The organism is Streptomyces sp. NPDC053665 (assembly GCF_055585285.1).
The window spans coordinates 112523-201569 of sequence record NZ_JBVJKK010000010.1 but is presented as its reverse complement, the minus strand read 5'-3'; the positions used below and the strand labels follow the sequence as shown (position 1 = coordinate 201569).

The following is an 89047-nucleotide window of genomic DNA, read 5'->3' as shown; positions in this document are numbered from 1 at the left end:
TCCTTTGTACTCACCCTCTCGGGCTTTCCTCCGGGCGCTTCCCTTCGGTCTTGCGTTTCCGACTCTATCAGATCTTTCCGATCCGATTTCCTCGGCGCTTTCCAGGTTTCCGCTCTCGCGGTTTCCTTTCCGGCGGTTCCGACTTTATCAGAAGTTTCTGAGCCGGATTTCCCTTCCCGGTCGGAAGCAGCCGCTGAGCCTGAGCTGAGTCGGGTGCCCCGTCGGGAGGAGTTGTAAACGTACTGGAGCGGGGCGCCTCGATGCAAATCGAGGCGCCCCGCTCCCAGTTGGTCCGGGTTCAGGCCCGACGGGCCGTCAGACCTCCACCACGACGGGCAGGATCATCGGCCGGCGCCGGTAGTTGTCCGAGACCCACTTGCCCAGCGTGCGGCGCACGAGCTGCTGGAGCTGGTGCGGCTCGACCACGCCGTCCTGGGCGGAGCGCTCGAGGACCTCCGTGATCCGGGGGATCACGTCGCCGAAGGCGGAGTCCTCGATGCCCGAGCCGCGGGCGTGGACGTGCGGACCGCCGGTGATCTTCCCGGTCGACGAGTCGATGACCACGAAGACCGAGATGATGCCCTCGTCGCCGAGGATCTTGCGGTCCTTCAGAGCCGGCTCGCCCACGTCGCCCACGGAGAGTCCGTCGACGTAGACGTATCCGGCCTGGACCTTGCCGGAGATCTTGGCCTTGCCCTCGACGAGGTCGACGGCGACGCCGTCCTCGGCGATGACGATGCGGTCGTGCGGGACGCCGGTCATGGCGCCCAGCTCGGCGTTGGCCCGCAGGTGGCGCCACTCGCCGTGCACCGGCATCAGGTTCTTCGGCCGGCAGATGTTGTAGAAGTACAGCAGCTCGCCCGCGGAGGCGTGGCCGGAGACGTGCACCTTGGCGTTGCCCTTGTGGACGACGTTGGCTCCCCAGCGGGTCAGGCCGTTGATGACGCGGTAGACCGCGTTCTCGTTGCCGGGGATCAGGGACGAGGCCAGGATGACGGTGTCGCCGTTGACGATGCGGATCTGGTGGTCGCGGTTCGCCATGCGGGACAGGGCCGCCATCGGTTCGCCCTGGGAACCGGTGCAGACCAGGACGACCTCGTTGTCGGGCAGGTCGTCGAGCGTCTTGACGTCCACCACGAGGCCCGGCGGGACCTTGAGGTAGCCGAGGTCTCTCGCGATGCCCATGTTGCGGACCATGGAGCGGCCGACGAAGGCGACCCGGCGGCCGTACTCGTGCGCCGCGTCCAGGATCTGCTGGATGCGGTGGACGTGGCTGGCGAAGCTCGCGACGATGATGCGCTTGCGCGCCCCGGCGAAGACCTGGCGCAGGACGTTCGAGATGTCCCGCTCGGGCGGGACGAAGCCCGGGACCTCGGCGTTGGTCGAGTCGGCGAGGAGCAGGTCGATGCCCTCCTCGCTGAGCCGGGCGAACGCGTGCAGGTCCGTGAGGCGGCCGTCCAGCGGCAGCTGGTCCATCTTGAAGTCGCCGGTGTGGACGACCATGCCCGCGGGGGTGCGGATGGCGACGGCCAGCGCGTCGGGGATGGAGTGGTTGACGGCGACGAACTCGCAGTCGAACGGGCCGATGCGCTCGCGGTGCCCCTCCGCCACCTCCAGGGTGTACGGACGGATGCGGTGCTCCTGGAGCTTGGCCTCGATCAGGGCCAGGGTCAGCTTGGAGCCGATCAGCGGGATGTCCGGCTTCTCGCGCAGGAGGAAGGGGACGCCGCCGATGTGGTCCTCGTGGCCGTGGGTGAGGACGATGCCCTCGATGTCGTCCAGGCGGTCCCTGATGGACGAGAAGTCCGGCAGGATCAGGTCGATTCCGGGCTGCTCCTCCTCGGGGAAGAGCACTCCGCAGTCGACGATCAGCAGGCGGCCGCCGTACTCGAAGACCGTCATGTTGCGGCCGATCTCGCCGAGGCCGCCGAGCGGGGTGACACGCAGGCCGCCTTCGGCAAGCGGCGGGGGCGTGCGGAGTTCGGGGTGCGGATGACTCAAAAGACTCTCCTCACCACGCGCGCCACGTACCGGTGTGGCACGTGGCGCGCGTGACGTTCGTGCATGAGCAGTTGTCGTGTGGGGTGTGCGGGCACCGGTGGCCCGCGTATTCAGTTGTGAAGCAGGTGCGCGGAGGCCGCGCGAAGTCTGGTGTCAGAGCTGTACCCCGCCGGCGGCGAGATCGAGCTTGAGCTGCTCGATCTCCTCCGGCGCGCACTCGACCATGGGGGCGCGCAGCGGCCCGGCGGGGAGCCCCCGCAGGGCGAGCGCCGCCTTGGTGGTCATCACACCCTGGGTGCGGAACATGCCGGTGTAGACGGGGAGCAGCTTCTGGTGGATCTCGGTGGCCTTCTGCACGTCGCCCGAGGTGTACGCCTCGACCAGGGCGCGCAGCTCGGGCGTGACCACGTGGCCGACGACCGAGACGAAGCCGACGGCGCCGACGGAGAGCAGGGGGAGGTTGAGCATGTCGTCGCCGGAGTACCAGGCGAGGCCGGAGCGGGCGATGGCCCAGCTCGCGCGGCCGAGGTCGCCCTTGGCGTCCTTGTTGGCGACGATGCGCGGGTGCTCGGCGAGCCGGACGAGGGTCTCCGTGTTGATGGGGACACCACTGCGGCCGGGGATGTCGTAGAGCATGACCGGCAGGGCGGTCGCGTCGGCGACGGCCGTGAAGTGCCGGTAGAGGCCCTCCTGCGGGGGCTTGTTGTAGTACGGCGTCACGACGAGCAGGCCGTGGGCGCCGGTGCGCTCCGCCGTGCGGGCGAGCTCGATGCTGTGGTGGGTGTCGTTGGTGCCGACTCCGGCCACGACGTGGGCGCGGTCGCCCACGGCTTCCAGGACCGCCCGTACGAGGTCCGCTTTCTCCGCGTCGCTGGTGGTCGGGGACTCGCCGGTGGTGCCGTTGATGATCAGGCCGTCGTTGCCTGCGTCCACCAGGTGGGTGGCGAGTCGCTGAGCGCCGTCGAGGTCGAGTGCGCCGTCCGCCGTGAAGGGCGTGACCATGGCGGTGAGGACCCGCCCGAAGGGGGTCTGCGGAGTCGAGGTCGGAGCCATGGGTTACACGCTACTCGTTGCTCAGGACCGGGTCTGCCCGCGGGTCGGCCGACAAGTTCGGACAAAGGGGAGCCCGGCACTGCTTGCTCGGGGGTTCAAGCAGTGCCGGACCCGTTCGATCAGGCTAGGCGAACTTCGCGAAATGCCGCAATCGGGACACTTCGCACGGCTGAACCGTACATCTGTCCCTGATCGGCGAACCGGGGCGCGTTACGGCGCCACGCGTCCGTTGGCGTTGAAGGCCGCGTACGTGAGCGGCATGAGCCGGGCCCACTCGGCCTCCATCTTCTCGCCGACCATCTCGATCTCGCGCTGCGGGAAGGAGGGGACCTTCGCCAGCTCGTGCTGGGTGCGCAGGCCGAGGAAGTGCATCAGGGAGCGGGCGTTGCAGGTGGCGTACATCGAGGAGTAGAGGCCGACGGGCAGGACCGCGCGGGCGACCTCGCGGGCGACGCCGGCGGCGAGCATCTCCTGGTACGCCTCGTACGCCTGCCGGTAGGAGTCCTCCATCACCCGGCCGACCAGCTCCTGCTGCGCCTGGGTGCCCTCGACGAAGACGTACTTGCCGGGACGGCCCTCCTGGACGAGCTTGCGGGACGCGTCCGGGACGTAGAAGACGGGCTGGAGCTCGCGGTAGCGGCCGCTCTCCTCGTTGTAGGACCAGCCCACGCGGTGCCGCATGAACTCGCGGAAGACGAAGATCGGGGCGCTGATCAGGAAGGTCATCGAGTTGTGCTCGAAGGGGCTGCCGTGCCGGTCCCGCATCAGGTAGTTGATCAGGCCCTTGGAGCGCTCCGGGTCCTTGCTCAGCTCGTCCAGGGACTGCTCGCCCTGGGTGGAGACGCGGGCGGCGAACAGGACGTCCGCGTCGGACGCGGTGTGCTTGACCAGCTCGACGGTGACGTCGCTGCGGTAGCTGGGCTTGAGGTCGTCGGCGGGGGTGTCGGTCACGATCGGCAGGGCCTTCCCATCTCGTCATTCGGCGTCGCCACTCTACGGCTCGCCGGAAGGGGCGCGATCGGGGGCGTGCCGCAATGAAGTCGGTGAAACAGGGCACCTGCGGGGGAGCTCGTTCGTCTCTCTTGACGACAGCTGTCCATAGCACCCCCGAAGAGGAGACGCACCCCCCATGTTCGGTCGGCGTGAACCCGTACCGTTTGCCTTCGTCGCCGAGGCCGACAGGTTCCGCAGCAATGTCACTCCCCCACCGCCCGAGCGGCCGTCGGCGGGTGAGCTGGCCGGGCGCTGGCTGCTCGGCCTGACGATCGTCGCGGGGCTCGTGGGGTCCCTGGTCATCGGGACCCCCGCGCTGTCGCCCGGCCATCCGGCCGACCGGCCCCAGCAGTCGCAGGCCTCCGAGCGGCGCTGAACCGCCCCGCGGGGCCGCGCCCCCATCCGGCCCCCCGCCAGTGGTGACCGGGGACACAGATCGGTAGCCTCACCGGGCACAGCCCACGCATGGATCGAGTGAGGACCCGCCGTGCCCCTGCCCTTCCTGACGGCCGACCGCGTTTTCGAGGCGACGGACGACGTTCCGCTCCCCTACGAGGACCGTGACCACTGGCGGAGGCCGTACCGGCCCGGACCCTGGCGGGTGGGCACGGCGGCGCTGGCGCTGCTGCTCGCCTCGTTCGTGCTGTTCGCGGCGGTCGTCATCGCGGCGACGGCCGAACTCACCGCGGCGCTCGTGGTGTTCGGCCTCGCCCTGCTCGTCATCGCCACGGCCGTGCGGCTGTTGCGCATGGGTGTGTGGGTGAGCGCCCGGGGGCTGCGGCACGTCGCGTTCTTCACGACGCGGACGACGCCCTGGGCGCAGGTCTCCTCGGTCCGTACGGTGCAGCAGCCGGTGCGGTGGCTGGGGCTGCCGCGTACGGTGCAGGGTCAGGCCCTGCTGCTCGCGCGGCAGGGTTCCGGTGCGGACGCCGTGCCGCCGTTGATGAGCACCCACGACGCGGACTTCCTGGGCCGCACGGAGGCCTTCGACCGGGCGGCGGACACCGTGGAGGCCTGGGCCGACGAGTACCGGCCGCACTGACCCCCTTGTCATGCCGGCGGGGCCGGACCGTCATGCGGTCCGGCCCCGCCGGCGTGTGGGGGTGTGTCGGCATGTGGGGGTGTGTCGGTCAGGCCGCTTCCGGCTGCTTGCCGTCGTGCAGCGCGATCGCGCGCTGCATCGCCTTGCGGGCCCGCGGGGTGTCGCGGGCGTCGTGGTAGGCGACGGCGAGACGGAACCAGGTGCGCCAGTCCTCGGGCGCGGCCTCGGTCTCCGCCTTGCGCCGGGCGAAGACCTCGTCGGCCGAGTCCCGGTCGACGCGCCCGCTGGGGGTCCGCCTCAGCTCGTCGACGGGCAGCCCGCCCTCGGCGTCGAGTTCGGCCGCCAGGGCGTTGGCCCGGCGGACGAACTGCGTGTTCTTCCACAGGAACCACAGGCCGATGCCCGGCAGGATCAGCACCGCCACCCCGAAGGTGACGGTGAGGGGCGTGCCGGTCTCGATGAGCAGGACGCCGCGGCTCCCGACCAGGACGAAGTAGACGACCAGGACGGCGGCCGTGAGGGCGTAGGTGAGCTTCGCGCGCATGAGGGTCAGGGGCTCAGTTCAGGTCCAGGAAGTGTTCCAGGCCGAAGGTCAGGCCCGGAGTGGTCACCACGCGGCGGGCGCCGAGCAGGATGCCCGGCATGAAGCTGCTGTGGTGGAGCGAGTCGTGCCGGACGGTGAGGGTCTCGCCCTCGCCGCCCAGCAGGACCTCCTGGTGGGCGAGCAGGCCGCGCAGCCGTACGGCGTGCACCGGGACGCCGTCGACGTCGGCGCCGCGGGCGCCGTCCAGGGCGGTGGCCGTGGCGTCGGGTGCCGGGGCGGTGCCGGCCGCCCGGCGGGCCTCGGCGATGAGCTGCGCGGTGCGCGTGGCGGTGCCCGAGGGGGCGTCCACCTTGTTCGGGTGGTGCAGCTCGACGACCTCGACCGACTCGAAGTACGGCGCGGCGAGCTGGGCGAACTTCATGGTCAGCACGGCCCCGATGGAGAAGTTGGGCGCGATGAGCACGCCCGTCCCCGGGGACTTCTCCAGCAGGCCGTTCAGCTGCGCGAGGCGCTCGTCGTTCCAGCCCGTGGTGCCGACGACGGCGTGGATGCCGTGGCCGACGCAGAACTCCAGGTTGGCCATGACCGAGTCGGGGGTTGTCAGTTCGACCGCGACCTGGGCGCCGGAGTCGGTGAGCGCCTCCAGCGCGTCGCCCCGGCCGAGGGCGGCGACCAGTTCCATGTCCTCGGCGGCTTCGACGGCCCGGACGGCCTCCGAACCGATCCGGCCCTTGGCGCCGAGGACCGCCACGCGCAGCTTGCTCATCTCTTGTGCTTCTTTCACCAGGGGGAGGGTCAGGCGACGGCGTCGTGCAGGCGGGCCGCCTGTTTGTCCTTCAGCGGGCCGATGACCGACAGGGAGGGCCGCCGTCCCAGGATCTCGCGGGCGACCGCGCGCACGTCGTCCGGGGTGACCGACGCGATGTGCGCCAGCATGTCGTCGACCGACATCTGCTCGCCCCAGCACAGCTCGCTCTTGCCGATGCGGTTCATCAGCGCACCGGTGTCCTCCAGACCGAGGACCGTGGAGCCGCGCAGCTGGCCGACGGCACGTGCGATCTCGTCGTCCGGGAGGCCGTGCTCGGCGACCTGGTCGAGCTCGTCGCGGCAGATCTTCAGCACGTCGTGGACCTGGGAGGGCCGGCAGCCGGCGTAGACGCCGAACAGGCCGCAGTCGGCGAAGCCCGAGGTGTACGAGTACACGCTGTAGGCCAGGCCGCGCTTCTCGCGGACCTCCTGGAACAGGCGGGAGGACATGCCGCCGCCGAGGGCGGTGTTCAGCACGCCGAGGGCCCAGCGCCGCTCGTCGGTGCGGGACAGGCCCGGCATGCCGAGCACGACGTGCGCCTGCTCGGTCTTGCGGCCGACCAGCTCGACCCGGCCGGCGGCGCGCAGCGCGCGACTGCCGCCGCGCGGGGCGACGGGCTCGGCTGCGAGGTCCCGGAAGGCCCCGGCCTTGTCGAAGGCGGCGCGTACCTGGCGGACGACCTTGGCGTGGTCGACGTTGCCGGCGCAGGCGACGACGAGGTGGGTCGGGTCGTAGTGCTTCTTGTAGAAGCGGCGGATGCGGTCGGCGGTGAGGGCGTTGACCGTGTCGACCGTGCCGAGGACCGGGCGGCCGAGGGCGTTGTCGCCGAACATCGTGTGCGCGAACAGGTCGTGCACGCAGTCGCCCGGGTCGTCCTCGGTCATGGCGATCTCTTCGAGGATGGCGCCGCGCTCGACGTCGACGTCCTCCTCACGGATGAGCGAGCCGGTCAGCATGTCGCAGACGACGTCGATCGCGAGCGGCAGATCGGTGTCGAGCACGCGCGCGTAGTAGCACGTGTACTCCTTCGCCGTGAACGCGTTCATCTCGCCGCCGACCGCGTCGAGGGCGGAGGAGATGTCGAGGGCGCTGCGCTTGCGGGTGCCCTTGAAGAGGAGGTGCTCGAGGTAGTGGGTGGCGCCGTTCAGCGCCGGGGTCTCGTCGCGGGAGCCGACGTGCGCCCAGATGCCGAAGGTCGCGGAGCGGACCGAGGGCAGGGTCTCGGTGACGATGCGCAGGCCACCGGGGAGGGTGGTCTTGCGCACGGTGCCGATGCCGTTCTCGCCCTTGATGAGGGTTTGGGTACGGGCGACGGCCCGCGCCTCCGAGGAGGTGCGGGCCGTCGCCTGGGAGCCACGGGACGTCACTGGTCGGCGTCGTCCTTCTTCGTCTCGTCGCCTTCCTCGCCCTCGATCACGGGGATCAGGGAGAGCTTGCCGCGGGAGTCGATCTCGGCGATCTCGACCTGGACCTTCTGGCCCACGCCGAGGACGTCCTCGACGTTCTCCACGCGCTTGCCGCCGGCGAGCTTGCGGATCTGCGAGATGTGCAGCAGACCGTCCTTGCCGGGGAGCAGGGAGACGAAGGCGCCGAAGGTGGTCGTCTTCACGACTGTGCCCAGGTAGCGCTCGCCGACCTCGGGCATCGTCGGGTTGGCGATGCCGTTGATCGTGGCGCGGGCGGCCTCGGCGGCCGGGCCGTCGGCGGCACCGATGTAGATGGTGCCGTCGTCCTCGATCGTGATCTCGGCGCCGGTGTCCTCCTGGATCTGGTTGATCATCTTGCCCTTGGGGCCGATGACCTCGCCGATCTTGTCCACGGGGATCTTGACGGTGATGATCCGCGGGGCGTTCGGGGACATCTCGTCCGGGGTGTCGATCGCTTCCATCATCACGTCGAGGATGTGGAGGCGGGCGTCACGGGCCTGCTTCAGGGCCGCGGCCAGGACGGAGGCCGGGATGCCGTCCAGCTTGGTGTCGAGCTGGAGGGCGGTCACGAAGTCCTTGGTGCCGGCGACCTTGAAGTCCATGTCGCCGAAGGCGTCCTCCGCACCGAGGATGTCGGTAAGGGTGACGTAGTGGGTCTCGCCCTCGATCTCCTGGGAGATCAGGCCCATGGCGATACCGGCGACGGGGGCCTTCAGCGGCACACCGGCGTTCAGCAGCGACATGGTGGAGGCGCAGACCGAGCCCATGGACGTCGAGCCGTTGGAGCTCAGCGCCTCGGAGACCTGGCGGATCGCGTAGGGGAACTCCTCGCGCGTCGGCAGGACCGGGACCAGGGCGCGCTCGGCGAGGGCGCCGTGGCCGATCTCGCGGCGCTTCGGGGAGCCGACGCGGCCGGTCTCGCCGGTGGAGTACGGCGGGAAGTTGTAGTTGTGCATGTAGCGCTTGCGCGTCACCGGCGACAGCGTGTCCAGCTGCTGCTCCATGCGGAGCATGTTCAGCGTGGTGACGCCCAGGATCTGCGTCTCGCCGCGCTCGAACACGGCGGAGCCGTGGACCCGCGGGATGGCCTCGACCTCGGCGGCCAGGGTGCGGATGTCGGTGACACCGCGGCCGTCGATGCGCTTCTTCTCCTTGATGACGCGCTCACGGACCAGGGTCTTGGTCAGCGAGCGGTACGCGGCGGAGATCTCCTTCTCGCGGCCCTCGAACTCCGGCAGGAGCTTCTCGGCGGCGAGCTGCTTGACGCGGTCGAGCTCGGCCTCGCGCTCCTGCTTGCCGGCGATGGTGAGCGCCTGGGCCAGCTCGGGGCGGACGGCGGCGGTGAGCGCCTCGAGGACGTCGTCCTGGTAGTCCAGGAAGATCGGGAACTCGCCGGTGGGCTTGGCGGCCTTGGCGGCGAGGTCCGACTGCGCCTTGCACAGGACCTTGATGAAGGGCTTCGCGGCGTCCAGACCGGCCGCGACGACCTCCTCGGTCGGCGCGTCGGCGCCGCCCTCGACCAGCTTGATGGTCTTCTCGGTGGCCTCGGCCTCGACCATCATGATCGCGACGTCGCCGTCCTCCAGGACGCGGCCCGCGACGACCATGTCGAAGACGGCGTCCTCGAGCTCGGTGTGCGTCGGGAAGGCCACCCACTGGCCGCGGATCAGCGCGACGCGGACGCCGCCGATCGGGCCGGAGAAGGGCAGGCCGGCCAGCTGCGTGGACGCCGAGGCCGCGTTGATCGCGACGACGTCGTACAGGTGGTCGGGGTTGAGCGCCATGATCGTGGCGACGACCTGGATCTCGTTGCGCAGGCCCTTCTTGAAGGACGGGCGCAGCGGGCGGTCGATCAGGCGGCAGGTGAGGATGGCGTCCTCGGAGGGACGGCCCTCGCGGCGGAAGAAGCTGCCGGGGATCTTGCCGGCGGCGTACATCCGCTCCTCGACGTCCACCGTGAGGGGGAAGAAGTCGAGCTGGTCCTTGGGGTTCTTGGAGGCGGTGGTGGCCGACAGCACCATGGTGTCGTCGTCCAGGTACGCCACGGCGGAGCCGGCGGCCTGCTTGGCCAGGCGGCCCGTCTCGAAGCGGATGGTGCGGGTGCCGAACGTGCCGTTGTCGATGACGGCCTCGGCGTAGTGGGTCTCGTTCTCCACTAGTGATGTCTCCTCGTCTTCGTCCCGGCTGCCCGTGTGGCAGGGGGACGGTTGCGGAGAGGCGCACGGTGCTGTGCGGGCCGGTCTTCGATCGAAGCACCCGGGGATCTCTTCTCCCGGGGGCCACTACCGAGGACCGGCGGCGGCTCGGCGCGCCTCTCCTCGTTCGTCTTACGTGATACGCCGTACCCACCGAGGTGAGGACGTATCACGCTGTGTCGCATCTTGCGTCGTGCTACCACACTACAAAGCAGGGGTGACACTGCGCACGTACGGCAAAGGGAGCGGTTCCCTTTTCCTGCCGGGAACCGCTCCCCTCACGGCGTCTTACTTGGCGCCCGCCGCACCGCGGCGGATGCCGAGGCGCTCGACCAGCGCACGGAAGCGCTGGATGTCCTTCTTCGCCAGGTACTGCAGGAGGCGGCGACGCTGACCGACCAGGATCAGCAGGCCACGACGCGAGTGGTGGTCGTGCTTGTGGGTCTTGAGGTGCTCGGTCAGGTCCGAGATGCGGCGCGAGAGCATGGCGACCTGGACCTCGGGGGAGCCGGTGTCGCCCTCCTTCTGGCCGAACTCGGTGATGATCTGCTTCTTCGTAGCGGCGTCGAGCGGCACGCGTACTCCTCATTAGGTCTGTGATGGGCCACCGAGTGCCCCCGGTCTGCATCTCGGGGGAGCTTCCGTGACTCGGAAGGCGGGGATCCGCTGGGCGCGGCCTCCAGGGCGAGGGATCGCTCCGGGGGTGCGTACACAAACGGCCGTCGACCAGGGTAGCAGGCGGTGAGGGGCGGCTTTGCCGGGCAGGTGACCGGGTGCGTGGAGGTGGCCGGGGCCAGGCGGGTGGCCGAGGCCGGGCAGGTGACCGGGGCCGGGCAGGTGACCGGGGCCGGGCAGGTGACCGGGTGCGTGCAGGTGACCGGGGTCGGGCAGGTGGCCGAGGCCGGGCAGGTGACCGGGGTGGGCCGGGCGCCTCCTCGCAGGGCCCGGCCCACCAGTGGCGGACCCCCGGGCGGCCCCGGCCGCCGCCGGGCACATCGTCTCAGGTCAGCCGGTCATGGACCGGACGTCGGTGAGGACGCCCAGGACGGCGAGGCACAGCGGGACCAGGGAGAGCAGTACGGCCCCCTCCGCCAGGTCGAGGAACCGGCCCCAGAACGGGGACAGGCCCTTGCGCGGGACGACGAGCCCGACGGCGGTGAGGAGTGCGGCGCCCGCCGCGACGGCCGCGGTCAGCCAGACCGTACGGGCGTCCAGCGCCCCGCGGTCGCCGTGGAGCACGAACTCGGCCAGGGCCGCCGCCGGGGGGTTCAGGGCGAGGCCGAGCAGCAGCAGGGCGATCGCCGCAATGCCCGCCACCAGCACGCAGACCACCTGGGAGGTGTAGCGGAACAGCCGTGCCCGGATCAGCATGGCCAGCCCGGCGGCCAGCGCCAGCAGCTGGCCCCAGACGTCGTCCGAGAAGCCCAGGACCGCCGCGGAGGCGATGACGACGGCCGCCGTGCCGGCCACCAGTCCCAGCAGCATCTCGTGCCCGCGCCTGGCCTGCGCCGCGATCCGTTCGGCGTCCAGCGGCTCCTCGTCGGGGCCCTGCCCGGGGTCCGGGTCGAAGTCGTCCTGCGCGGCCGAGCGGGGTGAGGCGTAGCCGATGGGCAGGCGCGCGAACCGCGCCGACATGCCGGGCAGGAAGGCCACCAGGCCGATCGCGGCGGGCGCGCACACGGCGGCGGCCGCCGTGGCCGAGGCGCCGGCGACGATGGCGACGAACGTGACCAGCGACCCGACCGCCGCGAGGAAGGTCGCCGCCACGAAGGGCGCGTCCGAGGCCGGGGACAGCGCGGCCAGCACCACGGACGCCACCAGCACGGTCACGCAGCCCAGCATGAACTGGAGCTTGCCCGGTCCGTGGCCCGCCTGCGGGCCGACGATGCCGGTGCCGGCGATCATGAGCAGCGGCAGCGCCGAGAGTCCCAGGGCCGCCGCCGAGGCGCGGTCCGCGTAGACGCGGGTGCGGACGCCGGCGAACGCGGTGAGGAGCAGGCCGACGCCACCGGCGAGGATGCCGGGCAGTCCGCTCATGTCGTGGCGCACCGGGTCGGCGTACCAGAGGACGAACCCGCACAGCAGCACCAGCAGTGCGCCGCCGGCCAGCCCGGCCGCGCGCAGCAGGTCGTCGCTCCACAGGTGGCGGTCACGGATCACGGCCGAGGCGACGGCGTCCGAGACGTCGTCGTAGACGGCCGGCGGCAGCGACTCGGCGAAGGGGCGCAGGCTCAGCACCTCGCCGTCCAGGACGCGTTCGTCGGCCAGGGTGCGCGCCCCGTCCAGCACCCGCCCGTCACGGCGGACCAGGTGATAGCCCGTCGGGGTCCCGGCGGGCTGGGTCTGGCCCGTCAGACGCAGGATCTCCGGGTAGACCTCGGCCACGGCCAGGTCCACCGGCAGCGCCACGTCGATGCGACTGTCGGGCGCGACGACGGTGACTCGGCAGAACCCTGTTGCCGTGGTCGTACTCACCTTCACTGACCCCCTGCTTCGCGGATGCGTACGCTGCGGTGCGCCACCCTACCGACAAGCGCCGTCGGTCGTGCCGAGTAGGATCACCGGGCAGCGCGGGAGGGCCGGTACCACGGGGGTGCCGGTGGGCAATCGCCCGTCGGAGCAGGGGGATTGGCCTCGGTGAGCCAGATCGTCGTCAAGCGTCCGCCTCGTGCGCTGCCGCCCGAAGTGCCCTCGGAAGAACTGCAACTGGAAGCTCCTCCCGAGTTGCCGCGCGGGCAGCAGGAGGGCGTGCTCATGCAGGTGCTGCCGACGCTGGGCATGGGCTCGTCGGTGGTGTTCTACTTCGCCTCCCCCAACGCCCATCCGTTCATGCGGATCATGGGCGTGGTGATGCTGGTGTCGACGGCCGCCATGGTGGTCGCGCAGATCGTCCGCTACCGCCGCGGTACGCAGGGGCAAATGGCCGACGTGCGGCGGGACTACCTGCGGTACCTGGCCCAGACGCGCCGCCGGATCCGGCGGACCGCACTGCGCCAGCGCGACGCCCAGTTGTACCTGCACCCCGCCCCCGACCAGTTGTGGGCCGTGGTCGCCGAGGGCAGCCGGGTGTGGGAACGACGCGTCGGTGATATCGACTTCGGGCAGGTGCGGCTCGGCCTGGGGCCGCAGCAACTGGCCACGCCCCTGGTCGCGCCGGACACCGCGCCGGTCGACGAACTGGAGCCGCTGTGCGCGGGGGCCATGCAGCGGTTCCTCACCGTGCACGGCCAGTTGGACGCCCTGCCGGTGGCGGTGTCGCTGCGCGCCTTCTACCACGTCACGGTGTCGGGTGAACCGGAGTGCGCCCGGTCCACGGCCCGCGCGCTGGTGACGCAGGCGGTCACCCTGCACTCCCCCGACGACCTGCTGGTCGCCGTGGTCGCCGCGCCCGCGGCGGTGGAGCGCTGGGACTGGACCAAGTGGCTGCCGCACAGCCAGGTGGCCGGGCAGGTGGACGGGGCGGGCACCCGGCGGCTGTTCGGCGACGACCTCGGAGAGCTGGAGGCGCTGCTCGCACCCCGGCTGGAGGGCCGTCCGAGGTTCAGCAGGGACGGCCGCCCGCTCCTGGACCAACCGCACGTGCTGGTGGTGCTGGACGGCGGCATGGTGCCGCCCACCTCGGTTTTCGCCGCCGCCGAAGGGCTGCAGGGCGTCACCGTGGTGGAGGTCGTCGCCGGTGACCTGGACCAGCCGCGCGGTGACCTCTCCGTCGTGGTGCGCCCGGACCGCCTGTGGCTGGACTCCGGTGGCGGCATCGCCTACGAGGGCACGCCGGACACGCTGTCGCCGGCCGCCGCCGAGGCGCTGGCCCGCCAGCTCGCCCCCCTGCGCATGGGCGGCGGTGACGACGACGAACCCCTGCTATCCAACCTGGACTTCACGGACCTGCTCGGACTGGGCGACGCCGCCTCCGTGGATGTCCAGCGCACCTGGCGGCCCCGGTCCACCCCGGAGCGGCTGCGCGTGCCGATCGGTGTGGGCGAGGACGGCCGGCCCGTGATGCTGGACCTGAAGGAGGCCGCCCAGGACGGCATGGGGCCGCACGGACTGTGCGTGGGCGCCACGGGTTCCGGCAAGTCGGAGCTCCTGCGCACCCTCGTCCTGGGACTGGCGGTCACGCACTCGTCCGAGACGCTCAACTTCGTGCTGGCGGACTTCAAGGGCGGCGCGACCTTCGCCGGCATGGCCCAGATGCCGCACGTCGCCGCGGTCATCACCAACCTGGCCGACGACCTGACCCTGGTCGACCGCATGGGCGACGCCATCCGCGGCGAACTGCAGCGCCGGCAGGAGCTGTTGCGGTCGGCCGGCAACTACGCGAACCTCCACGACTACGAGAAGGCTCGCGCCGCCGGAGCCCCGCTCGAGCCGCTCGCGTCCCTCGTCCTGGTGATCGACGAGTTCAGCGAACTGCTCACCGCCAAGCCCGACTTCATCGACATGTTCATCCAGATCGGCCGCATCGGGCGGTCGCTGGGCGTCCATCTGCTGCTGGCTTCCCAGCGGCTGGAGGAAGGCCGGTTGCGCGGCCTGGACACCTACCTGTCGTACCGCGTAGGCCTGCGCACCTTCTCGGCCGCCGAGTCCCGTGCCGCGCTCGGCGTGCCGGACGCCTACCACCTGCCGTCCGTGCCCGGCTCGGGCTACCTCAAGTTCGGCACGGACGAGATGGTGCGGTTCAAGGCCGCCTACGTGTCCGGCGTGTACCGCACGGGCGGCCCGGAGGCCTCGGCCGGCCGGCTGCCCGTGGAGCGGCGGCCCGCGCTGTTCACGGCGGCTGCCGTGCCGGTGACGTACGCGGCGCCCGAACCGGGGCAGGACCCGCAGCCGCGCGGGGAGGACGACGCCCTCGCCGACACCGTGCTCGACGTGATCGTGCAGCGCCTGGAGGGGCAGGGCGTGCCGGCGCACCAGGTGTGGCTGCCGCCGCTGGAGCGGGCACCGGCGCTGAACGACCTGCTGCCCGCGGTGGCCGTGACCCGCGAACGCGGCGCGCACGCCGCCGAGTACACGCGACTGGGCGGGCTGACGGTCCCGCTGGGACTGATCGACAAGCCGTACGAGCAGCGACGCGACGTCCTGTACCAGGACTTCTCGGGTGCGGCGGGGCACATGATGGTGGTGGGCGGCCCCCAGTCGGGCAAGTCCACCCTGCTGCGCACGCTGATCTCCTCGTTCGCGCTCACCCACACACCGCACGAAGTGCAGTTCTACTGCCTGGACTTCGGCGGGGGCGGCCTCACGGCGGTGAACGACCTGCCGCACGTGGGCGGGGTGGCGTCCCGGCTCGACCCCGAGCGGGTGCGGCGGACGGTCGCGGAGGTCGCGGGCATCCTCAACCGGCGCGAGCGGTTCTTCCGCAGCAACGGCATCGACTCGATCGCCACCTACCGGCGCCGCCGCGCGGCCGGTGAACTGCCCGGCGAGACCTGGGGCGACGTCTTCCTGGTCGTCGACGGCTGGGGCGCCTTCCGCAACGACTACGAAGGGCTGGAAGGCGTCGTCCACGACATCGCCGGGCGCGGCCTGGGCTACGGCGTGCATGTCGTGCTGTCCGCCTCGCGCTACATGGAGGTGCGCGCGGCCCTGAAGGACCAGATCCTGGGCCGGCTGGAGCTGCGGCTGGGCGACGCCATGGACTCCGAGTTCGACCGCAAGGTCGCGCTGAACGTGCCGGCGGGCGTGCCGGGACGCGGCCAGGTCCCGCAGAAGCTGCACTTCATGACCGCACTGCCGCGCATCGACTCGCTGTCCGAGGCGGACAGCCTGACCGAGGCGACGGCTCAACTCGTGCGGACGGTGCGCGGCGGCTGGCAGGGGCCACCGGCCCCGACGGTACGGCTGCTGCCGCGCAAGCTGCCCGCCGACCAGCTGCCCAAGGGGTTCGAGTTCCCGCAGCACGGCATCGCGATCGGCATCGACGAGGCCGGCCTGGAACCGGTCTTCGTCGACTTCGACACGGACCCGTTCCTGCTCGTGTTCGGTGACAGCGAGTCCGGCAAGACCAACCTGCTGCGCCTGATCGCCAAGCAGATCGCCGAGCGCTACACCCCGGCCGAGGCGCGCATCGTCGTCGGGGACTACCGGCGCACCATGCTGGAGGCGGTGTCGGAGGAACACCTGCTGGAGTACGCGCCGATGGCGTCGGCCATGCAGGTGCACATGGACGCCATCGGCCAGTTCATGGAGCGGCGCGCGCCCAAACCGGACATCACGCCGCAGCAGCTGCGGGACCGCAGCTGGTGGAGCGGCCCCCAGCTGTTCGTCGTCGTCGACGACTACGAACTCGTCGCGGCGGGCTCCGGCAACCCGATGGCGCAGCTCGTGGAGCACCTGCCGTTCGCCCGGGACGTGGGCGTCAAGTTCATCGTCGCGCGCAGCTCGGCGGGCGCCTCGCGGGCGATGTACGAGTCCTTCCTGCAGCGGCTGAAGGAGCTCGGCGCGCAGGGCGTGATCCTTTCGGGTGATCCGAGCGAGGGCGACATCCTGGGCAACGTGCGGGCGCGTCCCATGCCTCCCGGACGTGGCGTGTTCGTGTCACGCAAGCGCGGGACGCCGCTGATTCAAGTGGGCTTGCTACCGCAACGGCACTAGGGTGATCGGGTCCGGGCGCGGAGACGGGGGCGTCCGGAAGGGAACGGGGAGGTTGCAGAGGTGAGTTCGCACGGGGGCGGCGGCACGGGCGGGGCGCCGGACACGGGCCAGGCGTTCGACACGTTGTCCGGGGTGAACCCCGCGATGGCGCTGGACATCCAGCACAAGGCCATGGCGGGCTTCAAGAAGCGCGTCGACGCCCTGCTGCGGGAACTGGACGAGTCGGAGGCGGCACCGGCCAAGGTCGGCCAGGACCGCCTGCAGCGCGCCCAGCTGGGCGCCGCCGAGTTCAAGGAGGCACAGTTCCTCTACGACTCGTACGCCGTCGTCCACGACGAACTGGAGAAGCTGTCCAAGGCCCTGGGCACACAGATCGAGAGCATGGGCCTGGCGGTGCACGCGTCGCGGGTGGGCTACGAGAACCTCGACGCGGACATCAAGGCACGGATGAGGGCGGTCAACGCGGAGGCGGAGAAGTACTACGTGGCGGGGCGCGACCCCTACGCGGAACGGCCGGCCGGTACGACGGATGCGACCGGCGGGGCCGGTAGTACCGGTGGGGCCGGTGGGACCGGTGGGACCGGTACGGGTGGCGCGGCCGGCACGCCGGAGCCTTCGACCACCGAGGGGGGAGAGTACTGATGGCCGGGCAGACGGGCCGCGGGACGCCGCAGCCGGGGCGTACGGACTTCGAGTCCATGACGCACGAGCAGTTGGCGGCGCTGCTGGAGTCGGCCAGTTCGGCGGGCGCGTCCCAGCTCGCGACGAAGCTCGCCAAGGCCTCGTCGACGATCACGAAGATCGGCGACGACCTCATGACGTACGTCAAGGGACTGGAGTGGCAGGGCGAGGGCGGCGACGCCTTCCGCGACTGGGGCGGGCAGAGCGCGGCCGCGACCCTGCGCCTGGGCCAGTACGCGGAGGTCGCCTCCCGCTGGATGGCCACGGTGGCCCAGGCGGTGGCCGAGGCCAAGGCGGCCATGCCGGCCACGTCCGAGACCACCCAGGCCAAGGCGGACCTGGCCGACGCGCGGAAGGCGTTCGCCACGACGCAGGAGCCGGGCGCACGCAACGACCCCGACGCCCGCAAGCTCGCGCAGACGGCCCAGTCCGACGCGACGGCGGCGCAGCAGCGTATGGAGGCGGCGCGGGCGGAGGCGATCCAGCAGCTGCGGAAGCTGGCGCAGACGTATGAGTATTCGGCGCAGCAGGTGAATGGGGTGGAACCGCCTACGTTCTCGCCTCCGGCCGAGCATCTCAATGCCTCGGATTGGCAGCGACCCGGCCATTATTTGTCCGGCAGTTCACCGAACGGGGCGGGGTCGACCGCGGCCGACCCCGCGTACGGAGACTCCGCCGAACAAGGGGGCTCGTCTGCTCGCACCGCCTCAGCTGCGGATGCAGTCGCAGCCCCGGTCACGCTTCCGCGTGAATCCGAGCGATCCGTTCATTCCGGCCCCGTGATGATGGACATCGATGCTGCGACCGTCATGCCGGAAACACCTCGCGCAAGTGCGACCACAGCAGTCCCACAGGCTGCGGGCGTCTCCCATCCCGAATCCTCGCTTCCCACGCTGCCTGTCCTGCCGGCTCCGACCACCGCAGGCCGCGTCGGAGCCAAGACTCCGGTGCCCCTGTCACCGCCTTCCGGCCCTTCATCTGCCCGCGGGCCATATCTGCCAGGGCAAGGACTTGGGCAAAACGGCACGGTCGGCAATCCAAGAACGCCAAGTGCCGGGATTGTCGGAGGGCGCCCGGTGTTGCCCGGTCCGAACGCTACGAAGCCCGGCGTGCCTCGCGGCACGCTCATCGGTGCCGAGAGCGCACAAGGACGGGTTGGTCAGAGCCAAGCACCCATGGGCCGAAGTGGTTCCCCCGGCATTACGGCAGGCGGTAGCGGCGTCACCGGCCAGAACGGCCTCGTGGGAGGTAGGCGTCTGGCCTCTGAGAGTGGCGGGGCAGTCGGCAACCGCCCGGTCCAGCCGGGTCGCGGCGGCGCTCGGCCCTTCACGCCCGGCGGGTCGGGTCTGGTACGCACGAGGGCATCTGACGTATCTCCGAGGGACGCAGCGTCAAGCCGTGCTGCCATAGGATCACGTCTCGGTCAGCCTCCGACGCCGCGCAGAGAACCTCAAGGGGAAGACCGAGGGCAGCGACCGGACTACCTGACGGAAGAACGTGAGACCTGGGTTCGGCCGGATGTCCGTCCGCTACCCCGTGTCGTCGACTGATCCCGTAATCCCCCGCGTTAAGGAAGCCCTATGCCTACCAGCGGTATGCGTACGCGGCGCTCGGCCGCAGCAACCGTCCTTGGCCTGCTGCTGGTGGGCATCTCCGCGATGCCGGCCCATGCTGAGTCCGTCCGTGCCAAGCAGTGGCACCTGGATGCCATGCGCGCCCAGGAGATGTGGAAGGTGAGCACCGGCCGCGGTGTGACCGTCGCAGTCATTGACTCTGGTGTCGACGACTCGGTGGCCGATCTGCGGGGGCAAGTGCTGGACGGCAAGGACTACTCCGACCAGCGCGGCGACGAACACACGGATCTGGAGGGGCACGGAACTGGAATGGCAGCGCTCATCGCGGCGACCGGTGCGCGTGGATCGCTGGACGGGTCCTTCGGTCTAGCTCCGGGCGCCAAGATTCTTCCCATCCGTATGAGATACGCCACGGAGAAGTTCGGGCAGGTCGACGGCGGAGCGGAGTACTCGCGCGCCATGACCAAGGCAATCCGGTACGCGGCTGACTCCGACGCCCAGATCATCAGTATCTCCGTGGGCAGACCCAATGCCTCCGGCCGCCGCAACGTCTCAACACCGGAGCTGTCAGAAGCTGTCAAGTACGCTATCGGCAAAGGCAAACTGGTCTTTGCGGCCGTCGGCAACACGGGTAATACGTCCAACTTCCTCTACTACCCTGCTGCAACTCCGGGCGTCGTCGGCGTGAGTGCTTCCGACAAGGAAGCCAAAGCGCTCCCCAACTCGCAAAGGGGGCCGCAGGTCGACCTGATGGCGCCCGGACGGGACATCGTCAGTGCCTGTGCAGGTGGCACGCAGATCTGTATCGGGAGCGGTACGAGTTCAGCCACAGCCCTGGTCTCTGCTTCTGCAGCCCTCGTCTGGTCAAAGCACCCTGACTGGACCAACCATCAGGTGCTCCGGGTACTGTTGAACACGGCGGGCAAGCCCAAGAATGGCGACGAGCGCACCGACTCCGTCGGCTACGGCACTGTGCGGCCTCGCGTGGCCCTCAAGACTCCAGGTGATCCAGGCCCGGCGGACAAGTACCCCCTGCCGGACCTCGCCGCGGCCGCCGCATCTCCCTCAGCGGAAGCTTCCACACCCAGCGACTCCGAGACACCGACCACGGGTGCTGGACATAGAGAAACGGCCGCTTCTGAGGCACGTGACGACGAAGACGTCACGTGGTGGGTCGCTGCGGGAGCCGGAGCCGCCGTCGTCATCGGCATAGCGGTCACCCTCGCCGTCCTGCGCACACGCCGCCGACGAGCGAACCAGGCATCGCCGCCACTGCCCCCGCCGCCGCCGTACTCCCCTTACGGCCACCCGCAGCAGTACTACCCCCACAACCCGCCCCAGGGTCATGCCGCCGATCCCTTCCCTCGTGGCGGAACCCACAGCCCAGACCAGCACGGCTGACACGGCGCGAGCCGACCGCTCAGCCGACGGATCGAGGAACCACCGTGTCGTTCGATGAGATGTGGGGGCAGGCCCGCAGCACCGCGGTAGCCCGGCAGCAGAGCAGCATGCAGCTGAATCAGCTGCCGGCGGAGCGAGGTGACGGAGGAGGCAAGCAGCTCGTCGCGGACTCCCACTTCCTGAGGAAGCGCGCCACGAACACCGACACAGTGCGCGAAGCCTTCATGAAGGCGGACAACGATGCGGCTAAGGAAACCGACCAAGTCGGCCCGAGTCTTAAGGGATTCAAATCCGCCTCTGCCCTCTCCACATTCATGACACGGTGGAAAAGCCAGATGCAGTACGTGGACAGCCTGCTCAAGAACGACATCGCCGGCACTCTTCGTACCAGTGCAACGGAGTACGCGGCGCGGGAACAGCGGGAGAAATCTCGCCATGGCCGCGAGAAGCTCAAGTAGTACGACCTTCTGCTGAACGAGGAACGATGCTCGACTACCAAACGCTTCTCGATGCTGACTTTACGGCGCTGTCCGACGCCGTGGACAAGTGGCGCACACTTCCTGGCAAGTTCCGGAAGGTACACACACAGTACGGCAACACCGTCCAGAAGGACCTGGAAGGATCCAACTGGCAGGGTGCCGGGGCTGAAGCCGCACTCGACAAGGTCGAAATCGTGGGCAAGCAGCTCACCGCCGCAGCGGATGAAGCCGGGGACATACACAAGCTACTGGACGATGCGCACGAAATCTTCACCCGTTCACAGAGCAAGCTGCGAACGCTCAAGCGTGACATCGAATCCGATGACTACGTGTCGATCAATGCGAACGGCGATGTGTACCTCGATCCGCCCAAGGACACCCCGACGGAACACATTGGTGCGCTGAACAAGAGTTATCAAGACACGCTCAGAGCCTACAGAGAGAGCATCCGATCTGCGATCGATGCGGCGCAAGAAGCAGACGAGACACTTTCCTGGGCGCTGAGTCAGGATGTCAACGGGCGAGGCAAGGGCTTCAATCCCAACAGCTACGGCAGCATCGTGGATGCCCAAAAGGGCCGGAAAAAGGCTGACGAGGACCTCAAGGAGCTTGAAGGACTCATCGGGGACAAGAGCAAACTGGCCTTGGCTGGAGCCGACGAGCCCTTGGACCTTGCAACCCTCCGCCGCATCAACCAGTTGATGGCCCGCCATGAAGGGGACCCCTACTTCGCCGAGAAGTTCGCCACCCGCCTGGGCGCTGCGGGCACGCTGGAGCTCTGGACTCGCATCGCCGACCGTGTGCAGACGGGCGATGCGCACACCAAGGCATCCGCAGCCATCCAGAAGTCACTGAGCTACACGCTTGCCACGGCCTCGCACTCGGACAGCAAGGCCATGAACAAGTGGAAGCACGACGTCATCGCCCTGGGAAGCGAGCAGGTCAATTACCTGGACATGAAGCGGGGAGTCACCCAGGACGGGCCGTACGGCTTCCAGGTGATGAGCAGCCTGATGCGCTACGGGAATTACGATGCCGAGTTCCTGAATGCGTACGGCGAGAAGCTGATCGGGTACGAGAAGGAACACAAGGATCAGAAGCCGAACGAACTTTGGCGAGCGGACGGCAACCCCTCCCCCTTCCTCAACTTCGGCTCCGGGAACGACCACGGCATGGATCCGATGGCCGGCTATCTGGAAGCGTTGGGCCACAATTCACAGGCAGCAAAGAATTTCTTCTACTCCTCAGATTGGGACACCGATAAGCGGAATCCACATCTGCAGCATCTGCTGGAGCGCGAGTGGCCGAATGCCAATCCGTTCGCCGAAGACAGTCGAGGTTACGGCTATGACGAGTTCGGCCATGCCCTAGAAGCCGCTACGCTCGGTGTGCCGTATGACGCTTCGGACGGCGTAGTGGTGCGCGACAACCGCACCGCCAACATTATGGAACAAATCGTGGTCGGCGTGTCCGAAGACATGGAATTTGTTAATGATCGACCTGGCATCGGAGATAGCCTTGCCCGAATGGCGGCAGGCTACATGGACGATCTAAATTGGTCCACTATGGACGAAGGAGGCAGGGGATCTTACCTGGGACGCGATGAGATTTATCAGTACACGAGCACTGGCCACTTGAGCCTTTCTTATGAGACTGCAAGCAAGTACCTATACAACGTTGCTCAGCATGAGGGGGGATATACGATCCTATCCTCGGCGCAGCAAGCATTCACACTTGGCGCTCTGGACGCGCATCACAGCGACGCCGATTCAGCCCGCAAAGCCCTCGCGAATGGTGGCCATGTTCACGGCATCCTTGATGAGGCCAGACTCTCTTATGTGGACAAAAATTTCGGCGATCAAACCGACAAGATAAACGATAAACTCGCCGAGTCGGCAGAGTGGAAAAAGTTCGGGATCAGTCAGGGTGCAGGGCTAGCTACAGGGCTGATTCTGCTCCCTTTGGCTGGGCCCACCACTGCGGCAGCGGCTGCCTTTGTCGTCCCTACTCTGGTCGAGGGTGCCAGTGGCGCGGTCGAAACACAGTGGGGTATTGAGATCGACCGTGAAACGAAAGAAAAGGAGGTTGACCTCTCGAACAAGAACCGAATGTCGGAAAGTCGATTTTCAGAGCTGGGACGATTTCGGGCAACTAGACCGGCACTGATTCATATGCAGCAATACAACGGTCAAGATTACACCGATGACGTCCTGAACGCCTATGACCGGGGCGCCAACAATGCAAATCGCACCGATGGAGGTCGCCGGTGATTCGGTTCAAGCCTTTGCTGCTCTCCACGACCCTGTTGGTCAATTTCTGTGCGGCTTGCGGAAGTGACGGTGTGCTGCACGGCAAGGAAGCCATAAACCAAGCTTGCGGCAACGTACTGGACAGGGTCACTACGAGAGAAGCAGAGAAGAGTGAGCATTTTGAGTCTTTGTACGTGAAGGAGTCCGATTCCCAGTTCTCTCATCCAGCCGCTGCCAAAATCGTACTAAATGATGACCACCTCGCGTATGCATGCAATTTGACAATCGATGACACTAGCGGATGGGCGCGGGGCAAGGGGTTCAGCATTACCTTCAAGCCGGGTCGTGAGCGACTATTTGATGAGACCGCTAAGCGCAGCTACAGCTCTTTCAAAGCCTACGTACTCGATGGGAATATGCAAGCAACAGTCGAGGCCGACAGTGCTGACGTAGTGTTTCCTTGCGAGATAGACGGCCGCCGCAGCCCTCTATTCGTAATAGGAAGCATCTACGAGCGTCTAAACCTTTCAGTGCAATCGCGGCTTCGCACGCTTTTCCGCTCAGCTTCTGAGATGGCCGATCAACTAAAGTGCGACAACGACATTACGTTCCCGGCACCGAGCACTATGACACCCTTGCCCAGGAAGTCATCCACTCCTTAAACCGAGTCCTACAGGCCCAGTTTGGGGAACCGTTTGTAGCATCAGAGTGTGGATGCCAGCCCGAGAAAGGCCAGGTAGTTGCGAAGTCGATGCCTTCGCGGGCGATGCGGACGCCGATGTGCTTACCCCGCAGCCAACGCCGCAGGTTAGAGATGCATGTCTTCCCACACCGGCCCGGGACCAGATGAGGAATCGGCGGTGCACGGGGCGACTTCGACGCCCCCGAAGCATGGTGGTAACGCCCGTCAAGCACAGCCGCTGACCAGTTCTTAAGACGGTCGCGGCGAATACCGCCTCGTCGATGCCTCGACCAGGCGCCACGCGGACCCGTCTGCCGGGGCGTGTTCGAGCGGACACGTGTGGGAGGGGCGGCCGCCCGAGGCCGCCGCCCTTCGCCGTTCGGCGCGGTGTGCCCCGCGTCAGCTCATCAGCATGCGGAAGCGGGCCGCGTTGCCCTTGTCCGTGTCCTGGTAGCCGAGGACCGAGTCGTCCAGGAGCTGGGCGATGCGGGCCAGCTTCTGGCACATCTGGTCCATCTCCGTGCTGCTGCTGCGCTGGATCTCGCCGTAGGCGGTCTTCGCCTCGCCCTCCCACGTCTCGGCGACCGCCTTGACCTTGCGCATCAGGGTCTCGAGGCCCTCGTTCAGCTCGCGCGCGGTCTTGCGGACGTCGATCGCGGCCTGGGTGACCGTGTCGTAATTGACGGCGGTGCGGTCGTAGTTGACGCTCATGGTGCGGGCTCCTTGGTGGCGTTGAGGCGTGGTCGTCAGGCGAGGTCGGTGATGCGGCTGGAGACCTGGTACGAGTTGTCCACCTTGCGGATCTCCGAGACGCGCGACTGCTCGTGCTCGCTGAAGCCCTTGACGCTCATCCGCATGACGTCCTCGAGGTCGACGAGGTTGTCCTGCAGCTTCCTCAGGTGCTGGTTCACACCGCGCTGCACGGCGTCGAACTCCTTGCCCGCGGCGCCCTGCCAGCCCGCCTGGATCATGTCCACCACGGTGTTGAGCGAGGTCACGCGGCTGCTCACGTCCCGGTGGAAGTCTCGGATCTTGTCGGCGAGGTCTGTCAGATCCTGGTCGCTGTAATCGACGCTCATGGTCTCTTGCCCTCCTGTAGAAACACCGCCTGGCGGGCAAGAACCGCTCCGACTCCCGCGCGACGCGTGGTCGCAGCGTCGCACCGCCCCCGTGCAGTACCACACATGTGGCACCTGGAAGCACTTTAGTCACTCGGTTCGAGGGTTCCAACTGCAAAGCAGGCCAGGGCCAGTTCGTGGCCAGTAAGGTGACTGGCGATCGTTGCTGAGCAGTCGAAGGGATCTCCGCCATGGCCGGTGTGCCGGACGAGGACGTCAAAGCACGCAAGGAGCGGGAGCGGGACGAGCTGTACGGGCTCGACATCTCCGGTGTGGAGTGGCATTGCGCTCCGGGAACGGAGGCGCACGAGGAACGTGTGGAGATCGCGTATCTCCCCCACGGCGCCGTGGCCATGCGCTCGTCGCTCGACCCGGACACCGTGCTGCGGTACACGGAGGCCGAGTGGCGGGCCTTCGTGCTCGGGGCCCGCGACGGCGAGTTCGACCTGGAGTCGGCGCCGGGTGGCGGCGTCACCGCCTCCTGACGGCGCGTACCGGCCCTGCGCCCTGCGTCAGGGACCGCCGCGGCGGCGCCGGCGCAGATCGCGCAGGACGACGGCCGCGCCCGTGACCACCACGACCAGGGTCGCGGCGACGCCCAAGGCGTAGGTGGCGTACCGCTCGTCGCGTTCCGCCGGGGTCTCGGCCAGGGAGAAGGGTGCCACGTCCGGCGCCTCGGCCCTGGCCATGCCCGGGTCGGGGGCCGGGGACGACGGCGGGTCGGCGAGGTCGGACTCCTGGACGGCGCGGACTGGGTCGACCACGCCCCAGCCGACGAAGTCGTCATGGCCGTTGACGGACCGCTCGGCGGTGCGCTCGATCTGCGTGACGATCTGCGCCGGTGACCATGCCGGGTGCTTCTCCTTCAGCAGGGCCGCCACCCCGGCGACGAACGGCGCCGAGAAGCTCGTCCCGCTGTCGGTGCACTGCCCGCCACCGGGGACCGTGGAGACGATGTCGACGCCCGGTGCGGCGACCCCGACGAAGCTGCCGGACTGGGAGAAGGCCGCGCGTTCGTTGTTCCGGTCCGAGGACGCGACGGCGAGGACGCCGTCGAAGGCGGCCGGGTAGGTCTCCTTGGGCCTGCCGTCGAGGCCGTCGTTGCCCGCGGACGCGACGACGACCACTTTCTCGTCGAGGGCCTTGCGCACGGCCCGGGCCAGCGTGGAGTTCCCGGACAGCGGCTTGGTGGTGTCCTGGGAGATGTTGATGACGTCGGCGCCCTGGGCGACCGCGTGGGCGATGGCCCTGGCCATCGTGTTCGAGTCGCCGTTGCTGTCGGCGTCGTTCTGCCGGATGGGGATGATGGTGGCCGCCGGGGCGAGGCCGACGAAGCCGGTGCCCTCGGCCGGACGGGCGGCGATGATGCCGGCCACCTTGGTGCCGTGCCCCACCTCGTCCTTGGTGGGGTCCCCGCCCTTGCCCAGCAGGTCCCGCCCGGCCGCCTTGTCGACGGCGCCGGCCAACTGCCGGTTCCTGTCGTCGACTCCGGTGTCGATGACGGCGACCCGCACCCCCTTCCCCTTCTCGGTGCCCTCCCACAACTCGTCCAGCAGCACGCGCTGCAACGACCAGGGGCGCGCCTTGAACTGCTGCTCGCTGGGGAACGTGCACGCACCGCTGCCCGTCAGCGTCGTGGGCACTCGGAGCCCCTCCTGCGCGGGGGCGATGGGGTCGTGTGCGGGTGTGCAGCCGCTCAGGGCGGTGAGCGTGAGCGCCGCGGTGAGCAGCAGGGACTTGGTGGGCCGCACCGGTTCGGAGCTCCTGTTCTTCGGTGTCCGGCGGGAGGGCACGCCGTCGAGGCGGGACGGCACGGGTCACGAACCCTGCGGCTGGCGGGCGCTGTTGGTGTCGAGCCGCGGGCCCTTGGCGAGGAACTCGGACCACACCAGCGGCACCTTGGCGGGCCGGACGTTCTGGTAACCGAGTTTGACCTGGGCCTCGCTCGGCTCGGGGCTGCCGTCCGACGGCTTGCGGTCACGGTCGGCACCGATCTCCGACTTGTCCGCGTCGCTGTCGCCGTTGGCCTGCACCGCGTAGCGCAGACCCGTGTCGGTGACGAGGAACAGCGCGCCCGCGTCCGTGGCGGAGCCCTGGATCTGTGTGTAGAGCAGGCCCGTTCCGGGCGTGGCGTAGGTGCTGGTGCCGTCGGAGGTGATGCGGGCCGGGTAGTCCTCGCCGGCCCAGGTGCTCAGCGTGGTGCCGCCGTCCTCGCCCACCGCGCGCAGGACGCTGCACACCGTGTCCCGGCCGGTCCCGGCGGCGGAGTTGACCTGGTGGAGGCGGCGATCCGGCCAGTTCGCGCGCTGGCCCTCGAAGGGCTCGGGGTCGGCCGTGAAGTCCTGGAGACCGACGCTGCGGGCCTTGCCGTTCATGTCGAGCCGGGCGGTCTCGGGCGAGTTGATCAGCAGCCAGGCGGTGAACTCGCTGACGGGCTGCACCTTGCCGGGCAGTACGACGTAGAACCTCGTGCCCTCGCCCGTCTCGGTCTCCAGCACCATCCCGACGCGGTTCTCGTCGTCCGACAGGGCGCCCGGGACGTTCGCCGGGGACCCTACGCCGGAGGGCAGCCGCGGGAAGGCGATCGCGTCGCCCGCGTGCAGGGTCGCCAGCCATTCCTTGGTGACGAGCTGCGGCTCGCGCGACCCGACGAGCGTCTCGGTGAGCGGGTCGGACTCGGTGCCCGTCACGGGGTAGGCGCTCCCCCCGGAGGCGACCACGTACCGCCGGCCGGTCCGGGTCTTCACGTACAGCGCGTCCCCGCCGGTCAGCCGGTTGCGGCCGTCCGTCTTCGCCGCCTCCCCGGACGCCAGGACGAACGTCGCCTCCTGGACGGTGTCGCCCTTGCCGCCGGGCTGCTCGCAGACCGCCCAGCGCTTGGCCTTGCCGGCCTCCTCGGCGGAGGGCAGCCGGTCGGGCGCGTAGGGGATGCCGAGGATCGGTCCGCGCGGGGGTCTGCCGGCATCGAGGATGTCGTCACTCACCTGGATGACCTGGTAGCTCGCGTCGTTCATGAGCAGCCGGGCGGAGGCCAGGTTCAGGACGGGGTGCAGCCGGGTGGTCCCGTCCGTTCTCAGGACGACGTAGCGGGTGGTCGACTGCTTGCCCACGATCACCCGGGTGCCGGGCTTGTCCCAGCCGGAGGGCGCTGTGGGCTGGAACATGCCCCAGGCGCCGAAGACCGCCAGGGTCAGGGCTCCGGCGACCAGGCTCGGCACGACCGCTCTCAGCGGCTTCGGAGCTCCCTCTTCCGTCCCGGTCGGGGAGGGCTGGAGGAAGGCTGCCAGCAGGCGCCGCTTCGCGAACGTGTAGGCGTTGAGCTCGTCCCGCCGTGATGCCATCAGTGACCGTCTCTCCCCGTGTCGGCCTCGGAGGTCGTCGTCCCCCGCCCTGCGCTGTCAGACCGGCCCCCTACTATGCCTGGTGATCGCGCGGGCTGCCGGAGCGGGTACGGTAGCCGGACCGTCAAGAGCCCGGCGCGGTGCCGTCATTGCTGCCGACGCGAGGAAATCGGGGGACTCGGGGATGGCTTCCACAACACGGGTGCGCGCGCGTGGCCGCGCCCGCCCCCAGGCTTCCCCGGCGACGGGCGCGGCGCCCGAACCGGACGCGCGCGCGACGGTGGCGCCCGCTCCTGCGCCGGGTGCACCGCAGCTCCGCCTGCGCCGCGGTCCCGGGGGTTCGTCCCGGCTGCAACGGGTCGTCCTGGTCGAACTGGCCGCCGCGGTGGTGCTGGTGGGCTGGGTCGTCGGGACCGCCGGTCTGGTCGTGGCCGCCGTGCTCGCGGCGGGACTGCTGGCGCTCGCTTTCGTACGGCGTCGGGGGCGTTCCGTGCCCGACTGGTGCGCCACCGCGTGGGCGCTGCGGAACCGGCAGAAGCGTGCCGCCGCCCTGGAGATACCGCCGGGGACCGAGCCGGGCCTGGTGCCGGCCCTGGAGTGCGAACCGGCCCTGCGCACCGGGTCGTACAGCGTGCGCGACGGGCGTCCGGTCGGCATCGTCGGGGACGGCACGTTCGTGACGGCCGTGGTGCAGGTGGAGGCCGCCCCGTCGGCGCTGCGCGCCGAGCGGGGCCGTCAGCCGCTGCCGCTCGGGCTGATCCGCGACGCCCTCGAGGTGGACGGGATCACGCTGGAGTCGGCCCAGGTCGTGTCGCACACCCAGCCCGCCCCCGCTCTGCATCTGCCGCAGCAGTCGGTGGCCGTGGCCAACTACGCGCCGCTGCAGGCGCAGACGGGCACACCCGCGGTGCGCATCACCTGGGTCGCGCTGAAGCTCGACCCGGAGCTGTGTCCGGAGGCTGTGGCCGCGCGCGGGGGCAGGGCGGTGGGGGCGCAGCGGTGCGTCGTCCGTGCGGCGCACCACCTGGCGAGCCGGCTGACGGGTGCCGGTTTCCGCGTCACCGTGCTGGACGAGGACGAGCTGGTGGCCGCGCTCGCCACGTCCGTGTGCGCCAACCCGCTGGTCACGGCGGAGGCGGGACGGACCGAGGCGCGTCAGCGGCGGACCATGGAGTCACCGCGCAACTGGCGTTGCGACAACCGCCGGCACACCACCTACTGGGTCCGCTCCTGGCCGCGGCTCTCGGGCGCCGGTGGCCCGACGCTGCCGCAGTTCGTCGCCCGGCTCACGGCCGTGCCCGCTCTGGCCACGACCTTCAGTCTCACCCTGGCCCACCAGGACGGTCAGGAGCTGTCGTTGACGGGACACGTACGGGTGACGGGCCGCAGCGACGACGAACTCGTGGCCGCGCGCCGGGCGTTGGAGGAAGCCGCGCAGGAAGCCGGCGCGGGACTGACCAGACTGGACCGTGAGCAGTTGCCCGGCGTACTCGCGACGCTCCCTCTCGGAGGTGCCCGGTGACGCATCCGGCTCCGACACCCGCCGGTACGGCGACGCCCACCGGTACACCGACATTCGCCGGTACGCCGACACCCGCAGGTGCGCCGACGCCCCCCGGTACGCCGACGCCCGGGGGTGCGCCGACGCTTGCCCGTACGCCGACACCTGGGGGTGCGCCGACGCTTGCCGGTACGCCGGTGTCCAGCGGCACGGCGGCCGGTGTCACCGGAGGCGCGCGCGCCGCCGCCGGTGTCCCCGGCCGGTCCGGGGGCACGCCCTCGGCGGCCGGCCAGGTCATCGAGCGCTTGCGCAAGGGCTTCGGCCTGGCCGGGCCCCGCCACGGACGGCACACGCTCAGCGCCGAGCATCTGGACGCCCTCGCCCTGCCCCTCGGGGACGACGGCGTGGTGGCCGGTGTGGACGGCGCGGGGCAGCCGGCGGTCCTCGGGGTCAACCGGCCGACGCCGTACGACGTGGTGCTCATCGGGGGCCTGTGGACCGCGCAGGTGCTGGCGTTGCGGGCCACGGCCACCGGCGCGCACGTCGCCGTGGAGACGGGTCGCCCGCAGGCCTGGCAGCAGATGGTGCACGCCATGGGAGGTGCGCAGAACGGCCTGTCCGTGCACGAAGTGGGGCGGGTACCGCCGCAGGGGGCCTCCGCCGGCACCCCGGTGCTGGTGGTGCGCGACTGCGGCATGCGGCCTCCGCGCGGGCGGGTCGTCTCCGGGCCGTGGCAGTCGGTGCTGACGCTCCTGCCGTACCTGAGCCCGGTGGCGCCCCGCCTCCTCCGGCAGGCGCGGCTCGTCGGCATCCAGCGCGTCTCCCCGGACGAGGCCGCCGAACTGGGCCGCAGCATGGCCCTGACGGCCGAGCAGGTGGAGTCGCTGCCCACCCTCGCCGACGGGATGACCCTGTGGTGCGCCGACCGGGACCGCCGCTATGTGCTGACCCGGCCCACGGACGCCGAGATCGGACTCCTGGGGAACCCTCGCCGGATGGACTGAGAGGGCCAGGGGCCGGTTCCGTCCAAGTGTCAAGCCCGTGGGGCTCGAAGCGGCTTTCCGACCGTTTCGTCGCCGTCGTCGGCTGATGGGGTTGTCGGCGTGATGGGAAAGTCCTCCGGTTCCGTGTGTTTTGTGACCCGCGGGGCCCGAGGCGGCGGACGGGCGGGGCTGCCGGGGCGGGGCATGTGGTGATTAGGCTGGGGACGGGCACGACGTCACGACCCGTGGCCCGGCGGCGGTGTTGCGAGGGAAGAGCGGGGGAGCCGATGCACCGTGCTGCCCCGGACGGCCGCGGAGTCGTTCGAACCACTGCGGACGACACAGCAGACAGAAGCAAGGGTCGCCCCAGCACGGCATGAGGGTGCTCGACCACACCAGGAGGAACACTGTGAGCAGCGATCGGGACGGGAACCGCGGGGGCTGGGCGACACCCGGCGATGACCAGCCCGACGCGGAGTCCGCAGTGGAGATGACGGGCGAGTTCACCATCGACTACGCGCCGCCCGCCTGGTACACGCAGAACGCCTCGGGGAGTTCCGGGTCCGGGCAGGGCCCGGAGACGTCCGGTGGGGCCAGTGCCCCGGTGGCGCCCGAGGAGCCCGAGGGGCCCGCGGTTCCCGGTGGCCTCGCGGCGGCGCCGCACGGGTTCTCAGTGCCCGGTGGCCCTTCGGCTCCGGGGACGCCCGCGGCGCCGGAGGGTTCTGTGCCGCCGCAGGCCGGTCCCCTTCCTGCGCACGGGACCGCCGAGCCGTACGGACAAGCCGCTCCGCATGTCGCCGAGCCGTTCGGACAGGCCGCTCCCCCCGCCGCCGCATCGGGGCAGGTACCGGCGCCCGGCGTGCCTTTCACGCCTGCTGGGCAGCCGCCCGCTCCTTTCACGCCGCCCTCTGCCCCGTTCTCTCCTCCTGCTCCTCCGCCGAGCGCTCCCTTCACGCCGGTGGCACCGCCCGTGCCGCCGGTCGACGCCGAGGCCTCTCCCGGGGTCCCCAAGCTCCCGACGGGCAGCGGGTTCGAGCCGCAGGGCGCGCAGCCGGGTGTGCCGCCGCAGGGGCAGTGGCCGCCCCAGAGCTCACCCGAAGCGGCACCGGCCGTCCCGACGACCGCTCCGGCAGCGCCCACCTCGCCTGCCTCGCCCACTGCCTCCGCCGAGGAGGAGCCCGGCAATGGTGATCTGGAGAGCGGCGCCACCATGCGCTTCTCCGCGGTCGCTCTGAAGCGGGAGATCGCGGCCGAGCGTGCCGCCGCGGCGGACGACCGGTCCCCCGGCTCGGTGGGCTCGGGTCCGGAGGGGCACCGGAGCGACCGTGCGAACGCGGAGGCCCCGCCTTCCGCCGACGCGGGTGACGTGCATGACGCGGGTGCAGGTGACGCCGGTGCGACGCATGGCGCGAGCGAGGGTGACAGCGCCGGCCCGTCCGCTGACGGAGCCGCCAGGACCTCGGGGACGACCGCGCCCGAGGGCGTCACCTCGTCCAGTGATGGAGACGGAGAGACCTCGGACGCGGATGCCACGGGCACCGGCCGGGGCAGTGAGCCGGTCCCGGCGGACGGGACGCCCGGGGCCGACCCCGAGCCGGGTGCCCCGCGGGACGGTGACTCCTTGGACGCCGCGTCCGCGGTGGGGACACCGGCCACGGACGGCGGCGCGACGGACGACGCGGACCCCGTCACGGCCGACGCGGCCTCAGCGGCGAACGGGCCCGTCGACGGCTCTGTCGGGGACGCCGGCGCACAAGACCGTCCTGCTGTGCCCGCCGTCGAGCCCGCCACCGCGCCCGCCGACAAGGTGCCGTCCGACGCCGCGCCTGACACTCAGCCCGATGCCGCGGAGCCCGGCGCCAAGGATGCCGGCGCCGCTCAGCCCGTTCCCGCCGACACCGGCGCCACGGACGGGCAGCCGGCCTGGACGCCCCCGGCCCCCCAGGGCGTACCGCCCCTGCCGCCGTCGTACCAGCCGGCCGCTCCCGCGCCTGCGAGCCAGTGGCCCGCGCAGTCGCAGCAGTCACAGCAGTCGGAGTACCAGCCGTCGGCCCAGCCGCAGCCGCCCGTCCAGCCTCCGGCCCAGCCGGTGGACCCGCACGCCCAGCCCCAGCCCGGGGCGGCTCAGGTCCAGCCGCCGTTCCAGCCGCAAGCTCCGCAGCCGGCGCCCGCCGCCTGGAACCAGCAGCCCGCTCCCGCGCCGCCGCACCAGCCGTCGGCACAGCCCGCACCGCAGCCAGGCGGTTACGGCTTCCCGCAGCAGGGCGCCCCCGCCGCACCCGCTCCCGATCCGCAGGGCGGCTACGGCTTCCCGCACCCAGGCACCCCCGGTGCGCCCGGCACCCCCGGCCCCCAGGGCGGCTACGGCTTCCCCCAGCCGGGCGTCCCGCCGCAGGCCCAGCCGCCGCAGCGGCAGGAAGGCGCCGGGCAGCCGCAGCCCCCCGTCGACCCGCGTACGGGCGCCGCCTGGCCGCAGCCGATCCAGCACGACCAGCGGCAGCCGACCAACCCCGGGGCCGCGCCGCTCGGTTACACCGCCGCCGTCGAGCTGTCGTCCGACCGGCTGCTCAACAGCAAGCGGCAGAAGGCGAAGAGCAGCCGTCCGGTGGGCGGCGGCGGCCGCTTCAAGCTCGGCGGGAAGAAGGAGGAGGCCGAGCGGCAGCGCAAGCTCGAGCTGATCCGTACGCCCGTGCTGTCCTGCTACCGGATCGCGGTGATCAGCCTCAAGGGCGGTGTCGGCAAGACGACCACCACCACGGCCCTCGGCTCGACCCTGGCCACCGAGCGGCAGGACAAGATCCTGGCGATCGACGCCAACCCGGACGCAGGCACCCTCGGGCGCCGCGTGCGGCGGGAGACCGGGGCGACCATCCGCGACCTCGTCCAGGCGATCCCGTACCTCAACTCGTACATGGACATCCGGCGGTTCACTTCGCAGGCCCCGTCGGGGCTGGAGATCATCGCCAACGACGTCGACCCGGCCGTGTCCACGACGTTCAACGACGAGGACTACCGGCGCGCGATCGACGTGCTCGGCAAGCAGTACCCGGTGATCCTGACGGACTCGGGGACGGGCCTGCTGTACAGCGCCATGCGCGGTGTGCTCGACCTCGCCGACCAGCTCATCATCATCTCCACGCCGTCGGTGGACGGCGCGAGCAGCGCGAGCACGACCCTGGACTGGCTGTCCGCGCACGGCTATGCCGACCTCGTCTCGCGGTCCATCACCGTCATCTCCGGCGTGCGCGAGACCGGCAAGATGATCAAGGTCGACGACATCGTGTCGCACTTCGAGACGCGCTGCCGGGGCGTCATCGTCGTGCCGTTCGACGAGCACCTCGCCGCCGGGGCCGAGGTCGACCTCGACATGATGCGGCCGAAGGTGCGCGAGGCGTACTTCAACCTGGCCGCGATGGTCGCCGAGGACTTCGTCCGGCACCAGCAGTCGCACGGGCTGTGGACCTCCGACGGCAACCCGCCGCCGGTCGCCGCCCCTCCGCTGCCCGGCCACCAGATGCCGCCCGGCCACCAGATGCCGCCGGGCCACCAGATGCCGCCGCACCAGCAGATCCCCGGCCAGGTCCCGGCTCAGGCGCCCCACCCCGGGCAGCCGCAGCAGCCCTTCCCCGGCCAGCAGCAGGCCCCGGGCCAGTCCGGCCCGTACCCGCAGCAACAGCCGCAGCCCCACCCCGGGCAGCCGTACCCGCACCCCGGCCAGCCCTACGCCCAGCAGGGCCAGCCGGGACTACCGGGACAGCCAGGGCACCCGAGCCAGCCAGGGCACCCGGGACAGCAGCCCCAGCCCGCCCAGCCCTACCCGCACCAGGGCCACCCGGGCCAGCCAAGCCACCCCGGCCAGCCGCCCGCCGCTCCCCCGCAGCCCGGCTACGGCTACCCGCAGCCGGACCGAGCGGGACAGGGACACCCCGGCGCCCCCGGGCCGCAGCCCCCATCCCAGCCCCAGCCCGGTCACCCGGAGGACCGGACCCCGCCGCCCCCCACGCAGTAACCGCCTCACCCGATCGGCCCCTTTCGAGGGGCCGTTCGCCTGTCGGGCCCGTGCCGTTCCCACGCGGCGCGGGCCCCGGCGCGTTCCGGGGTGAAATCCGTTGCCAGGCCCTGGCCAGCGGCGCGTCAGTGGTCTCGACCAATGGGTGCAAAACGCTCGCCAATTCGTTATTTCCGCAGGCCACAAGGGGTGAACGCGCCGTTGACGGGCGGAGACGGCCGCTGATACACACACATCAACCCCCTGACAGCTGATCAACCCGTCCTTCCCGTCCGAGCGATGACGCGAGGTCCGTCCATGGGCACGAACGATCAGAAACGCAGCCTCCCGCGCGGCCTCCGGCTCGTCGCCGTCGCCGGGGCGGCCGCGCTCACCCTCACCGCCGGTCTCGCGACCCCGCTCGACCCGGCACCCCGGCAGGCCCGGGCGGCCGGCGACGGCAAGCAGGTGCTGACCGTCGCGGTGGCGCAGAGCGTGGACTCGCTGAGCCCCTTCCTCGCGGTCCGGCTGCTCAGCACGAGCATCCACCGGCTCATGTACGAGTACCTGACCACCTACGACCCCAAGGACAACCGGGCCATCCCCGGCCTGGCCACCAAGTGGGAGTCCTCGCCGGACAAGCTGACCTGGACGTACACGATCCGCTCGAACTCCACGTGGTCGGACGGGCGGCGGGCGACCGCCGAGGACGCGGCGTGGACGTTCCGCACGATGATGACCGACGACGGCGCCGCCACGGCCAACGGCAGCTACGTGGGGAACTTCCGGAAGGTGACCGCCCCGAGCCCCACGAAGCTGGTCATCGAGCTGAAGAAGCCGCAGGCCACGATGACGGCGCTGGACGTGCCGATCGTGCCGAAGCACGTGTGGGAGAAGGTCTCGGACTTCTCCGAGTTCAACAACGACAAGACCTTTCCCGTCGTCGGCAACGGTCCGTTCGTGCTGACCGGGTACAAGGCCGACAGCTACGTACGGCTGAAGGCCAACAAGGACTTCTGGCGCGGGGCGCCGAAGTTCGACGAACTGGTGTTCCGCTACTACAAGGACCAGGACGCGGCCGTGTCGGCGCTGCGCAAGGGCGAGGTGTCCTTCGTCGCCGGGTCGCCGTCCCTGACGCCCGCTCAGGCGGAGTCGCTCAAGGGCGCGGAGAACATCCAGGTCAACGACGCTCCCGGCCGCCGCTTCTACGCCCTGGCCACCAACCCGGGCGCCCGGGCGAAGAACGGCGAGAAGTTCGGCGACGGCCACCCCTCCCTGCTCGACCAGCGGGTGCGCAACGCCCTGTTCATGGCGGTCGACCGCGAGGCCGTCATCGACAAGGTGTTCCGCGGCCACGCCGTCGAGGGCGAGGGCTACATCCCGCCCCGTTTCCAGGACTACTTCTGGAAGCCGTCCGCGCGCCAGAAGCTGGCGTACGACCCGGCGAAGGCGGCCCGGCTGCTCGACGAGGCCGGCTACAGGAAGAACGGCGACGGCAAACGCGTCGGCAAGGACGGCAAGCCCCTCACCTACCGCGTCCTGTGCCACGCCACCGACCCGAACGACAAGGCGGTCGGCAAGTACCTCCAGGAGTGGTGGGGCGACCTCGGCATCGGCGTCCGCCTCGACTGCCTGGACAACGTGACCGACCCCTGGCTCGCCGGAAAGTACGACCTGGCCTTCGACGGCTGGTCGGTCAACCCCGACCCGGACTTCGTGCTGTCGATCCACACCTGCGGCGCGCTCCCGGCGACCCCGAAGGACACCGGCGCGACGGACAACTTCATCTGCGACAAGAAGTACGACGAGCTCTACGCCCGGCAGCGCGCCGAGTACGACCCCGCCAAACGGGCGGACATCGTCCAGCAGATGGAGTCGCGGCTGTACGACCTCGGGTACATGAACGTCATGGCGTATCCGAACGCGGTCGAGGCCTACCGGACGGACCAGATCGAGTCGATCACGACGATGCCCGCGAAGGCGGGCAACATCTACGGCCAGGACGGCTACTGGAGCTGGTGGTCGGCGGTCCCCGCCGACGCGGGCGGGTCCTCGGACAACGCGTCCTCCACCGGCGTCGTGGTCGGGATCGTCGCGGGTGTGGTGGTCCTCGCCGCGCTCGGCGGTTTCGCGGCGATGCGCCGGCGGGCCACCGCCGAGGACCGCGAGTAGACGGGCGAACGGGCACTCATGACCGCTGACGCGACCCCCGCGCTGGTCGAGGACAGGCAGACGGCGGCCGGGCCGCGGGTACGCAAGGGCTCGGCGTACCCGCGGTACCTGGCCGGCAAGGTGGCCGGTGCGCTGGTCTCGCTGCTGGCCGTCCTCGTGACCAGCTTCTTCCTCTTCCGGCTGATCCCGGGCGACCCGGTGAAGACCATGACGGGCGGCCGCCAGGTCTCCGAGGAGCAACTGGCCGCCTACCGTGCGGAGTTCGGGCTCGACCTGCCGTTGTGGCGGCAGTTCACCGACTACTGCGGCAAGGCGCTCACCGGCGACTTCGGGACGTCGTACCAGTTCCGCGCCCCCGTCGTCGACAAGATCACCGAGGCGCTGCCGAACACGCTGCTGCTGACGGTGACCGCGTTCGTGCTGTACACGGCGCTCGGGATCCTCCTGGGCACCCGCTCGGCCTGGCGGCGGGGCGGGACCGGCGACCGGGTCAACACCGGCCTGGCGCTGACGCTGTACTCCATCCCGTCCTTCTGGCTCGGGCTGCTGCTGATCATCGTGCTGTCGGTGGGGATCGGGCCGATCCCCGGCATGTTCCCCACCGGCGGCATGGAGTCGGGTGGGGAGGAGGGCTTCGCCCACGTCCTCGACGTGGCCCACCACCTGGTGCTGCCGGTGGTGACGCTGGTGGCCGTGGAGTACGGGCAGACGCTGCTGGTCACCCGGTCCGCGCTGCTGGACGAGATGGGCAGCGACTACCTGACGACCGCACGGGCCAAGGGCCTGCGCGACGACCTCGTGCGCCGCCGGCACGCCGTGCCGAACGCGCTGCTGCCGACCGTGACCCTGATCTTCATCAATCTGGGCCGGACGGTGGCGGGCGTGATCCTGGTGGAGACGGTGTTCTCCTGGCCGGGTCTCGGCGGCCTGTTCTACCAGGCGCTGAGCGTGCCCGACCTGCCGCTGGTGCAGGGACTGTTCTTCGTGTTCGCCGCCGCGGTGATCGTGATGAACACCCTCGCTGATCTGGTCTATCCCCTGCTGGACCCCCGGGTGGCACGATGACGACGACCCAGCCGGCTCCGGACCCGCGCGCCCTCGCCCGGCAGCGCCGGCGGGCCTCCGCCGCCCGCTTCTGGCGGAGCTACCGTGCCGAGAGGGCGGGCCTGTACGGGCTGGCCGTACTGGCCCTGTGCGCGCTGCTGGCCCTGTTCGCCCCGCTGTTCGTCGGCTCCGACGTGAGCAGCGTGACGCAGGCCCCGGGGCGTCCGATGCAGAGCCCGAGCGCCGAGTTCCCGCTCGGCACGGACCAGTTCGGGCGGGACCTGCTGGGCCTGGTGATCTGGGGCTCGCGGGTGTCGCTGCTGGTCGGGCTGCTCGCGGCCGTGCTGTCGGTGGCCATCGGCACGCTGATCGGCGTGACGGCCGGGCACTTCAAGGGCTGGTACGCGACGGTGATGATGCGGATCACCGACTGGTTCCTGGTGATGCCGACGCTGGTGCTGGCCATCGCGCTGGCGACCGTGATGTCCCGCTCGCTCACCACGACCGTCGTCGCCATCGGCGTCACCACCTGGCCGACCACGGCCCGTCTGGTGCGGGCACAGACCCTGGCGGTGGAGACCCGGCCGTACATCGAGCGGGCGCGGGCGCTCGGCGGCGGGCACTGGCACGTCATGTCCCGGCACGTCCTGCCCAACGTGATGCCGCTGGTGCTGGCCCAGACGACCCTGATCATCTCCTCGGCCATCCTCGCCGAGGCGACCCTCGCCTTCCTCGGCCTGGGCGATCCGACGGTCGTGTCGTGGGGCGGACTGCTGCAGGACGCCCGTGAGGCGGGCGCGGTCAGCGCGGGCGACTGGTGGTACCTGGTGCCGCCGGGCATCGCCATCGCCGTGGTGGCGCTGGCCTTCACACTGTGCGGGCGGGCCGTGGAGTCCGTCCTCAACCCCAGGCTGGGGGTGTCGCGTTGAGTCTGCTCGACGTCAGGAACCTGACGGTCACGTATCCGGGCGGGGCGGCCGCCGTGCGCGGGGTCGACCTGCGCCTGGAGGCCGGCCGCAAACTCGGCATCGCCGGTGAGTCGGGCTGCGGCAAGTCCACACTGGCGCTGGCCCTGCTGCGGCTGCTGCCCGCGGGCACCCGCATCACCGGGGAGGTGCTCCTCGACGGCGAGGACGTGCTGACCATGAAGTGGGGCCGGGTCCGGGCGGTCCGCTGGGCCGGCGCCTCGATCGTCTTCCAGGGCGCGATGCACTCCCTGAACGCCGTGCACCGCGTCGGCGACCAGATCGCCGAGCCGATCCTGCTGCACCGCAAGGCCACACCGGCCGGGGCGAGGAAGAGGACCGGCGAGTTGCTGGAGCAGGTCGGCCTGCCCGCGGCCCGCGCGCACGCCTACCCGCACGAGCTGTCCGGCGGGCAGCGCCAGCGGGTGATGATCGCCATGGCGCTGGCGTGCGACCCTCGGCTGGTCGTCGCGGACGAGCCGACCACCGCCCTGGACGTGATGATCCAGGCGCAGATCCTGCGCCTCATCGAGCAGTCGGTCGCGGACCAGGACCTCGGCCTGATCATGATCAGCCACGACCTGGCGGTCCTGGCGGACACCTGCGACCGGCTCGCGGTGATGTACGCGGGCCGCGTGGTCGAGGAGGGCCCGGCCGCCCAGGTGTACCGGGACGCCCGGCACCCCTACGCCCGGGCCCTGTCGGCGGCGTTCCCGCGGATCGGCGACCCCGCGTCCCGGTTCGCGCCCCGGGGCCTGGCGGGCGATCCGCCCGACCCGGCCGCGCTGCCGGCCGGGTGCACGTTCCATCCGCGCTGCCCCGTGGCCCTGGACTCGTGCACCGAGCAGGACCCGGCGCTGCGCGAGACGGCTCCCGACCGCCGGGCGGCCTGCGTGCTGGCCGGCCCGCCGGAAGCGGCGACCGGCCGGGAGCGGTCCGGGGGCCGCACCGGGCGGTCCCCGGGGGCGCCCGGCGAACCGGCCGGGGACCCGGAAGCCCTGGAGGAAGCGAGGCCCGGCACACCATGACCCTCTCCCCTACGGCCCCCGGGGTCACCACGGCACCCCTGCTGAGCGCCCGGGACCTGTACGTCACCTTCCCCGGCCGGCACGGCGGACCGCCGGCGCGCGCGGTGGACGGCGTCGACCTGGACATCCGGCCCGGCGAGATCGTCGCGCTGGTCGGCGAGTCCGGCTGCGGCAAGACGACCCTGGCCCGCAGCCTGCTGGGCCTGGTCGAGCCGACGTCGGGGCAGGTCTCCTTCGACGGCCGCCCGCTGCGGTACTCGGGCCGCTCCCTGAAGGCGTACCGCAAGCGCGTCCAGCTGGTCCTCCAGGACCCGAGCGGCTCCCTCAACCCGCGGCACACGGTGTACGACGCGGTCGCCGAGGGGCTGCGCATCCACGGCCACGGCGGCGACGAGCGGGCGGCCGTGGCCGAGGCGCTCTCCCGCGCCGGCCTGCGGCCGCCGGAGCGCTTCTTCCTGCGCTACCCGCACGAACTGTCCGGCGGGCAGCGTCAGCGCGTGGTCATCGCGGGCGCGCTGGTCCTCCAGCCCGAACTCCTCGTCGCCGACGAGCCGGTGGCCTCGCTCGACGCCTCCGTGCGCGGCGAGATCCTCTCGCTGCTGCTGCGCCTGCGCACCGAACTCGGCCTGTCCGCCCTGGTCGTGACGCACGATCTGGGCCTGGCGTGGAACATCGCCGACCGGGTCGCGGTGATGTACCTGGGCCGGATCGTGGAGACGGGCCCGGTGGAGCAGGTCCTGACGGCGCCGCGGCACCCCTACACCCAGGCCCTGCTGTCCGTCCTCCCGGAGGCCCCGGGCGACCCGGTGGTGCTCACGGGGGAACCCCCGGACCCCTCACGGGTCCCGCCGGGCTGCCGCTTCCACGCGCGCTGCCAGGTCCTGGCGAGCGGCGAGGCGGACCGGGCGGGCGTGTCGGACGCGTGCCGGGGCCGGGACCCGGAGGTGCTGAGCGGCAGCGGGCAGTCGCAGGTCGCCTGCCACTGGGCGACGACCCTCCAGGGGCGCGGGGAACCGCGGGACTAGGCCCCAGCGGTGCCGCGGACGGATCTCAGACGGACGGCCCTCAGGCGGACGGACCGGCCTCTTCGGCCGCCACCAGCTCCCGGCACCTCTGCACGTCCCGCCCCATCTGCTCGAGCAGGGCGTCCAGCGTGTCGAACGTGGCCTGCCCCCGCACGAACGCCAGGAAGTCGACCGCGACGTGCAGCCCGTACAGGTCGAGCCCGACACGGTCGATGGCGTACGCCTCCACCGTCCGCTCGGTGCCCTCGAACTGGGGGTTGGTGCCGACCGAGATGGCCGCGGGCATGACCTCGCCCTGGGCGTGCAGCCAGCCGGCGTACACGCCGTCGGCCGGGATCGCGGTGTGGGGCAGGGTCTCGACGTTCGCGGTGGGGAAGCCGAGCTCGCGCCCGCGCTGGGCGCCCCGGACGACGACGCCCTCGACCCGGTGCGGACGGCCGAGGATCTCCGCGGCGCCCCGGACGTCGCCCTCGGCGACCAGGCGCCGGGTCAGCGTCGAGGAGAACGGCTCGCCGCCGCCCGCCTCACCCGTCACGTACAGGTCGACGACCTCGACCTCGAAGTCGTAGGTCTTGCCCTGGGTGGCCAGGAACTCCACGTTGCCCGCGGCCTTGTGGCCGAAGCGGAAGTTGGGGCCCTCGACGACGGCCCTGGCGTGCAGCTTGTCGACGAGCACCTTGACGACGAAGTCGGCCGGCGACAGCTTCGAGAACTCTGTGGTGAAGGGGAGGATGAGCACCGCGTCCACGCCCAGCTCGGCCATGAGTTCGGCACGGCGGTGGTGGGGGGCGAGGAGCGGGGGGTGGCTGCCGGGGCGGACGACCTCGCTGGGGTGCGGGTCGAAGGTGACGACGACGGCGGGCACGCCGAGCTCCCGGGCCCGGTCGACGGCATGCCGGATGATCAGCTGGTGTCCGCGGTGGACTCCGTCGTAGGAGCCGATGGTGACGACGCTGCGCCCCCAGTCCTGGGGGATGTCCTCCAAGCCACGCCAGCGCTGCACTGTGCCTGCTCCTTGTCGAAAGCTCGTCGAACCCGTGTCGGTCGGTCGTCCGTGATTGCCTCGTGCGCAGGTCTAAGGGTGCCATGCCGGGTGCCGCCTGCCCGCATCGGCATGGGCGCTGTGACAGGGCGCACGGCACGGCGGCACGTCCCGGTGACCGGCTCGCCGCTCAGGCGGGCACGCGCAGGCCCGCCAGGCCCTCGATCGTGCGGCGCGCACTGGGTCCGACGAGGGCGGCCCACTCCCCCGGCTCGTCGGTGAGCCAGCCCGCCACGCGTGCGGCGAAACCCGGCACGTGCCGGCCGAGGTCGACCAGGGCGCGGTCGAAGCGGGTGGCGCCCTCCGGGGTGCGGGCCAGGCGCAGGCCGATCCGGTGGGCGAGGTCGCGCAGGTCCTCGCCCGCGTCCCGGGCCGCCGCGTGCAGCAGCGCGTCCAGGACGTCGGTGTCCTGCTCGCGGGCGAGGAGCGCGTCGCGCAGTTCGCGGCGCACGGGCCGGGAGGCGGGGATGCCGGGTGGGGTGAGGACGGCGGCCAGGGCGCAGCGCAGCCGTACGCCGCCGGTCTCCAGCAGGCCGGTGACCAGGGGCAGGAGTACGGCCCTGGCGGCGGCGCCCCGGTCGAGCCGCCGGTCCACGCAGGCGGCGATCGGCCCGGCGAGGTCCGGGCGGCGCTCGGCGGCGTCCCCGAGGAGGGCGGCGACCCGGTGGGCGAGGCCGGGCGGGGTGGCGTCGGCCAGGGCCCGCAGCGGTTCCTCGGCGTCGGGGCGCTCCAGCCGCCGGGCGAAGGCGTCGAGCACCGGCTCGGGGTGGCTGGCCAGGGCGCCGGTCAGCGCGTCCGGCGGGAACCGGGGGTCGCCCGCGGCGAAGTGCTCCAGTGCCCGGGGCAGATGGCGGGGTCGGGTCTGCGGGTCCTGGACGAGCAGGGCGAGGGCGCCGCCGTGCAGGGCGGCGTCCGCGGGGCGGGCGAGGAGGGTGAGGGCGGTGAAGCGCAGCAGGGCGCGGTCGCCCGACTTGCCGGCCCGGGGTGCGACGCGCAGGCCGTGCTCGACCGCGGCGATCCTGCGTTCGGGCCGCTCGTCGCGGGCCCATCGCTCGACGGCCCGGCAGATCGCCGAGGGTTCCTCCTCGGCCAGGACGGCGAGCAGTTCGTCGGCCCGCGGGTGGCCGCGGTCGGCGAGGGTGTCGGCGAGCTCGTCCGGGGCGCGGTGGCGGTGGGTGTGCAGCAGGGCCTGGGCGGCCGTGGCGACGGTCGCGTGCGGGGTGGCGGGCAGCGGCTGCTCGTCGTCGAACCAGCGGGTGAGCTGCCGCTGCACGGCGACCGGGTCGGTTTCGAGCAGTGCGGCCACGGCGTCGAGGAAGCGCGGTCCGGCCTCGCACGGCGGCCCGTCGGCGTGCACCAGCCGTCGGAGCAGGGCGCACCGCACGTCCTGCGGCAGCCGCAGGCCGGTCCAGAAGGCGGGGCCGGCCTCCGCGGGCAGCGGCCGCTCCTGGCGCCGCCAGGCCACGATCCGGTCGGCGAGCAGCCGCAGCACCTCGGTGTACGGCGTCGCGTCGGGCACGGCCGCGAGCGTGCCGGTGAGGAGCCGCGCGGCCCACCAGGAGCCCGGGTCGGCGTCCAGGGCGTGCACGAGGTCGGCCAGTCGGGAGGCGAGCCGGGCGCCGCCGTGCTGCCGGGCCAGGTGCAGCAGGGCCTGGACGACGGGTCCGGCGCGGTGGTGCGGGACCGGTTCGGGCGCCGTCTGCCCACCCCGGTGGACGAGGGCGTGCAGCGCCTCGTCGAGATCGAGGTGCAGGCCCTGGAGCCAGTCGGCGAACTCCTCGTGGGCGAAGCGGTAACCGGATCCGGCGGGAACCAGCAGGCCCTCGGCGAGCACGGCCGGCGCCCAGCCGGTGCCGCCGGGCGGGGCGGGCGCGGGCTCCCAGGGGAACACCGCCTCGAACGCCTCCCGGTCCAGGTCACCGTGGCCGGGGCCGAGGCTGCGCCGGGCGGCCTCGTGCACCCGCCCGGCGACCCGCGCGGCCAGCCGGCGCACCGCGGTGCCGTGCAGGCCGCCGGGGGCGGCCAGGCGGGTGGCGACGCGCAGGCACATCAGGTCGAGGTGGGCGGAGAGCACCTCGTGCCGGTCGAGGGCTGCCCCGGCGAGGTCCGGGCCGCCGGGCAGGGCGCCGTGGACCTCGGCGAGCAGCCGCAGGGTCAGGGGGTGCCGGGCGTCGGCCGCGGCGAGGGCACCGTCGGGGATGCCGTGCCGCAGGCGGGCCTCGCGGGCCTGCGCCTCGGTGAGGTCGCCGAGGCGGACGCAGCCGGGCGAGTCCAGCAGGGGTGCGGCCTGCTCCCAGTACTCCTCCCGGCAGGCGACCACGAGCCGCGCCCCCGTGTCGCGCAGCCACCGCACCGTCGCCTCCGCCCAGCCGGCCGTCCGGCGGGCCAGGGCGGGCGGCATCTCCTGCGGGTCGTCGAGCACCAGCAGCAGGGGCCGGCCGAGCCCGGCGGCGATCCGGGCCAGCCGTTCGGGTGTGCTGTCCGCGGGATCGGCCGGGAGCGGGTCCCGGGCCGCGGCCAGGACCGGGGCGGAGCGGGCGAGCGCCCGGCGGGCGGCCTCCGCGACCGAGGTGTCCTCGTCGTGCAGGTCGCAGCCGCGCAGCAGGAGCGTGGGGTGCCGGTCGGCCCGGCGGCGGGCGGCGAGGGCGGCGAGTTCCGTGGTCCGGCCGCTGCCGGGCGGCCCGACGAGCCCGAGGACGGGTGTCCCTCGGGCCGTGAAGGCGGCGAGGGCGGCCGCGACGTCCGGCCGTTCGACAGGGTCCGGGGCGTCGGTGCCGCCGGGCGGCGGGCCGTCCAGGCCCGCGGAGGTCGTCGTCAGGGCCAGCACACCGGCCAGGTTGAGGTCGGCGCCGTAGGCGGGCACCGTCGCCGCGTTCTCGGCCAGCAGCGCGCCGAGCGGTCCCGTCCGGCCGGCGACACCGGTGTGCAGCGGCACGGCGAACCCCACCTCGCTGTGGCCGGAGCTGAGCGCGGTGCCGAGCACGCCGACCACGGCTCCGGTGGCGGCGTCGAGGACCGGGCCGCCGGCCGCTCCCCCGCCCAGGCGCAGCGCGTCGCGCCCCGCCGTCCCGACGGCGAGCTCCAGGGCGTCGTCCAGCCGGTGGAAGCGGTCGATCGCCGCGTACGTCACGAGGGTGCGGCCCAGGACCCGGGCCTCGCGCCAGCCGCCGGCGGGGATGTGCACATAGGCGCCGGTGCCGATCTCCTCCCGCACGGTGACGGGCAGCGGCGGCACCCCGAGCCCCTCGGTGCGCACCAGGGCCAGGTTCCGTGCGGGCAGGGGCGTGACGGCGTCGGCGTCGACGACCCGGCGGCGGTCCCCGGCGCCGTGCAGGACGAGCCGGGGCAGACCGTCGACGGCCTCGTGGCTGGTGATCAGCGTGCCGTGGTGGTCGGCCAGGAAGCCGGTGCCGCGGGGGCGGCCGGCGAGGTCGTGGATGCGGACCAGGGCGTTCCGGGGGAACGCCCGGTCGTCGTGCCCGGCTGCGCCGGGCTGCTCCCGGGAGTCCCGTGAGCCGTCCTCCGGCTCCCGGGACCGGTTTCGCGACGCCATCGTCCGAGCCTCCCCGCCGTACACCCGTGCCCTTGTGTTCGACAGTAGGGCGGCGAAGATCGGCGGGACAGATCACCTTGCGAAAGCGCCCCCTTCCGCTCCCCCGGTTCACTCCGAGCGCTGGCACGGACGGGTGAATGGAGGAGGGCGGGTGGATAACCCTAGGGTGGGGGAACCGAGGGGGGACCGTGGAGCGGCGGAGGTGGAGGTACCCCGTGGCCGCCGCTCCACGGACGGGTGTCTCCCGGCGTCCGTCAGCCGAAGGCAGCCAGGCTCCGGGCCTTGCCGCGCTGCTCCTCGACGAGGACGAGGAAGCGGCCCTCCGGGTCGAAGACGGCGACGGGACCGCGACCGGCGTACTCGTCGGGCATCTCCAGCCGCACGCCGTTGCCGAGCAGCTTGGCGCGCCGGGCGTCGACGTCCCAGCGCGGGAAGGCGGCCGCGGCGGCCTCGGCCACCGGCATCACGGTCAGCTCCTGCTGGAGCTGGTCGAGCGTGCGCGCGGCGTCCAGCTTGTAGGGGCCGACGCGGGTGCGGCGCAGGGCGGTGAGGTGCCCCCCGACGCCGAGCCCGGCGCCCAGGTCACGGGCCAGGGCCCGGATGTAGGTGCCGGAGGAGCAGACGACCGAGACGACCAGGTCGAGCACGGGCGTGCCGTCCTCCGCGACGGCGTCCCGCACGTCGTGCACGCCGAAGGAGGACACCCGTACCGGGCGGGCGGGGATCTCGAACTCCTCGCCCTCCCGGGCGCGCTTGTACGACCGCACGCCGTTGATCTTGATGGCGCTGACCTTGGACGGCACCTGCATGATGTCGCCGGTCAGCTCGGCGATGCCGGCGTCGATCGCCTCGCGGGTGATGCCGGAGGCGTCGGTGGAGGAGGTGAGCTCCCCCTCGGCGTCGTCGGTGAGGGTGTTCTGCCCGAGCCGGATGGTGCCCAGGTACTCCTTCTCGGTCAGTGCGAGGTGACCGAGGAGCTTGGTGGCCTTCTCGACGCCGAGGACGAGGACGCCCGTGGCCATCGGGTCCAGGGTGCCGGCATGCCCGACGCGTCGCGTCCGGGCGATGCCGCGCATCTTGGCCACCACGTCGTGCGAGGTGAAGCCCGACGGCTTGTCGACGATGACGAGGCCGTCGGGCGTGGTGTGCTTCTGGGTCATTCGGCGGTGTCGTCCGTCTCGTCGTCCTCGTCCGGCTTGCGGTACGGGTCCGCGCCACCGGCGTACGTCGCCCCGGCAGACGCCTCGCGCACCTTCTCGTCGGACTGGCGCGCCTTGTCGAGGAGGTCCTCGATGTTCCGGGCGGTGTCCGGGAGGGCGTCCATGACGAAGGTGAGGGTCGGCGTGAACTTCACGCCGGCGGCCCGGCCGACCTCGGAGCGCAGCACGCCCTTGGCGCTCTCCAGGCCGGCGGCGGCCGCCGCGCGCTCCTCGTCGTCCCCGTACACCGTGTAGAAGACGGTCGCCTCCCGAAGGTCACCCGTGACCCGGGTGTCCGTGATGGTGACGTGCGAGCCGAGCCGCGGGTCCTTGATCCCGCGCTGCAGCTTCTGGGCCACCACCTCTCGGATGAGGTCCGCCAGCCTCTTGGCACGCGCGTTGTCGGCCACTGGTCCGTCTCCCGTTCTTTCCTGTCCGGTTCGTTCTCGGTTCGTCAGTCGTCTTCGCCGTGGAAGCGCCGCCTGACGGACAGCAACTCCACCTCGGGGTGCCCGGCCACCAGCCGTTCGCACCGGTCGAGCACGTCGCTGAGGTGCCCCGCGTCGCCGGACACCAGCGCGAGGCCGATGGCGGCTCTGCGATGGAGGTCCATGTGGTCCACCTCGGCCGCGCTCACCGCGTACTTGCGCTGGAGCTCGGCGACGATGGGGCGGACGACGGAGCGCTTCTCCTTCAGCGACCGTACGTCGCCGAGAAGCAGGTCGAAGGACAGAGTCCCCACGTACATGTGTGTCCGGATGACCCGCCGGTACGGGATCGGATGGCCCTGCGCAGTCGGGACGGCAGGAACACCAGGAACGTTACCGCGAACGGCCCGGGGGCTCGATCGGGTTTTCCCGGTGCGCACACCGCCCCAACGGCCAGCCGGCCGACGCGGCGGTGCCGCGTCGGCCGGTCAGGACACCGTGGGCGTTACGCCCGCGGCTTCTCGCGCATCTCGTACGTCGCGATGACGTCGTCGACCTTGATGTCGTTGAAGTTGCCGAGGTTGATACCGCCCTCGAACCCTTCGCGGATCTCGGTGACGTCGTCCTTAAAGCGACGCAGACCCTCGATGTTGAGGTTCTCCGCGATGACCTTGCCGTCGCGGAGGAGGCGCGCCTTGGTGTTGCGCTTGACCTCGCCGGAGCGGATGAGAACACCCGCGATGTTGCCCAGCTTGGACGAGCGGAAGACCTCGCGGATCTCCGCCGTACCGAGCTCGACCTCTTCGTACTCCGGCTTGAGCATGCCCTTGAGGGCCGCCTCGATCTCCTCGATCGCCTGGTAGATGACCGAGTAGTACCGGACGTCGACACCCTCGCGCTCGGCCATCTGCTGCGCACGCCCGGCGGCGCGCACGTTGAAGCCGATGACGATGGCGTCCGAGCCCATGGCCAGGTCGATGTCGGACTCCGTGACCGCACCGACGCCGCGGTGCAGGACGCGGATGTCGACCTCTTCGCCGACGTCCAGCTGGAGCAGGGAGGACTCCAGGGCCTCGACGGACCCGGAAGCGTCACCCTTGATGATGAGGTTGAGCTGCTGGACCTCGCCGGCCTTGAGCACCTTGTCCAGGTCCTCGAGCGAGACACGGCGCGTGCGCTTGGCGAAGGCCGCGTTGCGCTCGCGGGCGGCGCGCTTCTCCGCGATCTGACGGGCCGTACGGTCCTCGTCCACCACGATGAAGTTGTCGCCGGCACCCGGGACGTTGGTCAGGCCCAGGACCTGGACCGGCGTCGAGGGGCCTGCCTCGGCGACGCTGTTGCCGTTGTCGTCGTGCATCGCCCGGACGCGGCCGTACGCGTCGCCGACCACCATGGTGTCGCCGACCCGCAGGGTGCCTCGCTGGACGAGGACCGTCGACACGGCACCACGGCCGCGGTCGAGGCGGGACTCGATCGAGATGCCCTGCGCGTCCTGGTTCGGGTTGGCCCGCAGGTCGAGCGAGGCGTCGGCCGTGAGGATCACGGCCTCCAGCAGGGAGTCGATGTGCAGACCCTGCTTGGCGGAGATGTCGACGAACATGGTGTCGCCGCCGTACTCCTCGGCCACCAGCCCGTACTCGGTGAGCTGACCGCGCACCTTGGTCGGGTCGGCGCCCTCGACGTCGATCTTGTTGACCGCGACGACGATCGGGACGTCGGCCGCCTTGGCGTGGTTGAGCGCCTCGACCGTCTGCGGCATGACGCCGTCGTTGGCCGCGACCACCAGGATCGCGATGTCGGTCGACCTCGCACCACGGGCACGCATGGCGGTGAACGCCTCGTGACCCGGGGTGTCGATGAAGGTGATCTTGCGCTCTTCCTCGTTGACCTCGGTCGCGACCTGGTAGGCACCGATGTGCTGGGTGATGCCGCCGGCCTCGCCCGCGATGACGTTCGTCTTGCGGATGGCGTCGAGCAGTCGGGTCTTACCGTGGTCGACGTGACCCATGACGGTCACCACCGGCGGACGGACCACGAGGTCTTCCTCGGTGCCCTCGTCCTCGCCGAACTCCAGGTCGAAGGACTCGAGCAGCTCGCGGTCCTCCTCCTCGGGGCTGACGATCTGAACCGTGTAGTTCATCTCGTCGGCGAGGAGCTGCAGCGTCTCGTCGGAGACGGACTGCGTGGCCGTGACCATCTCGCCGAGGTTCATCATGACCGCGACGAGCGACGCCGGGTTGGCGTTGATCTTCTCGGCGAAGTCGGTGAGCGAGGCACCGCGCGACAGGCGAATGGTCTCGCCGTTGCCGCGAGGCAGCATCACACCGCCGACCGACGGGGCCTGCATGGCCTCGTACTCCTGGCGCCTCTGCCGCTTCGACTTGCGGCCACGACGCGCCGGACCGCCGGGACGGCCGAACGCACCCTGCGTGCCACCACGGCCGCCGGGACCGCCGGGACGGCCACCGAAGCCGGGACGGCCACCGCCGCCGGGACCACCCGGACGACCGGCGAAGCCGCCACCGCCACCGCCGCCACCGGGACGACCGGCGAAACCGCCGCCGCCACCGCCGGGACGGCCGGCGAAACCGCCGCCACCCGGACGACCGCCGCCGCCACCGGGACGACCGCCGCCGCCGGGACCGCGGCCGCCGGGGCCACCGCCGCCGGGACGCGGGCCGGCAGCCGGACGCTGCGGCATCATGCCGGGGTTGGGACGCGGGCCGCCGGGGCCGCCGCCGGGACGCGGACCGCCCTGCGGACGGGGCATGCCGCCCGGGGTCGGACGCGCGCCGCCCGGAGCCTGCGGACGGGGACCGCCCGCCGCACCCTGGGGACGGGGACCGCCCTGGCCCTGGCCCTGCGGGCGCGGGGCACCGCCGGGGGCACCGGGGCCGCCCGGACGCGGGGCGCCGCCGGGACGGGGCGCCTGCGGGCGCGCCATGCCGGTGGAGCCGCCGGAGGTGAAGGGGTTGTTGCCCGGACGGGGACCCGCCGGACGGGCGCCGGGACGCGGGGCGCCGCCGCCCGGACGCGGAGCGCCGGGACGGTCGCCACGGCCCTGGCCGCCCTGGCCGGAACCGGCCGGACGCGGAGCACCCGGACGCGGCGACTGGCCGGCCGGACGCGGGGCGCCCGGACGCGGGCCGGAGCCCTGGGCCGGAGCGGCGGGGGCCGACGGCGGCGCGGTGAACTCGGGCGCGGCCGGAGCCGGGGACGCCGGGGCGGGCCGCGGCGCGGGCTTCGGGCCCGGGGTGGGACGGGGGCCGGGAGAGGCCGGCGCGGCGGGGGCCGCGGGCTTCTCGGCGGCGGCCGGCTTGGGCGCCGGCGGGCGCGGGGCGGCCGGACGGGCTGCCTGCGCCGGGGAGGGGGCTGCCGGCTTCGCCGGGGCAGCCTTGCGGGCGGGGGCGGACTTGCCGCCGTTGCCCTGCTGGAGGGCGTCCGTCAGCTTGCGTACAACGGGCGCTTCGATGGTCGAAGACGCCGAACGGACGAATTCACCGAGTTCCTGGAGCTTGGCCATGACGACCTTGCTCTCGACACCGAACTCCTTGGCGAGTTCGTAGACCCGGACCTTAGCCACTTCGCTCCTTTGAGGTCCGGGTTGCGTCCGGACCGTCGCTAGTTCATGGGCGTACTCATCGCGTACTCATCGAGTGCTCATCGCAATCTCGACCTGCTTTCGACTCGCGAGGTACCTAGCCGCACGGGGTTCCGTACGGCACGTCTTACGGTGTTGCCTGCTCGGCAACTGTCGTCTGCTCGACGTAGTGGCGCAACGCCTTTGTGTCGAGCGCTCCCGGGGCGCGCAGTGCCCTCGTGAACGCCCGGCGGCGTACCGCCTGGTCGAGACAGACCGTCGCGGGGTGAACGTACGCACCCCGGCCGGGCAGCGTACCGCGATGATCGGGGACGCATTCACCCTCGATCGCCACGATCCGCAGCAGTTCGGCCTTGGCCGCTCGCTCCCGACACCCCACACAGGTGCGTTCAGGGCATGCGCGGGCGCGCGTCCGGCCAGACACTGCTAAGTCTACCTCCCCGTACGCTCCTCACCCCTTTGGGGCAGGATTCGAACAGTTGCCGCGCACGAACCTGTCGTGATCTGAACGGCGCGCGGTCCGGATCTATTCCCCGGAGCCCTCACCGGCCGGTTCGGTGTCCGGCCGGATGTCGATCCGCCAGCCGGTCAGCCGGGCCGCGAGGCGGGCGTTCTGCCCCTCCTTGCCGATGGCCAGGGACAGCTGGTAGTCGGGCACCGTCACCCGGGCCGAGCGGGTCGCCATGTCGACGATCTCGACCTTGGAGACACGGGCCGGGGAGAGCGCGTTCGCCACCATGTCGGCCGGGTCCTCCGACCAGTCGACGATGTCGATCTTCTCACCGTTCAGCTCGCCCATCACGTTGCGGACCCGGCCGCCCATGGGACCGATGCAGGCGCCCTTGGCGTTCAGCCCGGACCGGGTGGACCGTACGGCGATCTTGGTGCGGTGACCGGCCTCGCGGGCGATCGCGGCGATCTCCACGGACCCGTCGGCGATCTCCGGCACCTCCAGGGCGAAGAGCTTCTTCACCAGGGCGGGGTGGGTGCGCGACAGCGTCACGGACGGGCCGCGGACACCCTTGGCCACCCGGACGACGTAGGAGCGCAGCCGCATGCCGTGCGGGTAGGTCTCGCCCGGCACCTGCTCCTGCACGGGCAGGATGGCCTCGAGCTTGCCGATGTCGACCAGCACGTTCTTCGGGTCGCGGCCCTGCTGGACCACTCCGGTGACGATGTCGCCCTCGCGGCCGGCGTACTCGCCGAGCGTCGCGTCGTCCTCGGCGTCGCGCAGGCGCTGCAGGATGACCTGCTTGGCCGTGGTGGCGGCGATACGGCCGAAGCCGGACGGGGTGTCGTCGAACTCGCGGGGCTCCTGCCCCTCCTCGAGGTCGTCCGGGTCCTCCTTCGCCCACACGGTCACATGGCCGGTCTCCCGGTCGAGCTGCACGCGCGCGTGGCGGCGGCTTCCCTCGGTGCGGTGGTAGGCGATGAGGAGGGCCGACTCGATCGCCTCGACCAGCAGGTCGAAGGAGATCTCCTTCTCCCGAACCAAGCCCCGCAGGGCACTCATGTCGATGTCCACGGCTACGCCTCCTCTTCCTTCTTGTCCTTGCGGCTGAACTCGACCTGCACGCGGGCCCTGACGATCTCGTCGAAGGCGAGCCTGCGCGCGGTGGGCTTGCGGCCCTTGACCCCGGGCACCTCGGTGTCGACGCCCTCGTCGTCGACCGTCAGGATCCTGGCGACCAGCTCGCCGTCCTCGGCCAGCTGGAATTTCACCAGCCGGCCCGTGGCGCGGACGTAGTGCCGGTGTTCCGTGAGGAGGCGCTCCGCGCCCGGGGTGCCGACCTCGAGGGTGTACTCGCCCTCGCCCATCGCGTCGTCCTCGTCGAGCTTCGCCGAGAGCGCGCGGCTCACATCGGCGATCTGGTCCAGGTCCGCACCCGTGTCCGAGTCGACGACGACGCGCAGCACACGCTTGCGGCCGACGGAGTCCACTTCGATCTCTTCGAGATCCAGGCCCTGGGAGGCGACGAGCGGTTCCAGTAGCTCTCGCAGCCTCTCGCTCTGGGTGGTGCTCATCCGGGTGACTCCTCGGCCGCGTGTGCTGTTGTGGGATGGGTCGCGTGTCTGGTCAAAGGGTATCCGGTCGCAGGGAGTGTTGCCGTCCACCCGGTCACGAACGGTGCCGCTGAGTGGTCGGGGCCCGGGGCCCGGGTACCGTGATCACGGGCGTGCAGCCCTGGAAGCCGCTTCTTTCTCGCCACGAGCCCCCCGAGGACGTCTGACGTGCCGTTCCCCTCATCGCCGCGCGCCCGCTCGGGGCCGCGCAGAAGGAGCCTGCTCGCCGCCGCTCCGGCGGCCCTCGCCCTCGCGGGATGCACCGCCGGCTCCGGTGACGGGACCGGCGCCGGCGACGGCACCACGGCGGCCGAGCGGGCCGCACGCGTGCGTGCGGCCCGCGACAGCGAGGAGCTGGCGGCGCGCTACGACGCGGTGATCACCGCCCGCCCGGCGCTCGCGGAGCGGCTGCGGCCGCTGCGCGAGGAGACCGTCCGGCACGCGCGGGCCTTCGGCGGCGGCCGCGGGGCGTCCCCGTCGGCTTCGCCCGCCACCCCGTCCCCGCCGGCCTCACCCGCCTCCCCGTCCGCGTCGGCGGCCACGACGAGCCCCTCCCCCGGTCCCGAGGTGCCCGGCAGCGACAAGGACGCCCTGGCCGCCCTCGCGACCGCGGAGCGGGAGCTGGCCGACCGGCGGACCAAGGCACTGCTCGGCGTGCCCGGCGAGCTGGCACGGCTGCTGGCGTCGGTGGCCGCGTCGGGGGCGGCGCACGTGTACCTGCTGACGGAGGGCAAGGCGTGAGCGAGGCGGAGGACCGCGAGCTGCGGGCGGTGCAGGCGGCGCTGGCGGCCGAGCACGCGGCGGTGTACGGCTACGGCGTCGTGGGCGGGCGGATCGGCGACGACCTGCGCGCGGAGGCGCGGACGGCGTACGACGCGCACCGGTCCCGCCGGGACGCGCTGGTGCGCGAGGTGAGGGACCTGGGGGGCAGGCCGGTGGCCGCGGCGGCCGGCTACGCGCTGCCGTTCCAGGTGCCGGACGCGGCGGCCGCCGTCCGGCTGGCCGCCGAGCTGGAGGACCGGGTGGCCGCGGTCTACGCCGACCTGGTGCGCGAAGGCGACGGCGGGCGGCGCGCCCTGGCCGCCGGGGCGCTGCGGGAGGCGGCGGTGCGGGCGGTGCGCTGGCGCGGCGAGAGCGTAGCCTTCCCTGGGCTCGCCGAGCGGGCCGGACAGGCCTCGCCCTCGGCGGCGCCCACGGCGTGACCCGGGAGGGCGCGCACCGCGGACAGCAGGAAGGGAACGACTCGCGCATGGTTTTCGAACCGCCGCAGCGCCTGGTCAGAGCGCTCGGCGAGACGGCACCGGACGGTGACGACTGGCTGGAGAAGCTGCCGGAGGCGGCTCGGCAGGCCGTCGCGCTACGCGAGTTGACCGTGGAGCGGGTCCAGTTGCCGGGCGGCCGCAGCAGCCTGGTGGTGCTGGTGCGCACGGCCGACGGCACACCGGCCGTGCTCAAGCTGGCGCCCGGGCGGGCCCGGCCGGAGGCGGAACGGGCCGCGCTGGCGCACTGGGGCGGACGGGGCGCGGTCCAGCTGCTCGAACCTCCCCCGTCGGCCGAGGGGGTGCTGCTGCTGGAGCGGCTGCACCCGGACGTGTCGGTGCGGTCGCTGCCGGAGGCGAAGGCGCTGCTGGAGGCCGCGGGGACGCTGCGGCGGCTGTGGGTCGAGGCGCCGGCGGGCTTCCCCTTCGAGACGGTGGCCGAGCGCACCGGGCGGCAGGCCGAGGCGATGCGGGCGCGTGCCCGGGTGGACGCCGAGGTGGCCCCGCTGGTGGACACCGCGCTCGCGGCGCGCGAGGAGCTGCTGGCCGCGCCGCCCGAGCACCTGCTGCTGCACGGGACGTTCCGGCAGAGCAAGGTGCTGGCCGGGGAGCGGATGCCGTGGCTGGCCGTGGGGCCCGACCCGGTGGTCGGCGAGGGGGCCTTCGACCTGGCCCGGCTGGTCCGCGACCGGGTGGAGGACCTGGTCGCCCAGCCGTCCGGGGCGGCCACGACCCGGCGCCGGGTGAAGCGGCTGGCGGAGTCGCTGGAGGTGGACCAGGACCGGCTGCGCGGCTGGACGCTGTTCCGGGCCGTGGAGTCGGGTGTGCGGGCCGGCCGGGTGGGCCGGCCGCGCGACGCGGAGCTGCTGCTGGAGTTCGCGAGCTGGCTGTGAGCGCCCCGGCCCGGGCGCTCACAGCCGCCGCGGGCCCTACGCGGTGAGGCGGGCGACGGCCTCCTCGACCGTGAGCTCCTCGCGCTCGCCGGTGCGGCGGTCCTTCAGCTCGACCACGCCGTCGGCCGCGCGGCGCCCGGCCACCAGGATCTGCGGCACGCCGATCAGCTCGGAGTCGGTGAACTTCACGCCCGGGGAGACGCCGGGGCGGTCGTCGACGAGGACGCGGACACCGGCCGCGGCCAGCTTCCCGGAGATCTCCAGGGCCAGTTCGGTCTGGAGCGCCTTGCCGGCGGCGACCACGTGGACGTCGGCCGGGGCGACCTCGGCGGGCCAGCACAGGCCCTTGTCGTCGGCGGTCTGCTCGGCCAGGGCGGCCACCGCGCGGGAGACGCCGATGCCGTAGGAGCCCATGGTGACGCGGACCGGCTTGCCGTTCTGGCCGAGGACGTCGAGCTTGAGGGCGTCGGCGTACTTGCGGCCCAGCTGGAAGATGTGGCCGATCTCGATGGCGCGGTCGAGGACGAGGCCCGTGCCGCACTTGGGGCAGGGGTCGCCCTCCTGGACGACCACGACGTCGACGTACCGGTCGACCTCGAAGTCGCGGCCCGCCACGACGTTCTTCGCGTGCGTGCCGGGCTTGTTGGCGCCGGTGATCCAGGCCGTGCCCGGGGCGACGCGCGGGTCGGCGATGTAGGTGACCTTGTCCAGGCCCTGCGGCCCGACGTAGCCGCGGACCAGGTCGGGACGGGCCGCGAAGTCCGTTTCCGTGACCAGCTCGACGGCGGCCGGGGCGAAGTGCGCCTCGACCTTGTCCAGGTCGACCTCGCGGTCGCCGGGGACGCCGACGGCGACGATCTCGCCGTCGACCTTCACGAGGAGGTTCTTCAGCGTGGCGGAGGCCGGGACGCCGAGGTGGGCGGCGAGGGTCTCGATGGTCGGGGTGTCGGGGGTGGGGATGTCCTCGGCGGCCGGCACGTCCGAGCCGTCGACGGGCTTCAGCTCGTACGTGATCGCCTCGGTGTTGGCGGCGAAGTCGCAGTTCGGGCAGTCGGCGAAGGTGTCCTCGCCGGCCTCGGCCGGGGCGAGGAACTCCTCGGACTTGGAGCCGCCCATGGCGCCGGCGGTCGCGGCGCAGATGCGGTAGTCGAGACCCAGGCGGGCGAAGATCCGCTGGTAGGCCTCGCGGTGCAGGGCGTAGGACTTCGCGAGGCCCTCGTCCTCGGTGTCGAAGGAGTAGGAGTCCTTCATCAGGAACTCGCGGCCGCGCAGGATGCCGGCGCGGGGGCGGGCCTCGTCGCGGTACTTGTTCTGGATCTGGTAGAGGATGACCGGCAGGTCCTTGTAGGAGGACGCCTGGTCCTTCACCAGCAGGGTGAAGATCTCCTCGTGGGTGGGGCCGAGGAGGTAGTCGCCGCCCTTGCGGTCCTGGAGGCGGAACAGCTCGGGGCCGTACTCCTCCCAGCGGCCGGTCGCCTCGTAGGGCTCGCGGGGCAGGATGGCGGGGAGCAGGACCTCCTGGGCGCCGATGGCGTCCATCTCCTCGCGGACGATGCGCTCGACGTTGGCCAGGACGCGCTTGCCGAGCGGCAGCCAGCTCCAGACACCGGCGGCGGTGCGGCGCACGTACCCGGCGCGTACGAGCAGCTTGTGGCTGAGGACCTCGGCGTCCGCCGGGTCGTCGCGCAACGTCTTCGCCATCAACTGGGACATGCGCTGGACCGGTGCGTTCGCCATGGTTCTTCTGCTCCTGCTGACGTGGGTCCCCCCGCCCGGGCGGGCCCGGGAGCGGGAGAGGGTGATGGCAGGAGGTTAGCCGGGCGGTAGGGGGCGGTGGAAATCGGTTAACGGCGGCGCAGCGGGAGCGGGGCGCCCATGACGGCGTACGGCTTGGGCGCGCTCGGGAAGAGGACCTGCCGGGCCAGGTCCTGGTAGCCGAGGGAGCGGTACAGGGCGCGGGCGGGGCTGTCGGTGTCGATCGCGGAGAGGATCGAGCGGGGTTCGTCGGCGCCGTCGGTGATCGTGGTGATCAGGGAGCGGCCCAGTCCGCGGTTCTGGTGGGCGGGGTGGACGTGCAGCTCGGTGATGACGAAGGAGTCGTCGAGCCAGTGGTCGTGGCCGTTCGCGCGGAGGTAGGGCTCGACGACGGTGGACCACCAGTGGGTGCGGTCGTTGGGCATGCCGTAGACGAATCCGACGAGGGCGCCGTCGGCGGTGGCGCCCAGGGCGCGGGCGCCGGGGTAGGTCATGTGGCGCAGGACGATCTGGCGGCGGACGGCGACTTCGTCGTGGCCGAGGCCGAAGGCCACGGCTTGGACAGCCAGGGCCTCGTCCACGTGGGCGGACAGGTCGAGGGGGCCGATCACCAGGTCCATGGCGGGGAGCCTACAGGGGGTCGCCGGTCGCCGTCCGGGTGGCTGCGGCACCGGCCGGGCGCACCGGTGGGGGCGCCCGGCGGGGCGTGTCAGAACAGCACGCTCATGAAGGCGCCGACCTCTTCGAAGCCCACCCGGCGGTAGGTGCGGCGGGCGGCGGTGTTGAAGTCGTTGACGTAGAGGCTGACGACGGGGGCGACGTCCGCCAGGGCGTAGCGCAGGACGGCCGCCATGCCGGGGGCCGCCCGGCCGGTCCCGCGGTACTCGGGGGCCACCCACACGCCCTGGATCTGGCAGGCGCGGTCCGTCGCGGCGCCGATCTCGGCCTTGAAGACCACCTTGCCGTCCGGGCCGAAGCGGGCGAAGGCGCGGCCGGACCCGACGAGTTCGGCGACGCGGGCCTGGTAGAGCAGGCCGCCGTCGCCGGCCAGAGGGGAGACGCCGACCTCCTCGGTGAACATCGCCACGCACGCCGGCATGATCGTCTCCATCTCGTCCTTGCGGACGCGGCGGACGTACGGGTCGGGCGTGACGTCGGCCGGGAGGCGGTCGGCGACCATGAGGGGCTGGTGGCGGCGGACCTCGCGGGCCGGTCCCCAGTGGGGTTCCAGCAGCCGCCACAGGTCGGCGGTGGCGTCGGCCGGTCCGACGAGGGAGGAGCAGCGGCGGCCGGCCCGGCGGGCGCGGTCGGCGAAGGCGCGGACGGCGCGGGGGGTGGCGCAGATCGGTACGAGGTTGGCGCCGGCGTAGCACAGGGAGGTCAGGACGCCGTCCTCGTACCAGCCCCACATCTCGCCGCCGAGCCGCCACGGGTCGAGTCCGGCGATCTGCACCCGGGACGTCACGAAGGCGTTCGCGACCGGCTCGCGGTCGAGTACGGCGAGCGCGGCGTCCAGGTCGCTCGGTTCGAGGACCCGTGAGGTGGTCTGGGTCAACACGTGCGGGGCCTCACACACTGGGGTCGGCTGTCCCCGCACTATAGCTGCGCTGCCGGGGCGGGGCGTCTGGGAGCTGGGGGCTTGCGTCGCCGGGGGGCGCGGGACGTCCGCGGCGTGCCGCCCCTGTGCGGCGCAGCCGCATGCCGGCCCGGCGCCGCGCCCGCTGCGGGGCGCGGTGGGGTCCCGTCCTCAGCCCGCGACGGCCACCGACGGCTCGCCCGAGGTCACGCCGTCCTTCTCCATCTGCTCGGCCAGCTTCATGGCCTCCTCGATGAGGGTCTCCACGATCTTGGACTCGGGGACGGTCTTGATGACCTCGCCCTTGACGAAGATCTGGCCCTTGCCGTTGCCGGAGGCGACGCCGAGGTCGGCCTCGCGGGCCTCGCCGGGGCCGTTGACGACACAGCCCATGACGGCGACGCGCAGCGGGACCTCCATGCCGGTGAGGCCGGCGGTGACCTCTTCGGCCAGCTTGTAGACGTCGACCTGGGCGCGGCCGCAGGACGGGCAGGAGACGATCTCCAGGCCGCGCTGCTTGAGGTTCAGGGACTCCAGGATCTGGATGCCGACCTTGACCTCCTCGGCGGGCGGCGCGCTCAGGGACACCCGGATCGTGTCGCCGATGCCCTGGGAGAGCAGGGCGCCGAAGGCGACGGCCGACTTGATGGTGCCCTGGAAGGCGGGGCCGGCCTCGGTGACGCCGAGGTGCAGCGGGTAGTCGCACTGCTCGGCGAGCTGCTTGTAGGCCTCGATCATGACGACCGGGTCGTTGTGCTTGACGGAGATCTTGATGTCGCGGAAGTCGTGCTCCTCGAAGAGGGACGCCTCCCACAGGGCCGACTCGACCAGGGCCTCGGGGGTGGCCTTGCCGTACTTCTGCAGCAGGCGGCGGTCGAGGGAGCCGGCGTTGACACCGATGCGGATCGGGGTGCCGTGGTCGCGGGCCGCCTTGGCGATCTCCTTGACCTTGTCGTCGAACTGCTTGATGTTGCCCGGGTTGACGCGGACCGCCGCGCAGCCGGCCTCGATCGCCGCGAAGACGTACTTGGGCTGGAAGTGGATGTCGGCGATGACGGGGATCTGGGACTTGCGGGCGATGGTGGCGAGGGCGTCGGCGTCGTCCTGGGTCGGGCACGCGACGCGCACGATCTGGCAGCCCGAGGCGGTCAGTTCGGCGATCTGCTGGAGGGTGGCGCCGATGTCGGAGGTGCGGGTCGTGGTCATCGACTGCACGGAGACGGGGGCGTCCCCGCCGACCGCCACGGACCCGACCTGGATCTGCCGGCTCTTGCGGCGCTCGGCGAGCCTGGTCGGAACGGACGGCATGCCGAGAGAAATCGCAGTCATCTGCTGTGCAACCCCAAGTCGTGGATCAAGGTCCGGTCCCGTGAGCAGCGGGCCCCGAGCTTCGAGATTACGGCACCGGCGCGGGCGCGGGCACATCCCACCCGCGGCACCACCCGATGGGGGGCGGCCCGGTGGGGAAACCTCCGGGCCGCCCGGAACTCCGTGCGGCTAGGAGATCCTCACCGGGTTCACCACGTCCGCGATCAGGACGAGGATCGTGAAGCAGATGAAGATCCCGGCGACGACGTACGCGACCGGCATGAGCTTGGCGACGTCGAAGGGGCCCGGGTCGGGGCGGCGCAGCAGCCGGGCGAGGTTGCGGCGCAGCGACTCCCACAGGGCGCCCGCGATGTGGCCGCCGTCGAGCGGCAGCAGCGGCAGCATGTTGAACAGGAACAGGGAGAGGTTGAAGCCGGCGACCAGCATCAGGGCCATGGCCAGCTGCTGGGTGGGCGGGATGTCGAGGGTGAAGATCTCGCCGCCGACACGGGCCGCGCCGACCACGCCCATCGGGGAGTCGGCCTCGCGTTCGGCGCCGTCGAAGGCCGCGTTCCACAGGGCCGGGATCTTGCCGGGGAGGGCGGCGAGGGAGTCGACGGCCTCGCCGATCCGGTCGCCCATCCAGGTCACGGACTGACCGAAGTCCTGTTTGACGACGCCGGTGGCGGCGCTGAAGCCGAGGAAGCCCGCCTGGACGTACTCGCCCTCGACGATCCGGCCGCCGGAGTCCTTCTTGGCGACCTGGTTGGTGGCGATCTCCGCGTGGAGGGTGACCTCCCGGCCGTCCCGCTCGACGACGATCGGCACGTCCTTGCCGGGGTTGGCGCGGATGAGGTCGGACAGCTCGTTCCACTCGTCGGTGCGGGTGCCGGCGAAGGAGACGATCTTGTCGCCCGCCTTGAGGCCGGCGGCGGCGGCCGGGGCGGCCGGGTCGCCCTTCTCGCACTTGTCGCGGTTCTCGCTCTGGGCGATGACGCACTGGGAGACGGAGCCGACGGTGGTGGTCTGCTGGGTGATGCCGAAGCCCATCAGGACGGTGAGGAACAGCACCACCGCCAGGATCAGGTTCATGAAGGGCCCGGCGAACATCACGATCACGCGCTTCCAGGGGGCGCGCGTGTAGAACATCCGCTTCTCGTCGCCGGGCTGGAGCTCCTCGTAGGCGGCGGAGCGGGCGTCCTCGATCATGCCGCGCCACGGGGAGGTGGAGCGGGACTCCAGGCGGCCGTCGGGGCCGGGCGGGAACATGCCGATCATGCGGATGTAGCCGCCGAACGGGATGGCCTTGACGCCGTACTCGGTCTCGCCCTTGCGGCGGGAGAAGAGCGTCGGGCCGAAACCGACCATGTACTGCGGGACGCGGATGCCGAAGAGCTTGGCGGTGGACAGGTGCCCCAGCTCGTGCCACGCGATCGAGAACAGCAGGCCGACCGCGAAGAGGACTATGCCGAGGATGAACATCAGGGTCGTCATGCACGGGCCTCCGCCGTCTGTGCCGCCAGTTCCCGGGCCCGGGCCCGCGCCCAGGTCTCCGCTTCGAGGACGTCCGACACGGTGAGCGAGGTTCCCGTCCGCGGGGTGCCGTGCTCCTCGACGACCCGGGTGACGGTGTCCATGATCCCGTTGAACGGCAGTGCGCCCCGGCGGAACGCCTCCACGCACTCCTCGTTGGCGGCATTGAACACCGCCGGGGCGGTGCCCGCGAGCCCGCCGACGTGCCGGGCGAGGTTCACCGAGGGGAAGGCCTCGTTGTCGAGCGGGAAGAACTCCCAGGTGGAAGCCTTGCTCCAATCGAAGGCCGGGGCGGCGTCGGGGACGCGCTCGGGCCAGCCGAGACCGATGGCGATGGGCCCGCGCATGTCGGGCGGGGTCGCCTGGGCCAGTGTCGATCCATCCGTGAACTCAACCATCGAGTGCACATACGACTGGGGATGCACGACGACCTCAATGCGGTCGAAGGGAATGTCGTAGAGCAGGTGCGCCTCGATGACCTCCAGGCCCTTGTTGACGAGGGTCGCGGAGTTGATCGTGATGACCGGGCCCATGGCCCAGGTGGGGTGGGCCAGGGCGTCCTCGACGGTGACGCCGGCCAGCTCGGCCTTGGTGCGGCCGCGGAAGGGGCCGCCGGAGGCGGTGACGACGAGTTTGCGGACGTCGGCGCGGGTGCCGGCGGCCAGGGCCTGGAAGAGGGCGGCGTGCTCGGAGTCGACCGGGATGATCTGGCCGGGCTTGGCCAGGGCCTTGACCAGGGGGCCGCCGACGATGAGCGACTCCTTGTTGGCGAGCGCGAGGGTGCGGCCCGCCTCCAGGGCGGCGAGGGTGGGGGCCAGTCCGATGGAGCCGGTGATGCCGTTCAGCACGGTGTGGCAGTCGGAGGCGGCCACCGAGGTGGCCGCGTCGGGGCCGGCGAGGATCTCGGGGAGGGGCTCGCCCGGGCCGTACTGCGCGGAGAGCGCCTCGCGCAGGGCCGGTACGACGTCCTCGCGGGCCACGGCGACGGTGCGCACCCGCAGCCGGTGGGCCTGCTCGGCGAGGAGGGCGACCCGGCCGCCGTTGGCCGAGAGGGCGGTGACCCGGAAGCGGCCGGGGTTGCGCAGCACGAGGTCGATGGCCTGGGTGCCGATGGACCCGGTGGAGCCGAGGATCACCACGTCCTTGGGGCCGTCGCCCGCGACGGGGTCGTAGACGAGGTGCGGGTCGGCGAGAGGGGCTGGACTGTCGCTCATCCCTCCATTGTTGCCGTAAGCGCCGCGTGTGAGGACGGCGCATCCCCTCCATGGGGGCGCGCGCCGTATTGGTTCGCGCCCCCATGGGGTCCGGGTCGGGGTCCGGGTCAGCGGATCGGCCGGTGGACGTTCTCCCGCTGCGAGGGCCCCGCGGTCGCGTCCGCGATCCAGGGCCCGTCGGTCGACGGGTCGACGATGCCCTGCTCGAGCCACTCGTAGGTGCCGGACAGCACGCCCTTGACGACCTTGCGGTCGAGGTCGTCGGTGTTGGTCCACAGCCGGGTGAACAGTTCCTCGACGCGGATGCGGGCCTGGCGGCAGAAGACGTCGGCGAGCTGGTAGGCCTCGCGGCCGTTCTCGCCCCGGGCGCGCAGGTGCTCGGCGCGCACGCAGGCCGCGCTCATGGCGAACAGTTCGGCGCCGATGTCGACGATCCGGCCGAGGAAGCCCTGCTTGGACTCCATGCGGCCCTGCCAGCGGGACATGGCGTAGAAGGTGGAGCGGGCCAGTTTGCGGGAGGTGCGCTCGACGTAGCGCAGATGCCCGGAGAGGTCCACGCCGTGCTTGAACTCGGCATAGGAGGTGGGGAGCCGGCCCGGGCCCACGACCAGCTTCGGCAGCCACTTGGCGTAGAAGGCGCCCGCGTTCGCGCCGGCCTTCGCCTTGTCGCTCAGGGACTTCTCCGGGTCGATGAGGTCACCGGCGACGGAGAGGTGGGCGTCGACGGCCTCGCGTGCGATCAGCAGGTGCATGATCTCGGTCGAGCCCTCGAAGATGCGGTTGATGCGCAGGTCGCGCAGCAACTGCTCGGCCGGGACACCGCGCTCGCCGCGCGCCCGGAGCGAGTCGGCCGTCTCGAAGCCGCGTCCGCCGCGGATCTGGACGAGTTCGTCGGCCATCGTCCAGGCCATCTCGGAGGCGTAGAGCTTGGCGAGGGCGCCTTCGATGCGGATGTCGTTGCGGTCCTCGTCGGCCATCTGCGCGGCCAGGTCCGTCACGGCCTCCAGGGCGAAGGTGGTGGCCGCGATGAAGGAGATCTTGGAGCCGACCGCCTCGTGGTGGGCGACGGGCTTGCCCCACTGCTCGCGGGCCGCCGACCACTCCCGGGCGATCTTCAGGCACCACTTGCCGGCCGCCACACAGGACGCGGGCAGCGACAGCCGCCCGGTGTTGAGGGTGGTCAGGGCGATCTTCAGGCCCTGGCCCTCCTCGCCGACCCGGTCGGCGGCGGGGACGCGCACCTGGTGGAAGCGGGTGACGCCGTTCTCGATGCCGCGCAGGCCCATGAAGGCGTTGCGGTTCTCGACCGTGACGCCCGGCGCGTTGGTCTCGACGACGAAGGCGGTGATGCCCCCGCGGTGCCCCTCGCTCCTCGGCACCCGGGCCATGACGACCAGCAGGTCGGCGACGACGCCGTTGGTGGTCCACAGTTTCACGCCGTCCAGGACGTAGTCGTCGCCGTCCGGGATCGCCGTGGTGGCGAGGCGGGCCGGGTCGGAGCCGACGTCGGGCTCGGTGAGCAGGAAGGCGCTGATGTCGGTGCGGGCGCAGCGCGGCAGGAAGCGCTCGCGCTGCTCCTCGGTGCCGAACAGCTTCAGCGGCTGCGGCACGCCGATCGACTGGTGCGCGGAGAGCAGCACGCCGATGGCGGGGCTGGCGGAGCCCGCGAGCGCGAGGGCCTTGTTGTAGTAGACCTGCCCGAGGCCGAGGCCGCCGTACTTGGTGCCGATCTTCATGCCGAAGGCGCCGAGCTCCTTGAGGCCGTCGATCACCTCGTCGGGGATGCGGGCCTCGCGTTCGATGAGGGCGCCGTCGACCTTCGTCTCGACGAAGTCGCGGAGCTTGGCGAGGAACTGCTCGCCGCGCTGGGCCGCTTCCTCCTCGGGCACGGGGTGGGGGTGGATGAGGTCGAGACGGAAGCGGCCGAGGAACAGCTCCTTGGCGAAGCTGGGCTTGCGCCAGTGCTGTTCCCGGGCGGCCTCCGCCACCGCGCGGGCCTCGCGCTCGGTGACGGCGGGACGGGAGGAGGGGGTGGTGGAAGCGGACATGAGGGGCACCTCGCCGCATGTAGGTGGAGGAAGGATCGTTTCGTTACCGACCGGTGCTACGGGATCGTTGGTACCCGAAAGCGGACTCCCCCACCAGTCCTCGCGCGTCCGTTCGGCCGAAGCGGCCCCGGGGCGGACGCCGCCCCGGCCGGGCGTGCGCCGGCGGTGTCGCCTCGCCGGGTGGATCGGGACGCGGAGCGTTCCGGGAAACCCTTCATCGAAGCGCTTCGACAACCTATGGACACCCACTCCCGCCGCAGCTACTGTCGAACCACCCTCACCTGCCCGCGCCGGCCCGGCGCGCTGTCGAAGCGCTTCACAACCCTGGAGAGCCGGATGGTCACCCTCGCCGAGGTCGCCCAGCACGCCGGAGTCTCGGCGAGCACGGTGAGCTATGTGCTCAGCGGCAAGCGGTCCATCTCCGCGGCCACCCGGCACCGGGTGGAGCTGAGCATCCGCGAGCTCGGGTACCACCCGAACGCCGGCGCGCGTGCCCTGGCCAGCAGCAGGTCGAACATCATCGCGCTGATGATCCCGCTGCGCACCGACCTGTACGTGCCCGTGATGATGGAGATCGCCATCGCCGTGGCGACCTCCGCGCGCACCCACGGCTACGACGTGCTGCTGCTCACCGGCGAGGAGGGCCCGGACGCGGTGCGCCGGGTCGCCGGGAGCGGGCTCGCCGACGGGATGATCCTCATGGACGTCGAGCTCGACGACGAGCGGCTGCCGCTGCTCCAGGCGGCGGACCAGCCGTCGGTGCTCATCGGGCTGCCCGCCGAGACGGCCGGGCTGACCTGCGTCGACCTGGACTTCCGGGCGACGGGCGCGCTGTGCGTGGAGCACCTGGCCGCACAGGGGCACCGTGACATCGCTGTCATCGGGGAGGCCCCGGCCGTCTACGAACGCCACACCGGCTTCGCCGAGCGCACGCTGGACGGACTGCGCTCGCGCGCCCGGGAACTGGACGTCCGGCTGCTGCACCGGCCGTGCCAGGGCGGGTACGACGCGGTGGCCGTGACGCTCGCCCGGATCCTCGACGAGCGCCCGGGCACCTCCGGGCTCGTCGTGCAGAACGAGTCCGCGGTCGAACCGCTGCTCGCACTGCTGCGCCAGCAGGGCCGGGCCGTGCCCGAGGACATGTCGGTGGTCGCGATCTGCCCCGACCAGGTGGCCACGCAGTCCTCGGTGCGGCTGACGTCGGTCGCCGTCCCCGCCCAGGAGATGGGCCGGCGCGCGGTGGAGCACCTGGTCGCCAAGCTCGGCGGGCGGGACGGCGACGAGGTCGTGCTGCTCCCTCCGGAACTGACCGTCCGCGCGAGCACGGGACCGGCGCCGAGCCGCGCCTAGGCGCACCCGCCCCCGTCCTCGCCGCCCTCAGCAGCCCGCCTCCTCCCGGGGGGCCGCCATGTCCGCACTCCTCCAGGAGCACAGGAGCCCGCGTGAACCAGTCTGCCGAAACCCAGCCCCAGGTGAGCCTGGCGCAGTCCTCCCCCACCGTCGGCGTCTTCCGCGAGCGGGACGGCGCGCTGGAGTGGAGCGGCCGCCAGGAGACCCTGCGGATCGAACCGTGGGGCCCGGACGCCGTGCGGGTGCGGGCCCGACTCGGCGGCCCGGTCCTCGACCGGCTGCCGGGCGCCCTGCTCGACGAGGCGCCGGCCACGGCGTCCACCGTGAAGATCGAGGACGGCACCGGGCGGCTCACGGTGGGCTCGCTCACCGCCGAGGTGAACGGCGAGGGCCTGGTCCGCTTCCTGCGGACCGAGGACCGCGGCGAGCTGCTCGCCGAGGAGCGGGCCCACTTCTGGTGGCCCGGCCCGCGCCTCTACACCGCCGTCGGCAACGGCCACCACCGGCTGGAGCAGCGCTTCGCCGCCTACGACGACGAGCAGCTGTACGGCCTCGGCCAGCACCAGCACGGGCGGCTCGACCACAAGGGCCTGGTGCTGGACCTCGTGCAGCGCAACGCCGAGGTCACCATCCCGGTGCTGACCTCCAGCCGGGGCTACACCCTGCTGTGGAACAACCCGGCGATCGGCCGGGTGGAGCTGGCGCACAACGGCACCCGGTGGGTCGCCGACTCCGCCCGGCAGATCGACTACTGGATCACCGCCGGGAATCCGGCCGACGGCCAGCGCCGCTACAGCGCGGTGACCGGACGGTCCCCGATGCTGCCCGAGTGGGCGGCCGGCTTCTGGCAGTGCAAGCTGCGCTACCGCACCCAGGACGAACTCCTGGCGGTGGCACGGGAGTACCGGCGCCGGGGCCTGCCCCTGTCGGCGATCGTGTGCGACTTCTTCCACTGGACGCACCTCGGCGACTGGAAGTTCGACCCGAAGGAGTGGCCGGACCCGGCGGCGATGGTGCGCGAGCTGACGGACCTGGGCGTCAAGCTGGTGGTGAGCGTCTGGCCGTCGGTGTCACCGCTGAGCGAGAACCACCCGGTGCTCGAGCAGCGCGGCTGGTTCATCGGCACCCAGTACGGCCCGGTGGCGCACGCCGACTGGCCCGACAAGGAGGTCGCCTCCACGGTCCAGGTCGCCTTCTACGACGCCACCCACCCCGAGGCCCGGGCGTTCGTGTGGTCGCGGATCAAGGAGAACTACCTGGACCCGTACGGCATCACGGCGTTCTGGCTGGACGCCTGCGAGCCGGAGCTGAAGCCGGGCTTCCAGGAGAACCTGCGCTACTGGGCGGGCCCGGGCCTGGAGGTCGGCAACCTGTACCCGGCGGAGAACGCCCGCACCTTTCACGAGGGTCTGGCCGCCACCGGCGAGGAGGAGATCGTCACGCTCAACCGCTCGGCCTGGGCGGGCAGTCAGCGCTACGGGGCCGCCCTGTGGTCGGGTGACATCGGCACGGACTTCCCGACCCTGCGCCGGCAGATCGCGGCCGGGCTCAGCACGGCCCTGTCCGGCATCCCGTGGTGGAACACCGACATCGGCGGCTTTCACGGCGGCGATCCGGACGACCCGGCCTACCGGGAGGTGATGGTCCGCTGGTTCCAGTTCGGCGCGCTGTCCCCGCTGATGCGCCTGCACGGCTTCCGCGACCCGGGGATGCCCCTGGGGCCGGACATGACCGGCGGCCCCAACGAGGTGTGGTCCTACGGCGAGGAGGCCGGGGCGGTCCTGGAGAAGTACCTGCGGCTGCGGGAGCGGCTGAGGCCGTACGTCATGCAGGTCATGCGCGCGGCGCACGAGGAGGGGCTGCCGGTGATGCGGCCGCTGTTCCTGGAGTTCCCGCGGGACCCGCTCGCCTGGCAGGTCTCCACCGCCTACCTCCTCGGGGCCGACCTGCTGGTCGCGCCGGTGCTGGAGCCGGGCGCCACCACCTGGACGGTGTACCTCCCGGCGGGCGCCGCCTGGACCGACGCGTGGACCGGTGAGACGTACCAGGGCGGCGAGGCCGTCACCGTCGACGCCCCGCTGGACCGCATCCCGCTGTTCCTGCGGGACGGCGCGCGGCTGCCGATCGCGGAGCAGGCGGGCTGAGGGGCCGGCCTCCCCGGGCGGGGAGGCCGGCCCACCGCACCGGCCGCGCGATCAGCTGCTGCTGACCGTGAGGTTGTTGGTGGTGAAGTTCAGGCCGCCGGACGACGAGGTGATCTCGTAGCCGAACTGCACGTCGCCGATGGTCTCGTTGCCCATCCACTTCTTGGTGTCCTTGATCCACTTCAGGATCGGCAGGATGTTCACGCTGCCGGCGGTGGAGTCGGACGTGCGCAGGAACGAGAAGACCTCGTTGGCGCCGTTGCTGCCCTTGTAGACGTTCCAGGTGTGGCCGCCGAGGCCGACGGTGCCCTGGGAGGTCCCCAGCGGCCCGACGGCACCGTGGTAATTCACCCAGAGCATGATCTCGTAGTCGTGGTCGGTGTCCCAGATGTCGTACGAGGAGTTGTACGCGCCGGCCGCCGGGACGGTGACGTCGTAGGAGCTGCTGAGCGAGGACAGGGAGGTGATCGTCTTGTTGATCACCTTCTTGGAGTTGGGGTAGGACTTGATGCCGCCGGTGCCGGGATGGTCGGCCCAGACGCCCCAGTTGGTGCCGGAGTTGGCCCAGATGCACTGGCGGCCGGCGCCGGACCCCCAGATGTTGTTGTAGAGCGTGTAGCCGTTCAGGCCGGTGTTGCCCCATTGGTCGCAGGAGTTCCAGACGGCCGCGGAGGCGGGGGCGGAGGCGAGGCCGACGGTGACGCCGAGCGCGAGGGCCGGGGCCGTCAGCGCCTTGGTGATCCTGCTCGGGATGCGTGATGCCATGGTGTCCCTTCCATGGGTGGGGGGATGCGCGGGAGGGGGATCACCGCGCTCTCAGGGTGAGGACGCGGTCCTCCCCGGCGACGAGGTCGAGGAGCTCGGCACCGGAGGAAGTCCTGAGGTCGACGCGGACGGTGCGGTCCGGCCGGAGCACGGCCCTGGCCTCGCCGTCCGGGTGCCAGACGAGGTCGAGCCCGGCCCCGAACCGGGTGCGCACGCCGCGCAGCGCGCCGGCCGTGAGGTGCGCCGGCAGCGCCGGGAACAGCACCAGCCGGCCGGGGGTGGACTGCACGAGCGTTTCGATCAGCACCGCGGGCAGGGTGTGCGCCGCGTCGGCGTTGTAGACGTCCCGGCCGGGGTAGTGCGCGCTCATCAGGGAGGCGTGGAAAAAGTCGTTCTCCAGGATGCGGCCGAGGGCGCGGGCGACGCCGTCCGCGTCCCGCAGCCGGGCCGCCACGAGCGCGTGGTGCAGGTGGCCGTGCGCGGAGGCGTTGCCGACACCGCGCAGTTCCAGCGCGCGGTGGGCCGCCGCCGCCAGTGCGGGGGTGTCGTAGGGGGTGATCTCCTCCAGCGGCCAGACGCCGTAGAGGTGACTGAGGTGGCGGTGGTCGTAGGTGTCCTCCAGCCCCGGCCAGGCCCATTCGGCCAGCGCCCCGTCCGCGTTGATCCGGTGCGGCGGGAGCCGGTCGGCCAGGGCCGTCCAGCGGCCGGCCCGCGCGGTGCCGGGGTGGAGGGCGGCGGCCGTGCGCAGGGCGTGGCGGGCCGCCGAGAGGTCTATGGCGGCGTTGAGGGTGCCCCAGCCCGCGTTGGCGGGGCGGTTCTCCGGCGAGTACGAGGGGACGACGACGAGGTGGCCGTCGCCGTCGGTGCGGGTCAGGAAGTCCTCGTAGAAGAGGGCGACTTCGGCCAGTGCGGCGGCCGTGCGCGGGTCGCGGGTGCCGTGGGTCTCGTCGTGGTCGACGAGCGGCTTGAGCAGCCAGTCGGCGCCGGCCGTCCACAGGTGCAGGGGGTACTCGCGGCTGAAATGGTACGCGTGCCCGCACGCCCCGTCGCTGTGCGCGGGGGCCACCACGCCCCGGGCGCCGAAGATCGCGCGGGCGTTGTCGCGCCAGTCGGGCAACTGGCCGTGGACCAGGCGGGCATGGGCTTCGGTGACCTCGGGCAGGGCGGCCGCGGCGGCGGAGGCGATCTGGAGGTTGAGGTTGGCGTCGTGGGTGAACGCGCCCGACCAGGCGGTGTTCCAGTCGCCGGTCCACAGTCCGGTCAGGCGCGGCGGGAACAGGCCGCTCGCACTGAGCAGGTGGTAGCGCCCGGCGGCGAACAGCCGCTCCAGCAGGGCCGCGCTGCGGGGCCGCTTCAGCAACGCCGAGCCGGGCAGGGCGCGTTCGGCGGGGGTGGCGGCGAGGTCGAGGGTGACGCGCTCGTAGGCGGTGCGGTGCCGGGCGAGGTGGCGGTCGAGGAGTTCGTCCGGGTCGGCGGGCAGCTCGCGCAGGGCCCGGCCCTCGTCGACCACGTCCAGCTCGCCGGTGTGCCGTCGCACCCGGGTCAGGAGCAGCACCGAGGTGGCGCCCTCGACGCGCACGCCCGGCGCCACGAGCGTCGTCCGGCCGCCCGTGACGGCGATCCGGGTGACGCCGGTGCAGGCGAGGTCGCTGCCCGGATGGCGCAGGTGGACGCTCAGCAGGGCGCCGTCGGGCGTCAGGACGGCTCCGTGCCCGACGGAAGGAGCGGCCGGGGCGCCGGGCAGCCGGTGGTCCAGTTCGACCCGCAGGGCTCCGCCCGGCCCGGTGACGTGCTGGACGATCACGTCGTCGGCGCGTGAGACGAAGACCCGGCTGGTCCAGCCGTCGCAGGACGTACGGACGGTGCCGGTGGCGAAGTCGACCTCGCGGCGGTAGCCGGTGCCGGCGCCGGCCGGCCGGTCCAGCCGGATTCCGAAAGCGGGGTGGAACGCCCGCACCCACCGGAGGGGACGGCCGTCGGTGAAGCCCTCGGCCGCGCCGGTGTCGCCGGCCAGCAGCCGGTCCTGCACCCCGGGCAGGGCCGCGGCCAGCTCGGGCGGCCGGGTGCCGCCCTCGCCCGGCCGGACCAGGGTGTGATGGGTGACGACGACCTGTTCGGCGTCCGGTTCGCCGAACACGAGGGCGCCGTGATGGCCGTTGCCGCTCAGGAAGCCGTCCTCCCAGCGGGCGGCGGGCCGCGGCTCCCAGGTGCCGTGCACGGGGGCTGCGTGGGTCATGGCCGGAGCACCGCCGCCCCGTAGCGGCCGAGGGTGACCCGGCCGGTGACGTCCGTGCCGGTCAGCAGGTCGTGGTGGGTGCCCGGCACCTCGACCGTCACCGGCTCGCTGCCGTGGTTCAGCACGAACAGCAGCTCGCCCCGGCGCACGGCCTCGACCCGGTCGGGCAGCCCGTCCAGCACCGGGCGCACACCCGCCTCCCGCGCGACGGACGCCAGCAGGTCCCGCAGCGGCCCGGGTTCCGGGAGCGTGGAGAAGTACCAGGCCCGGCCCTTGCGCAGGACCGCGGGGAGCCCGTCGAGCTCACCGCCCCGGTAGGGCACGGTCTCCTCGGCGGTGCCGTCGCCCTCCAGTTCCTCGGACCACAGGGTGCCCCGGAAGCCCTCGCAGGCCACGGTCTCCCCCGCCTCCAGCGGCCACCACTCGTGCAGGGTGCGGATGCCGAACAGCCGCCGCAGCCGGGCGTCCATCCCGCCGGGTCGCACCCGGTCGTCCTGGTCGGCGACCCCGGTGAGGAAGCCGCAGACCAGGGTGCCGCCCTGCCGCGTGTAGGCCAGGAGGTTGCCGACGGCCGCGTCGGTGAGGGCGTACAACTGGGGCACGACGACCAGCGCGTAGGGCGTCAGGTCGTGCTCGGGGTGGGCGAAGTCGGTCGTCAGGTGGGCCTGCCACAGGGCCCGGTGCCAGGCGCTCAGCACGTCCGGGTACTCCACCCGGCCGGACGGGCGGCCGTCCTGGTCGCCGGCCCACCAGGCGTGCCAGTCGTGCAGGACGGCCACCCGCGCGGGGACGGACCGCCCGGTCACGGCGGGCGCGATCCGCTCCAGGTCGGCGCCGAGCCGCGTGATCTCCTGGAAGGTGCGCCCCTCCTCACCGGCGTGGCCGAGCATCCCGGAGTGGAACTTCTCGGCGCCCTGCCGGGACTGCCGCCACTGGAAGTAGCAGACCGCGTCGGCGCCCCGGGCGACCGCCTGGAGCGACCACAGCCGGTTCAGGCCCCGGGGCTTGGGGTGGTTCACCCCGCGCCAGTTGACCGGGCCCGCGGCCTGCTCCATCAGCACCCACGGCCCGCGCGCCTGGGAGCGGGTCATGTCCTGCACCAGCGCGCCGTGCTGGGCGCCGAGCGGGTCGCGCGGGTCGGGGTAGAGGTCGACGGAGACGACGTCCTCCTCCCGGGCCCAGCGCCAGGCGTCGACCCCGGACCACAGCGGCATGAAGTTGGTGGTGACCGGCACGTGCGGGGAGTGCCGACGGACGATGTCCCGCTCCGCGGTGCAGCACTCCAGGAGCATGTCGGAGGTGAAGCGGCGGAAGTCCAGCACCTGGCCGGGGTTGCGCAGGTAGTGCGGCAGGCGGGGCGGCAGGATGCCGTCCCAGGTGTCGTAGTGCTGGCCCCAGAAGGCGGTGCCCCAGGTCTCGTTGAGGGCGTCGAGGGTGCCGTACCTCGCGCGCAGCCACCGCCGGAAGGCGGCGGCTGCCTGGTCGCCGTGGTCGGCCGTGCAGTACTCGTTGTTGATGTGCCACAGGGTGAGGGCCGGGTGGCCGCCGTAGCGGGCGGCCAGGTCCTCGGTGATGGCGGCCGCGTGACGGCGGTAGGTGGCGCTGGAGTGCGAGAAGTGCTGCCGGCCGCCCCACCACTCGGTGCGCCCGTCCTCGGTGACGGGCAGGGTGTCGGGGTGCAGCCGGCCCAGCCAGGGCGGGGGCGAGGAGGTAGGGGTGGCGAGGACGACACCGATGCCGTGCTCGTGCATCAGGTCCATCAGTGTGTCCAGCCAGCCGAACTCCCGTGCGCCCGGCTCGGGTTCCAGCTTCGACCAGGAGAAGACGCCGAGCGTGACCGAGTTGACGCGGGCGGCCTTCATCAGCCGGACGTCCTCGCGCCAGGTCTCCTCGGGCCACTGCTCCGGGTTGTAGTCGCCGCCGAACAGCAGGCGGCCCCGGGTGACGTCCTCCAGGCCGGGCATCAGACGGGCTCCCCGTACTGCACGCCCCGCCCGTTGGTCGCCACGTAGACCCGGCCGTACACGCGCGGGTCGCCGGTGACGGTGGCGCCGATCCAGCCCCACTGGTGCCGGTCGTCGTTGACGCGCACCCAGGTCCTCGCCTCGTCGTCCGAGCGGTGCACCGCGGTGGTCGTCCCGGTGGCGCCGACGAGGTAGAGCGCCGGGTAGGAGGCGCCCTCGGCCGCCTTGCCGAAGCCCAGGGTGTAGGCGGCCCAGCAGCTGTCCACCTTGCGCAGGCTCGTGCCGCCGTCGGTCGAGCGGTACAGCCCGTTCCACTTCAGGCTCAGCCACAGGTCGCCGGAGCGGCCCGGGGCGGCTGCCAGCTGGTACTCGCTGTCGCCGGCGCTCGGTGCGGACGCCCGGGCGGAGAACGTCAGGCCGCCGTCGGTGCTGGCGTGCAGGGTGCCGGTGGTGGTGTCGAAGGCGTAGAAGCGGGCCGGGTCGACCGGGTCGGCGACCGGTGTGGCGCCCCGGGGGAAGGTCGGCACCTCGGCCCAGGTGCGGCCGTTGTCCGCCGAGCGGTGGGCGGGGTGGGCGGTGCCGAAGGACCACAGCAGCACGCCGCCGTCGGCCCCGGTGGCGATCGGGCCGGGCGCGGTCCGGGCCGCGTCCGGCTGGGAGGCGAAGGGCGCCCACGTCTGCCCGCCGTCGTGCGAGAAGGCGCCGTTGCCGTGGTCGCCCCACCCCGCCCGGACCACGTAGGAGGGCCGGGCCGGGGCCAGGGCGAGCCCGGTCGAGGTGGCGAACACCGGGTCGGTGGCCATGCCGCGGGACGGTGAGGCCGTGAGCCGCTCGTGGTACATGACGCCGACGTCCCCGCAGCCGCTGAGCAGATGGGCCTCACCGGCGGGCGGGGAGAGCAGCTGCCGGACGGACGCCTCCTCCACGCCCCGGATCTGCGGGGCCCAGTGCCTGAGGTCGCGGGTGCCGTAGAGGGTCGCCCCGGTGCCGTGGACGACATGCCCGGAGTCGAACGGGTCGAGTCCGAGAGCCTGGATCCACCAGCCGAACTTGGGCGCGTCACCGCCCCACTCGAGGTAGGGCGTCTCCGAGACGTCGAGGACGGCCCGGTCCTTCAGGGACGTCCAGGTCCGGCCGCCGTCGGTGGTGCGGAAGACGGTGTCGACCAGGGCCCAGCGGTTGTTGGTGGACACGACCACGGTGCCGGGGCGGCGCGCGTCGACGGCGGCGCCGCCGTAGCCGAAGGTGTCCCTGCCCCCGTCCTCCGTGCGGCCTCCGGGCCGGACCGGCGTGACCTCGGTCCATCTCCCGTCCGTCGTGCGCAGTTTGTGCACGCTGCCGTCCGACTGGCCGTTGGGGCCGGGGGCGTCGGCGTAGGTCACGTACAGCTCGCGGGTGTGCCGGTCGTACGCGGCCCGGACCGGCACCCGGGCGGCCGCGCCGGTGGGCTGTCCGGGGACGGCCTCCCAGGTCGTGCCGTCGGAGCTGCGGTACAGGGCGGGTCGGCCGGCCGTGCCGTCGGAGTCGCCCCAGCCGGCGTAGACCGTGCGGCCCGCGGCGACGAGGAGGGTGATGCCCTGCCCGGTGGGACCGGGGGTGGCCGGGAAACCGGCAGGGGCCCAACTCGCGCCTCGGTCGGTCGACTTGAGCAGGCCGTCGTGCCGGGTCCCGAGCCAGAGGGTGTCGCTGTCGCGCGGGTCGACGAGCAGTCGCTCCCCGCAGCCGCGCCCGTCCTCGTTCGCGCCGAGCCTGACGGTCAGGTCGGTGCGCTGCCAGGTGGCGCCCCGGTCCCCGGAGCGCAGCACGGCCCCGTTGCCGGCCCAGGGCTGCGTGTAGGCGCCGAGCGCGAGGTACAGCCGGTCCGGGTGGGCCGGGTCGACGGCCATGGCCTCCACCCCGAGCAGGTTCCAGTCGTCCCAGCCGAGGTGGTCGGTCAGCGGGATCCACCGGCCGGACCGGTCCTCCCAGCGGTAGGCGCCGCCGATGTCCGTGCGCAGGTAGGCCAGTCCGCGGACGGTGGGGTGGAACAGCACGCCCGTGACGAATCCGGTGCCGCCCTGGACGACGTTGCGCCAGCGGTATTCGCCGCGGGCGTCGGGCGCGGCGGCGTGTGCCCGCCCCTGTGCCGCCGGCAGGGAGGCGGCCGCTGCGGCGACCGCGGTCCCGGCGAGGACGGAACGCCTGCTCAAACCGAACGTGCTCATGACATACCTCGGTTTCCTCGGTTCCTGGGCGGGGCTGGGTGGGCGCCCTCCGGGGCGGGAGGACCGTGCGGCGGGCGACGGAGCGCAGCGCGCGGGCGCCGGCCTGCGGTCAGCCCTTCACCGCGCCCGTGAGCATGCCCTTCTTGAAGTGCTTCTGGACGAACGGCGAGACCACGGCGACCGGCAGCAGCGCCATCATCATCACGGCCATCTGGATCGCGAGCCCGGAGATCTGCCCCGTCTTGATCGCCTGGCTGACGCCCACCGGCGCCTCCTGCTTCTGCACCAGCTGGATCATGACGTTCTGCAGCGGCATCATGTCCTGGTCGCTCAGGTAGATCGACGCGTTGAACCAGGCGCTCCAGTACCCCACCGCGTAGAACAGCGTGATCACCGCGATGACGGCGCGCGAGAGCGGCAGGACGATCTGCCGGAGGATCCGCCAGTCCCCCGCCCCGTCGATCCGCGCGCTGTCGACCAGCTCCGGCGAGATCCCCATGAAGAACGCCCGCAGCACCAGGATGTTGAAGACACTGATCGCACTCGGGAGGATCAGCGCGAGATAGGTGTCGGTCAGCCCCAGCGACTGCACCAGCAGATACGTCGGGATGAGACCGGCCCCGAAGAACATCGTCGCGAGCAGGGTCATCAGCAGCCAGCGGTGCCCCAGCGACCCGCTGCGGGACAGGCCGTAGGCGGCCAGCACCGACACCGTCATGGAGAACGCCGTGCCGACGAGGGTGACGCACACGCTGACGACGGCGGCCCGGGTCACCTGCCCGCCGCTCAGCAGCTCCTGGTAGGCGACGAAGGTGATGCCCTTCGGGATCACCACGAGGCCGCCGGCCGCGTTGATGGTCTGTTTCGAGGACAGGCTGGTGACGATGACGATCCACAGCGGGAAGAGCACCGCGAGGCACGCGCCCGCCAGGACGATGCCCTTGCCCGCGACCCCGGCCCTGCTGGGCTCCTCCTCCCACACGGGCCGCGGCGGGGCCTCCCAGAAGCGGGGTGCGCGCGCCGCCTCGTCGCGGGCGGCCCTGTCGATGACGGCGGTCACTTCCTGTACACCCCCTGCTCGCCCATGAAATGGGCCACCTTGTTCGCGGCGAGGACGAGCGCCACGCTCACCAGGCCCTTGATCAGGCCGGCCGCCGCCGCGTAGCTGAAGTCCTGGTTGCGGACGCCGTTCCACCACACATAGGTGTCGAGGACCTCCGCCGCCCCCGGTCCCACCGCGTCACGTTGCAGCAGGATCTGCTCGAAGCCGACGGTCAGCGCGTCACCGACCCGCAGCACCAGCAGCAGGGCGATCACGGGCCGCAGCGCGGGCAGCGTGACGTGCCACATCCGGCGCCGGCGCCCGGCCCCGTCCATGGCCGCCGCCTCGTAGAGGTCGGGGCTCACGGAGGCGAGTGCGGCGAGGAAGACGATGACGCCCCAGCCCGCGTCCTTCCAGACGCCCTCCGACGTCACCAGGAACGCGAAGATCCCCGGGTCGGTCATCAGGTCGAAGCCCTCGTGTCCGTGCTGCCGGAGGGTCTGCGCGATGATGCCCGCCCCGCCGAAGATCTGCTGGAAGACGGTGATCACCAGCACCCAGGAGAAGAAGTGCGGCAGGTAGAGGATCGCCTGCGACACCGCGCGGATCCGGGGCCTGAGCACGCTGTTGATGAGCAGCGCGAGCACGATCGGGACGGGGAAGAACAGCACCAGCTGGAGACCGAACAGCACGAGCGTGTTCCGTACGGCGTCCCAGAACGCCGAGTCGGCGAAGATCCGCTCGAACTGCTCGACGCCCACCCACGGGCTCTCCAGCATCGCGACGAAGCCGTTGTCGCTGACGTAGGGGTCGTACTCCTGGAAGGCGACGACATTGCCCAGGATCGGTATGTAGTTGAAGACCAGGACCAGCGCGACGGCCGGCAGGGTCATCAGGATCAGCGTGCGGTCGCGGCGGAACCGAAGCCGGAGGCTCAGCTTGCCGGAGAGTCTCCTCCCGCCCGGCCGCTCCCCCGCGGCGTCCGCCGCCCGGGAGGCCGTCTCGGTGGTCTCCGCCTCGGCCCTGCTGCGCGGCACCGTGCTGTTCGACACGGACGTCTCCTCGCCTCAGCGCCGGGTCACTGCGCGGAACCGTTGGTGTCGTGCAGCTTCCGGTACCAGTCCCGCAGCTCGTCGCCGCCCTGCCTCTTCCAGTCGGAGACGGCCTGCTGCACCTCGCTGATCTTCCTGCGGCCGCGGACGGTGTCGTCCTCCAACTGCTCGAAGTCGTTGGACAGGTTGGTGTAGCGCGCCGGTTCGGTGATCTGCATGCCCCAGAAGGTGGACTTCCTGGTGAAGGCGCCCATCCGCTGCTGCCACTCCACCTGCTCCTTCGCGATCTCCGGCAGGTCGGGGTGCGCGATGGTCGGGGCGGGGCTGGCGAGCATCACATAGGCGTTGATGACCTCCTGGTTGCCCTTGTCGTTCTTGGTGGGCACCCCGTCCTCGACGGTGTAGTGCGTGCCCTCCACCCCGTAGTTGGTGAGCATGTACTCCTTGGTGCCGTACGGGGCGGCGGTGACGTTGGCCGCGGCCAGGACGTCCTCGACGACGGCCTTGGAGGCCTTTTTGTTGACGAAGGCGAAGATGCCCGCGGGCGAGCCGGCCCAGAGGACGGGGTCGCCGCCGCCGGCGCCGAAGACGTCCATGCCGGAGATGCGGAAGTCGGTCTTCTGGCCCGCCTGTTCGGCCATCTTGCCCCACCAGGACGAGATGTTGTCGTTGTAGATCAGGACCTGGCCGGCGGTGAACCGGTCCGCCGCGGTGCCCTGGACCGCCCGCGCGTCGGGGTGGACCACACCCGCCGCGTACAGCTTGCGCACCCACTCCAGCGCCTCGAGGTACTCCTCGGTCTCGACCCGGTAGACCATCCTCCCGTCGGCCAGGTTCCAGCCGAGCGGCTTCTCGCTGCCGGAGAGCACGCCGAAGAACTGGAAGGCGGACCACTTCATGTCGTCGCAGGCCCACACCTTGTCCCGGGGCCGGCTGATCTCCTTGGCGAGGGCGAGGAACTCGTCGGGGGACTTGGGGAGTTCGTAGCCCTCCTTGTCGAAGACGTCCTTGCGGTAGAAGGGCACGATGCCGGGGACGGCGGGGGCGGGCTGGGGCAGGCCGCGCAGCTTGCCGCCGAAGATGGAGTACTGCCAGGCCCCGCTCGGGACGGCCGCGAGGTTCGGGTACTTCTTGATCGCGTCCCCGGACAGGTACGGGCCGAGGTCGGCGAACTTGCTGATGATGGCGCTGGGTATCTTGCCGCCCATGTTCCAGCTGGGGATGACCACGACGTCGGGCAGGTCGCTGGAGGCGAGCACCGCGCCCAGCTTCTCGTCGTAGGTGTTGCCGTCCTGGTTCTGCCAGGCGATGTCGACGCCGATCAGGTCGTTCATCGCCCGGTAGTAGGCGTTGTCGCCCTTCGGCGGTGTCCCCCAGAACGGCGACATGATCTTGATGCGGCCGCCCTTGCCGAGCTTCCTCGGGACCGAGGTCTTGAGGTCGGCCAGGTCGAGCCTGCCGGTGAAGCCCATGGCCGAGCCGTTCCTGGACGGGATGTCCGGGGAGACCACGTTGCTCGCGACGTAGGCCGGCAGCAGCTTCTTGGCGCTTTTGCCGGACGTCGTGCCGTCCCTCGAGCCGCTGTCCGACCCGCCGCAGGCGGTGAGCAGCGGCATCCCGCCGGCCACGGCCGCGGTGGCGAGCCCCGTGGCGGCGAGGAAACTTCTCCGGCTCTGTCCCGAGGAGGCGGAGGCGGCGTTCGGCGTCATTGCGTCAACCCTTCATGGCGCACCAGGACACCCGGCGGAAGGCCGTCGGCTGCGGTGTCTCGAGTGGAACTGGCTGAGCGGAAGCGAGCTGTCGAACCCGGGCGGCCGGGCGGTGCAGTGCCTAGTCGAAGCGCTTCGATGTTGCTGCGAGGTTAGGTGAACACCCCAAGGCGCACAAGGGTCGTCACCGAAGTTCCTCAGCGCTGAGGGGGGCGCCTTTCCGCGTGCACTGCTTGAGCATTGCGGACCGTTCCCTTGACACCCGAACGGACCTGCGCCCAGCATCGAAGCGCTTCGAAAGCGCCGCGCCGATCAAGTGCAGGGGGATCCCCACGTGACCGCAGATCCGCTGTCCGCCGCGCCGTTCCGCGACCCGCGGCTGCCGCTCGCGAAGCGCGTCGACGACCTGCTGGGGCGGCTCACCCTCGACGAGAAGGTGGCGTTCCTGCACCAGTTCACCCCCGCTGTCGAACGGCTCGGCATCGCCGCGTTCCGCACCGGCCAGGAGGCGCTGCACGGGGTGGCGTGGATGGGCCCGGCCACGGTGTTCCCGCAGGCGGTCGGCCTCGGAGCCACCTGGAACCCGGAGTTGGTGCAGCGGGTCGGCGACGCGGTCTCCCGGGAGGCCCGCGCGATGCGCACCCGGGACGACCGGGTCGGCCTCAACGTCTGGGCCCCGACGGTCAATCTGCTGCGCCACCCCCTGTGGGGACGCAACGAGGAGGGCTACTCCGAGGACCCGGTGCTCACCTCGGCCCTCGCCACCGCCTACACCCGCGGTCTGCGCGGCGACCACCCCGCGCGCTGGCGCACCGCGCCCGTGCTGAAGCACTGGCTGGCCCACAACAACGAGACCGACCGCTCCACGACGTCGAGTTCGGTGCGTCCGCGCGTGCTGCACGAGTACGACCTGAAGGCGTTCCGCGCCACCGTCGAGGCGGGTGCGGTGGCCGGGGTGATGCCGGCGTACAACCTGGTCAACGGCCGCCCCAACCACGTCTCCCCGTACCTGGCCGAGTACCTGCGGACCTGGACGGACCAGGATCTGCTGGTCTGCTCGGACGCGGGCGCGCCGAGCAACCTGGTCGACTCCGAGCACTACTTCGCCACCCACGAGGAGGCCGTCGCCGCCTCCCTGCGGGCGGGCGTCGACAGCTTCACCGACCACGGCACGGACTCCTCGCCGATCACCGCACGGCTGCGCGGCGCCCTGGAGCAGGGGCTGCTGACGGAGGCCGACCTCGACACGGCGGTCCGCCGCCAGCTGTCGGTGCGCTTCCGGCTCGGCGAGTTCGACCCGGAGGACGAACAGCCCGGTGCGACGGCCGCGTTCGACACCCCGGCGCACCGGGAGCTCGCGCGGGAGGCCGCCGAGCAGGCGATCGTGCTGCTGAAGAACGACGGTGTCCTGCCGCTGGCGTCCGGCACCCGGATCGCGGTGGTGGGGCTGCTCGCCGACGAGTGCAAGCTCGACTGGTACAGCGGCACACTGCTGCACCGCTCGACCCCGCTGGAAGGGCTGTACGAGCGGTTCGGCGCGGAGCGGGTCACCTTCGCCGAGGGCGTGGACCGGGTCCGGCTGAGAACCTCCCGGGGCGCGTTCCTGAACGTGCCGGCGGCCGGGGACACCGCGCACGGGGGTCCGGACGCCGAGGGCGCGCTCGACCCGGCGCTGCTCACGGGCCGCACCGACCTGCCCGCGCTGACCGCCGACGCCACCGGCACCGAACTGGCCCTGACCGACTGGGGCGGTGGTGTGCTCACGCTGCGCGCCCCGGACGGCCGCTACCTCTCCGTCGCCGGCGACGGGTACCTCCGCGCCTCCGCGGACCGGCCCGGCGGCTGGGTCGTGCAGGAGACGTTCCGCCTGGAACCGCACCGGGACGGGCACCTCCTGAAGCACCTCGGGACGGGTCGCCATGTGTGTGTATGCGCCGACGGCGTGAAGGTTGCCGACGAGGACCCCGAGGTGTTCGACCTGGTCGTCGCCGAGCGCGGCGAGGAGGCGGTGGCGCGTGCCGCCGCCGCGGCCGACGTGGTGGTGGTCGTCGCGGGCAACGACCCGCACATCAACGGCCGCGAGACCGAGGACCGCACGACGCTGCGCCTGCCGGGGCACCAGGAGCGGCTGCTGCGGGCCGCCCGCGCGGCCAATCCGGCCACCGTCCTGGCCCTGGTCTCGGCCTATCCGTACGCCGTCGACCCGCACGAGCTGCCCGCCGTGCTGTGGAGCGCGCACGGCGGGCAGGCGGCCGGGACCGCGCTGGCCCGGGTCCTGGCCGGCGACGTCTCCCCGGCCGGGCGCCTGCCGCAGACCTGGTACGCCGCCGACGCCGACCTGCCGGACCTGCTGGACTACGACGTCATCGGCAGCCGCCAGACCTACCTCTACTTCGCGGGCACCCCGCTGTTCCCCTTCGGGCACGGCCTGTCCTACGCCTCGTTCTCCTACACCGGCCTGAGCGCGGCGGCCGAGGGCGAGGAGGTGCGGGTCTCCTTCTCGGTCACCAACACCGGGGCGGTCACGGCCGACGAGGTCGCCCAGCTCTACGGCCGGGCCGTCGCCCCGTCCCGGCCCCGGCCGCGCCGGGAACTGCTGGACCACCGGCGGATCACGCTCGCCCCGGGCGAGACGGCACGACTGGACTTCCGCGTCCCGCTGTCCGCCCTCGCGTTCTGGGACGTCTCCCGGGACCGGTGGCGGGTGGAGCCGGGCCCGTACGAGCTGCTGGCCGGCGCCTCCAGCGAGGACGTGCGGCTGCGGACGACGCTCACGCCGGCCGGCGAGCCCGCCCTGCCCCGCGCGGTCCTCGCGCGGGGGCTGGCCGCGGCCGCGTTCGACGAGCAGCGCGGTGCCGAGATCGTCGACCGCGCGAAGCGGTCCGGCGACGCCGTGACGCCGGCGGACGACCGTACGGCCGAACTGCTCTACCGGGACTGCGGCTTCGGGCCGGGGGCGTCCGGAGTGACGGTGGAGGTGTCCGGGGCGGGCACGGTCGAACTGCGCCTGGACGACGGTCCGGCGATCGCGGTGCTGTCGACCACGGAGCCCACCGCGGGCCCGTACGACTACGTCCGCCTCGGCGCGCCCGTCGCGGCGCAGGGCGTGCACGACGTGCACCTGAAACTGCGCGGTCCGCTGCGGCTCGCGCACGTCGGCTTCTCCGGCCGGGGGTCCGGGGCGGCCGGGCGCACGGAAGAGGCCCGGCACCGGAAGGCATCGGTGCCGGACCTCTCCACGGACCCTATATGAAAATGGTTCCCATGAGCCAGAGGGGAGCCGGAACGGGCTAGAGGCTGAGGCCGGTGAGGACCATCACGCGCTCGTAGGTGTAGTCCTCCATGGCGAAGCGCACGCCCTCGCGGCCCACGCCGGACTGCTTGACGCCGCCGTAGGGCATCTGGTCGGCACGGTAGGAGGGGACGTCGCCGACGACCACGCCGCCGACCTCCAGGGCCCGGTGGGCCCGGAAGGCGGTCTGCAGGTCGTGGGTGAACACGCCCGCCTGGAGGCCGTACTTGGAGTCGTTGACGGCGGCGAAGGCCGCGGCCTCGCCGTCCACCTTCTGCACGGTGAGGACCGGCCCGAAGACCTCCTCGCAGGAGATCGTCACCTCGGCCGGGACCTCGGCCAGGACGGTCGGCGCGTAGGTGGCGCCGTCCCGCTCGCCGCCCGTGAGCAGCCGGGCCCCGGCGTCGACGGCCTCGCGGACCCACGTCTCGACGCGCCGGGCGGCCTCCTCGCTGACCAGCGGGCCGACGTCCGTCTTGTCGTCGCTCGGGTCACCGGTGACCTGGGCCTCGACCGCGGCGACGATGCGCGGCAGCAGCCGGTCGTACACCGAGGCGTCGGCGATGACCCGCTGGACGGAGATGCAGGACTGGCCGCCCTGGTAGTTGGAGAAGGTGGCGATGCGGTTCGCCGCCCAGTCCAGGTCCTCCTCGCTCGCCCAGTCGGCGAGGACGACGGCCGCGCCGTTGCCGCCCAGCTCCAGGGTGCAGTGCTTGCGCGGCACCGAGTCCATGATCGCGTAGCCGACCTTCTCGGAGCCGGTGAAGGAGATCACGGGCAGGCGCTCGTCCTGCACGAGGGCGGGCATCTTGTCGTTGGCGACCGGCAGGATGCTCCAGGAGCCGGCGGGCAGCTCGGTCTCGGCCAGCAGGTCGCCGATGATCAGGCCGGACAGCGGGGTCGCGGGGGCCGGCTTGAGGATGATCGGGGCGCCGGCGGCGATGGCCGGGGCGACCTTGTGGGCGCAGAGGTTCAGCGGGAAGTTGAAGGGCGCGATGCCCAGGACGACGCCCTTGGGGAAGCGGCGCGTGAGGGCGAGCCGGCCCTGGCCGCCGAGGTCGGTGTCCAGGCGCTGGGCCTCGCCGCCGTTGAACCGCCGGGCCTCCTCGGCCGCGAAGCGGAAGACCGACACGGCACGGCCGACCTCGCCGCGCGCCCACTTCATGGGCTTGCCGTTCTCGGCGGAGATCAGCAGCGCGATCTCCTCGGTGCGCTCGGCCAGACGCCGGCTGACGTGGTCGAGGGCGGCGGCCCGCACGTGCGCGGGGGTGGCGGCGAACTCGTCCCGCACGGCGTACGCGGCGGCGACGGCCTCCTCGACCTGCGCGTCCGTCGGCACGCTCACCTTGCCGACGAGCCGCCCGTCCCACGGGGAGCTGACGTCGAAGGTGTCCTCGCCGGTGGCCTGGCGGCCGGCGAGCCAGAAGGCGTGGGTGGAGGTCATGTGGGTTCCGGCCCTTCGGCGTCGGGGGTGATCCTGTGTGACGGATCAACGGTAGGCGCGGCACGGCCCGACGGTGTTTGTCCGGCACGTAGCAGTGGCGGACCGGGACACTACGGATTGGCTATTCCGAGGCGGTCGCCTTGAGAGCCAGCCACAGCTCCATCCGGGCGTCCGGATCGTCCAGGGAGCGGCCGAGGATCTCCTCGACGCGGCGCATGCGGTAGCGCAGGGTGTGCCGGTGGACGCCGAGGTCGGCCGCCGCCGCGTCCCACTGGCCGTGCTTGGACAGCCAGGCGCGCAGGGAGGCGACCAGGTCGCCGCGGCCCGTGGCGTCGTGCTCATACAGCGGGCGCAGCATGCCGTCGGCGAACGCCCGCACGGCGTCGTCCGCGAGCAGCGGCAGCACGGAACCGGCCGCCATCTGCTCGTGCTCCACGAGCACCCGCCCCCGGCGCCGTGCCACCGACAGGGCCTGCTCGGCCTGCTTGTACGCGGCGGACGCGGCGATCGGCCCGGCCGGTGCCGACAGGCCGACGACCAGGTCGTCCTCGTCGCCGCCGGGCGTCTTCTCGCGGCCACCCGAGCGGGCCGCCTCCAGGGCGGCCGCGTACCGCGCGCAGGCGGCCGCGGCGGCGCCGCCGTCCGCGGCCAGCACCACCAGCCGCTCCCCCTCCGGCACGACGAGCACGGCCTCGCCGGCGCGGGCGGCGGCGGACTCCACGACATCGGCGAGCGCCGCGAGCGGGTCGCCGGCGGTGTCGGCCGCGGCGAGCGCGGCGGCCGACGGCCGGTCGGCGGGGGCGGCAGGCCGGGCCTCGGCGCGGGCCAGGGCGGCCGACGCCGACACCGGTGCCCGCTCGGCGACCATCATCCGGAACGGCGCGTCCAGCAGTCCGCCGTACAGGTCCCCGGCGACGGCGCGGGCGTGGTCCGGCTCCCCGGCCAGCAGCATGCGCAGCACGGCCGCGCCGACCCGCTGCTCGGCGGCGTGCAGGGAGCGGGAGCGTTCCGTGGTCAGGGTCAGCAGCGCGATGGCCGAGTGCACGGCGTACCGCTCGGCGGTGCCCGGGGCCGCGGCGGTGCCCACGGCGAGGGCCGCCCGGGGCCGCCGGCCGGTGCCGATGGTGTGCAGTTCGACGCGGTCCTCGTTCTCCGGGCCGCCGACCACGGACGAGGCGGGCGCGGGACGGTCCCGCAGCCGCTGCACGTCGCCGGTGAGCCGCGCGGCACGCCGGCCGGCCCATTCCGGTGCGGTGGCGACGACGGCGCCGGAGGCGTCGTACAGCGCCGCCCAGCCGTCGACCTGGGCGGCCAGGGCGGCCAGCAGCCCCTCCGGGCCGCCGGTCTGGGCCTGGCGGGTCAGCTCCCGCTGGGCGGCGAAACCGGCCGTGACGGCCCGGTACTGGTCGGCGGCGATCGCGGCGGACACGGCCTTGCTGATGGCGAGGAACGGCGTCCGGCGCGGCACCTCCAGCAGCGGCAGGCCCTCTTCCCGCGCCGCGTCGACGAGCGCCTCGGGGATCTCCTCGTAGTTCACGCCCACGGCGAAGCCCAGCCCGACCACTCCGGCCCCGGCCAGCCGCCGCACGTAGCGCCGCATCGCCTCCGGGTCCTCGGCGTCCAGTTTGAGGGCGGTGATCAGCAGCAGTTCCCCGCCCTCCATGTAGGGGACGGGGTCGGCGAGCTCGCTGACGTGGGCCCAGCGCACCGGCACGTCGAGGCGGTCGCCGCCGGCCCGCACGGTCAGCTTCAGCGCGGAGTGGTGGACGAGCGAGGCGAGCGTCGGGGGCATGGGGCCTTCTGCGTCGGGGCGGTGTGATCACTGTGGTCATTTGGCCGCCGCGTATGAACGACCTGTGACGATTCTGCCTCACCGTACGGTCCCGGCGTACCGGAACCGGGGTGCCCCGGCAGCCCCGACGAGGGCGCGGGCCCGGCCGCCCCCGCCCCCGGCGCCCTCAGCTGCGCAGATCGACCAGCAGCGGGGGCGCGTGCTCGCCCTGCACGGTGGTCAGGGACAGCACCGCGTGCCCGGCCGGCACCCCGTGCGCCAGCTCGGAAGCGGACCACCGCTCGCGCTCCACCTGCCGCACGGTCACCGCCCGCGCGGTCGGCGCCTTGCCGGTGATCACCCGCCGCACCGCGTGCAGGGCCTTGCCCGCCGGGGTCTCGGCGATGATCTGGCGGTCGGTGACGTCCCGCGCCTCGGTCCACTCCTTGCCCCACACCTCGGCGAAGTCCTGGCCGTCCCAGGGCGTGACCCCCGACAGCGCCATCCGGCACCCGGTCGCCCCGAGCAGCGGCCCGCGCAGCGGCCGGGCCACGTCGTCCAGGGTCCGCAGGGTGAGCACGACACCGGCGTTGCCCGACCGCAGCCGCTGGATGCCGCGCACGGCCTCGGGCGTGACCACCCCGGTCGCGTCGTCGAGCACGAGGCAGGCGAACAGCGACCGGTCCTCCCGTACGGCGACGCTGGCCGTGAACTGCGCGAGCACCAGCCGGGCCAGCATCCGGGAGGCGTCGGCGTGCCCGCGCTGGGGCAGGTCGATGCGCACCCGCACGGGGTGGTCGAGCGCCTTCAGCGTGAACGGCCGCGACTGCCCGGAGGTGTCGAAGAACCCGGCAAAGGCGGGCCGGTCCAGCAGCGCGACGCGGTCCGCGAGGATCCCGCCGGCATCTCCGGGCTGCCCCATCTGCCGTTCACGGGCGTCGAGTTCACGCAGCAGCGACTCCTGCCCGGTCTCCTGGAGCCCTTGGCGCAGCGCCGTGAACGGCGCGGGTGAGCCGTCGAGGAGCTGCCGCAGCTCCGGCACGGAGGGGAAACGCCCGTGCACGGCCCGGAACGGCCCGAGCAGCTGTGCCAGGACGGTGGTCGAGCGCCGGGTGTCGCTTCCCGGGTGCGGATCGGCGAGGTCACCGACCAGCGCCTCGGCGAGCACGGCGGCCGCCTCGTCCGGGTCGGCGGTCCCGCCGTACAGGTCCAGGTCGTACTCGGACTCCTGGTTCCCGATCCGCACGACGACGTCGTAGGCGTCGGCCGGCCCGAGCCCCGCCCCGGCGGCCCCCATGACGACCACGGCGGCGCGCCCCGCGAGGGCGTGCAGGCAGAGGGACTCCGCGAGCGGCCGGACGACCGTGCCGGTCTTGCCGGAACCGGCGGGCCCCACGGCCACCAGCGAGGTGCCGAGCAGGTCGGGGCCCAGGGCGAGTCCGGCCCCGCGGTAGGCGTAGGGGTTGCGGGTGTCGTCCACGGTCGTGCCGAGCCGCACCTGCCCGGTGAGCAGGTCGTGCCGGGCCAGGCGGGCGGGCAGGTCGCGCTCCCCGGAGGGGTGCAGGCAGGCCGCGGCGCCGTCCTTGAGCACGGCACCGGTGAAGGTGGCCAAGCTGTGCCGTCCGGTGCGCACGCCCTGCCAGGCGCGCAGGATCCGGGCGTGGTCGACGTCCCGCATCAGCCCGGAGTGCGCCTCGGCGGCGAGCCGCTCGGCGGCGTCGGCGGCCCCGGCGGCCCGGAGCTCGTTCCACTGCGCCGGGTCGTCCTCGGGGGCCGGCTGCGCGGCCGGGGCCTGCGGCCGCCGGTACAGGGGCGTGACGAAACGGCGCCAGACCTCGCCCCAGCGTCCGAGGCGGGCCACCACGATCATGATGGCCAGGGCGACCAGCAGCTCGTACCCCCGGTAGACGACGAAGGTGCCGGTCTCGCCGAGGTCGCTGTCGCCGCCGCGCCAGGCGTCCGGGACAATCAGGTCGAACGGGATCCACCACCAGGTGCCGAGGTAGTCGTTCTGCAGCAGCGACCAGACCAGCCAGCCCACCAGGAAGGCGATCAGCGCCCCGCTCAGCAGCTGCCGGGTGGGCACGTCGTCGGGTTCCTCCGCGGGCCGCGGCCGGTGCCCGAACCGCCACACGCCCGGCGCGGCCTCGGGGCGCGGCGCGCGCAGCCAGGCGAGGAAGGCCGACCCGTCCGGCCGCGGCGGCGCCGGTGCCCCGGGGGGCCGGGAGGGCATCGCCGGCACCTGTGGCGGCCCCGCCGGCCGGGGCACGGGATGCGCGTGTGTGCCCCGGGCCTCCTGCGTCCCGTCGCTGTCCATCGCCCCTGCCCCCTGACCAGCCGCTGCGTCCACCATCAGCGAGCCAATCTAACGCCCTCCCCTGGGGAGTTCACCGCTTACGCGGCCGGGTCGTGGGCACCGGTGCGGAAGGCTGCCATGTCCACCCCGGACAAGCGGCGGCGCCGACAACGCCCACATGGAGCATGCCCACCCCCCTCCGCCCGCCCTAGCCTGCGAGAAAAGAAGTCACCGGTCGGTACAAGTCCCTCCGCACCACCCCCCAGGAGCCCCGCATGAGCGCACTGCCGCAGGAGCGTCGCGTCGTCACCGCCATCCCCGGCCCGAAGTCGCAGGAGCTGCAGGCCCGCCGCACCGCCGCGGTCGCGCAGGGCGTGGGCTCCGTGCTGCCCGTGTTCACCGCGCGCGCCGGCGGCGGGATCATCGAGGACGTCGACGGCAACCGGCTGATCGACTTCGGCTCGGGCATCGCCGTGACGTCCGTCGGCGCCTCCGCCGAGGCCGTCGTCCGCCGCGCGTCCGCGCAGCTCGCCGACTTCACCCACACCTGTTTCATGGTCACGCCGTACGAGGGCTACGTCGAGGTCGCCGAGGCGCTCGCCGAGCTGACCCCCGGCGACCACGCCAAGAAGAGCGCGCTGTTCAACTCGGGCGCCGAGGCCGTGGAGAACGCGGTCAAGATCGCCCGCGCATACACCAAGCGCCAGGCCGTCGTCGTCTTCGACCACGGCTACCACGGCCGCACCAACCTCACCATGGCGCTGACGGCGAAGAACATGCCGTACAAGCACGGCTTCGGCCCGTTCGCCCCCGAGGTCTACCGGGTGCCGGTGGCCTACGGCTACCGCTGGCCGACCGGCGCCGAGAACGCCGGCCCCGAGGCCGCGCAGCAGGCGATCGACATGATCACCAAGCAGGTCGGTGCCGACAACGTCGCCGCGATCATCATCGAGCCGGTCCTCGGCGAGGGCGGCTTCATCGAGCCCGCCAAGGGCTTCCTGCCGGCGATCGTGAAGTTCGCCAACGACAACGGCATCGTCTTCGTCGCCGACGAGATCCAGTCCGGCTTCTGCCGCACCGGCCAGTGGTTCGCCTGCGAGGACGAGGGCATCGTCCCGGACCTCATCACGACGGCCAAGGGCATCGCCGGCGGTCTGCCGCTCGCCGCCGTCACCGGCCGCGCCGAGATCATGGACGCCGCGCACGCGGGCGGCCTGGGCGGCACCTACGGCGGCAACCCGGTCGCCTGCGCGGGCGCGCTCGGCTCCATCGAGACGATGAAGGAGCTCGACCTCAACGCCAAGGCGAAGAACATCGAGGCGATCATGAAGGCCCGCCTCGGCGCCATGGCGGAGAAGTTCGAGATCATCGGCGACGTCCGCGGCCGCGGCGCGATGATCGCCATCGAGCTGGTCAA

Annotated in this window: 63 protein-coding genes and 1 pseudogene (1 of these 64 only partly in view); 25 read left to right on the top strand and 39 right to left on the bottom strand. The window is 72.2% G+C overall.

Annotated features, from left to right (window positions below; translation table 11 throughout):
* Positions 1-315: 315 nt before the first annotated feature.
* From ACZ6ZN_RS31715 to thyX, 3 genes are all read right to left on the bottom strand, one after another.
* Positions 316-2001 carry a ribonuclease J gene (locus tag ACZ6ZN_RS31715; RefSeq protein ID WP_398106243.1) on the bottom strand — a complete coding sequence of 562 codons (1686 nt, stop codon included), beginning with the start codon at positions 1999-2001 and terminating at the stop codon, positions 316-318.
* A gap of 153 nt (positions 2002-2154) precedes the next feature.
* The gene (gene dapA / locus ACZ6ZN_RS31710) at positions 2155-3054 is read right to left on the bottom strand and encodes a 4-hydroxy-tetrahydrodipicolinate synthase (RefSeq protein ID WP_398106244.1); all 900 of its coding nucleotides are present in this window, start codon (positions 3052-3054) and stop codon (positions 2155-2157) included.
* A gap of 210 nt (positions 3055-3264) precedes the next feature.
* Entirely contained in the window at positions 3265-4005 is a 741-nt protein-coding gene (gene thyX / locus ACZ6ZN_RS31705; RefSeq protein ID WP_398106245.1) for an FAD-dependent thymidylate synthase, read from the bottom strand.
* A 178-nt stretch (positions 4006-4183) separates the two neighbouring features.
* Between thyX and ACZ6ZN_RS31700 the strand changes: the two genes are divergently transcribed.
* Both ACZ6ZN_RS31700 and ACZ6ZN_RS31695 read left to right on the top strand, forming a co-directional pair.
* A complete protein-coding gene (locus ACZ6ZN_RS31700) occupies positions 4184-4423 on the top strand; it encodes a hypothetical protein (RefSeq protein WP_369193406.1) in 240 nt (79 codons plus the stop codon).
* A 111-nt stretch (positions 4424-4534) separates the two neighbouring features.
* Positions 4535-5089 (top strand): hypothetical protein, encoded by a 555-nt coding sequence (locus tag ACZ6ZN_RS31695; RefSeq protein ID WP_469651569.1) that lies wholly within the window; start codon positions 4535-4537, stop codon positions 5087-5089.
* 88 nt (positions 5090-5177) lie between these two features.
* On the opposite strand, the gene ACZ6ZN_RS31690 is transcribed toward ACZ6ZN_RS31695, so the two are convergent.
* From ACZ6ZN_RS31690 to eccD, 6 genes are all read right to left on the bottom strand, one after another.
* Positions 5178-5633: a hypothetical protein gene (locus tag ACZ6ZN_RS31690; protein WP_398106247.1), complete on the bottom strand. Its 456-nt coding sequence runs from the start codon at positions 5631-5633 to the stop codon at positions 5178-5180.
* 13 nt (positions 5634-5646) lie between these two features.
* Positions 5647-6399 (bottom strand): 4-hydroxy-tetrahydrodipicolinate reductase, encoded by a 753-nt coding sequence (dapB, locus tag ACZ6ZN_RS31685; protein ID WP_469651567.1) that lies wholly within the window; start codon positions 6397-6399, stop codon positions 5647-5649.
* A 29-nt stretch (positions 6400-6428) separates the two neighbouring features.
* Positions 6429-7808, bottom strand: coding sequence for a M16 family metallopeptidase (locus ACZ6ZN_RS31680; protein WP_469651565.1), 1380 nt, complete (start codon positions 7806-7808; stop codon positions 6429-6431).
* Positions 7805-10024, bottom strand: coding sequence for a polyribonucleotide nucleotidyltransferase (locus tag ACZ6ZN_RS31675; RefSeq protein WP_383504171.1), 2220 nt, complete (start codon positions 10022-10024; stop codon positions 7805-7807). The genes ACZ6ZN_RS31680 and ACZ6ZN_RS31675 overlap by 4 nt, the downstream gene beginning before the upstream one ends.
* 327 nt (positions 10025-10351) lie before the next feature.
* On the bottom strand, positions 10352-10639 hold the full coding sequence (rpsO, locus tag ACZ6ZN_RS31670; protein ID WP_286065081.1) for a 30S ribosomal protein S15: 288 nt from the start codon (positions 10637-10639) through the stop codon (positions 10352-10354).
* 429 nt (positions 10640-11068) lie between these two features.
* The gene (eccD, locus tag ACZ6ZN_RS31665) at positions 11069-12538 is read right to left on the bottom strand and encodes a type VII secretion integral membrane protein EccD (RefSeq protein WP_469651562.1); all 1470 of its coding nucleotides are present in this window, start codon (positions 12536-12538) and stop codon (positions 11069-11071) included.
* A gap of 162 nt (positions 12539-12700) precedes the next feature.
* Between eccD and eccCa the strand changes: the two genes are divergently transcribed.
* Genes eccCa through ACZ6ZN_RS31635 form a run of 6 tightly spaced genes read left to right on the top strand, consistent with a single transcriptional unit; the run spans position 12701 to position 23062 of the window.
* A complete protein-coding gene (gene eccCa / locus ACZ6ZN_RS31660) occupies positions 12701-16657 on the top strand; it encodes a type VII secretion protein EccCa (RefSeq protein ID WP_469651561.1) in 3957 nt (1318 codons plus the stop codon).
* Between the two features lie 60 nt (positions 16658-16717).
* Entirely contained in the window at positions 16718-17299 is a 582-nt protein-coding gene (locus ACZ6ZN_RS31655) for a hypothetical protein (RefSeq protein WP_469651560.1), read from the top strand.
* A gap of 56 nt (positions 17300-17355) precedes the next feature.
* On the top strand, positions 17356-18888 hold the full coding sequence (locus tag ACZ6ZN_RS31650; RefSeq protein ID WP_469651558.1) for a WXG100 family type VII secretion target: 1533 nt from the start codon (positions 17356-17358) through the stop codon (positions 18886-18888).
* Between the two features lie 30 nt (positions 18889-18918).
* A complete protein-coding gene (gene mycP / locus ACZ6ZN_RS31645; RefSeq protein ID WP_469651555.1) occupies positions 18919-20313 on the top strand; it encodes a type VII secretion-associated serine protease mycosin in 1395 nt (464 codons plus the stop codon).
* Positions 20314-20357: 44 nt separating this feature from the next.
* Entirely contained in the window at positions 20358-20771 is a 414-nt protein-coding gene (locus ACZ6ZN_RS31640; RefSeq protein ID WP_469651553.1) for a hypothetical protein, read from the top strand.
* 26 nt (positions 20772-20797) lie between these two features.
* Positions 20798-23062: a DUF6571 family protein gene (locus ACZ6ZN_RS31635; protein WP_469651551.1), complete on the top strand. Its 2265-nt coding sequence runs from the start codon at positions 20798-20800 to the stop codon at positions 23060-23062.
* 1060 nt (positions 23063-24122) lie between these two features.
* On the opposite strand, the gene ACZ6ZN_RS31630 is transcribed toward ACZ6ZN_RS31635, so the two are convergent.
* Both ACZ6ZN_RS31630 and ACZ6ZN_RS31625 read right to left on the bottom strand, forming a co-directional pair.
* Positions 24123-24434: a WXG100 family type VII secretion target gene (locus tag ACZ6ZN_RS31630; RefSeq protein WP_369193424.1), complete on the bottom strand. Its 312-nt coding sequence runs from the start codon at positions 24432-24434 to the stop codon at positions 24123-24125.
* Between the two features lie 35 nt (positions 24435-24469).
* Positions 24470-24802 (bottom strand): WXG100 family type VII secretion target, encoded by a 333-nt coding sequence (locus ACZ6ZN_RS31625; RefSeq protein ID WP_369193425.1) that lies wholly within the window; start codon positions 24800-24802, stop codon positions 24470-24472.
* A 230-nt stretch (positions 24803-25032) separates the two neighbouring features.
* On the opposite strand from ACZ6ZN_RS31625, the gene ACZ6ZN_RS31620 reads away from it, so the two are divergent.
* Complete coding sequence (locus ACZ6ZN_RS31620; RefSeq protein WP_369193426.1) at positions 25033-25326, top strand: DUF397 domain-containing protein; 294 nt, start codon at positions 25033-25035, stop codon at positions 25324-25326.
* Positions 25327-25353: 27 nt separating this feature from the next.
* Here ACZ6ZN_RS31620 and mycP (ACZ6ZN_RS31615) read toward each other — a convergent pair whose 3' ends face one another.
* Positions 25354-26592 (bottom strand): type VII secretion-associated serine protease mycosin, encoded by a 1239-nt coding sequence (mycP, locus tag ACZ6ZN_RS31615; protein WP_469651548.1) that lies wholly within the window; start codon positions 26590-26592, stop codon positions 25354-25356.
* A 66-nt stretch (positions 26593-26658) separates the two neighbouring features.
* Entirely contained in the window at positions 26659-28182 is a 1524-nt protein-coding gene (gene eccB / locus ACZ6ZN_RS31610; protein WP_451880037.1) for a type VII secretion protein EccB, read from the bottom strand.
* A gap of 184 nt (positions 28183-28366) precedes the next feature.
* Between eccB and eccE the strand changes: the two genes are divergently transcribed.
* From eccE to ACZ6ZN_RS31565, 9 genes and pseudogenes are all read left to right on the top strand, one after another.
* Positions 28367-29704: a type VII secretion protein EccE gene (gene eccE, locus ACZ6ZN_RS31605; protein WP_469651546.1), complete on the top strand. Its 1338-nt coding sequence runs from the start codon at positions 28367-28369 to the stop codon at positions 29702-29704.
* A gap of 176 nt (positions 29705-29880) precedes the next feature.
* The gene (locus ACZ6ZN_RS31600; protein ID WP_469651544.1) at positions 29881-30687 is read left to right on the top strand and encodes a hypothetical protein; all 807 of its coding nucleotides are present in this window, start codon (positions 29881-29883) and stop codon (positions 30685-30687) included.
* A gap of 355 nt (positions 30688-31042) precedes the next feature.
* Positions 31043-31204 (top strand): annotated as a pseudogene (locus tag ACZ6ZN_RS31595) (SCO5717 family growth-regulating ATPase); the annotation flags it as partial.
* Positions 31205-31876: 672 nt separating this feature from the next.
* Entirely contained in the window at positions 31877-34675 is a 2799-nt protein-coding gene (locus tag ACZ6ZN_RS31590) for a MinD/ParA family ATP-binding protein (RefSeq protein WP_469651574.1), read from the top strand.
* Positions 34676-34972: 297 nt separating this feature from the next.
* Positions 34973-36826: an ABC transporter substrate-binding protein gene (locus ACZ6ZN_RS31585; RefSeq protein WP_451880111.1), complete on the top strand. Its 1854-nt coding sequence runs from the start codon at positions 34973-34975 to the stop codon at positions 36824-36826.
* An 18-nt stretch (positions 36827-36844) separates the two neighbouring features.
* Complete coding sequence (locus ACZ6ZN_RS31580; RefSeq protein ID WP_451880112.1) at positions 36845-37891, top strand: ABC transporter permease; 1047 nt, start codon at positions 36845-36847, stop codon at positions 37889-37891.
* Positions 37888-38799 carry an ABC transporter permease gene (locus ACZ6ZN_RS31575; protein WP_469651542.1) on the top strand — a complete coding sequence of 304 codons (912 nt, stop codon included), beginning with the start codon at positions 37888-37890 and terminating at the stop codon, positions 38797-38799. The genes ACZ6ZN_RS31580 and ACZ6ZN_RS31575 overlap by 4 nt, the downstream gene beginning before the upstream one ends.
* Positions 38796-39863, top strand: coding sequence for an ABC transporter ATP-binding protein (locus tag ACZ6ZN_RS31570; RefSeq protein WP_469651540.1), 1068 nt, complete (start codon positions 38796-38798; stop codon positions 39861-39863). The genes ACZ6ZN_RS31575 and ACZ6ZN_RS31570 overlap by 4 nt, the downstream gene beginning before the upstream one ends.
* Positions 39860-40888: an ABC transporter ATP-binding protein gene (locus ACZ6ZN_RS31565; protein WP_469651538.1), complete on the top strand. Its 1029-nt coding sequence runs from the start codon at positions 39860-39862 to the stop codon at positions 40886-40888. The genes ACZ6ZN_RS31570 and ACZ6ZN_RS31565 overlap by 4 nt, the downstream gene beginning before the upstream one ends.
* A gap of 40 nt (positions 40889-40928) precedes the next feature.
* Here the strand turns inward: ACZ6ZN_RS31565 and ACZ6ZN_RS31560 are convergent, their stop codons facing one another.
* The 9 genes from ACZ6ZN_RS31560 to rimP all read right to left on the bottom strand — a co-directional run bounded on the left by ACZ6ZN_RS31560 (position 40929) and on the right by rimP (position 52736).
* Positions 40929-41891 (bottom strand): bifunctional riboflavin kinase/FAD synthetase, encoded by a 963-nt coding sequence (locus ACZ6ZN_RS31560; protein ID WP_451880116.1) that lies wholly within the window; start codon positions 41889-41891, stop codon positions 40929-40931.
* 169 nt (positions 41892-42060) lie between these two features.
* Positions 42061-45483, bottom strand: a complete 3423-nt coding sequence (locus tag ACZ6ZN_RS31555; protein WP_469651536.1) for a trypsin-like peptidase domain-containing protein — start codon at positions 45481-45483, stop codon at positions 42061-42063.
* Positions 45484-45737: 254 nt separating this feature from the next.
* Positions 45738-46643 carry a tRNA pseudouridine(55) synthase TruB gene (truB, locus tag ACZ6ZN_RS31550; protein ID WP_398106271.1) on the bottom strand — a complete coding sequence of 302 codons (906 nt, stop codon included), beginning with the start codon at positions 46641-46643 and terminating at the stop codon, positions 45738-45740.
* Positions 46640-47092, bottom strand: coding sequence for a 30S ribosome-binding factor RbfA (rbfA, locus tag ACZ6ZN_RS31545; RefSeq protein ID WP_398106272.1), 453 nt, complete (start codon positions 47090-47092; stop codon positions 46640-46642). The genes truB and rbfA overlap by 4 nt, the downstream gene beginning before the upstream one ends.
* A gap of 44 nt (positions 47093-47136) precedes the next feature.
* Positions 47137-47430 (bottom strand): DUF503 domain-containing protein, encoded by a 294-nt coding sequence (locus ACZ6ZN_RS31540; protein WP_369193440.1) that lies wholly within the window; start codon positions 47428-47430, stop codon positions 47137-47139.
* A gap of 185 nt (positions 47431-47615) precedes the next feature.
* The gene (gene infB / locus ACZ6ZN_RS31535; RefSeq protein ID WP_469651534.1) at positions 47616-50693 is read right to left on the bottom strand and encodes a translation initiation factor IF-2; all 3078 of its coding nucleotides are present in this window, start codon (positions 50691-50693) and stop codon (positions 47616-47618) included.
* Between the two features lie 145 nt (positions 50694-50838).
* Positions 50839-51135 carry a YlxR family protein gene (locus tag ACZ6ZN_RS31530; protein ID WP_398106274.1) on the bottom strand — a complete coding sequence of 99 codons (297 nt, stop codon included), beginning with the start codon at positions 51133-51135 and terminating at the stop codon, positions 50839-50841.
* Positions 51136-51237: 102 nt separating this feature from the next.
* Positions 51238-52236, bottom strand: coding sequence for a transcription termination factor NusA (nusA, locus tag ACZ6ZN_RS31525; RefSeq protein WP_398106275.1), 999 nt, complete (start codon positions 52234-52236; stop codon positions 51238-51240).
* Positions 52237-52238: 2 nt separating this feature from the next.
* The gene (gene rimP, locus ACZ6ZN_RS31520; protein WP_398106276.1) at positions 52239-52736 is read right to left on the bottom strand and encodes a ribosome maturation factor RimP; all 498 of its coding nucleotides are present in this window, start codon (positions 52734-52736) and stop codon (positions 52239-52241) included.
* 207 nt (positions 52737-52943) lie between these two features.
* Between rimP and ACZ6ZN_RS31515 the strand changes: the two genes are divergently transcribed.
* The 3 genes from ACZ6ZN_RS31515 to ACZ6ZN_RS31505 are packed head-to-tail and all read left to right on the top strand — an operon-like array spanning position 52944 to position 54927.
* The gene (locus ACZ6ZN_RS31515) at positions 52944-53516 is read left to right on the top strand and encodes a hypothetical protein (protein ID WP_469651531.1); all 573 of its coding nucleotides are present in this window, start codon (positions 52944-52946) and stop codon (positions 53514-53516) included.
* The gene (locus tag ACZ6ZN_RS31510; protein WP_451877046.1) at positions 53513-53977 is read left to right on the top strand and encodes a ferritin-like domain-containing protein; all 465 of its coding nucleotides are present in this window, start codon (positions 53513-53515) and stop codon (positions 53975-53977) included. Before ACZ6ZN_RS31515 ends, ACZ6ZN_RS31510 begins: the two co-directional genes overlap by 4 nt.
* A gap of 47 nt (positions 53978-54024) precedes the next feature.
* The gene (locus ACZ6ZN_RS31505) at positions 54025-54927 is read left to right on the top strand and encodes an aminoglycoside phosphotransferase family protein (protein ID WP_398106279.1); all 903 of its coding nucleotides are present in this window, start codon (positions 54025-54027) and stop codon (positions 54925-54927) included.
* A 36-nt stretch (positions 54928-54963) separates the two neighbouring features.
* Here the strand turns inward: ACZ6ZN_RS31505 and ACZ6ZN_RS31500 are convergent, their stop codons facing one another.
* From ACZ6ZN_RS31500 to ACZ6ZN_RS31470, 7 genes are all read right to left on the bottom strand, one after another.
* Positions 54964-56664, bottom strand: a complete 1701-nt coding sequence (locus ACZ6ZN_RS31500) for a proline--tRNA ligase (RefSeq protein ID WP_451877047.1) — start codon at positions 56662-56664, stop codon at positions 54964-54966.
* A 107-nt stretch (positions 56665-56771) separates the two neighbouring features.
* Positions 56772-57302 carry a GNAT family N-acetyltransferase gene (locus ACZ6ZN_RS31495; protein ID WP_469651527.1) on the bottom strand — a complete coding sequence of 177 codons (531 nt, stop codon included), beginning with the start codon at positions 57300-57302 and terminating at the stop codon, positions 56772-56774.
* Positions 57303-57391: 89 nt separating this feature from the next.
* Entirely contained in the window at positions 57392-58240 is an 849-nt protein-coding gene (locus tag ACZ6ZN_RS31490) for a GNAT family N-acetyltransferase (protein WP_398106282.1), read from the bottom strand.
* A 189-nt stretch (positions 58241-58429) separates the two neighbouring features.
* The gene (gene ispG, locus ACZ6ZN_RS31485) at positions 58430-59587 is read right to left on the bottom strand and encodes a flavodoxin-dependent (E)-4-hydroxy-3-methylbut-2-enyl-diphosphate synthase (RefSeq protein WP_398106283.1); all 1158 of its coding nucleotides are present in this window, start codon (positions 59585-59587) and stop codon (positions 58430-58432) included.
* A 168-nt stretch (positions 59588-59755) separates the two neighbouring features.
* Positions 59756-61048 (bottom strand): M50 family metallopeptidase, encoded by a 1293-nt coding sequence (locus ACZ6ZN_RS31480; protein ID WP_398107092.1) that lies wholly within the window; start codon positions 61046-61048, stop codon positions 59756-59758.
* Between the two features lie 8 nt (positions 61049-61056).
* Positions 61057-62313 carry a 1-deoxy-D-xylulose-5-phosphate reductoisomerase gene (gene dxr / locus ACZ6ZN_RS31475; RefSeq protein ID WP_398106284.1) on the bottom strand — a complete coding sequence of 419 codons (1257 nt, stop codon included), beginning with the start codon at positions 62311-62313 and terminating at the stop codon, positions 61057-61059.
* Positions 62314-62420: 107 nt separating this feature from the next.
* Positions 62421-64361: an acyl-CoA dehydrogenase family protein gene (locus ACZ6ZN_RS31470; protein WP_469651524.1), complete on the bottom strand. Its 1941-nt coding sequence runs from the start codon at positions 64359-64361 to the stop codon at positions 62421-62423.
* Between the two features lie 336 nt (positions 64362-64697).
* Between ACZ6ZN_RS31470 and ACZ6ZN_RS31465 the strand changes: the two genes are divergently transcribed.
* Both ACZ6ZN_RS31465 and ACZ6ZN_RS31460 read left to right on the top strand, forming a co-directional pair.
* Positions 64698-65711 (top strand): LacI family DNA-binding transcriptional regulator, encoded by a 1014-nt coding sequence (locus ACZ6ZN_RS31465; protein ID WP_451877118.1) that lies wholly within the window; start codon positions 64698-64700, stop codon positions 65709-65711.
* A 92-nt stretch (positions 65712-65803) separates the two neighbouring features.
* Positions 65804-67855, top strand: a complete 2052-nt coding sequence (locus tag ACZ6ZN_RS31460; RefSeq protein WP_469651523.1) for a glycoside hydrolase family 31 protein — start codon at positions 65804-65806, stop codon at positions 67853-67855.
* Between the two features lie 51 nt (positions 67856-67906).
* Here the strand turns inward: ACZ6ZN_RS31460 and ACZ6ZN_RS31455 are convergent, their stop codons facing one another.
* The 7 genes from ACZ6ZN_RS31455 to ACZ6ZN_RS31425 all read right to left on the bottom strand — a co-directional run bounded on the left by ACZ6ZN_RS31455 (position 67907) and on the right by ACZ6ZN_RS31425 (position 78827).
* Positions 67907-68620 carry a glycoside hydrolase family 12 protein gene (locus ACZ6ZN_RS31455; RefSeq protein WP_469651521.1) on the bottom strand — a complete coding sequence of 238 codons (714 nt, stop codon included), beginning with the start codon at positions 68618-68620 and terminating at the stop codon, positions 67907-67909.
* 40 nt (positions 68621-68660) lie between these two features.
* Positions 68661-70856 carry a glycosyl hydrolase family 95 catalytic domain-containing protein gene (locus ACZ6ZN_RS31450; protein WP_469651519.1) on the bottom strand — a complete coding sequence of 732 codons (2196 nt, stop codon included), beginning with the start codon at positions 70854-70856 and terminating at the stop codon, positions 68661-68663.
* Positions 70853-72820: a beta-galactosidase gene (locus ACZ6ZN_RS31445; protein ID WP_469651516.1), complete on the bottom strand. Its 1968-nt coding sequence runs from the start codon at positions 72818-72820 to the stop codon at positions 70853-70855. Before ACZ6ZN_RS31445 ends, ACZ6ZN_RS31450 begins: the two co-directional genes overlap by 4 nt.
* A complete protein-coding gene (locus ACZ6ZN_RS31440; protein ID WP_469651513.1) occupies positions 72820-75024 on the bottom strand; it encodes a 1,4-beta-glucanase in 2205 nt (734 codons plus the stop codon). The genes ACZ6ZN_RS31445 and ACZ6ZN_RS31440 overlap by 1 nt, the downstream gene beginning before the upstream one ends.
* A gap of 109 nt (positions 75025-75133) precedes the next feature.
* Positions 75134-76084, bottom strand: a complete 951-nt coding sequence (locus ACZ6ZN_RS31435; RefSeq protein WP_469651510.1) for a carbohydrate ABC transporter permease — start codon at positions 76082-76084, stop codon at positions 75134-75136.
* Positions 76081-77118: an ABC transporter permease gene (locus ACZ6ZN_RS31430; RefSeq protein ID WP_469651508.1), complete on the bottom strand. Its 1038-nt coding sequence runs from the start codon at positions 77116-77118 to the stop codon at positions 76081-76083. Before ACZ6ZN_RS31430 ends, ACZ6ZN_RS31435 begins: the two co-directional genes overlap by 4 nt.
* Positions 77119-77144: 26 nt before the next feature.
* Entirely contained in the window at positions 77145-78827 is a 1683-nt protein-coding gene (locus ACZ6ZN_RS31425) for an extracellular solute-binding protein (protein WP_469651504.1), read from the bottom strand.
* 334 nt (positions 78828-79161) lie between these two features.
* Here ACZ6ZN_RS31425 and ACZ6ZN_RS31420 point away from each other — a divergent pair, with 334 nt between their 5' ends.
* On the top strand, positions 79162-82080 hold the full coding sequence (locus ACZ6ZN_RS31420) for a glycoside hydrolase family 3 C-terminal domain-containing protein (RefSeq protein ID WP_469651501.1): 2919 nt from the start codon (positions 79162-79164) through the stop codon (positions 82078-82080).
* A 37-nt stretch (positions 82081-82117) separates the two neighbouring features.
* Here the strand turns inward: ACZ6ZN_RS31420 and ACZ6ZN_RS31415 are convergent, their stop codons facing one another.
* The 3 genes from ACZ6ZN_RS31415 to ACZ6ZN_RS31405 all read right to left on the bottom strand — a co-directional run bounded on the left by ACZ6ZN_RS31415 (position 82118) and on the right by ACZ6ZN_RS31405 (position 87651).
* Entirely contained in the window at positions 82118-83563 is a 1446-nt protein-coding gene (locus ACZ6ZN_RS31415; RefSeq protein ID WP_398106296.1) for an aldehyde dehydrogenase family protein, read from the bottom strand.
* A 121-nt stretch (positions 83564-83684) separates the two neighbouring features.
* Positions 83685-85355 (bottom strand): PucR family transcriptional regulator, encoded by a 1671-nt coding sequence (locus ACZ6ZN_RS31410; protein ID WP_469651498.1) that lies wholly within the window; start codon positions 85353-85355, stop codon positions 83685-83687.
* A gap of 166 nt (positions 85356-85521) precedes the next feature.
* The gene (locus ACZ6ZN_RS31405) at positions 85522-87651 is read right to left on the bottom strand and encodes an ATP-binding protein (protein ID WP_469651496.1); all 2130 of its coding nucleotides are present in this window, start codon (positions 87649-87651) and stop codon (positions 85522-85524) included.
* A 254-nt stretch (positions 87652-87905) separates the two neighbouring features.
* On the opposite strand from ACZ6ZN_RS31405, the gene gabT reads away from it, so the two are divergent.
* Positions 87906-89047, top strand: the 5' portion of a protein-coding gene (gene gabT / locus ACZ6ZN_RS31400; protein WP_398106299.1) for a 4-aminobutyrate--2-oxoglutarate transaminase. The gene runs 193 nt beyond the window's last position; only the first 1142 of its 1335 coding nucleotides appear in the window; the start codon lies at positions 87906-87908; the stop codon falls past the right edge of the window.

Excerpts from the sequence above, each read along its gene's own strand:
- ACZ6ZN_RS31455 (WP_469651521.1), bottom strand. The coding sequence starts at position 68,620 with ATGGCATCACGCATCCCGAGCAGGATCACCAAGGCGCTGACGGCCCCG.
- dapB (WP_469651567.1), bottom strand. The coding sequence starts at position 6,399 with ATGAGCAAGCTGCGCGTGGCGGTCCTCGGCGCCAAGGGCCGGATCGGT.
- ACZ6ZN_RS31555 (WP_469651536.1), bottom strand. The coding sequence starts at position 45,483 with ATGGCGTCGCGAAACCGGTCCCGGGAGCCGGAGGACGGCTCACGGGAC.
- ACZ6ZN_RS31540 (WP_369193440.1), bottom strand. The coding sequence starts at position 47,430 with ATGTACGTGGGGACTCTGTCCTTCGACCTGCTTCTCGGCGACGTACGG.
- ispG (WP_398106283.1), bottom strand. The coding sequence starts at position 59,587 with ATGACTGCGATTTCTCTCGGCATGCCGTCCGTTCCGACCAGGCTCGCC.
- rimP (WP_398106276.1), bottom strand. The coding sequence starts at position 52,736 with ATGAGCACCACCCAGAGCGAGAGGCTGCGAGAGCTACTGGAACCGCTC.
- ACZ6ZN_RS31700 (WP_369193406.1), top strand. The coding sequence starts at position 4,184 with ATGTTCGGTCGGCGTGAACCCGTACCGTTTGCCTTCGTCGCCGAGGCC.
- eccE (WP_469651546.1), top strand. The coding sequence starts at position 28,367 with ATGGCTTCCACAACACGGGTGCGCGCGCGTGGCCGCGCCCGCCCCCAG.
- ACZ6ZN_RS31590 (WP_469651574.1), top strand. The coding sequence starts at position 31,877 with ATGCGCTTCTCCGCGGTCGCTCTGAAGCGGGAGATCGCGGCCGAGCGT.
- ACZ6ZN_RS31445 (WP_469651516.1), bottom strand. The coding sequence starts at position 72,820 with ATGCCCGGCCTGGAGGACGTCACCCGGGGCCGCCTGCTGTTCGGCGGC.
- eccB (WP_451880037.1), bottom strand. The coding sequence starts at position 28,182 with ATGGCATCACGGCGGGACGAGCTCAACGCCTACACGTTCGCGAAGCGG.
- ACZ6ZN_RS31565 (WP_469651538.1), top strand. The coding sequence starts at position 39,860 with ATGACCCTCTCCCCTACGGCCCCCGGGGTCACCACGGCACCCCTGCTG.
- ACZ6ZN_RS31425 (WP_469651504.1), bottom strand. The coding sequence starts at position 78,827 with ATGACGCCGAACGCCGCCTCCGCCTCCTCGGGACAGAGCCGGAGAAGT.
- ACZ6ZN_RS31495 (WP_469651527.1), bottom strand. The coding sequence starts at position 57,302 with ATGGACCTGGTGATCGGCCCCCTCGACCTGTCCGCCCACGTGGACGAG.
- ACZ6ZN_RS31440 (WP_469651513.1), bottom strand. The coding sequence starts at position 75,024 with ATGAGCACGTTCGGTTTGAGCAGGCGTTCCGTCCTCGCCGGGACCGCG.
- ACZ6ZN_RS31470 (WP_469651524.1), bottom strand. The coding sequence starts at position 64,361 with ATGTCCGCTTCCACCACCCCCTCCTCCCGTCCCGCCGTCACCGAGCGC.
- ACZ6ZN_RS31465 (WP_451877118.1), top strand. The coding sequence starts at position 64,698 with ATGGTCACCCTCGCCGAGGTCGCCCAGCACGCCGGAGTCTCGGCGAGC.
- ACZ6ZN_RS31405 (WP_469651496.1), bottom strand. The coding sequence starts at position 87,651 with ATGGACAGCGACGGGACGCAGGAGGCCCGGGGCACACACGCGCATCCC.
- ACZ6ZN_RS31585 (WP_451880111.1), top strand. The coding sequence starts at position 34,973 with ATGGGCACGAACGATCAGAAACGCAGCCTCCCGCGCGGCCTCCGGCTC.
- ACZ6ZN_RS31625 (WP_369193425.1), bottom strand. The coding sequence starts at position 24,802 with ATGAGCGTCGATTACAGCGACCAGGATCTGACAGACCTCGCCGACAAG.
- ACZ6ZN_RS31620 (WP_369193426.1), top strand. The coding sequence starts at position 25,033 with ATGGCCGGTGTGCCGGACGAGGACGTCAAAGCACGCAAGGAGCGGGAG.
- dxr (WP_398106284.1), bottom strand. The coding sequence starts at position 62,313 with ATGAGCGACAGTCCAGCCCCTCTCGCCGACCCGCACCTCGTCTACGAC.
- ACZ6ZN_RS31500 (WP_451877047.1), bottom strand. The coding sequence starts at position 56,664 with ATGGCGAACGCACCGGTCCAGCGCATGTCCCAGTTGATGGCGAAGACG.
- ACZ6ZN_RS31505 (WP_398106279.1), top strand. The coding sequence starts at position 54,025 with ATGGTTTTCGAACCGCCGCAGCGCCTGGTCAGAGCGCTCGGCGAGACG.
- ACZ6ZN_RS31480 (WP_398107092.1), bottom strand. The coding sequence starts at position 61,048 with ATGTTCATCCTCGGCATAGTCCTCTTCGCGGTCGGCCTGCTGTTCTCG.
- ACZ6ZN_RS31630 (WP_369193424.1), bottom strand. The coding sequence starts at position 24,434 with ATGAGCGTCAACTACGACCGCACCGCCGTCAATTACGACACGGTCACC.
- ACZ6ZN_RS31690 (WP_398106247.1), bottom strand. The coding sequence starts at position 5,633 with ATGCGCGCGAAGCTCACCTACGCCCTCACGGCCGCCGTCCTGGTCGTC.
- dapA (WP_398106244.1), bottom strand. The coding sequence starts at position 3,054 with ATGGCTCCGACCTCGACTCCGCAGACCCCCTTCGGGCGGGTCCTCACC.
- ACZ6ZN_RS31580 (WP_451880112.1), top strand. The coding sequence starts at position 36,845 with ATGACCGCTGACGCGACCCCCGCGCTGGTCGAGGACAGGCAGACGGCG.
- ACZ6ZN_RS31575 (WP_469651542.1), top strand. The coding sequence starts at position 37,888 with ATGACGACGACCCAGCCGGCTCCGGACCCGCGCGCCCTCGCCCGGCAG.
- ACZ6ZN_RS31450 (WP_469651519.1), bottom strand. The coding sequence starts at position 70,856 with ATGACCCACGCAGCCCCCGTGCACGGCACCTGGGAGCCGCGGCCCGCC.
- truB (WP_398106271.1), bottom strand. The coding sequence starts at position 46,643 with ATGACCCAGAAGCACACCACGCCCGACGGCCTCGTCATCGTCGACAAG.
- ACZ6ZN_RS31635 (WP_469651551.1), top strand. The coding sequence starts at position 20,798 with ATGCTCGACTACCAAACGCTTCTCGATGCTGACTTTACGGCGCTGTCC.
- ACZ6ZN_RS31410 (WP_469651498.1), bottom strand. The coding sequence starts at position 85,355 with ATGCCCCCGACGCTCGCCTCGCTCGTCCACCACTCCGCGCTGAAGCTG.
- ACZ6ZN_RS31650 (WP_469651558.1), top strand. The coding sequence starts at position 17,356 with ATGACGCACGAGCAGTTGGCGGCGCTGCTGGAGTCGGCCAGTTCGGCG.
- ACZ6ZN_RS31415 (WP_398106296.1), bottom strand. The coding sequence starts at position 83,563 with ATGACCTCCACCCACGCCTTCTGGCTCGCCGGCCGCCAGGCCACCGGC.
- mycP (WP_469651555.1), top strand. The coding sequence starts at position 18,919 with ATGCCTACCAGCGGTATGCGTACGCGGCGCTCGGCCGCAGCAACCGTC.